This is a genomic window from Rhodanobacter sp. ANJX3, assembly GCF_014200755.1.
GTDB lineage: Bacteria > Pseudomonadota > Gammaproteobacteria > Xanthomonadales > Rhodanobacteraceae > Rhodanobacter.
Genome location: NZ_JACHCM010000006.1, coordinates 1 through 114,434, shown reverse-complemented (window position 1 = coordinate 114,434; position 114,434 = coordinate 1). Strand labels below are relative to the sequence as shown.

General features: G+C 58.2%; 105 protein-coding genes, 1 tRNA gene and 3 pseudogenes (1 of these 109 running past the window's edge). 65 read left to right on the top strand and 44 right to left on the bottom strand.

Annotated elements, in window-relative coordinates:
- The 4 genes from HDE76_RS16385 to mnmG form a co-directional block, all read right to left on the bottom strand.
- Positions 1-1,225, bottom strand: the 5' portion of a protein-coding gene (locus HDE76_RS16385; protein ID WP_184509118.1) for an autotransporter domain-containing protein. It extends 641 nt beyond the left edge of the window; the window shows 1,225 of its 1,866 coding nt (coding positions 1-1,225); its start codon is at positions 1,223-1,225; the stop codon falls past the left edge of the window.
- Positions 1,226-1,337: 112 nt separating this feature from the next.
- Positions 1,338-3,674 carry a Tex family protein gene (locus HDE76_RS16380; protein ID WP_184509116.1) on the bottom strand — a complete coding sequence of 779 codons (2,337 nt, stop codon included), beginning with the start codon at positions 3,672-3,674 and terminating at the stop codon, positions 1,338-1,340.
- Between the two features lie 159 nt (positions 3,675-3,833).
- On the bottom strand, positions 3,834-4,607 hold the full coding sequence (locus HDE76_RS16375) for an RDD family protein (RefSeq protein ID WP_184509114.1): 774 nt from the start codon (positions 4,605-4,607) through the stop codon (positions 3,834-3,836).
- Positions 4,608-4,679: 72 nt separating this feature from the next.
- A complete protein-coding gene (gene mnmG / locus HDE76_RS16370) occupies positions 4,680-6,557 on the bottom strand; it encodes a tRNA uridine-5-carboxymethylaminomethyl(34) synthesis enzyme MnmG (protein WP_184509112.1) in 1,878 nt (625 codons plus the stop codon).
- Positions 6,558-7,160: 603 nt separating this feature from the next.
- On the opposite strand from mnmG, the gene HDE76_RS16365 reads away from it, so the two are divergent.
- On the top strand, positions 7,161-7,340 hold the full coding sequence (locus tag HDE76_RS16365; RefSeq protein ID WP_179478701.1) for a hypothetical protein: 180 nt from the start codon (positions 7,161-7,163) through the stop codon (positions 7,338-7,340).
- Between the two features lie 88 nt (positions 7,341-7,428).
- Here HDE76_RS16365 and pepN read toward each other — a convergent pair whose 3' ends face one another.
- Positions 7,429-10,089: an aminopeptidase N gene (gene pepN, locus HDE76_RS16360; RefSeq protein ID WP_179478700.1), complete on the bottom strand. Its 2,661-nt coding sequence runs from the start codon at positions 10,087-10,089 to the stop codon at positions 7,429-7,431.
- Positions 10,090-10,163: 74 nt separating this feature from the next.
- Here pepN and HDE76_RS16355 point away from each other — a divergent pair, with 74 nt between their 5' ends.
- Together HDE76_RS16355 and HDE76_RS16350 are read left to right on the top strand one after the other, a co-directional pair.
- A complete protein-coding gene (locus tag HDE76_RS16355; protein WP_179478698.1) occupies positions 10,164-11,177 on the top strand; it encodes an aldose epimerase in 1,014 nt (337 codons plus the stop codon).
- Entirely contained in the window at positions 11,174-12,166 is a 993-nt protein-coding gene (locus HDE76_RS16350) for a pyridoxal-phosphate dependent enzyme (RefSeq protein WP_184509110.1), read from the top strand. Before HDE76_RS16355 ends, HDE76_RS16350 begins: the two co-directional genes overlap by 4 nt.
- Positions 12,167-12,179: 13 nt before the next feature.
- Here HDE76_RS16350 and HDE76_RS16345 read toward each other — a convergent pair whose 3' ends face one another.
- Positions 12,180-13,316, bottom strand: a complete 1,137-nt coding sequence (locus HDE76_RS16345) for a sterol desaturase family protein (protein WP_184509108.1) — start codon at positions 13,314-13,316, stop codon at positions 12,180-12,182.
- A 101-nt stretch (positions 13,317-13,417) separates the two neighbouring features.
- The gene (locus HDE76_RS16340; protein ID WP_184509106.1) at positions 13,418-14,305 is read right to left on the bottom strand and encodes an EamA family transporter; all 888 of its coding nucleotides are present in this window, start codon (positions 14,303-14,305) and stop codon (positions 13,418-13,420) included.
- 177 nt (positions 14,306-14,482) lie between these two features.
- Here HDE76_RS16340 and HDE76_RS16335 point away from each other — a divergent pair, with 177 nt between their 5' ends.
- Positions 14,483-16,198 (top strand): LTA synthase family protein, encoded by a 1,716-nt coding sequence (locus HDE76_RS16335; protein WP_179478690.1) that lies wholly within the window; start codon positions 14,483-14,485, stop codon positions 16,196-16,198.
- Positions 16,199-16,237: 39 nt separating this feature from the next.
- Here the strand turns inward: HDE76_RS16335 and HDE76_RS16330 are convergent, their stop codons facing one another.
- Together HDE76_RS16330 and HDE76_RS16325 are read right to left on the bottom strand one after the other, a co-directional pair.
- Positions 16,238-16,561: a hypothetical protein gene (locus HDE76_RS16330; RefSeq protein WP_179478688.1), complete on the bottom strand. Its 324-nt coding sequence runs from the start codon at positions 16,559-16,561 to the stop codon at positions 16,238-16,240.
- Positions 16,562-16,934: 373 nt separating this feature from the next.
- Complete coding sequence (locus HDE76_RS16325) at positions 16,935-17,216, bottom strand: hypothetical protein (protein WP_184509104.1); 282 nt, start codon at positions 17,214-17,216, stop codon at positions 16,935-16,937.
- 96 nt (positions 17,217-17,312) lie between these two features.
- On the opposite strand from HDE76_RS16325, the gene HDE76_RS16320 reads away from it, so the two are divergent.
- The 3 genes from HDE76_RS16320 (at position 17,313) to HDE76_RS16310 (ending at position 22,452) form a co-directional block, all read left to right on the top strand.
- A complete protein-coding gene (locus tag HDE76_RS16320) occupies positions 17,313-18,377 on the top strand; it encodes a glycerophosphodiester phosphodiesterase (RefSeq protein ID WP_255457734.1) in 1,065 nt (354 codons plus the stop codon).
- Positions 18,378-18,477: 100 nt separating this feature from the next.
- The gene (locus HDE76_RS16315) at positions 18,478-19,836 is read left to right on the top strand and encodes an ectonucleotide pyrophosphatase/phosphodiesterase (RefSeq protein ID WP_179478683.1); all 1,359 of its coding nucleotides are present in this window, start codon (positions 18,478-18,480) and stop codon (positions 19,834-19,836) included.
- Positions 19,837-20,172: 336 nt separating this feature from the next.
- Positions 20,173-22,452 (top strand): TonB-dependent receptor, encoded by a 2,280-nt coding sequence (locus HDE76_RS16310; protein WP_255481652.1) that lies wholly within the window; start codon positions 20,173-20,175, stop codon positions 22,450-22,452.
- A gap of 103 nt (positions 22,453-22,555) precedes the next feature.
- Here the strand turns inward: HDE76_RS16310 and HDE76_RS16305 are convergent, their stop codons facing one another.
- Both HDE76_RS16305 and HDE76_RS16300 read right to left on the bottom strand, forming a co-directional pair.
- On the bottom strand, positions 22,556-22,774 hold the full coding sequence (locus HDE76_RS16305; RefSeq protein ID WP_184509100.1) for a hypothetical protein: 219 nt from the start codon (positions 22,772-22,774) through the stop codon (positions 22,556-22,558).
- A 200-nt stretch (positions 22,775-22,974) separates the two neighbouring features.
- Positions 22,975-24,981 (bottom strand): alkaline phosphatase family protein, encoded by a 2,007-nt coding sequence (locus HDE76_RS16300; RefSeq protein WP_179478681.1) that lies wholly within the window; start codon positions 24,979-24,981, stop codon positions 22,975-22,977.
- Between the two features lie 219 nt (positions 24,982-25,200).
- Between HDE76_RS16300 and HDE76_RS16295 the strand changes: the two genes are divergently transcribed.
- From HDE76_RS16295 to HDE76_RS16280, 4 genes are all read left to right on the top strand, one after another.
- On the top strand, positions 25,201-26,466 hold the full coding sequence (locus HDE76_RS16295) for a sterol desaturase family protein (protein ID WP_184509098.1): 1,266 nt from the start codon (positions 25,201-25,203) through the stop codon (positions 26,464-26,466).
- A gap of 87 nt (positions 26,467-26,553) precedes the next feature.
- Entirely contained in the window at positions 26,554-28,062 is a 1,509-nt protein-coding gene (locus HDE76_RS16290) for an amino acid permease (RefSeq protein ID WP_179478679.1), read from the top strand.
- A 222-nt stretch (positions 28,063-28,284) separates the two neighbouring features.
- A complete protein-coding gene (locus HDE76_RS16285) occupies positions 28,285-30,132 on the top strand; it encodes a M61 family metallopeptidase (RefSeq protein ID WP_179479100.1) in 1,848 nt (615 codons plus the stop codon).
- A 261-nt stretch (positions 30,133-30,393) separates the two neighbouring features.
- Positions 30,394-30,470, top strand: a tRNA-Arg gene (locus HDE76_RS16280).
- A gap of 441 nt (positions 30,471-30,911) precedes the next feature.
- Here the strand turns inward: HDE76_RS16280 and HDE76_RS16275 are convergent.
- Positions 30,912-31,871, bottom strand: coding sequence for a DMT family transporter (locus HDE76_RS16275; protein WP_179478678.1), 960 nt, complete (start codon positions 31,869-31,871; stop codon positions 30,912-30,914).
- Between the two features lie 540 nt (positions 31,872-32,411).
- On the bottom strand, positions 32,412-33,467 hold the full coding sequence (locus HDE76_RS16270) for an NAD(P)-dependent alcohol dehydrogenase (protein ID WP_184509096.1): 1,056 nt from the start codon (positions 33,465-33,467) through the stop codon (positions 32,412-32,414).
- Positions 33,468-33,621: 154 nt separating this feature from the next.
- On the opposite strand from HDE76_RS16270, the gene HDE76_RS16265 reads away from it, so the two are divergent.
- Complete coding sequence (locus HDE76_RS16265; RefSeq protein ID WP_184509094.1) at positions 33,622-34,494, top strand: LysR family transcriptional regulator; 873 nt, start codon at positions 33,622-33,624, stop codon at positions 34,492-34,494.
- Between the two features lie 99 nt (positions 34,495-34,593).
- Here HDE76_RS16265 and HDE76_RS16260 read toward each other — a convergent pair whose 3' ends face one another.
- Positions 34,594-35,460, bottom strand: a complete 867-nt coding sequence (locus tag HDE76_RS16260) for a LysR family transcriptional regulator (RefSeq protein WP_255481642.1) — start codon at positions 35,458-35,460, stop codon at positions 34,594-34,596.
- An 89-nt stretch (positions 35,461-35,549) separates the two neighbouring features.
- Here HDE76_RS16260 and HDE76_RS16255 point away from each other — a divergent pair, with 89 nt between their 5' ends.
- The 3 genes from HDE76_RS16255 to HDE76_RS16245 are packed head-to-tail and all read left to right on the top strand — an operon-like array spanning position 35,550 to position 37,399.
- The gene (locus HDE76_RS16255; protein ID WP_184509092.1) at positions 35,550-35,858 is read left to right on the top strand and encodes a muconolactone Delta-isomerase family protein; all 309 of its coding nucleotides are present in this window, start codon (positions 35,550-35,552) and stop codon (positions 35,856-35,858) included.
- Entirely contained in the window at positions 35,855-37,036 is a 1,182-nt protein-coding gene (locus HDE76_RS16250; protein ID WP_184509090.1) for an EthD family reductase, read from the top strand. The genes HDE76_RS16255 and HDE76_RS16250 overlap by 4 nt, the downstream gene beginning before the upstream one ends.
- 30 nt (positions 37,037-37,066) lie before the next feature.
- A complete protein-coding gene (locus HDE76_RS16245) occupies positions 37,067-37,399 on the top strand; it encodes a hypothetical protein (RefSeq protein WP_184509088.1) in 333 nt (110 codons plus the stop codon).
- Positions 37,400-37,430: 31 nt separating this feature from the next.
- Here the strand turns inward: HDE76_RS16245 and HDE76_RS16240 are convergent, their stop codons facing one another.
- On the bottom strand, positions 37,431-38,033 hold the full coding sequence (locus HDE76_RS16240) for a TetR/AcrR family transcriptional regulator (RefSeq protein WP_184509086.1): 603 nt from the start codon (positions 38,031-38,033) through the stop codon (positions 37,431-37,433).
- A 122-nt stretch (positions 38,034-38,155) separates the two neighbouring features.
- On the opposite strand from HDE76_RS16240, the gene HDE76_RS16235 reads away from it, so the two are divergent.
- Positions 38,156-39,376, top strand: a complete 1,221-nt coding sequence (locus tag HDE76_RS16235; RefSeq protein ID WP_184509083.1) for an MFS transporter — start codon at positions 38,156-38,158, stop codon at positions 39,374-39,376.
- Between the two features lie 270 nt (positions 39,377-39,646).
- Here HDE76_RS16235 and HDE76_RS16230 read toward each other — a convergent pair whose 3' ends face one another.
- Positions 39,647-40,135, bottom strand: a complete 489-nt coding sequence (locus HDE76_RS16230) for a YdeI/OmpD-associated family protein (protein ID WP_184509081.1) — start codon at positions 40,133-40,135, stop codon at positions 39,647-39,649.
- A gap of 502 nt (positions 40,136-40,637) precedes the next feature.
- Here HDE76_RS16230 and HDE76_RS16225 point away from each other — a divergent pair.
- The 4 genes and pseudogenes from HDE76_RS16225 to HDE76_RS16210 all read left to right on the top strand — a co-directional run bounded on the left by HDE76_RS16225 (position 40,638) and on the right by HDE76_RS16210 (position 44,896).
- Entirely contained in the window at positions 40,638-41,036 is a 399-nt protein-coding gene (locus HDE76_RS16225; protein WP_221262457.1) for a GNAT family N-acetyltransferase, read from the top strand.
- A 404-nt stretch (positions 41,037-41,440) separates the two neighbouring features.
- Positions 41,441-42,782 (top strand): annotated as a pseudogene (locus HDE76_RS16220) (IS1182 family transposase); the annotation flags it as partial.
- A gap of 247 nt (positions 42,783-43,029) precedes the next feature.
- Complete coding sequence (locus HDE76_RS16215; protein ID WP_184509079.1) at positions 43,030-43,905, top strand: LysR family transcriptional regulator; 876 nt, start codon at positions 43,030-43,032, stop codon at positions 43,903-43,905.
- Between the two features lie 85 nt (positions 43,906-43,990).
- Positions 43,991-44,896 (top strand): MBL fold metallo-hydrolase, encoded by a 906-nt coding sequence (locus tag HDE76_RS16210; protein WP_184509077.1) that lies wholly within the window; start codon positions 43,991-43,993, stop codon positions 44,894-44,896.
- A gap of 74 nt (positions 44,897-44,970) precedes the next feature.
- Here the strand turns inward: HDE76_RS16210 and HDE76_RS16205 are convergent, their stop codons facing one another.
- Positions 44,971-45,510 (bottom strand): cysteine hydrolase family protein, encoded by a 540-nt coding sequence (locus HDE76_RS16205; RefSeq protein ID WP_184509075.1) that lies wholly within the window; start codon positions 45,508-45,510, stop codon positions 44,971-44,973.
- A gap of 429 nt (positions 45,511-45,939) precedes the next feature.
- Here HDE76_RS16205 and HDE76_RS16195 point away from each other — a divergent pair, with 429 nt between their 5' ends.
- From HDE76_RS16195 to HDE76_RS16180, 4 genes are all read left to right on the top strand, one after another.
- Complete coding sequence (locus tag HDE76_RS16195; protein ID WP_184509073.1) at positions 45,940-46,659, top strand: NAD-dependent epimerase/dehydratase family protein; 720 nt, start codon at positions 45,940-45,942, stop codon at positions 46,657-46,659.
- 148 nt (positions 46,660-46,807) lie between these two features.
- Positions 46,808-47,383, top strand: coding sequence for a GNAT family N-acetyltransferase (locus HDE76_RS16190; RefSeq protein ID WP_184509071.1), 576 nt, complete (start codon positions 46,808-46,810; stop codon positions 47,381-47,383).
- Between the two features lie 260 nt (positions 47,384-47,643).
- Positions 47,644-48,276 carry a LysE family translocator gene (locus tag HDE76_RS16185; protein ID WP_179478651.1) on the top strand — a complete coding sequence of 211 codons (633 nt, stop codon included), beginning with the start codon at positions 47,644-47,646 and terminating at the stop codon, positions 48,274-48,276.
- 100 nt (positions 48,277-48,376) lie between these two features.
- Positions 48,377-49,111, top strand: coding sequence for an alpha/beta hydrolase (locus tag HDE76_RS16180; RefSeq protein ID WP_184509069.1), 735 nt, complete (start codon positions 48,377-48,379; stop codon positions 49,109-49,111).
- 230 nt (positions 49,112-49,341) lie between these two features.
- Here HDE76_RS16180 and HDE76_RS16175 read toward each other — a convergent pair whose 3' ends face one another.
- On the bottom strand, positions 49,342-49,836 hold the full coding sequence (locus tag HDE76_RS16175) for a GNAT family N-acetyltransferase (protein WP_184509067.1): 495 nt from the start codon (positions 49,834-49,836) through the stop codon (positions 49,342-49,344).
- Positions 49,836-50,255, bottom strand: a complete 420-nt coding sequence (locus tag HDE76_RS16170; protein ID WP_184509317.1) for a rhodanese-like domain-containing protein — start codon at positions 50,253-50,255, stop codon at positions 49,836-49,838. Before HDE76_RS16170 ends, HDE76_RS16175 begins: the two co-directional genes overlap by 1 nt.
- Before the next feature lie 41 nt (positions 50,256-50,296).
- Between HDE76_RS16170 and ftrA the strand changes: the two genes are divergently transcribed.
- Positions 50,297-51,346, top strand: coding sequence for a transcriptional regulator FtrA (gene ftrA / locus HDE76_RS16165; RefSeq protein WP_255481641.1), 1,050 nt, complete (start codon positions 50,297-50,299; stop codon positions 51,344-51,346).
- Between the two features lie 119 nt (positions 51,347-51,465).
- On the opposite strand, the gene HDE76_RS16160 is transcribed toward ftrA, so the two are convergent.
- Positions 51,466-52,056 (bottom strand): LysR substrate-binding domain-containing protein, encoded by a 591-nt coding sequence (locus tag HDE76_RS16160; protein WP_221262455.1) that lies wholly within the window; start codon positions 52,054-52,056, stop codon positions 51,466-51,468.
- Positions 52,057-52,103: 47 nt separating this feature from the next.
- A complete protein-coding gene (locus tag HDE76_RS20610) occupies positions 52,104-52,256 on the bottom strand; it encodes a LysR family transcriptional regulator (RefSeq protein WP_218862251.1) in 153 nt (50 codons plus the stop codon).
- A gap of 324 nt (positions 52,257-52,580) precedes the next feature.
- Between HDE76_RS20610 and HDE76_RS16155 the strand changes: the two genes are divergently transcribed.
- Positions 52,581-53,099: a lipocalin-like domain-containing protein gene (locus HDE76_RS16155; protein WP_255457731.1), complete on the top strand. Its 519-nt coding sequence runs from the start codon at positions 52,581-52,583 to the stop codon at positions 53,097-53,099.
- A gap of 173 nt (positions 53,100-53,272) precedes the next feature.
- Here HDE76_RS16155 and HDE76_RS16150 read toward each other — a convergent pair whose 3' ends face one another.
- Genes HDE76_RS16150 through HDE76_RS16140 form a run of 3 tightly spaced genes read right to left on the bottom strand, consistent with a single transcriptional unit; the run spans position 53,273 to position 55,019 of the window.
- Positions 53,273-54,118 carry an MBL fold metallo-hydrolase gene (locus HDE76_RS16150; RefSeq protein ID WP_179478643.1) on the bottom strand — a complete coding sequence of 282 codons (846 nt, stop codon included), beginning with the start codon at positions 54,116-54,118 and terminating at the stop codon, positions 53,273-53,275.
- Positions 54,119-54,139: 21 nt separating this feature from the next.
- Positions 54,140-54,466 (bottom strand): hypothetical protein, encoded by a 327-nt coding sequence (locus tag HDE76_RS16145; RefSeq protein ID WP_179478641.1) that lies wholly within the window; start codon positions 54,464-54,466, stop codon positions 54,140-54,142.
- Positions 54,467-54,473: 7 nt separating this feature from the next.
- Positions 54,474-55,019 (bottom strand): sugar ABC transporter, encoded by a 546-nt coding sequence (locus HDE76_RS16140; protein WP_184509063.1) that lies wholly within the window; start codon positions 55,017-55,019, stop codon positions 54,474-54,476.
- A 168-nt stretch (positions 55,020-55,187) separates the two neighbouring features.
- Between HDE76_RS16140 and HDE76_RS16135 the strand changes: the two genes are divergently transcribed.
- Entirely contained in the window at positions 55,188-56,081 is an 894-nt protein-coding gene (locus HDE76_RS16135; RefSeq protein WP_184509061.1) for a LysR substrate-binding domain-containing protein, read from the top strand.
- Positions 56,082-56,335: 254 nt separating this feature from the next.
- On the opposite strand, the gene HDE76_RS16130 is transcribed toward HDE76_RS16135, so the two are convergent.
- Positions 56,336-57,229 (bottom strand): LysR family transcriptional regulator, encoded by an 894-nt coding sequence (locus HDE76_RS16130; protein ID WP_184509059.1) that lies wholly within the window; start codon positions 57,227-57,229, stop codon positions 56,336-56,338.
- A 279-nt stretch (positions 57,230-57,508) separates the two neighbouring features.
- On the opposite strand from HDE76_RS16130, the gene HDE76_RS16125 reads away from it, so the two are divergent.
- Positions 57,509-59,074, top strand: a complete 1,566-nt coding sequence (locus tag HDE76_RS16125; protein ID WP_184509057.1) for an MFS transporter — start codon at positions 57,509-57,511, stop codon at positions 59,072-59,074.
- Between the two features lie 201 nt (positions 59,075-59,275).
- On the opposite strand, the gene HDE76_RS16120 is transcribed toward HDE76_RS16125, so the two are convergent.
- On the bottom strand, positions 59,276-59,734 hold the full coding sequence (locus tag HDE76_RS16120; RefSeq protein WP_179478633.1) for a helix-turn-helix domain-containing protein: 459 nt from the start codon (positions 59,732-59,734) through the stop codon (positions 59,276-59,278).
- 102 nt (positions 59,735-59,836) lie between these two features.
- Here HDE76_RS16120 and HDE76_RS16115 point away from each other — a divergent pair, with 102 nt between their 5' ends.
- Entirely contained in the window at positions 59,837-61,102 is a 1,266-nt protein-coding gene (locus HDE76_RS16115) for an MFS transporter (protein ID WP_255457730.1), read from the top strand.
- Positions 61,103-62,458 (top strand): pyridoxal-dependent decarboxylase, encoded by a 1,356-nt coding sequence (locus tag HDE76_RS16110; protein WP_184509055.1) that lies wholly within the window; start codon positions 61,103-61,105, stop codon positions 62,456-62,458.
- A 129-nt stretch (positions 62,459-62,587) separates the two neighbouring features.
- Here HDE76_RS16110 and HDE76_RS16105 read toward each other — a convergent pair whose 3' ends face one another.
- Both HDE76_RS16105 and HDE76_RS16100 read right to left on the bottom strand, forming a co-directional pair.
- The gene (locus HDE76_RS16105; RefSeq protein WP_184509053.1) at positions 62,588-63,523 is read right to left on the bottom strand and encodes an alpha/beta fold hydrolase; all 936 of its coding nucleotides are present in this window, start codon (positions 63,521-63,523) and stop codon (positions 62,588-62,590) included.
- A 97-nt stretch (positions 63,524-63,620) separates the two neighbouring features.
- Entirely contained in the window at positions 63,621-64,508 is an 888-nt protein-coding gene (locus HDE76_RS16100; protein WP_221262454.1) for an alpha/beta hydrolase, read from the bottom strand.
- 201 nt (positions 64,509-64,709) lie between these two features.
- Between HDE76_RS16100 and HDE76_RS16095 the strand changes: the two genes are divergently transcribed.
- The 5 genes from HDE76_RS16095 (at position 64,710) to HDE76_RS16075 (ending at position 69,139) form a co-directional block, all read left to right on the top strand.
- Positions 64,710-65,186, top strand: coding sequence for a helix-turn-helix domain-containing protein (locus HDE76_RS16095; protein ID WP_179478627.1), 477 nt, complete (start codon positions 64,710-64,712; stop codon positions 65,184-65,186).
- Positions 65,187-65,556: 370 nt separating this feature from the next.
- Positions 65,557-66,462, top strand: coding sequence for a LysR substrate-binding domain-containing protein (locus HDE76_RS16090; RefSeq protein ID WP_184509050.1), 906 nt, complete (start codon positions 65,557-65,559; stop codon positions 66,460-66,462).
- A 121-nt stretch (positions 66,463-66,583) separates the two neighbouring features.
- A complete protein-coding gene (locus tag HDE76_RS16085; RefSeq protein WP_255481640.1) occupies positions 66,584-67,495 on the top strand; it encodes a CmcJ/NvfI family oxidoreductase in 912 nt (303 codons plus the stop codon).
- Between the two features lie 21 nt (positions 67,496-67,516).
- Positions 67,517-68,140: a 2-hydroxychromene-2-carboxylate isomerase gene (locus tag HDE76_RS16080; protein ID WP_179478623.1), complete on the top strand. Its 624-nt coding sequence runs from the start codon at positions 67,517-67,519 to the stop codon at positions 68,138-68,140.
- 195 nt (positions 68,141-68,335) lie between these two features.
- A complete protein-coding gene (locus HDE76_RS16075) occupies positions 68,336-69,139 on the top strand; it encodes an AraC family transcriptional regulator (protein WP_179478621.1) in 804 nt (267 codons plus the stop codon).
- Here HDE76_RS16075 and HDE76_RS16070 read toward each other — a convergent pair.
- Positions 69,136-70,014 (bottom strand): NAD(P)-dependent oxidoreductase, encoded by an 879-nt coding sequence (locus tag HDE76_RS16070; RefSeq protein ID WP_179478619.1) that lies wholly within the window; start codon positions 70,012-70,014, stop codon positions 69,136-69,138. The two genes, HDE76_RS16075 and HDE76_RS16070, sit on opposite strands and share 4 nt — an antisense overlap.
- Positions 70,015-70,448: 434 nt before the next feature.
- Here HDE76_RS16070 and HDE76_RS16065 point away from each other — a divergent pair, with 434 nt between their 5' ends.
- Positions 70,449-71,855, top strand: coding sequence for an MFS transporter (locus tag HDE76_RS16065; protein ID WP_184509048.1), 1,407 nt, complete (start codon positions 70,449-70,451; stop codon positions 71,853-71,855).
- Positions 71,856-72,314: 459 nt separating this feature from the next.
- On the opposite strand, the gene HDE76_RS16060 is transcribed toward HDE76_RS16065, so the two are convergent.
- On the bottom strand, positions 72,315-73,064 hold the full coding sequence (locus HDE76_RS16060) for a sulfite exporter TauE/SafE family protein (RefSeq protein ID WP_179478616.1): 750 nt from the start codon (positions 73,062-73,064) through the stop codon (positions 72,315-72,317).
- A gap of 81 nt (positions 73,065-73,145) precedes the next feature.
- Here HDE76_RS16060 and HDE76_RS16055 point away from each other — a divergent pair, with 81 nt between their 5' ends.
- Positions 73,146-74,039 carry a LysR family transcriptional regulator gene (locus HDE76_RS16055; protein WP_184509046.1) on the top strand — a complete coding sequence of 298 codons (894 nt, stop codon included), beginning with the start codon at positions 73,146-73,148 and terminating at the stop codon, positions 74,037-74,039.
- Positions 74,040-74,229: 190 nt separating this feature from the next.
- Here HDE76_RS16055 and HDE76_RS16050 read toward each other — a convergent pair whose 3' ends face one another.
- Positions 74,230-75,621: an MFS transporter gene (locus HDE76_RS16050; RefSeq protein ID WP_184509044.1), complete on the bottom strand. Its 1,392-nt coding sequence runs from the start codon at positions 75,619-75,621 to the stop codon at positions 74,230-74,232.
- 400 nt (positions 75,622-76,021) lie between these two features.
- Between HDE76_RS16050 and HDE76_RS16045 the strand changes: the two genes are divergently transcribed.
- From HDE76_RS16045 to HDE76_RS16020, 6 genes are all read left to right on the top strand, one after another.
- Positions 76,022-76,966, top strand: coding sequence for a LysR family transcriptional regulator (locus HDE76_RS16045; RefSeq protein ID WP_255481639.1), 945 nt, complete (start codon positions 76,022-76,024; stop codon positions 76,964-76,966).
- A gap of 168 nt (positions 76,967-77,134) precedes the next feature.
- A complete protein-coding gene (locus HDE76_RS16040) occupies positions 77,135-78,745 on the top strand; it encodes an MFS transporter (RefSeq protein WP_343205724.1) in 1,611 nt (536 codons plus the stop codon).
- Positions 78,746-78,759: 14 nt separating this feature from the next.
- Positions 78,760-79,833, top strand: coding sequence for an HlyD family secretion protein (locus tag HDE76_RS16035; protein ID WP_184509042.1), 1,074 nt, complete (start codon positions 78,760-78,762; stop codon positions 79,831-79,833).
- On the top strand, positions 79,830-81,332 hold the full coding sequence (locus tag HDE76_RS16030; RefSeq protein WP_221262453.1) for an efflux transporter outer membrane subunit: 1,503 nt from the start codon (positions 79,830-79,832) through the stop codon (positions 81,330-81,332). The genes HDE76_RS16035 and HDE76_RS16030 overlap by 4 nt, the downstream gene beginning before the upstream one ends.
- Before the next feature lie 45 nt (positions 81,333-81,377).
- On the top strand, positions 81,378-81,779 hold the full coding sequence (locus tag HDE76_RS16025) for a hypothetical protein (protein WP_179478606.1): 402 nt from the start codon (positions 81,378-81,380) through the stop codon (positions 81,777-81,779).
- A 96-nt stretch (positions 81,780-81,875) separates the two neighbouring features.
- On the top strand, positions 81,876-82,580 hold the full coding sequence (locus tag HDE76_RS16020; RefSeq protein WP_179478604.1) for a winged helix-turn-helix domain-containing protein: 705 nt from the start codon (positions 81,876-81,878) through the stop codon (positions 82,578-82,580).
- A gap of 198 nt (positions 82,581-82,778) precedes the next feature.
- On the opposite strand, the gene HDE76_RS16015 is transcribed toward HDE76_RS16020, so the two are convergent.
- From HDE76_RS16015 to HDE76_RS16000, 4 genes are all read right to left on the bottom strand, one after another.
- Entirely contained in the window at positions 82,779-83,411 is a 633-nt protein-coding gene (locus HDE76_RS16015; RefSeq protein ID WP_179478602.1) for a glutathione S-transferase C-terminal domain-containing protein, read from the bottom strand.
- Positions 83,412-83,479: 68 nt separating this feature from the next.
- Positions 83,480-84,307, bottom strand: coding sequence for a PhzF family phenazine biosynthesis protein (locus HDE76_RS16010; protein ID WP_184509040.1), 828 nt, complete (start codon positions 84,305-84,307; stop codon positions 83,480-83,482).
- 213 nt (positions 84,308-84,520) lie between these two features.
- Positions 84,521-84,946, bottom strand: a complete 426-nt coding sequence (locus tag HDE76_RS16005) for a tautomerase family protein (protein ID WP_179478598.1) — start codon at positions 84,944-84,946, stop codon at positions 84,521-84,523.
- A gap of 45 nt (positions 84,947-84,991) precedes the next feature.
- Entirely contained in the window at positions 84,992-85,783 is a 792-nt protein-coding gene (locus HDE76_RS16000; RefSeq protein WP_179478596.1) for an SDR family NAD(P)-dependent oxidoreductase, read from the bottom strand.
- 140 nt (positions 85,784-85,923) lie between these two features.
- Here HDE76_RS16000 and HDE76_RS15995 point away from each other — a divergent pair, with 140 nt between their 5' ends.
- Together HDE76_RS15995 and HDE76_RS15990 are read left to right on the top strand one after the other, a co-directional pair.
- Positions 85,924-86,427 carry a helix-turn-helix domain-containing protein gene (locus tag HDE76_RS15995; protein ID WP_179478594.1) on the top strand — a complete coding sequence of 168 codons (504 nt, stop codon included), beginning with the start codon at positions 85,924-85,926 and terminating at the stop codon, positions 86,425-86,427.
- A gap of 262 nt (positions 86,428-86,689) precedes the next feature.
- Complete coding sequence (locus HDE76_RS15990; RefSeq protein WP_179478592.1) at positions 86,690-87,019, top strand: antibiotic biosynthesis monooxygenase; 330 nt, start codon at positions 86,690-86,692, stop codon at positions 87,017-87,019.
- A 67-nt stretch (positions 87,020-87,086) separates the two neighbouring features.
- Here HDE76_RS15990 and HDE76_RS15985 read toward each other — a convergent pair whose 3' ends face one another.
- On the bottom strand, positions 87,087-87,968 hold the full coding sequence (locus HDE76_RS15985; protein WP_184509038.1) for a hypothetical protein: 882 nt from the start codon (positions 87,966-87,968) through the stop codon (positions 87,087-87,089).
- 150 nt (positions 87,969-88,118) lie between these two features.
- Positions 88,119-89,546, bottom strand: a complete 1,428-nt coding sequence (locus HDE76_RS15980) for a PLP-dependent aminotransferase family protein (RefSeq protein WP_184509036.1) — start codon at positions 89,544-89,546, stop codon at positions 88,119-88,121.
- 90 nt (positions 89,547-89,636) lie between these two features.
- Between HDE76_RS15980 and HDE76_RS15975 the strand changes: the two genes are divergently transcribed.
- The 7 genes from HDE76_RS15975 to HDE76_RS15945 all read left to right on the top strand — a co-directional run bounded on the left by HDE76_RS15975 (position 89,637) and on the right by HDE76_RS15945 (position 94,089).
- Positions 89,637-90,071 (top strand): GNAT family N-acetyltransferase, encoded by a 435-nt coding sequence (locus HDE76_RS15975; RefSeq protein ID WP_179478586.1) that lies wholly within the window; start codon positions 89,637-89,639, stop codon positions 90,069-90,071.
- A gap of 16 nt (positions 90,072-90,087) precedes the next feature.
- Positions 90,088-90,702 (top strand): NAD(P)H-dependent oxidoreductase, encoded by a 615-nt coding sequence (locus tag HDE76_RS15970; protein ID WP_179478584.1) that lies wholly within the window; start codon positions 90,088-90,090, stop codon positions 90,700-90,702.
- The gene (locus HDE76_RS15965; RefSeq protein ID WP_179478582.1) at positions 90,699-91,130 is read left to right on the top strand and encodes a carboxymuconolactone decarboxylase family protein; all 432 of its coding nucleotides are present in this window, start codon (positions 90,699-90,701) and stop codon (positions 91,128-91,130) included. Before HDE76_RS15970 ends, HDE76_RS15965 begins: the two co-directional genes overlap by 4 nt.
- Before the next feature lie 342 nt (positions 91,131-91,472).
- Positions 91,473-91,976 (top strand): MarR family transcriptional regulator, encoded by a 504-nt coding sequence (locus HDE76_RS15960; RefSeq protein WP_179478580.1) that lies wholly within the window; start codon positions 91,473-91,475, stop codon positions 91,974-91,976.
- Between the two features lie 11 nt (positions 91,977-91,987).
- Positions 91,988-92,602, top strand: a complete 615-nt coding sequence (locus HDE76_RS15955) for a gamma carbonic anhydrase family protein (RefSeq protein ID WP_179478578.1) — start codon at positions 91,988-91,990, stop codon at positions 92,600-92,602.
- A 392-nt stretch (positions 92,603-92,994) separates the two neighbouring features.
- Positions 92,995-93,453, top strand: a complete 459-nt coding sequence (locus HDE76_RS15950) for a GNAT family N-acetyltransferase (RefSeq protein WP_184509034.1) — start codon at positions 92,995-92,997, stop codon at positions 93,451-93,453.
- Positions 93,454-93,618: 165 nt separating this feature from the next.
- Positions 93,619-94,089, top strand: a complete 471-nt coding sequence (locus tag HDE76_RS15945) for a DUF1203 domain-containing protein (RefSeq protein ID WP_184509032.1) — start codon at positions 93,619-93,621, stop codon at positions 94,087-94,089.
- Between the two features lie 382 nt (positions 94,090-94,471).
- Here HDE76_RS15945 and HDE76_RS15940 read toward each other — a convergent pair whose 3' ends face one another.
- Entirely contained in the window at positions 94,472-95,386 is a 915-nt protein-coding gene (locus HDE76_RS15940) for a LysR family transcriptional regulator (RefSeq protein ID WP_184509031.1), read from the bottom strand.
- Positions 95,387-95,506: 120 nt separating this feature from the next.
- Here HDE76_RS15940 and HDE76_RS15935 point away from each other — a divergent pair, with 120 nt between their 5' ends.
- The 5 genes from HDE76_RS15935 to HDE76_RS15915 all read left to right on the top strand — a co-directional run bounded on the left by HDE76_RS15935 (position 95,507) and on the right by HDE76_RS15915 (position 99,122).
- The gene (locus HDE76_RS15935) at positions 95,507-95,932 is read left to right on the top strand and encodes a cupin domain-containing protein (RefSeq protein WP_184509030.1); all 426 of its coding nucleotides are present in this window, start codon (positions 95,507-95,509) and stop codon (positions 95,930-95,932) included.
- Positions 95,933-96,685: 753 nt separating this feature from the next.
- Positions 96,686-97,030, top strand: coding sequence for a hypothetical protein (locus tag HDE76_RS15930; protein ID WP_179478568.1), 345 nt, complete (start codon positions 96,686-96,688; stop codon positions 97,028-97,030).
- Between the two features lie 151 nt (positions 97,031-97,181).
- Positions 97,182-97,628, top strand: a complete 447-nt coding sequence (locus HDE76_RS15925; protein ID WP_184509027.1) for an acetyltransferase — start codon at positions 97,182-97,184, stop codon at positions 97,626-97,628.
- A gap of 314 nt (positions 97,629-97,942) precedes the next feature.
- Entirely contained in the window at positions 97,943-98,287 is a 345-nt protein-coding gene (locus HDE76_RS15920) for a hypothetical protein (protein WP_184509025.1), read from the top strand.
- A 448-nt stretch (positions 98,288-98,735) separates the two neighbouring features.
- The gene (locus HDE76_RS15915) at positions 98,736-99,122 is read left to right on the top strand and encodes a nuclear transport factor 2 family protein (protein ID WP_184509023.1); all 387 of its coding nucleotides are present in this window, start codon (positions 98,736-98,738) and stop codon (positions 99,120-99,122) included.
- A 368-nt stretch (positions 99,123-99,490) separates the two neighbouring features.
- Here the strand turns inward: HDE76_RS15915 and HDE76_RS15910 are convergent, their stop codons facing one another.
- On the bottom strand, positions 99,491-100,351 hold the full coding sequence (locus HDE76_RS15910; protein ID WP_184509021.1) for a LysR family transcriptional regulator: 861 nt from the start codon (positions 100,349-100,351) through the stop codon (positions 99,491-99,493).
- 57 nt (positions 100,352-100,408) lie between these two features.
- Between HDE76_RS15910 and HDE76_RS15905 the strand changes: the two genes are divergently transcribed.
- The 3 genes from HDE76_RS15905 to HDE76_RS15895 all read left to right on the top strand — a co-directional run bounded on the left by HDE76_RS15905 (position 100,409) and on the right by HDE76_RS15895 (position 103,623).
- On the top strand, positions 100,409-101,968 hold the full coding sequence (locus HDE76_RS15905; RefSeq protein WP_221262452.1) for an MFS transporter: 1,560 nt from the start codon (positions 100,409-100,411) through the stop codon (positions 101,966-101,968).
- A gap of 141 nt (positions 101,969-102,109) precedes the next feature.
- The gene (locus HDE76_RS15900; protein ID WP_184509019.1) at positions 102,110-103,033 is read left to right on the top strand and encodes an EamA family transporter; all 924 of its coding nucleotides are present in this window, start codon (positions 102,110-102,112) and stop codon (positions 103,031-103,033) included.
- Positions 103,034-103,227: 194 nt separating this feature from the next.
- Positions 103,228-103,623, top strand: coding sequence for a hypothetical protein (locus HDE76_RS15895; RefSeq protein ID WP_184509017.1), 396 nt, complete (start codon positions 103,228-103,230; stop codon positions 103,621-103,623).
- Between the two features lie 263 nt (positions 103,624-103,886).
- Here the strand turns inward: HDE76_RS15895 and HDE76_RS15890 are convergent, their stop codons facing one another.
- Positions 103,887-104,411 (bottom strand): Tautomerase enzyme, encoded by a 525-nt coding sequence (locus HDE76_RS15890; RefSeq protein ID WP_184509014.1) that lies wholly within the window; start codon positions 104,409-104,411, stop codon positions 103,887-103,889.
- A 62-nt stretch (positions 104,412-104,473) separates the two neighbouring features.
- Here HDE76_RS15890 and HDE76_RS15885 point away from each other — a divergent pair, with 62 nt between their 5' ends.
- Positions 104,474-105,508 (top strand): helix-turn-helix domain-containing protein, encoded by a 1,035-nt coding sequence (locus HDE76_RS15885; protein ID WP_221262451.1) that lies wholly within the window; start codon positions 104,474-104,476, stop codon positions 105,506-105,508.
- A gap of 871 nt (positions 105,509-106,379) precedes the next feature.
- Here HDE76_RS15885 and maiA read toward each other — a convergent pair.
- The 3 genes and pseudogenes from maiA to aceE all read right to left on the bottom strand — a co-directional run bounded on the left by maiA (position 106,380) and on the right by aceE (position 111,162).
- Complete coding sequence (gene maiA / locus HDE76_RS15875; RefSeq protein ID WP_184509012.1) at positions 106,380-107,024, bottom strand: maleylacetoacetate isomerase; 645 nt, start codon at positions 107,022-107,024, stop codon at positions 106,380-106,382.
- Between the two features lie 64 nt (positions 107,025-107,088).
- Positions 107,089-108,435, bottom strand: a pseudogene (gene aceF / locus HDE76_RS15870) (dihydrolipoyllysine-residue acetyltransferase); the annotation flags it as partial.
- Positions 108,436-108,489: 54 nt separating this feature from the next.
- Positions 108,490-111,162 (bottom strand): pyruvate dehydrogenase (acetyl-transferring), homodimeric type, encoded by a 2,673-nt coding sequence (gene aceE, locus HDE76_RS15865; protein ID WP_184509008.1) that lies wholly within the window; start codon positions 111,160-111,162, stop codon positions 108,490-108,492.
- Between the two features lie 162 nt (positions 111,163-111,324).
- Here aceE and HDE76_RS15860 point away from each other — a divergent pair, with 162 nt between their 5' ends.
- The 3 genes from HDE76_RS15860 (at position 111,325) to HDE76_RS15855 (ending at position 113,035) form a co-directional block, all read left to right on the top strand.
- On the top strand, positions 111,325-111,777 hold the full coding sequence (locus tag HDE76_RS15860) for a MarR family transcriptional regulator (protein WP_179478548.1): 453 nt from the start codon (positions 111,325-111,327) through the stop codon (positions 111,775-111,777).
- Positions 111,778-111,905: 128 nt separating this feature from the next.
- Positions 111,906-112,070, top strand: a complete 165-nt coding sequence (locus HDE76_RS20820; protein WP_255481638.1) for a transposase — start codon at positions 111,906-111,908, stop codon at positions 112,068-112,070.
- Positions 112,071-112,222: 152 nt separating this feature from the next.
- Positions 112,223-113,035 carry an IS3 family transposase gene (locus HDE76_RS15855; RefSeq protein ID WP_255481637.1) on the top strand — a complete coding sequence of 271 codons (813 nt, stop codon included), beginning with the start codon at positions 112,223-112,225 and terminating at the stop codon, positions 113,033-113,035.
- A gap of 63 nt (positions 113,036-113,098) precedes the next feature.
- Here HDE76_RS15855 and HDE76_RS15850 read toward each other — a convergent pair whose 3' ends face one another.
- On the bottom strand, positions 113,099-113,809 hold the full coding sequence (locus tag HDE76_RS15850) for a 4'-phosphopantetheinyl transferase superfamily protein (protein WP_184509005.1): 711 nt from the start codon (positions 113,807-113,809) through the stop codon (positions 113,099-113,101).
- 273 nt (positions 113,810-114,082) lie between these two features.
- On the opposite strand from HDE76_RS15850, the pseudogene HDE76_RS15845 reads away from it, so the two are divergent.
- Positions 114,083-114,284 (top strand): annotated as a pseudogene (locus HDE76_RS15845) (transposase); the annotation flags it as partial.
- Positions 114,285-114,434: the final 150 nt, after the last annotated feature.

The following is a 114,434-nucleotide window of genomic DNA, read 5'->3' as shown; positions in this document are numbered from 1 at the left end:
AATGGCCGCCGCCGTTGAAGTTGGCGGTGTTGCGGCTCAGGCCGAGCGCCACGCCCATCGACAGATTGTCGTTGCTGCGCATGTCGGCGCCGAGCGTTACGTTGGTGTTGTCGCTGGTCGTGCGTGGCGAGTTGTCGGTGCCGTCGAAACGCTGCTGGCCGAAGTTGACCGTGGCGAACACGCGGCTGTCGGCGCCGGTGTCATCGGATTGCATCTGCGTACGCACGGCCTTGGTCTGCGCAGTGCTGACGGCCAGTGGCGCTTCGCCGAGCAGTGAAATCTGGCCCGGCGCGCGCAGTTCGGACAGCACGTACTGACCGAAAATCTCGTGCGCGGCGGTGGTCGGGTGCACGCCGTCGGCGAACAGATAGTTCTGCGCCGCGGTCGGCGTTACCAGGGTGCTGCCGTTGCAGTCGTGCGAGCTCGTCGTGGTGCAGGCGGGCACCGTGGTGTTGACGAAACCGAAGGCCGCCGGATTGGCCAGTACTTCGTTGAACAAGGCGTAGGTGTTCACCGAGAGGATGTTTGCGCCGGTAGCGGCCAGCCCGGCGTTGAGCGTCTGGTTGTAAGACGCCGAGACATTGCTGAGAAAGGTCTGGATGCCAGGTACCAACGCAGCATCGGAAGCTGCTGACGGTGTCTTGCCGATATCCGGCAGATTGAAAACCACCACGTAGCTCGCGCCAGCCTGCTTCAGCTGGCTGATCAGTGCCAGCTCCTGCGTGGCGGCGGCATTGATATTGGCGGTTGCCTGAGCAGCCGTTTCACCGGCACCCGGGAAAATGCTGCCGATACCGTACTGCGTCGCGTGGTAGAAAATATCGTTGGCGCCGCCCCACACCATGTACAGGCTGCGCGGATCGGCCTTGGCGCCGTTGGCCAGATACCCGTCGACCTGTTGGGTCAGCGTGGGAATGGCTGGATCGGGGCCGTCGTCGTCGGTGATCACGCCGGCACCGCCATAAGCGTAATCGCTACCGCCCACGCGCGACGGCTGCAGATTGAAGCCGTAGCCGGCGGCGATGTACTGCACGGCTACGTCGCCGGGATTGGTGGTGAATTTCGAGTACGTGTTGAGCGAGGTCGAAAAGAACTGGCCGGCGTCGCTCAGGCTGTCGCCGAACACGACTACGTTGTCGACCGGCGGTTGGTTGGATGCCTGCGCGTTGGCGGCGAACAGCATGGCGGCCGCGATGGCCGTGACCAGATAACGGGTGCGAAGCATGGTTGAGTCCCCTGAATACGCGGCCCGGAGCAGGGCCTTAACGAGGGCGCAACAATATCGGAAACATCCTCCATACGCATGCGCAGGTGCAGCATGGAAAACCCACGTCCCGCTAGTTTTTGCGGGCCTTGGCGAACGCGTCGGCAAAGGCGCCGTTGGCCGGTGGCGCCGTCGGTTTCGCGGGCATACCGCCGCGCGATGCGGGGCGTGCATCACCGTTCTTCGAATCTCGCGTCGTGCGCGCGTCGTTGCCGGCACCCGGGCGTGCGCGGCTCTGGCCGGGCTCGTCGTCCAGCCGCATCGACAGGCCGATGCGCTGGCGCGGCAGATCGACTTCCATCACCTTCACCTTGACGATGTCGCCGGCCTTGACGGCGTCGCGCGGGTCCTTGACGAAGGTATGCGACAGCGCTGAGACGTGGACCAGTCCATCCTGGTGCACGCCGATGTCGACGAAGGCGCCGAACGCGGCGACGTTGGTGACGCGCCCTTCGAGAATCATGCCGGGCTTGAGATCCTTCACATCCTCGACGCCCTCGGCAAAGCTCGGCGCGACGAACTCGGGGCGCGGATCGCGGCCGGGTTTCTCCAGCTCTTTCAAAATGTCGCGCACGGTTGGCACGCCGAAGCGCTCTTCGGTGAACTGTTCGGGTTTGAGGCCGCGTAGAAATGCGCTGTCGCCGATGACGCTTTTCACTTCGCGGCCGCACTGGGCGATGATGCGCTCGACCACCGGATACGCTTCCGGATGCACGGCGCTGGCGTCGAGCGGATTGTCGCCGTGCGACACGCGCAGAAATCCAGCGCACTGCTCGAACGCCTTGTCGCCTAGCCGCGGCACTTTCAGTAGCGCCTTGCGGTTGGCGAACGGACCGTTGGCGTCGCGATGCTTCACCACGTTCTCGGCGACCGCGGCGGACAGGCCGGCCACGCGCGACAGCAGCGCGGCGGACGCCGTGTTCACGTCGACACCGACCGCGTTGACGCAGTCCTCGACCCGGGTTTCCAGCGCGCGTGCCAACTTGATCTGGTTGACGTCGTGCTGGTACTGGCCCACGCCGATCGCCTTTGGTTCGATCTTTACCAGCTCGGCCAGCGGATCCTGCAGGCGGCGCGCGATCGATACGGCGCCGCGCAGGGTCACGTCGAGTTCCGGGAATTCCTTGGCGGCTATTTCCGATGCCGAATACACCGATGCGCCGGCTTCGCTCACGACGATCTTGGCCATTTTGAGATCGGCGTGCTTCTTGATCAGCTCGCCGGCCAGCTTGTCGGTTTCGCGCGAGGCGGTGCCGTTGCCGATGGCGATCAGATCGACGCCGTGCTGCTTGCACAGCTTGGCCAGCTGCGCGATCGATTCGTTCCACTGCTTGCGCGGCTCGTGCGGATAGATCACGTCGGTGGCGAGCAGCTTGCCGGTCGCGTCGACCACGGCCACCTTGACGCCGGTGCGGATGCCGGGATCCAGCCCCATCACCGTGCGCGCACCGGCCGGCGCGGCCAGCATCAAGTCCTTGAGATTGTCGCCGAACACGCGGATCGCCTCGTCCTCGGCGCCTTCGCGCACGCGGCCGAACAGGTCCAGCGTGAGGTGCAGATGCAGCTTCACGCGCCAGGTCAGCCGCACGGTTTCGCGCAGCCAGGCGTCGGCGGCGCGACCGCGGTTGTGGATATCGGCACGCGCGGCCACGCGGCCTTCGCCTTCGGCATGGCCTTGTTCGCTGTCCACATCGGGGCTCAGCTCCAGCTCGATTACGCCCTCGTTGCGGGCGCGCATCAGGGCCAGCAGGCGGTGCGAGGGAATCTTGCCGATCGGCTCGACGTGGTCGAAGTAGTCGCGGAATTTCGCGCCCTCGTTTTCCTTGCCGGCGACGACCTTGGCGCGGATCTGCCCTTTGGCCCACAGCCAGTCGCGCAGCTCGCCGACCAGATAGGCATCTTCGGCGATCGACTCCATCAGGATCGCGCGGGCGCCGTCGAGCGCGGCGCGCACGTCGGGTATGCCTTTGTCGGCGTCGACAAAGACTTCGGCGAAGGTTTCCGGCGTCTGCGTCGGATCGTCGCGCAAGCCGGTGGCCAGCGGCTCCAGGCCGGCCTCGCGGGCGATCTGCGCCTTGGTGCGGCGCTTGGGCTTGTACGGCAGGTAGAGATCTTCCAGCCGCGCCTTGCTGTCGGCCGCGAGCAGATCGTTTTTCAGCGTATCGGTGAGCTTGCCCTGTTCCTCCACGCTGGCGAGGATCGCCGCGCGCCGCTCTTCCAGTTCGCGCAGATAGCGCAGGCGCTCTTCCAGCAAACGCAGCTGTGTGTCGTCGAGACCGCCGGTGACTTCTTTGCGGTAGCGCGAAATGAACGGCACGGTGGCGCCGCCGTCGAGCAGTTCCACCGCCGCGCGAACCTGGTCGGGCTTGGCGGCAATATCCTGGGCAATGCGTTGTTCGATGCTGAGCATGGGGCTGGGGCGTTCTCTGAAAAATCCGGCCTAGCCGGAGGGGACTGCGAATGATAGCAAGCTGACCAGTCGGCCCGATTCCATCGCTGCGCCAGGATTGCGCGAGGGGCACAAAAAAGCGCCGGAGTGTGGCTCCGGCGCTTGGTTGCTACTCGTGGATCAGGCGCTAAAGGAGTTGTCGTTTCGTCCCGGCGTGGGCTGCTTCGGTTTGAAATTACCGGAGCGTCCGTTGAGCACGAGTGTGCTGACGACCAGGTCGTGCAAAGCCTGCTTGCGTTGCGTCCATCCCGCCATCAGGAAGCCGACGCCAAGGATCAGGGCGCTCAGGTACTTCGCGGGGTAGCGGCCAAGGGCGCGCGCAAAGCTGATCCGCCCGCCCTGCATATCGGTCACGCGGATACTCAGCGCAAGCTTGCCGAGTGTGGCCTGCCAGGCCGAGCTTTCGCAGATCGCAAAATACAGCCAGGTGATCGCGGTGATGATCAAGAGCGCCGGCGTCATGGCGTGGTAGTACTGCATCAGCGCGGCAAACATCACCTGGGGATCACCCGGCGCTGCGAGCTGGGCCTGCTTCATCGCCGCTTCTGCCGCATCGCCGCCCATCATTTTCTGGATCAGCAGATTCGGGATATAAAGAATGATCGCATCGAGAATATAGGCGCCCACGCGCTTCCAGAAACCCGCATAGTCTTCCAGCGTGGCGGCCGTGGTTTGCGGCAAAACGCTTGAAGCATAGGCAGGGGGCGCGGCGAATGGCGGCGCGGTATTAGCCACTTCGTCGGGGAACAGCATCGACAACGGCTGCCAGTCGGCCAGCCCTTCGTACCAGCCGAGGTCGTCGCGGCTGACCTGGCCACTGCGCAGCCACTGGCGGATATCGCCATCGCTGTATGGTCCGTGCCGTTCGCCGTCGCGTCCAATCCATACTTCCATTACTGCGCCTCCCCAAATAAGTCGTGATCAACGCTGCATGATGCCATGCATACGCGGCGACCGAGCAGGCTATCAGGCCGCCGCGCGACGCTTCAGGTGCACCAGCAGCAACGAAATCGCGGCGGGTGTCACGCCGCTGACGCGCGCGGCCTGACCGACGGTGGCTGGCATCGTGCGCTTGAGTTTCAGCAGCACCTCGGCGGACAGGCCGCGGACCTTGTCGTAGTCGAAGCTGGGTGGAATCACCGTGTGCTCGTTGCGCTGCTGGCGTTCGATCTCCTCGCGCTGGCGCTGCAGATAGCCGGCGTATTTCACCTGTACCTCGACCTGGGCGGCCACGTCGTCGCGTTCGACCGCGGGGCCGAGTTCGCCGACCGAGGCAAGCTTGGCGTAATCGAGTTCGGGACGACGCAGCAGATCCAGTGCCGTGGTTTCGCGGCTCACCGCCACGCCAAGATCGCGTTCGATGGCCGCGCCCAGCGCGTTGGCCGGCGTCGCCCACAGCGTTTGCAACCGACGAATCTCGGCATCGACCGCCTCGCGCTTGGCGCGCATGGCATCGAAGCGCGCCTGCGGCACCACGCCGAGTGCGTGGCCGGTTTCGGTGAGGCGCAGGTCGGCGTTGTCCTCGCGCAGGTGCAGCCGGTATTCGGCGCGCGAGGTGAACATGCGGTACGGCTCGATCGTGCCGTTGCTGGTGAGGTCGTCGATCAGCACGCCGATATACGCCTCGTCGCGGCGCGGATACCACGGCGCTTTGTCTTGCGTGGCCAGCGCGGCGTTCATGCCGGCGATCAGACCCTGCGCGGCGGCTTCTTCATAACCGGTAGTGCCGTTGATCTGGCCGGCGAAATACAGCCCGCCGATGGCCTTGGTCTCCAGCCACGGGTTGAGCCCGCGCGGGTCGAAATAGTCGTATTCGATCGCGTAGCCGGGCCGGGTGATATGCGCCTTCTCGAAGCCCTTGATCGACTGCACCAGCGCCAGCTGCACGTCGTACGGCAGCGAGGTGGAAATGCCGTTGGGATAGATCTCGAAGGTGTCCAGACCCTCCGGCTCGATGAAGATCTGGTGCGAGGGCTTGTCGGCGAAGCGCACTACCTTGTCCTCGATCGAGGGGCAGTAGCGCGGACCGACGCCTTCGATCTGACCGGTGTACAGCGGCGAACGGTCCAGCGCGCCGCGGATCAGCTCGTGCGTGCGCTCGGACGTATGCGTAATCCAGCAGCTGATCTGCCGCGGATGCTCTTCGCGCGAGCCCAGATACGAGAACACCGGCGCCGGATCGTCGCCGGGTTGTTCTTCCAGCGCGCTGAAATCGATGCTGCGCATATCGATGCGCGGTGGCGTGCCGGTTTTCAACCGATCGGCCGCGACCGGCAGCTCGCGCAGCCTCGAAGCCAGCGTGCTGGCCGGCGGGTCGCCCGCGCGGCCACCGGCATACTGCGCCGGTCCGATATGGATCTTGCCGGCGAGAAAGGTGCCGGCGGTCAGCACCACGCTGGCGGCGCCGAACGACAGACCCATCTGCGTGACCACGCCGGTGACGCGGCCGTTCTCGATGATCAGGTCGTCGACCGCCTGCTGGAACAGTTCGAGATTCGGCTGGGTTTCGACGATGCGGCGGATCGCCGCCTTGTATAGCGAGCGGTCGGCCTGGCAACGCGTGGCGCGCACGGCCGGTCCCTTCGAGGCGTTGAGCGTGCGCCATTGGATGCCGGCACGGTCGGCGGCGTGGGCCATCGCACCGCCCAGGGCGTCGATTTCCTTGACCAGATGCCCCTTGCCGATGCCGCCGATGGCGGGGTTGCAGCTCATCTGGCCGATGGTTTCGATGTTGTGGCTCAGCAGCAGCGTGCGCGCGCCCGTCCTCGCGGCGGCCAGCGCGGCTTCGGTGCCGGCGTGGCCGCCGCCGATCACGATAACGTCGTAGTGGATGGGATGACGCATCGGACTGCCCCGGGTGTGCAAAAGGTGACAAAACAGGCGCTATTTTAGCGGCATCCGGTGGAACTCGTTCTTGTTGCGCTGCATGGCACGCTTTCTGCTAAACGCCAGTAGCACTTTCACGGGCAGACGCTGCGCGATTCGCGCGCTGAGATCGAGCGGACAGGGGTTCGATTGAGTACTGGGAAAGGTAGCAAGACGGCACCCCTCCGGGGTGCCGTCGTCTTTTGTGGAGTCGCATTTCCCGTTCAGGCTTTCAGCCTCAGCCAAAAGCAAAGCCCCGCCGTTGCTGCGGCGGGGCTTTGCTTGGAATAAATCTGGCGCCGGGCGGTCTCAGGAACAGGGGGAATCCAGGAAGACCGTATTGCCAGGCGCCAGAAAAGGAAATTTGGCACGGGCTGAGTGGGGCTTTTTCAGACCGGAGCTCAATTCTTGTCTCGAACGCGTGAACCCGAAGTGACTGCCGGGCGGATTTGTGCCGGCTCGTGGCAGCAGCTGACGCGCAGCGTCAGCCATGTGATCAAGCTCGCTGTGCAACCGTGATGCCGGTCACACATTGGCATGGCTGTTGCATCGTCATTCCTACCAAAATGAGGGGGACTCAGCATGGATATGAACTTCGAAATGCTTTATCCGCGTCACGATCTGCTGGTCGCGTTGGGCCAGATTGAAATGGCGATGGAGGGCCTGGGCGAGCGCGATGAAAGCGAGCGCAGTTCGTTGCAGCCGCGCCTGGAGTCGCGCATGAGTGCGCTGCTCGAAGCGCTGCGCGATCTCTCGGTATAACGAAGGCAAGTTGCGCAAGCGAATCCACCACGCTTCCCCAAGCCATGATTGCGGTCGCGCCGGTTGCCGCGCGACCGCCCAGGCTGCTTCAGTGCCGAAAGACGTTATCGATGATTTCCGTCAGATTGCGTGACAAGGAATCCTGGCGGGCAAGCGCGGAAATCGCCGTATGAGCCGCCTCGCGCCGCTTCGGCTCCAGCCGTTGCCAGCCGTTGAACGCCGTGGCGATGCGGGCAGCCAGCTGTGGATTGAGTGCATCCAGCTGTATCAGCCGGTCAGCCAGTAGCCGATAGCCGGCACCGTCGGCGCGGTGAAAGCCGCTGGGATTGCCGCGCACGAAGCTGCCTAGCAGCGCATGCACCCGATTGGGGTTTTTCAGCGTGAATAGAGGATCGTTTTCCAGTGCCTGCACGCGCACCAAGGGATCTGCCACGGTGCACTGGGCCTGGATCGCAAACCACTTGTCCATCGCCAGCGCGTTGTCGGCATAACGCTGGCGATAGTGCTGCACGGCGTCGGCAGCCTGCGCCGATTCGCCGCGCAATAGAACGCTTAGCGCCGCCAGCCGGTCGGTCATGGCCGGTGCGCTGCCGTACTGGCTCAGCGCCAGCGGATAAGCCGTCGTGCCGTCGACCAGTTCCAAAAGTTCCAGCACGCGGCGCTTGAGCCGGCGCCGCGCTTGGCTGAGCGGATCGAGCTGTGCGCTGGTGTGTGCCGCCAAGTCGAGATAGCGCTGTTCCAGTGCCTTTGCGCCGATCCGTTCGGCGAGCCGCTTTTGCAGATCCTGGCGCAGCCGATGGATGCGTTGCGGATCGACCACGCTCTCTCGCTCGGCCAGCTCGACTTCGCCCAGCGGCGTCAGCAGATCGGCGAGCAGCGCATCGTCGATACTGTCGCTGGCGAATAGTGTCGCGAGCGTATCGCACCACGCCTGCACGGCATTGACGGTATTGCCATCGCGCAGGTTATCGAAGGCGCGCGCGGCGAGCTGCTGGCCGGCTTCCCAGCGATTGAAGCCATCGATGTCGTGGCCCAGCAGCAGCGCCAGCTGCGCCGGCGTGTAATCGCATTCCAGAATGACCGGCGCGGAAAATCCGCGCAGCAGCGATGGCACCGGCGCCGATTCGACCTTGCCAAAGACAAACGTCTGCTCGGACTGGTCGAGAATCACCACGCTTTCCGTCACCGACGTATCGCCGTTGGCCGTCTGGCCGTCCAGATGCAGAGGCAGCATCGTGCCGCTATCGGCGAACAGCGCCAGCTTCACTGGAATCGGCAGCGGCTCGCCGTCGTGCGCATCGGCGCCGTTGGCGGCATGCTGGGAGAGTGTGAGGGCGTAGGTTTGCCGTACGCCATCGTAATGGCCATGCGCCTTGAGTCGCGGCGTGCCCGCCCGGGCATACCAGGCGAGGTTCGCCATCAGGTCGATATCGTTCGCGTCGCCGAGCGCCGAGAGAAAATCTTCCAGCGTGGCCGCGGTGCCGTCGTTGCGCTCGAAGTAGAGGTCCATGCCGCGCCGGAAGCCGTCCTTGCCCAGTCGCGCCGACAGCATGCGCACCAGTTCGGAACCCTTCTCGTAAACGGTAGCGGTGTAGAAGTTATTGATCTCGCTGTACTGCGCCGGACGCACCGGATGCGCCAGCGGGCCGGCATCCTCGGGAAACTGGGCGCGGCGCAGCAGGGAAACGTCCTCGATCCGCTTCAGCGGTGCCGAGTTCATGTCGGCGGAAAAACTCTGCTCGCGAAATACCGTGAGGCCTTCTTTCAGCGACAGCTGGAACCAGTCGCGACAGGTGACGCGGTTGCCGCTCCAATTGTGGAAATACTCGTGCGCGACCACGGCTTCGACGTGCCGATACTCATCGTCGGTCGAGCTGTCCGGGTCGGCCAGCAGGTACTTCGCGTTGAAAATATTGAGGCCCTTGTTCTCCATCGCACCCATATTGAAATCGTGGGTGGCGACGATGTGGAACACGCCCAGATCGTAGTTGCGGCCATAGGTCTCTTCATCCCAGCGCATGGCGCGTTCGAGCGAATCCATCGCGTAATCGCACTGGTGGATCGCGTCGGACTCGGCCCAGATATTCAGCGTGACTGCGCGCTCATCGGCGGTCACGTAGTGGCGCGAAATCTTTTCCAGTTTGCCGGCGACCAGGGCGAACAGATAGCTCGGCTTGCGGTACGGATCGACGAAACGCGCCCAGTGCCGGCCGCCCTCCAGCTCGCCGCTGCCGTCGGCATTGCCGCCGGCCAGCAGTACGGGAAAGCGCTGTTTATCGGCACGCAGGGTGACGGTGTAAAGCGACTGCACGTCCGGCCGGTCGGGGAAAAAGGTGATGTGCCGAAACCCCTCGGCTTCGCACTGGGTCAGCAGAAAGCCGCTGTCGCGCTTGCCGGAAAAAAACAGGCCCTCCATGGTGGTGTTCGCTAACGGCTTCAGCCGTACGCGCGTCTCCAGCACGCTGCCGTCGCGGGCGCCATCGACTTCCAGTACACCGTCCGCATACCGATAGGCGGATTCCGGCAGCGGCTTTTTGTCCAGCACGATCGAGAGCAGCTCGAGGTTTTCGCCGTCCAGCCGCAGCGGTGAGGATTGTTCGGGATCGCGGCGCAGCAGCAGGCGTGAAGATACGTCGGTGCTATCGATGCCGAGATCGAACTCCAGTTCGACGTTTTCGACCTGCCAGGCGGGTGCGCGATAGTCGCTGAGGCGAATCAGCGCGGCGGTTTTTTCGATGGTGGCGTTCATGTAAACAACAGGGGGCATGGGGTCGCGCAGGTTACCATGCAGCCCACCAACGGCCGAGAACACCGGGAAACCTCATGACGCGATACACCGCCGAACAAGCCTTGCTGGACGATCAACCCATCGTGGTACTGACCGATCACGAGGATCAGCGAAAGCTCCGCGTCGCCTGTCACGGCGCTGCCTTGCTGAGCTTCGAAGTGCCCGTGAATGGCGTGATGCACGACATCGCCGATGGCTACCGCGATGCGCACGAAGTGGCGACGCGTCCGGGTTCACGCTTCGCCATCATGGTGCCGTTCGCGGGCCGCATTGGCGACGCGCGCTATACCTTCGATGGTCAGCCGCAGGATCTGCAGCCCGGCGTTACCGGTGCCGACCGCGCCGCGCGGCACGGTTTCGTGCGCAATACCGATTTCGCCATTGCCGAGCTGGCCGCGAATAACGCCGGCGCTCACGTCACGCTGGCGACGTCGGCGATCCGACCGCAGCCCGGGTATCCGCATGCGATCGATCTGGCCGTCACGTTTACCCTGGACGCTGGCGGTATTGCGCTCGATGTCAGCATGCGCAACATGGGTGACAGCGAGGCGCCGTGCTTCTTCGGCTGGCATCCGTATTTCCGGGTGGGCAACAACTCGCTGGCCGGCACGACGGCGAACGGCTGGCAGCTGCAAATTCCGGCGCAGACGCTGATTCGCACGGATGCGGATCTCATCGCGCTACCGGGCGCGGCGGCCTATGTGCCGCTGGACGACGCGCCCGCGTTCGACTTCCGCGAAGCGCAAACCATCGGCAGCACCATTCTCGATCACGAATACACCGATCTGCACGCCGAGGCGGACGGCTACATCCGCACGCGGCTGCGCGACCCCGCCACAGGCTTGTCGATTGCCGTGTGGCAGGAGCGCGGCGTGATGCACGCATTTACCGCCGACACGGCCGCGCGCGATGCGCGACGCGCGGTCGCGCTGGAGCCGATGGAATGCATGGCCGACGCGTTCAACCGGCCGGAGTGGCACGACGCGATCCGACTGGCACCGGGCGCCGAGCGCCGCTTTCGCTGCGGCGTGGAAGTGCTGCTGCCATGAGTGCGGTGCCGACGAGCGAGGCTTTGGCCAGCGATGCGCTGCCCAGCTATGCGCAGATTCTCGATGCCGCCGCGCGCATCGCGCCGCACGCGCAGGTAACGCCCGTATTGCGCAGCGCGGCGCTGGACGCGCTGAGCGGCGCCGAGCTGCATTTCAAATGCGAGAACCTGCAGCGCGGCGGCGCGTTCAAATTTCGCGGCGCGTGCAATGCGGTATGGGCGCTGAGCGACCAGCAGGCGGCCCGCGGCGTGGTCACGCATTCGTCCGGCAATCACGGCAATGCGCTGGCGCTGGCGGCGGGCACGCGTGGCATTGCGGCGCACGTGGTAGTGCCGGAAGGCGCCGTACAGGCCAAGGTCGATGCGATCGAACGCGCCGGCGCGACGCTGCACCGCTGCGCGCCCACGCAGGCCGCACGCGAAGCCAAGGCCGACGAGATTCGGCGCGCCACCGGCGCGGTGCTGGTGCATCCTTACGCCAACACCCAGGTCATGGCCGGGCAGGGCACGGTGGCGCTGGAGCTGTGTCGGCAGGCGCCGGGGCTGGACGCCTTGATCACGCCGGTGGGCGGTGGCGGCCTGGCGAGCGGCGTGGCCATCGCCGCCCATGGCATGGATGCTTCGCTCAGCCTGTTTGGCGCCGAGCCACGCGGGGCCGATGATGCAGCGCAGTCCATCGCGCGCGGCACGCGTGTGAGTGATTTCGTGCCGGATACGGTCTGCGACGGGCTGAGGGCACTGATTGGCGAAAGCAATCTTGCGGCACTGCGCGCGCACGACGTTCAGATCATTACCGTCAGCGATGCGGAGACGATCGCCGCCATGCAGCTATTGTGGTCTGAGCTGCGCATCATCGTGGAGGTTTCCTGCGCCACGGTGCTGGCTGCCGTTCTGCAGCAGCCGGGGCGTTTCGCCGGGCGTCGCATTGGCGCGGTGCTGACCGGCGGTAACGTCGACCTGCAGGCGTTGCCTTGGAGTATGGGCAAGTAGTGCGAGTCCGCGACTAGGCTGCCTCAGCCTCGGCAGTCGGACGGCCCTGGTCAGTCTCGGCTGCTGCCTTGGACTCTGCCGTCGGCTTCACGTGCTCCGCATGCAGGGCATGCAGTTCCATGGGGCTGAGCGTTTTGAGCGGGATCGGCGTGTAATCCTCGGCAAAAGATACCTCGCCAGGCTTCCAGCCCGACTTGCGCCTCACGGCGCCCAGAAAGCGCTTGGTCGACACCCAGTGCAGGCCGAGCAGGCTGTAGTTGTTGTCAGCATCGACGATCGGGTCGCCCACGCCGGTCGGTCGCGTCGGCTCGCCGTAGAGCGCGGTGCGAAACACCACGTCCCAGATCGAAAACACCTGCCCGTAATTGCAGTTGTGCAGGTTGGGTCGTTCTGGATCCACCAGCATATGGTGCAGTCGATGAAACTTCGGATCGACGAACACTTTTTCAAATAGACGTCCAAAGCCAAATCGCACGTTGGTGTGCGAGAAATTCTGCGCCAGCTCGCCCAGCAGCATCAGCCACGCGAATTCGTCCGGCTGCACGCCGATCAGCAGGCCGACCACGGCCAGCACCATCGACTGAATGAAGCCATCGATCAGATTGCCGCGATCGTTGGTCCAGCAGCTCATCTGACGCTGGCTGTGATGCATGCTGTGCAGCGCCCACCACCAAGGCAGGGCGTGCTGAGTACGATGCATCCAGTAGTAGACGAAATCGTAGATCGCGTAATAGAAAAGAAACAGCAGCAGCGGGTGATGGTCGAACCACGGAATGAGGTGCGAGATCGCCAGCGGCGAGCCGGTGCTGTCGCTGGTATCGGTGTCGCTACCGCCGAACAGATGGCTGAATGGCGTGAGCACCAGATAGGTAAACAGCGGAAAGATGCCCAGCAGCATCAGCACCGTATAGTTGCGATCGACCAGGGTCAGCTTGCGATCGGTCCATTTTTCCGCCGGAAACCAGGTTTCCAGCGGACGAAAAATCAACCCGATGATCGCCACCTGCAATGCGGCGATCATCAGCGCGCCGGCAATCTCGTCGGGATTACCGGCCAAGCCGTTGATATGCAGCAGGGTCAGAAACGGCGTGACCGCGTGGTGGCTAAGCCACGTGATCCCGTTTGACCAGAATTGGGAGAAATCGGGCATGGGGCATTCTTCACAGACGTCTGTGCTGATGATATCGCCGCAGCCGCTTTCGCACGCTGAATATCGGCGCAGGTTTGTGTGGATCGGTCGGGGTGAGGCGATCAGCCGCGGCTGCGGGTGCCAACGCCGCTGACCGCCGCCAATCCGGCCACGACGAAAGCGATACCGACCCACTCCATCAGCGACGGCCTCTCGTGCAGGATGCCCCAGGCCAGCAACACGCTGACGATCGGCACCCCCAGGCTCGACAAACTGGCGACTGTCGTCGGCAGACGCTGCAGCACGATCGACCACAGCCACCACGCAATACTCGAGGCGATGACGACGCTATAGGCCAGGCCGGCGATCAGCGCGCCAGTCCACGCGATCGGTCGCTGCGGCACCAGCAGGGCGACGATGCCTAAGGCGATGCCACCGGCCAGCATCTGCCACGCGGTGAGGTTGAGCACCGACGGCTTGTGTCGAAGGAACATGCGCTTGGTCAGCACCGTGCCCACCGCCCAGCAGATGCCGGCGGCAATCGCCAGCGCCGTGCTAGCCACGCTGCCCATCGCCCGCCACGGTTCGATGATGCAGAGCAGCCCCACGGCCGCCAGCGCCAGCCCGATCACATGCCGGCGCGTGGGTCTGTCGCCGAGCATCAGCCACGCCAGCAATACCGCCCAGAACGGCATGGTGTACGCCAGCAGCGCCACGTGTCCGGCGCCACCGGTGCGCAGCGCCCACTGCCCCAGTCCCTGAAACGCGGCGGTCTGAAACACGCCGATGCCGATGGTCAACAGCAGCGGCGGCGGGCGCAGCGGCTGGCGCGCGATGACCAGTACGATGAAAAGTACCGCGGCGCCGAGCAGGTAGCGCAGCGCCGCAAAATCGAACGGGCCGGCGTAAGCGAGCACCTGCTTCATCACGATCCAGCTGTAGGCCCAGATCAGGATGGTGGCGAGCATCGCGAACACGGCGCCGCGTTGGGAGGATGACGAAGTCGGCATGGGAATCGCTGGCGCGGAGAACGGGCAGTCTAGCGGTTCGCCGCCACGTTCTGCGCCATCCAGCGGGCGGCTCAGCCCAACGCCAGTGGAACGGCGGTGACGGCCAAGCTTCCGCCGCCTTCACAAATCCGTAAGATGGCGCCGCGGTGACAATCGGGTCCCGGGGATTTTCCAGCCATGCGACGACTGTCGTTACGTTTCACCCGGGCCGGCTTCGTCTCGCTCGCGGCCGTGCTGCTGTTTGCGTTCTGCGTGTTCACCACCGCCATGCAGGAGCCGAAGGCGCTGCAGCAGGTCTTTATCATCGCGCTGATGCTGTGCACCTTCGGTGCGCTGCTGTTCGCGTTCGCGCGCTTCGCAACCGCCCTGGTGGTGTGCAGCGCGCTGTTTGGGGCGATCAAGTTTCTGTCGGTGCTGAAGATCAAGTACCTCGAAGAGTCGCTGATGCCGTCGGACTTCATCTATTACGCCGGCACGAGCCTGCTCGATACGCTGAGGCATTACCCGCATCTCTACCTTCTCAGCATCGGTATCTGCGTGGTGGTGCCGCCGGTGCTTTGGCTGGTGTGGCGCTGGGACTGGCGGTTGTTCGTCGGTCGCCGGTCGCTCGCCAAATTCGGCCTGCGCACGGGCGGCATCGTGGTTTGCGTGCTGGCCTTTCTTGTCTGCATGCTGCCGAGCGGGCCGTTTGCCCAGGTACACAACCGCGGCGTATGGGAAAAGCTTTCCGACGACGCGCAGCTGACCAATTTCTTCATCAACTTCGACGACGCCCGCGTGCATCTGCCGGCGATGTCGAGCGAGGCGGTGGCCGAGCAACAGTGGGGATCGACCGCGCAGGGCGAATCCGGCAGCGCGCATCCGCCGTATCCCGACATCGTGCAGGTGCTGGAAGAGAGCACCTTCGATCCATCGATCTTTACCGCCTGCGGCGCGCCGGAATGCCATCTGTCGATGTTCCAGAGCGATGCGCGCACGCGCGGCACCGGCGTGCTGCGCACGCATACCTTCGGCGGCGGCACCTGGGTCAGCGAGTTCGCCACGCTGACCGGCATGCCGCAGGATATTTTCGGCCCAGGCGGCATGTACGCGCCCTACGTGCTGGCCCCACACGTGCGCGACGCGCTAGCCATGCAGCTGCGTCGCCTGGGTTACCTCACCATCGCGATCTATCCGACCGAAGGCAGTTTCATCAACGGGCGCAACGCCTATCGGTCGTACGGCTTCGATCACCTTTACGACGTCAACGAACTGAAGCTGGACGAGTGGGAAGAGACCGACAAGCAGATGTTCGACGCGGCCAAGCGCGTCTACGATCGGGTGAAGAAGCCGGGCCAGCCGGTCTTTATCATGATCCTCACCATCAACCAGCATGGCCCGCACGACGATCTGCCGCTGGCCCAGCTGCCGCCGCCGTTCAACCGCGGCCTGCTGACCGGTCTGTCGCCGGCGGCGACGATCAACTTCAGTGCGTACCTGTCGCGCCTGCACGATTCCGATGTGGCCATGCGAGGCCTCGAGCACGACTTTCTGGATCGCGCGCAGCCGACCCTGCTGGTGCACTTCGGCGATCACCAGCCGTCGTTCGAAGGCATGATCCGCCCGATGGCGCGCACGTTGCCCCCGGCGCTGCAGCCGTATCGGGACTTTCTTACCTATTACATGCTGAAGAGCAACTATGCCGGCGATGCCCTGCCGAGCTATCCGATGATGGATATCGCGTTTCTGCCGAGCATGGTGCTGCAGGCGGCGCGGTTGCCGAAAGATCCGTACTTTTCCGCGCTGCACGCGCTGCGCACGCGCTGCAACGGGCTATACGACGACTGCAAGATACCGGGGCTGATCGACGCGTATCACGCCTGGACATTTGGACGGCTGCACGTCTATCAATAAAGCGAGTGCCCGGCTGCCCGTAAAGCCGGCCGACCTGGTCTAGCCGGCTAGCGACGCGGTTATGTCTCGGTCCTCAAACCACACCAGGGAGCCCGACCGCCGCAGCCGATAAGGCAGAGCGTTGCCGCGCTGCTCGATATACTGCACGGCCTTGGCGGCGAATGACAAGCTCTCCGGGCCGACCGATTCCTCGCGTGGCTGCTGCGTGTCGAAGACGTGCCGGCCATCGGCTTCCAAGATCTGCATCGAATAGAGCTCGATCTCGGAGCGGGCCGCGTGATCGGCAATATCCAGTGCCAGCGAGTGGAGTGTCATGAAGTCGCCGATCTCGGTATTGGGTTTGTCATCGAAGCGATGTGGCATAGCGTCTATCCGGAAAGGCCAAGAAAATACGTGCTGGACTTAAACTTGGATTCGAGAAATTCGAAAAATTTCAATTGTCCCGTACCAAAAATCCCTGCCGATGCCGTCTGAGTCGGAAAGGTAAAAATACTTGCGCGAGCGCTTACGCTGCAAGGTGCACCCCAATGCAGCCAGTTTGAGAATGTCTTTGAGCGCAGAGATACCCAGCGCCGCGTGTCGAACGATTCCACGATACGTGTCGGGATGCCATCCCAATGCACGTTTGCGGCCTTTGTTACGGTCCGCCCCGCCGCCGATCCGGTGCGGCTGGGCCCTGCGCGGTGCGCTGCATGGAAGACTGCTCGGCAAGCACGTCCGGAGGCAGCCATGCCTGTCAGGACGCCGCCCACACTATCGGCTGCTCGGCGGAACTGGCGCCTGCCTCGGCCAGCGCCGCGTCATAGAGGCGGTTGACCGAGCACGAGGCCTTGCGAAGGTTGGAACACGCGCAGGGCAGTTCCTTGGCGGAAGGCTTTTTCACCGCAAAAGTGTATTTACTTCTCCATAATCGGGCAAACGCAGGGGCCACGGTGTTCAGGCCGCGACTCTTGTAGCCTTGTTCTTTCAAGCCGTCGACGGTACCGACCGTCAACAAACCTGCATAAACGCCTGCCATTCTACGCGGCGTTGTCGAATGCACGGCGACGGCTATCGGAGCAGCGCCATGACTCGCTTATGCTTGATCCCTCTTGTTCTTGCCGGAATGCTGGTCATGTCTGTCTCCGTGTGCGCTGCTGAAAAGCCCATTACTGCCCGGGTGCTGGTCATCGGCCACCGCGGCGCCAGCGCGCTGCGGCCGGAACATACGCTGGCGTCGTACGGCAAGGCGATCGCCGACGGCGCGGATTTCGTCGAGCCCGATCTGGTGATGACCAAGGACGGTGTGCCGGTGGCGCGACACGAGAACGAAATCGGCGGCACCACCGACGTGGCCTCGCATCCTGAATTCGCCGCACGCAAGACCACCAAGCTCATCGACGGTGTGGACGTCACCGGCTGGTTCACCGAGGACTTTACCCTCGCCGAGCTGAAAACCCTGCGCGCGCGCGAGCGTCTGCCGCAGCTGCGCAGCACAAAATACGATGGCGAATTCCAGATTCCCACGCTGGACGAAATCATCGATTTCGTCGCGGCCGAGTCGGCAGTGGCCGGTCATCCGGTCGGCATCATTCCCGAGATCAAGCACGGCACTTATTTCCAGAAGCTCGATCTGCCGATGGAAGACAAGGTGCTGGCGATACTTGCAGCGCACACCTATACGCACACCGCGCCGGTGGAAATTCAGTCGTTCGAAATCGCCAACCTGCGCTATCTGCGCGGCAAGCTTGGCGGCAAGGGTGCGCAAAACAGTCGCCCGAACATCCGTCTGTTGCAACTGCTGGGCGATGCGAAGGAGCAGACCTACGACGTGGTGGTCGCCGGCGGCAAACTCACCTTCGCCGACATGATGAGACCCGCCGGCCTGCGGGATATCGCCACGTATGCCGATGCGATCGGTCCGAACATCCGCTCGATCATTCCGCTGGCGGCCGATGGCACGTTGGGTCAGCCCAGTGCGCTGGTGCACGATGCCCACGCGGCCGGGCTGGAGCTGCACCCCTATACGTTCCGGCCGGAGAACTTTTTCCAGGCGAAGAACTTCTGGCAGGGCACTGATCCGAAAACGTTCAACGCGAACGGTTCTGTCGCGGAGATGCGTGCCTACCTCGACGCGGGCATCGACGCGTTTTTTACCGACGATCCCGCGCTCGGTCGACAGGCTCTGGATCAACGCTGAGCTGTCATCGGAGAATGCATAGACGCAGGTTGGCTGTCACAAGAATGCAGTAGTGGCAGCCCAGCATGTGCAGCCTCTTTGCCATCTTGCGAATCGTCCGATGCGTTTTCTACTTTCTTCCCTGCTGCTGGGTAGCTTGTCGCTCGCCGCGGCCCAGCCGTCTATTGCGCAGCCCAGCGCATCGCAGCCGGTGCTGCTGATTTCGATCGACGGCCTGCGCCCGGCCGACGTGCTCGAGGCGCAAAAGCGCGGCCTGCATTTGCCGAACCTGCAGGCCTTTCTGAAACAGGGCAGCTACGCCCATGACGTGCGCGGCGTGCTGCCGACGCTGACCTATCCCAGCCACACCACGCTGATCACCGGCGTGTCGCCCTACGTCCACGGCATCGGCAGCAACCTCACCTTCGATCCGACCAATCAGAACCAGCAGGGCTGGGACTGGTACGCCGCCGATATTCGCGTGCCGACCCTGTGGGATGCCGCGCATGCGGCCGGCTTGACCACGGCCAACGTGCACTGGCCCGTCAGTGTGGGCGCGCAGGTGGATTGGAATCTGCCGCAGATCTGGCGCACCGGCCTGCCGGATGACCGCAAGCTGGTGGCGGCGCTGTCCACGCCCGGCCTGCTGCCGTCGCTGGAAAAAGATCTCGGCCCGTACGCCGACGGCATCGACGAAAGTCTGGCCGGCGACCAGAACCGCACGAAGTTCGCGATCCACCTGCTGGAGACGCGCAAGCCGCAGTTCATGACCGCCTATGTGACCGCGCTGGATACCGAGCAGCACGCCACCGGCCCGGATACGCCAACCTCGCGCAAGACGCTGGAAGGCATCGACTTGCTGATCGGCGATCTGGCCGCTGCCGCACAGCGCGTGCACCCGGACGGCGTGATTGCCATCGTGTCCGACCACGGCTTTGCGCCGGTGAAGCAGGACATCAATTTCTATGCGCCTTTCATCAAGGCCGGTCTGGTCACGATCAAGGACGGCAAGATCACCGACTGGCAGGCAGCCGTGTGGAACGACGGCGGCAGCGCGGCGATCGTGCTGAAAGACCCGAACAATGCCGAGGTGAAAGCCAAGGTCGCCGCGCTCTTGAAGCAGCTGCAGGATGATCCGCAATACCACATCGATCGCGTACTCGATCGCGACCAGCTCGTGGCACAGGGCGGCACCGACAAGGCCAGCTGGTTCGTGCTGTTGAAGATCGGCTACGAGCTGGGCGTGACGCCCGACGCGCCGCTGCCTGCGCCGCCGCACTTCCTGGGCATGCACGGCTACGATCCGGCCGATCCGGAAATGCGTTCCACCTTTCTCATCGAAGGTCCGGGCATCGCGGCCGGCAAGAACCTCGGCTCGATCGACATGCGCGACATCGCGCCGACGCTGGCCCAATTGATGGGTGCCAGCTTGCCGCAGGCGCAAGGGCATGCGCTGCAGGTTTCGTCGCCGGCCCCTTGATCGCCGACATGCTGGATCGCGAGCGCCATTCGCGGCGCTCGCGACGGTTTTTGCCGTGGCGAGCCATTCGTCATGGACGTGCGTCGATAGCGGCTGTCTGCCGAGCCGCGAGGGCTGATGTCTTCGGCGTTCGAGCGGCTATCGCCTCGTGCGCATCTGCAATGCGCATGTAAAGCCGCGTACACAAAGCGCCACCAGAATGATGGGAATGGCCCTTGGGTGGCCTTCCGACGTTCCATTTTTCCATCATGTCGCCGTCGCCACCCTCGCGGGCGGCTGCGCAAAGGATACCTACGCATGTCCGCTTACTCTCGCACCACTCGTCATACGAGCCTGATGCTTGCCCTGCTTGCCGCACTCTACGGTTCGGCCGCCATCGCCGCCGACGCGGATGGCCCGGCTTCGGCCACGCCCGCCGCGGCTCCCGCACCGGCCGCCGATGCCAATAACGCGAAGACCATGGACGCGGTGTCGGTGGTCGCCCCCGGCCAGACTCGGCAGGTGCAGAGCGTCACCATGGAAGACATCAAGGCGACGCCGCCGGGCACCAGCGCGCTGAAGGTGCTGGGCGAGCTGCCGGGCGTCAACTTCCAGTCGTCCGATCCCTGGGGTGCCTACGAGTGGTCGACCCAGATCACCTTGCACGGTTTCGATCAGAGCCGCCTGGGCTTCACACTCGACGGCATTCCGCTGGGCAACATGAGCTATGGCGTCACCAACGGTCTGCAGGTGACCCGTGCGATCACCTCGGAAAATATTGCTCGGGTGGAGCTGGCGCAGGGCGCGGGCGCGCTCGGCACGGCGGCCAACACCAATCTCGGCGGCACCGTGCAGTTTTTTTCCGCCGATCCCGATGCCAAGGCCGGCGTGCGGCTCAATCAGGCGATCGGCTCGGACGATACGCACCGGACCTATTTGCGCATGGATACCGGCGACTACCATGGCTTCTCGATGTACGTGTCGTACGACCACGCCAACACCGACAAGTGGAAAGGCTACGGTTCGCAGGTGTCCAACCAGCTCAATCTCAAGGCGGTTTATCAATGGGGCGACGGCAATCGCATCAGCCTGTTTTCCGACAGCTCGAAGCGTAAGGAATACGATTATCAGGATCTGTCGCTGACCAGTCAGCGCGTGCTGGGTTGGGATTACGACTACTGGCAGCCCAACTGGTCGCAGGCACTGCAGACGGCCAACGCGATCCGCGGCAACGGCGCGTATCCCGCCTCGTTGAACGGTCTGCCGGCCGACTACGACAAGGGCGATGCGAACTATTACGCCGGCGGCGGCATTCGACGCGACAACCTCACCGGTTTGAACGGTTCGTTCACCCTGGCCGATGGGCTGGTCCTGAATCTGGGCGGCTACTACCACGACGATCGCGGTGAGGGTCAATGGGCGACGCCTTACGTGACGTCGCCGGCCTCCGGCCTGCCGCTTGCTATGCGCACCACGGACTATGGTCTGGACCGCTATGGCATTACCGGCTCTTTGCAATACACGGTCGGCAACAACGATATCGAAGTCGGCGTGTGGGGCGAAGACTCGCACAACAACATCGAGCGCAACTACTTCAATCTGTACGGCCCCTACAATGGCCTGTGGAATTTCTACAGCAGCGGGGAGCCGTTTCTGCGCGGCTTCCTGCAGCACTACACGTATGACACCCGGATGGCCTACGCCGAAGATACCGTGCACTTGATGGACGACCGGCTGACGGTCAACTTCGGCGCCAAATCGTTGCGTTCCACCACCGATGCGCAATCGCTGGTGGCCACGACGGCATTCGCACAGGGCAGCATCAAGGCCAGCGATGGCTTTTTGCCGCAGGTCGGCGTCGACTACAAGCTCGACGATCATCAGGATGTTTACGCGTCTTACAGCAAAAACATCAACTCCTACGGAATACTGCCCTTCGCCACGTCGCAGGCTGCCTTCGATGCCAGCAAGAGCAGCCTGAAGCCGGAAGGTTCGCAAACCATCGAAACGGGTTATCGCGTCCGCGGCAGCAGCTTCGAAGCTTCGGCCGATCTCTACTACACCCGCTTCAGCAACCGCCTGCTGCAGACCACGCCGTGTTCGGCCGTGCAAACCTGCGCCAGCATTCTCAACAACGTCGGCAGCGTCAAGAGCACCGGTGCCGATTTGGCGTTGATCTGGAAGCCGGTGGACCACCTGCGCTGGCTGAACTCGGTGTCCTACGACAATTCGAAATACCAGGACGACTATCTCAACGGTGGCGTGGTCGATACCAAGGGCAAATACGTGGTCGGCATCCCCAGCTGGATGTTTACCTCCAGCGCCAGCTACACCTTTGGACCATGGAGCTTCAATCTGGACGGCAAATACACCGGCCGACGCTACATCACCTATACCAATGATTCCCAGGTGCCGGCCTACTGGTTGTTCAATGGTGGCATCAACTACGACGTGGGCGCCTACGGCGGTTTCGAGGACATCAGCTTTGGCCTCAATATCACCAACCTGACCGACAAGCGCTACTTTGCGAGTACGGGCACCAACGGCTACGTAGCCTCCGATCCCCAGGGCTACAACCAGACCCTGCAGGCCGGCGCACCGCGGCAGTTTTTCTTCAACGTCAATGTGAAGCTGTGAAATCGAGTTCGCCGCGTGCAGCCATGCCGATGGCAGCCACGCGGTTCTGATCGAATGGGTGGTATGGATAAAAGCTGGCCCGGTGAGAACCGGGCCAGCTTTTTTATGGGTGGATGCGCGGTGTTGAAGCGGCCAGGGACCGTATGGACAGCCCTGCGAAAAACGGCGTTGGACGCTGCCGGAGCGCGCCGTTTGCCACCGCCACCGGTTTCAACGGATGCGTTTCGCCCGGACTTTCGCGCAAATTGATTTCAATCGATCGATCGTGCCGGGCCGGTCGGTCCGGTGTTGCGATCATCGTTTCGGCTTCGCTCACAGCCATCGGCTCTCGCCGAGGTGGGATGCGTGTCTCTTCATTCGTTCCATGGCAAAGCCAGCGGCCATGCCATGGAACGATGCCGGCACATCGTCGCGCACGCCGATGCCGGACGCCACCGCGGCGTCCGGCCATTGGACCGGTTCCTTTCGGACCAAGGCTCGATGGCCGGTCGAAAGGATCTCGCAGAACTTCCGAACAGGCTCTTACTGCCGCTCGGGGCTGGCCTGGTCGAAATACGTCCAGGTCTTGCCATCCGTCTGCAGCTGCTTCATTTGCAGAACGAAGTCGAATTGACTGGCGGCCAGCGGCGAGCCATCGACGCGTCGGGCGCTCAGGCCGGTTGCCGGTTGCGCCGGTCGCAGCGATGTCGGCGTTACCTTGTAGGCGTCGACGGGTCGGGCGAGCGTGCCGGTAAGCGATTCGTGCAGCACGCGCCCCTGTGCCGTGGGCAGCTTCAGCTGCATGAGCGAGGCGACGGTCGGGGCGAGATCGACGTTGCCGCTGGGCAGCGTGTCCTGGAAGCCCTGGCGAAAGTCGGGGCCGGCGGCGAGCAGGGTATTGTGGACGTCTATACGGCTGAAGCTGCCATGTTCGCCGCGCTCATTGGACTGGCTGGCGTATTCGGTACCCGGGAAGCCCTGGATTTTTGCGTTCGCGTCCCAGGCGTAGCTGATGATGATGTCCGGCCCGCGCGCGGCATTCTCCAGGTGCACGTTCTCGGCCGGCAGCGTGCCGGGAATATCGCCATAGCGCTTGGCCACAAAGACCGCGGCGACGTATTCGCGCGACTGCAGAAACCGCACCGTGCGCTTGACCAGCGCGGCGTCGTGCTCGGGCTGGTAGAGATACTCGGTGCCGCCGTTCGAGGCGATCACCAAAGCATCCTTGGGCAGTTCATCCGGCAGTTTGTAGCTCGGCGTGCTGTACGGGCCGGGCTTGCCGCAGAGGCGGCCGTCGTCGTCGAAGCGGGTCGGGTGCAACTGCGAGCCATCGGCCTTCAGGCCGCTCATCACGGGCGCGTATACGCAGCCGCTGCCGTCGAAGGCGGTGAAGCCGCCCTTGGTCAGCTCATCGGCCAGGCGCACACCGCCCGAGACGGAGTAACCCCAGTCGTTGTCGATGGTGGTGACGCGGCCGTCGTTGATCTGGCGCAGGGGAAACAGGTCGCGCGGGCCGGCGATATTGCTGTGCGCATGGTCGGACACCACGACGATGTCGGTGGTTTGATCCATGCCCAGCGCTTTGAGTTTGTCCTCGAGCTGGCCGAGCAGGGCATCCTGCGCCTTCAGCGCCAGATGAAACTCCGGCGAGCCCACGCCGTACTGGTGTTCGGTGGTATCCGGATTGCGCAGCCACACGATGCTGAGATCGGGGCGGTGCTGCGCCAGCACCTGGTCCAGGTACACTTTCATCATCCAGGCGTTGGCGGCGGCCGGCGTGGTGTCGGCGCCGGCGGTGGCATCGGAGCTGGCGCCGTCCTTCAGGGTCAGCATCTTGCCCTGTTCGGTGGGCGAGTCGTTTTCCTCACTGAGGTTCAGCTGATTGGCCGGGTAGGTGTTGGCGGTGTTTTTCGGCAGCGCGACGCCGGCTTTCTGCAATTCCCTGGCGAAGGCCAGCGGTAGCGCGGTGTTTTCGTCCAGCAGCAGGCCGCTGTTCGGCGTATCGCCGTTGGCGAGTTTGTAGTCCTGCAGAAATGCCGGGCCGGACTTGCCGATCAGCGCGGTCTTCAGGCCGGCCTTGCGCGCCGTGGCGAACAGCGTGGGCAGCTCCAGCAGCTCGTGGCCGTAGTGCGCGTCGAGATCGCGCAGGATGGCGTAGTCCTCGGTGAAGATCGGCGACTGAAAATCCACGGCCTGTCCTTTCGCATCCGTGCCTTTGGCGCCCGGCGCCCAGAAGTGGTTGCCATAGAAGCCGATCGTGCCGGGAAACGCGCCGGTGGCGAAGCTCGACGCGTTGGCCATGGTGAAGGTGGGATAGGTCGAGTGGTTGTCCTCGAACACGCTGCCGCGCGCACCCAGTGCCAGCAGATTTGGCGTGTCCTCGGCGCTGATCGCGTCCGGGCGCATGCCGTCCCAGACGAACACGATGACGCTACGGGGTGGCCTTGGGCCATGGTTCGGCGCAGCGGCAAAGGCCGGTGCCAGCGCAGTGACGGCGAGTAACAGGCAGCCGGCCAGCAGGCTCAGCGGACGCAGGGCGGAACGGGACATGCAGTACCTCGTGGATTCGGCAAGACAACCCAACATGCTGCGCAATACGTGTTGCAGTTTGGTGGCAATCGAATGCCGTTGAGACCTGTGGCGCTGCAGCACGTACTGCGGGATGTGCGGGACTATCATCGGCGCCGACGGTAGGGATATGACAGATCGCCGTCGCCAGCGCCCATCCGGGCTCGATTTGCCGCTATTTCAGAGAGGCTCGATCAAACGATGACTCCCGAACGCATCATGGCCTGGGCCATTCCGGCCTTCTTTGTGTCGATCGCGATCGAGTTTGTAGTGGCGCGTCTGCGCGGGCACAAGGCGTACCGCAGCAACGATGCGATCAACAGCCTCGGGCTGGGCGTGATTTCGCAGATCGTCGGCGTATTCACCAAGTTGCTGAGCGTGGGCATGTACGCGTGGTGCGCGCAGCATCTGGCGCCGTTTCGCCTGCCGGCGAACAGCGTGGCGGTCTGGATCAGCGCGCTGCTGCTTTACGACTTTCTGTATTACTGGTTGCACCGCATGGGGCACGAGGTGAACGTGCTGTGGGCGGCGCACGTAGTGCACCACCAGAGCGAGGATTACAACCTCACCACCGCGCTGCGCCAGACCGGCAGCGGCGTACTGCTGGGCTGGCTGTTCTATCTGCCGATGGCGCTGCTGGGTTATCCGGTGGAAGTGTTCGTGATCGTGGCGCTGATCGACCTGTTGTACCAGTTTTGGGTGCATACCGGCGAGATCGGCAAGCTCGGCTGGTTCGATCGGGTGTTCTGTTCGCCGTCGAATCATCGCGCGCATCACGCGGTCAACGATCGTTACCTCGACAAGAATTACGGCGGCATCCTGATTCTGTGGGACCGGCTCTTCGGTACGTTTACCGAAGAGGACGACCGCGATCCACCGGTGTTCGGCACGCGTTCGCCGCTGCAGAGCTGGAATCCGCTGTGGGCCAATGCCGAGATCTACTGGGCGATGGCGCAGGATGCGTGGCACGCCGAGCGCTGGCGCGACAAACTGCAGCTGTGGTTTCGTCCGCCGGGCTGGCGACCGGCCGATGTGGCGGCGCGGTTTCCCAAGCCGGCCTTCGATATCGATCACCCGCGCTACGATCCGCCGATGTCGCGTGGCCTTACCGTTTATCTGATAGTGCAGTTCGCGTTGTTGCTCGGCATGTCGATGCATTTCCTCGCGTTGGTGCCCATCGGCTCGCTTCCACTGCTGCTCGGCTATGCCGCGTATCTGGTCGCCAGCCTGTGCGTGCTGGGCGTGTTGATGGAAGGGCGGGTGTCGGCGCTGTGGCTCGAGGGCGTGCGGGTCGTGGCAACGGCGCTGGTGTCGGTGCTGAGCGGCCGGTGGTTCGGTATCGCCCATCTGGACGGCTATATGGCGTTGGCGATCGCGTCGATATTCGGGCTCAGTGCACTGGCATTGCCGTGGCTGCGAGGCGATCAGCGAGCCCAATTGGTGCATCCGGGCGCCGCGCCGGTTTGACCGGCGCATTTGTGCCCGTGCCGGAAGCCATGCGGGCAACGGCGGCGCGATTCGCTATGATCGCCGTTCGTTTCCGGGGACTACCACATGCGTTTTCTTAGCAGACTGCTGCGCCACAAGTCGGTCGAACAGCTGCAGGCCGAGGTCGGCCAGCGCGGCGATTTTCGGCGCGTGCTGGGGCTTTGGCAGCTCACCGCGATCGGTATCGGCGGCATCATCGGCGTCGGCATCTTCGTGCTGGCCGGCCAGCAGGCGGCGGTCAACGCCGGCCCGGCCGTGGCGCTGAGCTTTATCATTGCCGGCCTGGGCAGCGCCTGCGCGGCCTTGTGCTACGCGGAATTTGCCGGGCTTATCCCGGTGACCGGCAGCGCTTACACCTACGGCTATGCGGTGCTCGGCGAGTTCGTCGCCTGGATCATAGGCTGGGATCTCCTGCTGGAATACGCGCTGGTGGTCGCCGTGGTGGCGATCGGCTGGTCCGGCTACGTGCAGGTGCTGCTGGCCTCGGCCGGCCTGCACCTGCCCGAATGGGCGCAGCAGAGCATGAGCGCACAGACCATGCAGTATTACCTGCAGCAGATGTTCGGCACGCACGGCGCGCAGGCGATCGCGGCGCCCAGCGACGGCCACCGCTTCAACGTGATCGCTGCAGGCGTGTCGATTGCCGTGGCGATGTTGCTGACCCTGCGTACCGAGTGGGGTGCGCGCTTCAACACCTTTGTGGTGGCGATCAAGGTGATCGGCGTGTTGCTGGTCGTCGGCGTGGGCGTTTTCTATATCCACACCGCGAACTGGCATCCGTTCATTCCGGCACGGGTGGTGGATGCAACGACGGGCCTCGGTCACTTTGGCTGGCAGGGCGTGCTGACCGGGGCCAGCGTGGTGTTCTTCGCCGTGTTCGGCTACGACACGCTGACCACCGCGGCGGAAGAAGCCAAGCACCCGCAGCGTGATCTGCCGCGCGCGGTGCTGCTGTCGCTGGCGATAGCGATGGTGCTGTATATCGCCGTGTCGCTGGTGCTTACCGGCATCGTGCCCTACAGCCATCTTGGCGGCGACGCCTCGGTGTCCGACGCGTTCGAGTCGATCGGCCTGCACTGGCTCAGCATCATCATCGCCATTGCCGCGGTCATCGGCGTGACCAGCGTGCTGTTCGCCTTCATGCTGGGCGCGGCGCGCATCTGGTTCGCGCTGGCGCGCGACGGCCTATTGCCTGCATGGTTCGCCAAAGTCAGCCCGCGCTTCGGCACGCCGGCACGGCCGACCATCATCCTTGGGCTGTTCACGGCCATCGTCGCCGGCCTGCTGCCGATCGGCGAAGTGGCCGAGCTGGTGAATATCGGCACGCTCAGCGCCTTTATCATCATCTGCGCCTCGATCATGGTGCTGCGTGTGCGCCGGCCGGAACTGCAGCGCAACTTCCGCACGCCGGCTGTCTGGTTCACCGCGCCGCTGGGCATCGTTTTCTCCGCGGTGCTGATCTACGGCCTGCCGTGGATCACCTACGAACGCTTCGTGATCTGGATGGCGCTGGGCTGCGTCATTTATTTCGCCTACGGCATGCGCCACAGCAAGCTTGAGCAGGTCGGCAACTGATCGGCCTTGGTTAGGCGAGAACCCAGCTTCATTCATGACCTTCGGCATGGGTGAAGCGCCGCGGCCGGGCGCTAGCATCAAGGGCTTGAGTCCTTGTCGCGGCAGCCTTGCCCGTCCTGGGATGTTGCCCTGCCTCCGGAGAACGCATTGAAAGTCACCCGTCTCGCTTCCGCCATCGCTGCCGCCGCTCTCGGTCTGCCGTCGTTTGCCGTCTTCGCCGATATGGCGAACCCGCTGCCGATTCCGCCGCCGCAGAACGTGCCGTACGCCCCCGGCACGATCAAGATCGATGTCGATGGTACGGATGTGGCGCATCGGATCTTTCGCGTGCATGAAACCATTCCGGTCGCCACGGGCCCGCTCACCCTGCTGTATCCACAGTGGATTCCCGGCAACCACTCGCCGACCGGTCCGATCGACAAAATCGCCGGACTGGTGGTGAAAGCCAACGGTCAGACGTTGACCTGGACGCGCGACCAGTACAACGTGTACGCCTTCCACATCGACGTGCCGCAGGGCGTCAGTGCGGTCGAGGTGAACTTCGAATACCTCACGCCACAGAGCTCGCGCGAAGGCCGTGTGGTGGTGACGCCGGAAATGCTCGACGCGCAGTGGAGCGCCAGCACGCTGTATCCGGCCGGCTATTTTGCGCGTCAGATCAACACCGAGCCCAGCCTCAAGCTGCCGGCCGGCTGGCAGGCGGGCACCGCGCTCGAGGTTGCCTCGAAAGACGGCGACACCATCCACTTTAAACCGATCAACTACGACGATCTGGTCGATTCGCCGGTGTTCGCCGGCAAGTATTTCAAGCGCGTGGATCTCGACCCGGGCGCGGCCACGCCGGTGCATGTCGACATCGTGGCCGACGAAGCGAAGTATCTGGAGATCAAGCCCGAGCAGCTGAAAGCGCATCTGGATCTGGTGCAGCAGATGTACAAACTCTATGGCGCGCACCACTACGACCACTACGATTTCCTGCTGTCGCTGAGCGACAAGATGGGCGGCGAGGGCCTGGAGCATCACCGCTCCAGCGAGGACGGTGTGGGCACCGGCTACTTCACCGAATGGGACAAGAACTGGGGCGAGCGCGATCTGTTGTCGCACGAGTTCAACCACTCGTGGGACGGCAAGTACCGCCGCGGCGCCGATCTGGCCACGCCGAATTTCAACGTACCGATGGGCGACAGCCTGCTGTGGGTCTATGAAGGCCAGACCGAATTCTGGGGTCAGATCATGGCCACGCGCTCGGGCTTGTGGACGATGGACCAGGGCCACGACATGCTTGCCTACATGGCCGCCACCTACGACAAGGGCCGGCCCGGCCTGGCCAGCTGGCGCAATGTACAGGACACCACCAACGATCCGACCATGTCGCAGCGCGCGCCGCTGCCCTACCGCAATTACCAGGGCAGCGAGGACTACTACGTTGCCGGCGAAATGATCTGGCTCGACGTCGACGGCAAGCTGCGCGAGCTGACCGGCAACAAGCGCAGCATCGACGATTTCGCCAAGGCCTTCTTCGGCGTCAATCCTGGCGCCTGGGATGTCGACACCTATACCTTCGACGATGTGGTCAGGACGCTCGACGGCGCCGCTCCCTACGATTGGGCGAAATACCTGCGCGAACGCCTGGACGGCCACGGCTCGCTGACCGGAGGCCTGGCCTCGCACGGCTGGAAGCTGGTCTACACCGATAAACCGTCGGCCGCGGTCAAGGCAATGGAGGAGCGTCGTCATTCCGCCGATCTCACCTATTCGATCGGCCTGTCGATCGGCAAGGGCGGCGACATCAGCGACGTACTGTGGGACGGTCCGGCCTTCAATGCCGGCATCTCGCCCGGCATGACAGTGATTGCCGTCAACGGTCACGACTACGCCCCCGACGCGCTCAAGGATGCCGTCACCGCTTCGGCCAAGGACACCAGCCAGCCGGTGGAACTGCTGGTGAAAAACTTCGACGAGTACAAGACCGTGCGTATCGACTACCACGGCGGCCTGATGTACCCGCACATCGAACGCGACAGCAGCAGGCCGGATCATCTGACCGAGCTGATGAAGGCAAAAAAGTAAGGGGCCCCACCGAAGCTGCCGGCTGAAATGTTCTGTCGTCTGCCCGCTGATTTCAGCGTGCAGACAATAGATCGGCGGTGGGTATCAAAGCCGTCGTCCAATCGTTTCAATGGCTAAGCCGGCATCATGGCTCGGTCAGGTAGGGGCAGCGTGCTGCGCAGTCCGGGCCGCGTGGTCAGCCAACCCCAGCGGCAACTCGGCTATACTGCGCTCCCCGCGGCAACGGCCTTTACGGTTGATCAGCCCGGTCGCTTCACCAATGCGCTCGTAGCTCAGCTGGATAGAGTACCGCCCTCCGAAGGCGGTGGTCGTGGGTTCGAATCCCGCCGAGCGCACCAACTTAAAGTCCAGCGTCATCCCAAACAGTCCAAGAACCCCAGTGAAACTGGGATTTTTTTAGTCTTTTGTCAGAGAGGGTCCGGGGCCGTCTATTGAAATCCAGCCCGTTTGGGGGGCATACAAGGGGGCATTAGACCAGTCTGATAGAGGAGGCGCCCCCATATCGCTGAGCGATGCGGCAATACGTAAAGCTAAGCCGGCAGAAAAGCCTCAGCGTCTGTTCGACGGGCGCGGTTTGTATCTAGAAGCCGCACCTTGCCGCCGGAAGCCTTAAGAGAACGACGGTAGTTATGACGGGAGCGCATGCTTTCGCTCTTAGCCGATTAACGCAGGCCATGATTTTGCGACGTTTGTTCGAGAGAGTCATAGCCACGCTAAGCGGTTGCCAATCTAAAATCGTTTTTCACCAAGAAGGTGAATCAATTGCTTAGATAGCGCTGCTATGCAGCTTCAGCGACTACGGCGGGCTTGATCCTCACAGCTAGAACCACACCTATCGCTAGGCAAAGCACACCGATGACGGTGCCCCACGGCGGCGCCTTTCCCCGCAGAACAAAGGCATACGCTAACGCAGCCATGGTCTCGAAAACGATCAGTTGGCCGGCAACGCGCGTGGGCAATCGCTGGCTGGCTTCGTTCCAGCACAAGGTTCCCGCCCACGAAGCGAGCAGGCCTAGGGCGAACATGAGAGACAGAAATAACGCTGGCGTTTGACCAAACGGCATGGGCGTATCCGCCACTGTTACATGCATGAATAGCCACGTGCAGCCATACCCGATTAGCGCAAGCGGTAATGTAGCGAGCCCCTGTGCAGTCGACCATGTCATCGGGCGGCGATCTGGGTGATGGCGAAGCCAGTCGGCATTACGTAGCGGATACCACGTCCACAAAGCGGTTGCTGCCATGGCGAGTAGAACGCCCGCTGCGTAGCGGCCCAGATCGGCCGGTGTGGCGCCGTGTATCCTGGCGAACTCGTCTCGATTGACGAATCCTATGCCGGCGACGATCAACCCTAATGAGGGTGCAAGCTTCAACCACGGGAGTTGCCCGTCACGCACTGCATTGCGCTGGTTCGCGGCGATGGCGATCACCACGGGCAATGTGCCGATGATCATGGTCGGCAGAGGCGCACCGGCATACTGGATCGCAGCAGCCAGGCAGACGTAGTAAGCAATATTTCCCAGCGCCGAGAGTTTCAGCGCTTCGATCCAATCGGCCCGCTGCAGCTGGCCGAGACTACGGCGGTCCAGCCAACCGATCGGCAACGCCAACAGGCCGAACGCCAGGTACCGTCCGAAGGCTAACAGCGGCGCTGGATAGTCAGGAAGCAGGACGGGTACGATGAAGGCAAGTCCCCACATCAAACCTGCGGCTAGTGCGTAAAGCGTGCCGGTCAGCATGTGCTGGCTCGATATCGGATACAGACGATAAACCGTCCATCATGAGCTGGTGAGTAATGTGCTCGGCTACCTGTCGTCCGAAAAGACCGATCATGCGAAGCAGTGGATATGCCAAGGTTTGTCATGTCGCTTTCTGATTGATCGGCTGACTGTCTCGAGGAGGAGGCCGAAGCCTTAACGTCGTCGTCGACTTCAGCGATAACTCGCGGCGACCAGTGCTCGGTAAGCAACGATGCTTGGCGTTTGGGTGAGACGACGTGCATGCGTAATCACCGGAGTGGTATTTCGGTCATGAAGGATCTATGTGCCGATCCGCGGATATTGTGTCGCCTCCTTATCGCGTTATGGATCGGAGGTTTCAAGATCATCGTCGGACGGGCTGGCCAATGAGCTATCGATCGATGCCGAAGGATCCGACGGCGAACGCTTTGTCTCATAAGGGACGGCGGATTTTTGAACCGGCGTAACGATGTATCCGTGTAGCGAAAGCAGGTCGGTCCATAGGGAGGTCATAAGTATTCACTTCAGAGCAGGAATGGCTTAACGACGTTCGACGACATTGCTGTGCGTCGCCGAGCCGTCGTTATCGGACTCGAAGCGGATAACCGTTTTCCCAAACGGACTGCCGGCCAGGTGATCCAGTGCTGCATCCAGCTGGTCGGGAGCAAAGATGCGATCGACGATGGGATGGATGTCTTGAGCACTCATGAACGCGTTCATCCGTTCAAACATAGCTCGTGAGCCCGTCTCGACGCCCCGTACCCGAAGGTTTTTATTCATCACCGGAAAGATGTCGAGCGCGTTCGTGCGTTCCTGTACGACGCCAACCACCGCAACCGTTCCTTCGAAGGCTGTCGCGCGCACCGATTGTCTCAAGCTGTCCGTCAGGCCCATGTCGATCACCAACTCCGCACCTTTTCCGTCGGTGAGTTCCCGCACGGCAACGTCCCAATCGGGGACGTGCGAGGTATCGATGGTTTTCCCGACGCCGAGGTCGCTGACGCACATCAGCTTATCCTCCGATCGGGAGACGGCGATCACGCGTGCGCCGATGGCTAACGCGAACTGCATGGCAAAAAGCGCCACCGCGCCGGTGGTCTGTACAACTATCGTCTGGCCCGGTTGCACGGCGCACAGTTCGATGACCGCATGCCACGCCGTCACGGCGGCGACCGATAGCGTGGCCGCCTCGATGTCTGATAGGTAGGCCGGTGCATGGACCCATGCCGATTCGTCGATCTGTACGTGCCCTCTCAATACGCCATCGCGTGCTTCACTGCCCAACGAGTCCGATAAAGCGGCCATGGTCAGCGGGCCATCGATCCAGTCCGGCAACACAACCGAACACACGCGATCGCCCACGCGAAACCTTTCCACGTCGGCGCCCACATGCGTCACGATACCGACAGCGTCCGTGCATGGCACGCGGCCCATGGTCGGCGCACGAAACCGATTGCCCCTGATGAAATAATGGTCGCGAAAATTTAGTCCGACGGCTTTGACTCGCACGCGGATTTCACGGGGCGACGGCGCTTCGAGCGGTTCGCTTTGCGCCAGTGCTGCGCCTTTCCCGTCCGTCCTGAAAGCAATATCCATAACACTCCCTCCCAAGATGGCTGCCGCTTTTCGGCCGAATGCCGATGGGGAATGAGTATGTTCCGTTGATTTAATAGGCGCTAGGTACGATAAAGCCAATAGACTATTGCTCCCAGGGCAACAATGGAGCGATTCCGTGGACTTACTCCGGGAGATGGCGGTGTTCGCCCAAGTGGTGGACGAAGAAAGCTTCTCGTCGGCCGGTCGAAAGCTGGGTCTGACAACCTCGGCGGTGAGCCGACATGTCTCTCGGCTGGAGGCTCACCTCGGCGCGCGATTGCTGCAGCGGACGACACGATCGTTGACTCTGACAGAGCTGGGACAACAGGTTTACGTCGTCAGTTGCCGCGTGCTCGAAAGCTCCCGCGAAATGTCTGCCCTGGCGGGTAGCTATAGCGAGAAGCCCACGGGCATCATCCATCTCACGGCATCGGTCGTATTCGGAGAAACCTGGCTAGCGCCGCGGCTTCCAGGCTTTCTGGCCAAATATCCCGGCGTCGGTTTGCGCGTCACCCTCGTCGACCGAACGGTTGATTTGATCGAGGAGGGTGTGGATATCGCGGTGCGCATATCGTCCGAATTGTCACCGGGGCTCGCTGCGCGACCGTTGTGCAAATTCAGCTATGTCCTAGTGGCCTCACCGCAATACACCCAACGGCATGGCGCCCCGCTCGAGCCGCAGAATCTGGTCGACCACCCGTGCATTTATTTGGGTTACGGCCGGTTCGGTAACACGTGGAGCTTTCGCCGCAAGGATGAATCGGTCGATGTTCTTGTTCCATCGCGCATGACGATCAACAACAGCAGCGCGATCGTGGCTGCCGCTCGCGCTGACGGAGGTATCGGACTGGTGCCGAGCTTCGCTGCTCGAGAATTTCTCGTAAACGGTAGCCTAGTGCCCGTGCTGCCCGACTGGGAAATCGGTAAGCCGTATGTTGGCGATATCCATGCGGTCTATACGCCCGGCCGCCACGTGGCACCAAAGATTCGAGCGCTTATAGATTATCTGGCGGGAGCAACCGAGTAAGTGTGATGGTTACACGAGCACTACTTTGACGGCCAGTTGAATGATCATGCCGCCTCTACCTCCGGTACCGCACCGGCCGAAATAAGGTAAAACCTCAAGTTAAGCGGTGAGTCGAGCGCTAGCGATATCCAACATGACCCTGAGGCGATCCATCTGTCTCAAATCGCGGTGATAACCCACCCAGATATCGCGAGAGGGTGGAGCATCGTCAGGGTCGATCAACGTCAATCCAGGTACGGCATCACCCAGGGCGCGGGGCAAAACCGCCAAGCCAGCACCTTGCGCGCACATCTGTGCCTGCACCGATCGGCTCGTACTGGTAAAGGCCCGTCTCGCGCACGGATATTTATCGCGAAGCCATGCGACATCGGGGAAATAGGACTGCGCCGTATCCATGACAATCAGGCCCACCGAAGCGCTGTCTTTTTGAACTCGACGCGCGGTGGCGCGGGTTCCATACAGGCCATACCGCATAGTCATCAGGCGTCGCTGGACAATATCCGGCTCAGCAAAAGGCACGATCCGAAACGCGACGTCCGCATCGCGACGCGAAAGATCGAGTAGCCGGTAGCCTGCAATGATCTCAGGCGTGATCCCGGGATGGATACGTACCAGTTCAGCCAGGATCGGTGCGAGGACGTGGGCGGCGAACCAATCCGCGGCTGATATGCGCAGAATACCTTCAAGGCTTTCGCTAGCCCCGGTCAGTCGCCTTTCCACAGCGAAGGCTGCGCTCTCCATCGCTTCGGCAATCGCCAAGATCGAATCGCCCGCGTCGGTGAGCACCAGTCCGTTCGCCGTTCGACGAAACAGCGGCTGCCCCGTGTCGCCCGTCAGGACAGCGATTCTTCGGCCCACGGTAGGGTGGCTTACTTTCAGTGCGCGCGCTGCGCTGCCAAACGATCCGCCCCGCGCCACCGCCAGGAAGATCCGCACATCGCTCCATTCCATAATCAGGCCGTACAAAAATGTACACGTAATATGCGGCGATGTGAGTCTGCAAGCAAGTTGATTTCAATCACTATGCGCAGCCAGACGACTAAACCGGAACGGCGATGAACTTTCTTTTGAACATAATTGTTCGAATGCAAGATGTGGATGCCAGTACAAAATGCGCGCTTATGAAGCAGGAACATATTGCGGCACGAGAGCACATCGCGAACGGTCAGCTGCGACACATTTGGCGGACGCCAGCGCAGTCTGGAAATTGGAGTATCTGGGACGTCGATAGCACGACGGAATTGCACGAGATCGTGTCAGGACTACCACTGTATCCGTGGATGACCGTCACCGTGCATCCGCTGGCTGCGCACCCCTTGATGCCCCACGTCAAAGAAGCAGGGTTGAGCGGGAGCGATACATGAAGATTGCTTTCGTAGGACTAGGCAATATGGGACGCGCCATCGTGCCTGAGCTGGTTGCGGCAGGGCACGAGGTGTTCGCGTGGAACCGCACGGCGGCGGCTCTCGACGATATCGAAGGAGTGAAACCGCTTCGGAAGCCTCGTGACGCCTTCGCGCATGACGTCGTTATCAGCATGCTTGCCGACGATCGCGCCGTGCGCGATGCGTTGATTTCTACCGATGCGATGTCACAGGGCCGCGCGGGCAGGATCCATATTGTCATGTCCACCATTTCATTGGCGATGGTGGACGAGCTCAAGGCGCTGCACGCGCAGTCAGGCGTGGCTTATATTGCTGCGCCCGTCTTCGGTGTGCCGGCAGTGGCGGCAACCGGGGGATTAAATATCCTCGCTGCGGGGCCTGTCGCGGCGATCGATCGGGTGCAGCCACTGTTCGACGTCATGGGCAAGAAAACGTGGCGTCTTGGAGACGATCAGGCCAGCGCCAACGTGGCCAAGATCGCTGGCAATCTGATGATCACACAGGCTATCGAGTCGATGGCCGAAGCTACGGCACTCACCGAAGCCTATGGTTTATCAGCCAAGGCTTTCCTCGACATCGTCACTCAGACCATGTTCGCTAGCCCCAGCTACCAGCGTTATGCCCATAACATCGCTACCGATACATACGAGCCAGGGTTCAAGTTAACGTTGGGATTGAAAGACGTCGGTCTAGCTATCGAGGCGGCGCAAGCGGCAGGCCTGGACTTGCCGATGTCGGAGGTCGTTCGAAGCAGTTTGTCCGAAGCCTCGTCGGCGGGCCTGGACGATAAGGATTGGTCGGCGTTGGCGAGAGCGGCGCGCGGTGAGCTCGTACGCGATTGTCATCACGCTGCAGAGCCGGTGTCCGTTCTGGTGACGTATACTGGCCAACCCGAGAGTCGCTTCGATAGTGCTTACTACGAAGCGCACCACATCCCGATGGTGGAACAGGCATGGCAGCCGTTGGGGCTGAAGCATGCCCATGTGTTGTACCCGTCCGATAGAAATGGCATGACCGTCGCAGCGTGCCTGTGCCAATTCCGCGATGCGGATTCCATGCGTGCCGCATTCGACTCCCCGGATACCGCTGAGATCATGGCGGACATCGCCGTCTTCACCGATATCGTTCCTATGCAGCACATCCTTAGACCTCGCTGAGGCTCGGTCATGCCCAATAGAGGGCTATCCATGAACCCATTTGATACATCAAATAAAACGATGTTCTCGCCGTTATGGGAATCTGTAGCGCCGCGATTCGTGCGCCGTGGGCACTTCTGGGTTACAGGCGAGCGTATTAAACGAGGCGGCCTCAGCTATCAGGCCGGCCCCATGTATGTTGCTTGGGAGGCGCCGGCCGAAGTTACCCGACCCTATCCGAAAGGTGGATCCCCTACTTCTACCGGTGTACGGCATTCGCGGGAACGGTCATGGCATGATTTACGAAACAATTCTGACGATGTATTGAAAGTTGTTCTCGACTGGTTGATCCGCCTGGAAGGGTTGCAGTACCGCCGCCACTGATATCCGCTGGCCCGAGGCGCGCCGGCATGGCTTATGCGCCAAGTACCCTGAGCGCCTGCGTGATCGCGGCGTCCAGCACGGCGAGGGTGGCGCCGTCACGCGCGAGTGTCGACATGCCCAGGAGAAAGCTATCAAGCGCGGTAGCCGTGGCGCGTGCGTCGACAACAGCACTGAAATCGCCAGTGGCGATGCCGCGTTTGACACACGCCAGTATGCCGGCCCGGTTTCTCGCACGCGCCGCTCTGATAGGTGTGCGTGTGTTGTCATTTCCTGGAGGGCAGTCAGCCATTACGCCCAGGGCGACCATGCAGCCACGTGGATGGCCGCGCTCGACTTGCATCCTGGCCGAGCGGCGCAGTGCTGTTTCGATGGCCTCGCGTGGTGAAAGCGTTTGATCCCATAGGCACTCCATTACCTGCCCGTGGGTAGCAAGGTAAAGCGCAACCGATTCGTCATACAGCCCTCGCTTGGAACCGAAGGCCGCATAGAGGCTGGGCGCAGAGATACCACCGGCGATGCTGGCCTTCAATTCGGTAAGTGAAGTGGCTTCGTAGCCACGCTCCCAAAACAAATGCATTGCCTGCTCCACGGCGGTATCACGATCGAACTCGCGTGGACGCCCCATCTTGGCCATAGCTTAAGTTCCGTAGTGCAGACGACATAAATACTAGTCGATACAGAAGTTGTTGACAACGAACAAAGGGCCGTTAATATCTATACCAATCGGTACATATGTTGCCGCTATTTGGAAAGAAAATGTCTAGCGTCGCGAGGTTCGAAATCAAACAACAGACCACTCGCGAGGAGGGTGCTTTTCCCGTATCCGCGTTGCTGGCCCTCGCCTTGACGGGCTTCACCTGCATCGTCACGGAGACTCTGCCGGCGGGGCTCTTGCCGCAGATAAGCCAAGGGCTGGGGATTCCCCTTTCGCTGGCAGGTCAATCAGTGACCGCTTATGCGATCGGATCGCTCCTATCGGCCATACCGCTTACCTTGGCAACTCGCGCTTGGCGCCGTCGGAGGGTGCTGCTGCTCTCGATCACGGGTTTCCTCGTGTTCAATACGGTGACGGCCTTGTCGTCCAGCTTTCCCTTGACGCTTGCGGCTCGGCTCTTTGCCGGTGCGGCGGCCGGCCTCGCCTGGAGCTTGCTCGCCGGATATGCGCGACGTATGGTCTCTGTAACGCAGCAGGGGAAGGCCATGGCACTTGCGATGGTCGGAACCCCCGTGGCGCTTTCGCTGGGTGTGCCGCTTGGCACATGGCTGGGTGGTGCTATCGGGTGGCGCTTTGCGTTTGCAGCCATGTCGCTGCTGACGATCGCGCTCGTTATCTGGGTTGTATATAAAGTGCCGGACTACCCCGGTGAGCAAGGCCGTGCAGGCCATGATGTCAGAAGCACGTTGAAGGTACGCGGTGTGCGCCCGGTGCTCATCGTCGTCCTGGCCTGGATGCTTGCCCACAACGCGCTTTATACGTACGTCGCACCGCTAATAGCGCCTTCCGGGTTGGCGAGTGAGATTGGCCTCGTCCTGTTGGCCTTTGGCGCGGCTGCGCTCGCGGGCATCTACCTGACAAGTCGCTTCGTCGATACGAGCCTGCGGCGCACGGTGCTGATGAGTCTTGCCGCCTTTGCCACTATATCGTTGGCCATGGCGCTATGGATCCGAGTGCCTGTGGTCATGTGGCTGGCGGTGATCGTATGGGGCATGAGCTTCGGCGGTGCCGCGACGCTGATACAGACCGCGTTGGCGGATGCCGCCGGGTCTGCCGCGGATGTTGCTCTCTCACTGAACGTCGTCACGTGGAATGCCGCGATTGCCGGAGGCGGCATCGTTGGAGGCCTGCTACTTGAACATGCCGGTCCGTTATCGCTGCCCTGGACAGCGCTCATCCTCTCATTGGTCGCCTTGGTCTGTGTTTATCTCAGCCGCTCTCACGGCTTTCCGCCTGGGGCGCGACGGCCTTCTAGCCGTTAGTAATTGTTTGGGAGAACACCTTGGATGTGAACATGCGGTTCGCTTCGGAGCGGGATGTAGCCGTGTTCTTTAGTTTCAACTCCAGATGAAAACTGTCTCATCGATCAGATCGAGGTGGCTTGGCGGCCATTGCCTGCTGCTGCGCTCGTGCAAGAAGTGTTCGCCAGCAAGCTCGGCTTCGGGGCGATGCGCTCGTACATGCATCGGCCGCGCAATTCTGCCCGAACACGCGCGAAATCCGCTTACATGCGGCGCTTGATTCGGCGAAATTTAGCCTTTAGGTGTTTTTCGCTGCGCAAGCATGATGACGGTCTTGTCGATGCGTGCGGCGCGGGTTTCTGGTCTCTTGGCGCTTTCTATCCAGTCAACAAACTCTTTTCTGTGAGAGTAGGACAGGGCTGCAAAAGCTTTGGCTTGGGCGTCTGATTTGTTGAGGATTGACTGTAGGTCATTGGGGACCACGACGTCGCGAGGCGCTTCGTCAAATTCAAGAGTAACCGTAACGGTGTCGCCAGGTACTGCCTTTGCACCTCGCTGCAAATCCTTGTTTAAGCCGAGGATGTGGCTACCGTCGCCGCGTGGCATAAGCGTATTGCGGTAGTCGAAACCATTGATAGCGCCGCGGACAGGAATTTGACCTTTACGCCCGAAAACTTCCAGTGCATTGAAAGGTAAACGGATATATGCCCATGCGCCATTGGGTCCGCGGCCCAAAATTTCTGCTTCAAAAGTGATCGGCTTTGCTTTAGCTAGTGGCACGATAGAAACTCATAACGGGCATCGACATATAGGAATGCAGCTAATGCGCTAGTAGGCGTATCCGCGATTAGTTAAGCATCTTTTATACGAATGCGAAGCGTATCGCAAAGCGCTCCCAGCCGTCTCTAGCTTATATTTGCTCGTTCTCCATGCCTGCCGACTTTCGAGCGGCGGTGCTAATTGTTCTGCACACTTAACCCACCGGTCCCGGACTGGCCGCTGGTCTGCTCGACAGCAAGGTTGCGATGCCAGTTTCTTACGCTCATTCGGTCGAATCGCCGAAAGGTGGGCACATCTATTTGGCGCCACCGACACGCTCTTCGCCAAATCAACGCCGATGGTTATAGTGTTCGTGGAGACTTCCTCTTCGAATGACGGTTGATCAGCATCACCATCGTGGCCCTTGAGGCCGAAAAGGGAGGGAGTCTCTTTTTTTACTCGTTCAAGGCGGACGGCTACGCCGCCGCTTAACTCAGCGTTGGGCCGCACAGGAGACCCCATCATGAGTATCACAGTCCGACAAGATGACCTGTCCTCCACAGAAGTTCAGTCGCTCATCGCTGAACATCTCTCTGGCATGCAGAGCAACTCGGCGCCCGGCCATGTGCATGCGCTAGCTATTGAAGGTTTGCAATCGCCGAACGTCACCTTCTGGGTGGCATTTATTGACGGCATGTTATGCGGCTGTGGAGCACTGAAGGAACTAGATCCACTGACCGGTGAGGTCAAGTCAATGCGTACGCGTGCCGCCTTTCTGCGTCACGGTGTCGGGCAAGCCGTCCTCGATGAGATTGTTCGTACGGCTCGTCAGCGTGGATATTCGCGACTTGTTCTCGAGACCGGGGCGAGCCCTGGTTTCGTTTCGGCGCATACACTATATCAGCGTAATGGCTTCGAGTAGAGCGACGCATTCGGCGACTACACTGCCACACACTTCAACGTGTTTATGGCTAAGGTTCTCTCATAGACATGGTGCGATACCAGTGGGCGTTTAAGCCGATGGTTTTGAAGTCTCGCTTGGCTCGGACGTTCCGCAGCAAGGCCGTGGCTTAACTTAGGTGTTGCCGGCAGGTCAGCCATGATCTTCATCCGAGAGAACTGCAAGCCCATTGAATCCCCCAGCGAAGCCCAGATAGCGCGCGCGATTTCGCTCACAAAGTTTTCCTTTTCTGTGCTTAACCGTCCGAGCCGCTTAATTCAAGCGTTGAACGTCCGCTTCTGGCCTATTCCGTTAAAAAAACTCGGTTAAATCTGCCAGTTGAACCTGGTCAACTGATATCCCGTTAGTCGAGCGGAATTTTCACGATGACGGGTCGTCAGCAAGCTGGGCAAGCACCGTTGTTTTACGCGTTCAATCTCGAAGACCATGTACCCGCCAACCACCTGTTACGCGGGATTGATCAGTTCCTCGATCTAAGCGAGCTGCACCAGCACCTCACTGCCCACTACAGCCACACGGGGCGATCGTCGATCGATCCGGCGTCGATGATCCGGATGTTGATCATCGGTTACTGCTTCGGCATCCGTTTGGAGCGCCGCTTGTGCGAAGAGGTACATCTGAATCGGGCCTACCGCCGGTTCTGCCGCCTAGGTTTGGAAGATTCAACACCTGACCACTCGACGTTCTCGAAGAACCGTCATGGCCGGTTCCGCGACAACGACACGTTGCGGTTTGTGTTCGAAAGGGTCCTGCAGCGCTGTATCGCGGAGAAGTTGGTGAGTGGGGAGGGATTCGCAACTGATGCCAGCGTCATCAAGGCCGATGCGAATCGCCAGCGTGGCGTGCCGGGTGCCGACGTGCAATGGTCTGAAGAGAACATGCTGACGCGCCCCGTGCGTGAGTATCTGGCCGCGTTGGACGCCGCAGAACAGGAGTGTGAGCCACCGAAGAACATCTAGTTGACGGATTCGGCTTCGCAGTGGGCGGCGGCTCCTGGAGGGCCCGCGTTCTATGCTTATTCAACAAACTGCCTGATCGATGTCGCTGCCCGAATCATCGTTGATGTCGAAGCGTCTCCGGCACGCCGCACCGACGAAGTGAATGCCATTCGGACCATGGTCAAGCGGGTCGAAGATCGCTTCGATCTCAAGCCCGCGCGTCTGATCGGCGATACGGCCTACGGTAGCGCCGAAATGCTTGGCTAGATGATCGATGACAAGTCGATCGAACCTCACGTGCCGGTATGAGATAAGTCGGAACGATCGGATGACACCTTCTCTCGAAGTGACTTCATATGGAACGAGGAGGACGATGGATATCGATGCCCGGCCGGCGACCCACTACGCTGTGATTGGAGGAAGTTCTCGGTACCGCGTTCAGGTATCACCAAGGACGACACCATCATTTACCGATCCAGCGTCCACGACTGCAAGCCCTGCCCGATGAAGGCTCAGTGCTGCCCGAACACGCCGACTCGTAAGATCGCTCGCCAGGTTAATGAAGCCGCGCGCGATGTCGCCCGAGAGATCGCGACGACAGCGCGATACCAACAGTCCCGTAAAGACTGCAAAAAGGTCGAGATGTTGTTCGCGCGCCTGAAGCGGATCTGCGACTGGATCGGCTGCGACTTCGCGGGCTGCTTGGTGCGCAAGATGAGATCTTGCTGGCGGCAACAGCGCAAACCTACGCCGAATGGCACAGTGGTTAGTACCGAAAGTACCGACATTGGCTCAATCACTGCCCATAGGTCATCGCCCGAACACAATCTGTTTGCGCCAGTCGAGCTGCTTCAAGAAACCGAGTTTTTCAACGGAGTAGGCCGGAAGCGGACATTGGGCGTAATGCATCTACCGTTAATTTGACTTATCCGACGCATCGGTTTGCAACTGCTTGACCCTGCTTGCAGGCGGCTTGCCACTCAAGCACAGTCGCTCCTCCAAATAGGAGTCTTGACGTGGAATGGAATGACGTTCGCATCTTTCTCGCGGTCGCGCGTCAGGGGTCGATAGGGGCCGCCGCGCGATCCACTGGTCTGAGCCATCCCACGGTTGGCCGGCGCATGCGCGCCCTGGAAAAAAATGTGGGTCATCCTCTCTTCCAGCGGCACAACACCGGAGTGCTTCTCACCGAGGTCGGCTCTAGGGTGCTACGGCTCGCGGAGGAGATGGAAGTGTCCGCACTGGCCTTTGAGCGCCGACTGATCGGTGAAGACAGCAGCCCCTGTGGTTCACTGCGTATCTCCTCGGCAGACTGGTTCGCGACTTATGTTCTGCCACCCGTCATCGAGGCGCTGGTGCATGATCACCCAGGCATACTGCCGGAACTGATCGTCAGTTCGCGGCGCTACGACCTTTCCCGTCGAGAGGCCGACGTGGTGTTCCGGGTCGTGCCGTTCGAGGAAGCAGGCATAGTGCAATGCCGACTCCTGCGCGTCGCCTATGGCCTGTACGCCCGGACCGATACAGTGTTCCCGGTACGCGGCGATGGTCGGGGTTCGAACCTGCTGATCATGGATACAGCGGTAAACAGCTACCCGGAGGTGGACTGGCTCCGAAAGATCCTGCCGTATGCGCAAACGACTGTTATCGCCAATCATCGGGCGTTGCAGGCGCGATTATGTCAACGGGGCATGGGGCTGGCAGTGCTGCCGCGAGCAGTCGGTGACGCGACGTCCGGATTGACGCGAGTCGATCTTGGCGAATCGCCTCCCTCTCGACATATCTGGATGGGTTATCACGAAGACATGCGTGGGATGGACAGGGTCCGGGCACTGGCCGACGTCGCAAGGCGTCTACTCGGCGGCGACGTAGATGGAGAGAACGAACAATAGTGAAGGTGTGACGCACGTTCCTGTCAGTGTGCACGGAACGCTGCCATGGGCAGGCTAGAGCCTCCCTTGCTCTGGATCCTTCTTAATGTGCGATGACAGTCTTTCCTTCTCTCCGCAGTTGATGTCTGACAGTTTTCCACCGACTCGTAAATCGGGCTTCCATCGCTTCCGTATCGGAAGGATGACGATCACGGCGTTGTGTGACGGATACTTCCCACTTTCTGCTCATGACGTCTTGCGAAGCGGCGAAGCATCGCTCGACCTACTCCTGCAGGAAGCCTGTCTTGGCAATATCGTGCCCAGCCACGTCAACGCGTTTCTAATCGATGATGGTCTGCACCGTATTCTTATCGACGCCGGCGCCGGTGACCTGCAGGACGTAACCTTGGGCCAGATGGCGGCGCAGATGACGTCGGCAGGCCATCACCCCTCCGACATCGATATCGTGCTGGTAACACACCTCCATCCAGACCATATCGGCGGCCTTACACGGAACGGCGAAGCGCTGTTTCCGCGCGCCATGGTTTATGTGCCACGTGAGGAGGCCGCGTTTTGGCTGGAAGCATCCCACTACGACAGCGTCGATCCCAGCGTGCGGGCGACGTTCGAGCATGCCCGCCTGATCCTCGCGCCCTATGTCGCCGACGAGCGCTGTTGCTTGTTCGATCCCGAGATGTCTTGGTACGGATGTCTCACGGCAGAAGCCCTTCCGGGCCACACCTGCGGCCATACCGGATACCGCTTGCGCACAGGCGAACGGGATCTCGTGTTCTGCGGGGACCTATTTCACGTTGTGTCAGTGCAACTGGCCGAACCGAGCGTGACCGTCTGCTACGACGACCGGCCTACGCAAGCGAAAACAACGCGAGAGACTTTTCTGGCAGCGGCGTCAAGGAGTGGCGATATTGTAGCTGCCGCCCACTCACCGTTTCCTGGGCTTGGACATATCCAGAAGGCGGCGCACGGGTACGTATGGTTTCCCGTCGCATGACCCCGCCGAGGGCCAATCAGTGAGCGCTTTTTCTGGGAACGACTCTTTCTGATTAAGGCGGCGCTCGCTTTGGTTTAAGCTAGAAAATCTATATCTGTGCTAGCAACAGCTACAGCGCGTGGCCCGAAACTTGAGATATTTGTGAGAGTGGCATTGTGATGAGCAATCACTTGCAAGGCGGAGATAGCGGTGTTGCCAGCCGAAGTGTGCGCATCTGACACAAGTACAACGGGAAAGCCTAGGGAAAGAGCGCGACGGGTAGTTGTGTCTACGCAAAATTCGGTGTGCATACCGCACACTACTAATTGTTCTATGCCGCGAGCTTTCAAGATTGCCTCAAGTTCGGTGCGAAGAAACGCATCAGGCGTGGTTTTGCGCACCTTGATATCTGTGCTCTCGAACTCTAAGCCCTTGGTAAGTTGCCATGAGCTTGAACCATGCTCAAGGAAGCCAGTTTTCGACTCGTGTTGTATAAAAATAACAGGTGCGCCAGCCACTCTAGCTTTTTGGGTAACGACGTTGATGCGAGATATGGTGCCCTCGCAATCAAACGCCGCGCTTTCACCTTCACAAAGACCTTGTTGAACGTCAATTACCAAGACAGCTTTACTCATTTGCAAACTCCACTGAAAGCCTGATCAAGCGTCCTCGTTTTTCCGAGTCACCTGGAAGTAAAGGTGGTTGATGATGCCATGGCGTAAGCGACGGGTGAGAGACCGCCGAGCGAGCGATGGAATCGTTGGTGGTTGTAGCGGTGACGCCAATCCTCGGTCATGCGGCGTACCTCACGCGGAATAGTGAATACGCAACGGTCCAGAATTTCGGCACGGAAGCTGCGATTGAATCGTTACACATTGGCGTTTCGAGTCGGCTTATCGAGGACGCTTCACGCACTCGAGCATGAAATTCATGCGCGACTCTTCATCAGCCGATTCGGCCAAGTCTCTTGCACAATCCTTCAAGACCGATGCCTATCGTTCATCCTATAACCTACATAGGCTGCTGAGCAGATTAGACTATTTTAGGTGTCATTAGATTCAAGTATGGCTTCACGTCCAAACAAAAGCGTTTTTGTTGCCGGTGCAAGTGGCGCTATTGGAAGCGTGCTTTGCAAGCTTCTGCTTGCGGATGGCTGGCGAGTAGTCGGTACAACTCGATCGACTGCCAATGCATCTCTTCTTAGTGTCATGGGCGTCGAGCCGGTAATCGTTGATGTTTATGATCGTCATGCGCTGATCCGAGCCACCCGCGCGGCGCAGCCGGACGTCGTCGTACATCAGCTTACCGATCTGCCCAAGACGTTTAACTCAGAGAGTATGGCGGCTGCTCGTCAACGCAATGCTCGCATGCGCGAGATCGGCACTGACAACCTTGTTGCCGCGAGTGCCGCAGCGAAAGCGAAGCGCTTGGTAGCCCAGAGCATTGCCTTTGCGTATGCCCCGGGTTTGCGGCCTTATTCCGAGACAGCCCCACTTGATCTTTCCACTGCATCTGCCGTCGCGAAACTCGAAGCGCTGGTTCTGGACTGCGGGCTGGAGGGAGTCATTCTTCGCTATGGCAGGCTTTACGGCCCACGCACATGGACGGAGGGGCCTTCTGGAGAAGCACCGGTTCACGTTGAGGCGGCAGCCGACGCTGCCCGACGGGCTATGACGTTAGGAAAGCCGGGCACTTACAACATCGCTGAAGAAGACGGAACAGTTACCAGCGCTAAAGCGCGCGCGGAACTCGGCTGGAATGCTGACTTTCGAGCAGCAACCTGATGTAACCCACTGCGTGATTCGAGCTGACTGCTATTCGCACCAGCCGAGCTCAAACGGTAGGGATGGCTAGTCAACGCTAATCAGAACGGCAGTGTCGAATAAGACTCACTCATCTTGCTTCCACATTTACCACCAAGGCCAAGCTTCAATGACTTCTGAACCTTTCGAGCCACTGCTGACGACCAGGCTCCGATTGCGGTGCGTTGCGCCGGAGGATGCCGCAGCAACATCATCGTTGATGACGCCGGGCGTGAGTCGATGGCTCGCATCGTGGCCTTTACCATTCACTCGTGAGATGGCCTTAGCCAGAATTGAAAAAATTCGCCGACTTGCATTTCGTGGTCACGCTTTACCATTTGCTGTAACCGACAAAACCGATGGCAGATTACTTGGCTGGGTCATCCTAGAGCGTAACGATAAGAGCCGGAGTTCGGCATCGTTAGGGTTTTGGTTAGGTGAAGAACATCACGGAAAGGGCTATATGCGCGAAATTGCTCCTGTGGTGATTGCGGCCGGGTTCGAGCTTCTTGCGCTGGATGTAATCGAGGCCGGGGCACAGGTGGACAATCTCGGATCGTTTGCGGTTATGAAAGCATGCGGTATGAAGCCCATAGGCGGACGCAGCATCTATGCACCTGCGAGGGATCGCGATGAGCTCTGTCACTTCTACGAAGTAAGGCGCTCTGGCAATCAATCCCTGAAGGGCGAGCACCGCGATCGCTGACGATCAGACCATCGACAGAGAAGTTTGCTTTGACTTCGAAGCCGATTTCTCGAACGGCGGGGCGAGATAGTGACAGGTACGGGTCAATCGTCCGATGCTGACCCGTCTGTCGGCATACTTTTTCTTTCCCGCTTCTACCACGCCACAGTTTGGCTACCATAGCCCGAGAGAATGGGGCGGAAAAAGATTAAGAGATGTCTGCATTTGCTAGTGCCGTTCGCAAGGGCGGCGCCCTTTAACTTTCTATTTGGAGTAGCGCGGTGCCCGAATTTCACCACTGGCTTGCGTTCGCGTTCGTCGCACTCGGCCTCGTGCTGACACCTGGCCCGAACATGCTTTACCTAGTCTCACGCTCGATCTCCCAAGGTCGCAAGGCTGGCCTGATTTCGCTCGTCGGCGTCGGTCTTGGCTTTATTGTTTACATGTTGTTCGCCGCGTTCGGAATCACCGCGCTGCTCATGACTGTGCCGCTGGCGTATGACGCGTTGCGCGTAGGTGGTGCGCTATACCTGTTGTATCTCGCTTGGCAGGCGCTGAAGCCTGGCGGGAGGTCACCGTTTCAGATACGCGATCTACCGGTCGATAGCCCGAAGCAACTTGTAATCATGGGATTCCTGACCAATCTGCTGAATCCAAAGGCGGCGGTGCTATACCTGTCGTTGCTTCCCCAGTTTATTGATGCTGATCGCGGCAACGTGCTTAGCCAATCGTTGGTACTCGGTTTTACCCAGATCACAATTAGCCTCTCGATCAACGCGACGATTGCGATAATGGCCGGCACCATCGCGGGCTTTCTCGCCGGTCGCCCGCTTTGGCTCACGGTGCAGCGCTGGTTGATGGGTACAGTACTGGCGGGATTGGCTCTTCGGATGGCGACCGAAGCGCGGCGTTGAAGGACCTTCCGCTGCAGACGTCCGTTTAGTCACGCCTGGAGCCGAACTGAGTTGGCGACGAATTGGGACAGTCTCGTGCACCACTTGACGCAAGGAAACCATGAATACGCCCGTCATTTTCATCCATGGACTTATCGGCACATTAGACGTAATCGATTTTGACTACACGCATGCTTCGCCCGATCTACTAGGCTACGGCGCGGATTCAACCGCTCCCTCCCATTCAATCTCGTTGAATGCGCAAGTTGAGAACGTCCGAGTGTTCATTGATCGTCACTTTGACGGGCGATCTGTCCATGTCGTAGGCCATTCGGTGGGCGGAGCGATCGCGATGCTACTCGCGCACGCTCACCCCGAATATGTTCGAAAGATCGTGAACGTGGAGGGCAACTTCACGTTGGAAGACGCCTTCTGGTCTGCGTCAGTGGGACGTATGACGTCCGCTGAAGCAGACGCCATGCTGAAGGGTTTTCGGGAAGATCCCGTGGCATGGTTAAGCGGCGCTGTGGTCAAACCCACAGAAAAAATGTACGAAACTGCCGTTCGTTGGTTGGGATATCAGCCAGCTTCAACGCTTCGTGCAATGGGACAATCGATTGTGGCGACCACTGGGAATATCGATTATCTCGCAGCCGTCAAGAGCGTCTTCGAGCGGCACGCCGTGTATTTGATCGCCGGCGAACGCTCTCGTGGGGATTGGAACGTCCCGGAGTGGGCATTGGAAAAATGTGCCGACTATCAGACAATTCGACAATGTGGGCATCTCATGATGCTTGAGGATCCCGAGGCGTTCTCAGCAACGGTCAAGCAATGCCTCTTTATGTCCAATTCCTAATATTGAATAGCTTCGGCCTTATTTGAACGCTCGGAAAATATCGGCTTGCCGGTAACTCCGATGTACGGCAATTGGTCCACACCAAAAGCCAGTTCATTGCCGTGTTCTACATCGACCGAGTTCAGATGTATTTGTCATTCTTGGCCGCGGGCGCCGATCAGATATACCTGAAAAATCTTTGGCAATGGGCAGGCAGGGGAGGTGGCAAAGAGGTCTTCTGCCACCTTCCCTCATGTGTCACACAGTGCTAGAACAAATCGCTGTTTTGGCTTGGCACTAGCGCCGTGTCGGGCGTAGAAGCGCATCGCATCAAGATTCCAATCCGGTGTCTGCCACTGCAGTTCGCGCAATCCCAAAACCCGCGCCTTTTCTTTCACCACATGCAATAACTTCGCACCGACAGCCTGTCCCCGCGCCTGCTCTTCGACGAATAAGCAGTCCATATGTAGATAGTTGCAGGCGGCCCAGGTCGAGAACTCGACTGTCGCTGTGGCGTAGCCGACGGGAACACCATCTTTCCAAGCCATCCATGCAAAAAGCCGAGCCGGATGAGTGAATATCGCGTCCTTGAGTAAACCAAGTTTGGTTGATGGATCGTAACTAGCGCGTTCGTATCGCGCATGCTCCGCACAAAGCACGATCAAACTTGGCAGATCGGCGGGTCGAACCGTGCAGACGCTATAGTCCGCTCCACCGATTCCGATGCTATCGGTATCGACGGACATCAAGCGACCTGCAGTGTCTTCGTTTCGGCAGTTGTAAGCTCAAAGCCCTCGTCTAGCCAGCCAGTGAGGCCGCCTGCCATCAGCTTGACTGGACGACCAAGTTGGGCAAAGCGCAATGCCGCGCGCGCCGCGCCGTTGCAGTGCGGGCCAGCGCAATAGGTAACGAATAATGTGTCGTCGGGGTACGCGCTCATGCGCGATGCAATGATTTTCCCATGGGGGATATTTACTGCGCCAGGCAGATGCCCAGCTGCGTAGAGCGCTGGACTGCGGGCATCGACAAGAATGAAGCCAGGATCATCGGATTGCATCGCTTCATGTACATCCCAGCAGTCGGTCTCGTGAGTAAATTCGGCTTCGAAATGGGCTAAGGCCTCGGCTGAAGGCGCGGCGGGAATCTTGGTAACTGCATTGCTCATGGCGAACTCCTTGAGGATGTAATTGACGAGTTCATTGTCCAATGTGGCGCAGTTTGCAACAATTGGCGTATATGACATTAACCGATCAAATATCGCCAACTACCCGCAGGACGGTGAAGCCCGCCGGTCGCTTGGTTGTCGCTTTGGTCTATGACGGCTTGTGCAGCTTTGAGTTTGGATGTGCGGCCGAAGTATTCGGTCTGCCGCGTCCAGAATTTGGGCCCGACTGGTATCGATTTTCGGCTTGCGCGGTCGATCCGGGTCCGATGCGCGCACTCGGTGGACTGCGCGTGACGGTAGATGGTGGCCTCGGCTTGCTGGCGCGCGCGGACACGATTGTGATCCCAGGATGGAAGGGCATCGATGTGGAGCCTCCGCCTAAGCTTATTCGCGCGCTTCGGGCTGCGCATGCCCGTGGCGCGCGTCTAGTCTCGATTTGCTCGGGCGTATTCGTACTTGCGGCGACAGGGTTATTAGACGGCCGTTGTGCGACTACGCATTGGCGTTATACGGAGAAACTCGCTGCGCGCTATCCCCAAATCGTGATCAATCCTAATGTGCTCTACGTCGATCAGGAAAAGATTTTGACCTCCGCTGGCAGTGCCGCCGGTCTCGACCTTTGTTTGCATATCGTGCGGCGTGATTTTGGTGCAAAGATCGCCAACCAAGTCGCTCGCCGCTTAGTTATCTCGCCACACCGCGATGGTGGCCAAATCCAGTTTATCGAGCGACCTGTATCGCGCTACGAGGCTGGTAACCGGCTGCCATCCTTGCTTGATCGGCTAGTTAAACAGCTAGATCAGCAAATCACAGTGAGCGAAATGGCCGCATTAGTATCGATGAGCGAACGCAGCTTTCTGCGTCGATTCAATGAAACAACCGGAACGTCTCCAGCAGACTGGCTCACGCTCGCGCGAGTGGACCGCGCCAAGGAATTGCTCGAAACCACTTCACTTCCGGTGGAGGCTGTGGCTGTGCAATGCGGTTTCGGGAGTGCGATAACGTTGCGTCATCATTTCCGAAACAAAATTGGATTAAGTCCTCTTGCCTATAGACGGCGTTTCGCGTTGAGCCAGCGGCCAGCGGTTTAATGCAAAATCGTGCTGGCCCACCATTCTCCCGGGTGCCTGGCGTTGGCCTGGCGACTACGCAGTTCTGGACAGATTTTTGAATGCCATCCCTGGCGTGTGAAGTGCATTGCGATCGGCTGTCATGGAGCGCCGAATAAAAGCACCACCTCGTGTGTGGGCAAGGGAGGCAATGAAAGATCGTGGCCAATATCGATGGTGCCAGACGGTGCAGCACGCTTCGGCAGCACGGCGACTGCTAATCCAATCGTCGCTGCAGCGCCCAACACCGCAGCGCCCTTGCCGATAAATACCTCCGTCCAGGCGATGCCGGCGCTATCGAGCGCACGGACCGCCGCCGTGCGGATGCTGCATGTTTCCCCCTGGGTCGATAGCGGCAGCGGTTGACCTGCACGCGGCTGCCAGCGTGCGGCAGCGATCCAAGCAAACGATTCGGCGAATAGGACTTCACCGCTACGCCGACTATCTTCTGACTGCAATACCAAGGCAGCATCCAGCACACCATCGTTGTAGGCCTTCAGCATTTCGTTCGAGCCAGCGACTCGTAGCTCGATCACCAGATTCGGATCGTGCTCGGTCATCCAAAGCAACAAACCGGGTAACTCACTGCCCACCAGTTGGTGGCTGATGCCGATAACCAAACGGCGCTGCTTTACTTCAAATGAGGCGATAGCGCGCTCAGAAGCCCCGACCAGCTCGCGAGCCGACTCCATAAAAGCGACCCCGTCGACCGATAGCCGTACTTGGCGCGGCGTTCGCTCTAGCAGTCGTCGACCCGACTGGTCTCTAGTCGACGCAACTTCAGGCTAACTGCCGATTGCGTGCTGCCCAGCGCGTCTGCGGCGCAGGTAAAGCTCTGCAGCTCTGCGGTCAGAACAAAAGCTTTGATCGCATCCAGGTCGAAGGATTCCATGGCTGATCCATGTCATTTAGAAATGACTGAAATACTTATTCATATGTTTTCTAAATGAATAGTGGCGCTTTACACTGCGCCCCACATCGTCCGTCGAAGCCGCAAATCTTTCATCGGACGCCCACCAGCCAACATCTGGATAGGTACTTGCTCATGCCCTCGCTCTGGCGCGGTCTGCTATCGCTGCACGGCCATGTCATCGATTCGCGTGGCACGTTCCGATGGGCCGATCCGCCAGCATGGAAAACGCAGCGGAAGGAAAGGACGAATACATCAGGTAACAACACAGTCGATTCAACAGAGCCTTGCGGGGGATACCCAAACATGAAATCAGCAAAGACCTTTCTATTCGCCCTACTGACGACCCTTCTCCCGACGTACGCAGCCGCCGCCTCGGGTCCCGATAAAATGATTACAGTCGCGGCCATCGAAGGCACTTGGACGCTCGATTTTGCCGACGTTAAACATCCGGATGGAACACGCACACATGACTTCGGCGATGCTCCCACGGGCATGCTTCAAATTGATCATGCCGGGCACTATTCGCTGTTTATCTTCAATAGCTCTCGTCCCAGGTTCGCCGCAAACGATAGGAACGCAGGGACACCGAGCGAATTACGGGCTGCCTTTTTAGGAACAAGCTCTCATTTCGGCACCGTCGCCATTGACCCGCTGAAGGGCACGCTTACCTTCCATATTGAGGGTGCAACGTATCCGAATTGGGAGGGGACAACGCAGGTGCGCAGTTATGAACTAAGCGGCGACATGCTGAGCTATAAGGTGCCGCCGCGGCCGAATGGAGATATCCCATTGACGGGATGGAAAAGACTACGCATTAATTGAGGCAGCCGCATAAGCCCTTGCCTTTTTGAGGTGGGCCTTCCTTCGTCACTCGAGCCCGAATGTCCCCTGAAAGTACGGAACGCCTGAGAGAGACAACACCGCCCTGCAGTATTCGTGGTCGCTTCAGAGAAGTGCTGTAGTCGGATGAAGCTAGGGCACTTCCGTTCGAAGGCTCATGCTTCGGTCTCGTAAAGCAGACCGTAGCTTCCACTCATTCGCCTTATTCGCGCGAAGCCGAGTTCTCCCAAATGCATGCCGGCGATCAAAAGTCCTTCCGAACTGACCATGTCCAAGAGCCCTGATCGAGTGGTGGCCGCAAGGGAAGGATCTTGATCGAATGCAATGGATACGTCTGGCCGCTTAATCTGGATGTGAGGAAAATGAACAATATCTCCCCAAACAAGCAGGCCCTGATCATAGGATTCAAGGAGATATCCGGAGTGTCCATCTGTGTGTCCCGGTAGTGGCATCGCTCTGATGCCCGGAAGCACTACACCCTTATCGAAGGTGCGAAGCTTATCGCGGTAGGCGTCGAACACCTGACGCGCTATTTGGAAGTTGCCGCGGGCACGCTCGGTGGCGCGGCTTAGGTTTCCGTCATCCTGCCAAAAATTGACCTCTCGCTGATGAGCGACGAGTTCTGCGTTTGGAAACGTGATTTGTCCGGCGGTGTCGACAAGCCCTCCAACATGATCGGGATGGGCGTGTGTGAGCAGGATCGTGTCGATCTCCGATGGTTCGACGCCAGCAAGCGACAAATTGGCTCTCAGGCGCCCGCCCCATTGCTTGATACCCCCGGCCCCGCCGTCGATGAGAATTGTGCGGCCTTCTGCGCGTACTAGGTAGCAGTTGATATGCACGGCGGAAGGCACCTTTTGCCCTGCGTCACTTTGCATTCTGGAGGCCTCGGACGGCTCGATATTCGAGAGGAAATCCAGGCTTGCGTCGAGATAGCCATCGCTGACTGCGGTGATGGTGAAATTCCCGCCTCGCTGACTGGGAAAGGTAAGGGTGGACATAATTTTTCTCCAGAAGGCTTCCTAATTTCGGGCGTGAATGTCCGACGCGGCATAGCCAAAGCAACGGATGCGCGCCCGAAGAGCAGTGCAGTGTGCGATGGTGTCCTCCAGGGCTGCCATAAACCGGTTCATGACCGGGGGCGTGCGAAGCGTCTCCAGACGATATTGAACTTCCGCGAAGACGGGATGCCCGTGCCCGTGTCGAACGGCTACATAGATGACATGAATATTTTCGCGCGCCGCTTGAAGGACATCCGTACAGAGTTTGACGCAGTCGCGGGAAAGCTCGGCAAGCGTTTCATCTGACGGCATCTGCCCTGTAGGAATATAAATAGTGACATTGGGCATGGCGGACCTATCTCTTCCGTTCGGTTGAGACGGTGCGGAAGCTAGTCAATTGTCCAGTCATGGGCACGTAGAGGTGGACACCTTCAGACATGCTCTCGATAAGCTGAGCGTTTCGTCGAGGCATCTTTGCAAGCCAGCGGTTTGCCGGAAACATCTCAAGCGCAACTGCTTGCATGGCCAGCGGCTTGAGTCCCAACTGAATCAGAGGTTCGGGGCCGCTTGCACAGAGCACGAGGAGTTCGTCTGCATTGACCGCCGGCGCAAGGCCAATATCGCTATAAAGATTTCGATGCCAGTCGGTGATGTGTTGCTGCCACTTTGCGAAATTGCCGCCGCCCTTCTGGTGATATTCCTCTCCCGTCAAAACGCCGAGACCATCAATCGTGTGGATGGCTAGGTAGACCGGGCAATCATCGCTTATAGACTTGAAACGCTGCGACGTATGGAAGCCTGTAACAGAGATGAGGGCGGGCAGTTTTTCGAGGCTGTAGAAGCCGTTCCATTCGGCTTCGCTCTTTGGATCGTCGAAGCTGCATTCCACGGTGTAGATCATCAGATTGTCCTTCGAGGCGCATGAACGTGTCGCGCATAGACATTCGTATTCATTGCGGTAACGTAATGCTAATCTGACATTTCCTCGGTAGATAACGATATAACGTCAGCCTTCAGTGATATTTGCTCAAGCTGGTGTAGAAATACGTACGGATGCGACGACAGTCCAATGCGACGTAAGATTCCAAGTAATTCCGCGCTCCTGGCTTTTGAAGCCGCGGCTCGACACGGCAGCTTCGCCCGCGCGGCCGACGAATTGGCGCTGACCGAAGGCGCAGTTAGTCGTCAAATCGGTCGATTAGAAGCGTTTTTGGGCGTCGCCCTGTTCGAGCGTGTTGGAAACCGGGTACGACTTGCGCCCAACGGCACAAGATACTCGGCGCAGGTCCGCGAGATTCTGAATCGGCTGGAACGGGACAGCCTGTATCTGATGGGACAGCCCGTCGAAGGTGCGAGTATTGAGATCGCCGCGCTTCCGACCTTTGCCACCCGCTGGCTTATCCCTCGACTAAAGCGATTTCAAATCAAGCATCCAAACGTTACCGTCCATATCGCCGAACGTATGGATCCCTTCATTCTTCCCGGTAGCGGTTTCGACGCAGCAATCCATTTTGAGCATCCAGCATGGGCGGGCATGCATCAACATCGCCTGTTGGAGGAGGTACTTGTGCCGGTCTGTAGTCCTGCGCTCTTCGCGGACGCTGGTGCAAACATATCGCTGGATGAGTTGCCACGCTTGCATAGGCTACAAAATCCGAACGCGTGGCAGCTTTATGCCCAAGAGGCCGGTATCGTGCTGAGCAACTCGGCGGTTGGCGCGCGTTACGATCTCCATTCCATGCTGATCGAAGCGGCGCTAGCCGGCTTGGGTGTTGCATTGGTGCCGCGTCTTTACATCGGGGCGGAGCTCGAACAAGGTCGTTTGATAGCGCCTTGGCCGGATGGGAAGGCGATCACCAAGAAATTTTGCCTCGTTCTCTCTGATCCGATCGAATTGAGTGAAGCGCCGCTACAAGCATTTGCGAAATGGATTCTTGACGAAGCTCGGGGCTTAGCGCCGTGAAGCAGCGCCTGACGCAGTTGCATGTGTGCCAAGCACCCGAGACTGCTTCTTTCATCTGCGAAGAATATAGAAGCAAATGCCGGAAATCCAAGGCATGATCTGCCGCGACGAACAAAGGATACCTCGCATTGCAAGCGGCATTGTTTTTCGTACTGCCCACGGTGCGTAAGCCGCGTTGCCATTGAGGCCGCGCGGGCAACAATTCGGTGGGCTACAAGGGGTTTCCCGATATCCTTCGATTCTGAGGGCCAAATCTATACGGTGGTGAACCGTGGCCGTCGTCGCGCAAGCTTCGCCATTGGTGCTGGCATGTTCATGACCAGCTTGCCAAATTCGCGGGCGGCGAGACTCTTGGCGCCATGGCTCCAGATGAGCGTAAATTCGGCCTTCGCGAGCGTCGGCAAACCAAATTGACCGTCTACCACTTTCATTCCCGGCTCTAGCTCATCGTGCAGCAGTACTGTGACGGCGAGTCCTGCCTGTACGGCCGCTCGGAGACCTTCATGATTCGGTGAGGTGAAGACGATATGCGTCGCAATGGAGGTTTTTTCCAACGCATCGACTCCGATTTTTCGGGAGACGCACGGTGCGGGGGATAGGGCTAGTGGTATCGATGAGCCATCGCGAATGCCAAATGTTTCAGACGCCGCCCAGACGAATCGGGTGCGTCGCAGGACGGCGTCATCGCCAACGCTATGCGGAGTCGATAACACTACTGCAAGATCGAGCTCCCCGGCGTCAAGCATTGAGCGCAAGTCGGGATAGGTGCTGACCTTTACATCAAGCCGTACTTCGGGAAATGCCCGAGCAAATTGACATAGCAGCAAAGGTAGCCGCTCACCCATGAAGTTCTCTGGCAACCCGAACCTAACCACACCCGAAACCGGCGAAGGCTGGAAGCGTCGCACCATCCTGTCGAGAAGACTTAGAACTTCCCTTGAGTGACGTAAGAAATCCTCACCGTCCTCAGTCAAAGTGATTCGGCGTGTCGTACGGTGCATTAGCGGCCGGCCCACCTGTTCCTCGAGTCTTCTGATCTGGTGGCTGACGGCAGACTGTGTCACGTGTAGTTGCTCCGCCGCCCGCGTGAAACCCTCGGCCTCTGAGACAACTACGAACGTACGTAAGAGTGTGAAATCGAAATCCATCAAAATCATGTCCAAATTTAATGAATATAAGAAATTAAATCATTTATATCATGACTGAGCGGCCTTTACACTCGTTGCTAAATCCTCTCTTGAGAGCGGCACGCATTAGCAATTTACCTTCGGCGTCAGTCGTGCTTTGGCTGACCGAAGGAGCGGCCCAGTCGAGCGACCTCTCATAGAGCTATGACGTACGGGCGGCCTCTATTTGCCAGGCGCACGCAACGATTTCATTCGTCGCGAGCGACTGTCGAGCCATGTTTAAACCAAAGACTAAAATCAATGACCTCTTTCCACGCTGATAGAAACGTACTCGCACTGGCTGCTGTTTGTTTTGCTTCATTAATGGTGGGTCTGGAGATTTCTAGCGTGCCGGTAATATTGCCGACGCTACAACGTGTAATGCATGCAGATTTCAAGCAACTCCAGTGGATCATGAACGCCTACACGATCGGCTGCACCACGGTCCTGATGGGAATCGGGGCACTAGCGGATCGCTATGGTCGCAAGCGAATATCGATGATCAGCATCATGGCGTTCGGCATTACATCGCTCATCTGTGGGCTGACACGGGATGCTTCCGTCCTAATTCTTGCCCGCTTTCTCCAAGGCATGAGTGGGGGTGCAATGCTGATCTGCCACGTTGCTGTTCTCTCGCATCAGTTCCAGGACGAGCGGGAACGTGGTAAAGCTTTCGGCTGGTGGGGAATCGCTTTTGGCGCAGGGCTTGGTTTTGGGCCCATCATCGGCGGTGCCATCGTCGCGCTCTTCAATTGGAAGTGGGTCTTTTTCATCCATGTTTTGATTGCGGTCGCAACGTTGTTTCTCGCCATTCGTGGGGTGCGTGAATCGAAAGATCCGGTTGCAGAAAGATTAGACATTGCCGGCATTGCGACGTTGTCCGTTTCGGTGTTTTGCGTCGCCTATTTCATCACTCAGGGACCGGATCTTGGCTTCGCTAGTCCTACGGCTCTTGGGATCATGGGCGTTGCCGTAATGGGTTTCTTCGCATTTCTATTTGCAGAAAAAATCAACCCACGTCCGATGCTGGATTTCTCAGTCTTTAAGGTGCGCAGGTTTTCTGGAGCTCTTTGTGGCTCTGTCGGCATGAATCTTAGTTTTTGGCCATTCATGATTTATCTGCCGATCTATTTTCAAAGTTGTCTTGGCTATGATGTCGTTTCGGCGGGACTCTCTCTCTTAGCCTATACCTTGCCGACACTGGTAATTCCGCCTTTGGCGGAGCGGCTTTCGCTTCGCTATCAGCCGCGAATCATCATTCCATCGGGAATGTTTACCATCGGATTGGGCTTCCTACTGATGAAATTCGGGGCGGCGAGTGAAAACGCGAGCTGGCTGTCCATGCTGCCAGGCGCCCTACTGGCAGGTATCGGGCTGGGTTTAACTAATACACCAGTTACTAATACGACCACAGGTTCAGTGGATAGTGCGCGGGCGGGAATGGCTTCAAGCATTGATATAAGTGCCCGCTTGATAAGTCTTGCAATCAATATCGCAGTGATGGGGTTTCTCCTGCAAAAGGGCATTCAGTCTTATTTGAAGGGCGTTCTACCTGCCGCTTTTGACGCTGCACAACTGCGATCTTTTTCCGAACTCATCGCTGCAGGTAACAGCACATCCACGCACGTTTTGTTCAAGCAATTGTCCTCAATGGGGGCAACGGAAGCCATTGTCCACGGAGCTCTCGGGCAAGGATTTAGTGTAGTTATGCTCTACGGAGCCCTGAGTGTCTGGGGCCTTGCCTTAATAAGTTTCGTCACATTCGGCTCCAACGGGGCTCGATCTGACGGGTTGAAGAACGCCGACCACCAATCAGCTGAAACCTAACAGCCTCAAGGAACTAACATGACTGGACTGAGAAAAATTGCCGAATTGATGGGGATGCTGGTAAGACTCGTGTTGAGCGTGGTCGACTCGTCTTCAATGACGCACGGAAATTCAATTACATGTCATCTGAAATATTGTTGCTGATGCGGAAATGACCTCCTGAAAATGAACCATTGCATGTCCATATTTTCACTTCCGGCGTCAGCCATTTAGCGTTCTTGGTTTCCTTACCTCTGTATCTTTGAGCGAAAGCTCACGGCCGTCATCGCCCTGCGGAGACATGAAAGGTAATGGTTTGCCAGTTGCTTTATCGATCAACCGCGACGGCCGCTCGCCGCGTGCAAACAAGTGGCGCTCTCCCCATTGTTGCAGGCCCACCATAACGGGAAAAAAGCTTTCCCCTTTCGCCGTAAGTACGTATTCCTGGTAGGTCGTGCCATCCGATGCTGCTTGCGTAGCCAGGATGTCGTGTTCGACCAGGTCGCTTAGCCGACGGGACAGAATGCTGCGGGCCACACCCAAATTGCGCTGGATATCACTGAATCGATGTATGCCATCGAAAACGTCGCGCAAGATTAGCAATGACCACCGATCGCCAATCACATCCAAGGAGCGAGCGATGGGGCATGTTTCCTCATTTATTGACGTGTGGCGTGGCATCAAATTTTCCTGTCGTCATTTTTTATGGCATCAAGTAGTTGCATTTTAGGACTGGTTTTCCTACGATTCAATCGGTCTTTTTTTGAAACTGGATTGATCGTTATGGAGATTTTTTCTGTTCCAGCTAAATCGCCTAGCGACGGCCACGTGGAGACGCCGCAAGACGATATGCCTCGCGGAATGGTGTTGTTGTTTGCTACTGGTGGTGGCTTGAGCGTTGCCAATGTTTATTACGCACAGCCGCTACTAGATGAGTTCGCACGGGACTTTTCTATCGGCTATTCGGCTGTGGGCGGGGTGGTGACGGCGACGCAGATTGGTTGTGCTATGGCACTTTTACTACTGGTACCGCTAGGAGACCGGGTGGAACGTCGCCGCCTCATGGCTATTCAGCTAGCCTCACTAGTAGCTGCGTTGGCCATCGTAAGTTTGGCGCGATCCACCTCGGTGTTATTGACTGGCATGTTGGCGGTCGGCTTATTGGGAACGTCTATGACCCAAGGACTTATCGCATACGCGGCGCGCGCAGCCGCACCTCATGAACGAGGTCGGGTAGTCGGTGCGGCACAGAGCGGCGTGTTCATAGGTCTTCTGCTCGCACGCGTATTCGCAGGCGCAGTGAGTGATCTAGCCGGTTGGCGCGGTGTCTATGCTTGTTCGGCTGTGATGATGCTGGCGCTGGCGGTGCCACTTTGGCGAAGACTGCCGAGGTTGGCTGTCGCACCAAACGTAATGAGCTATCCGCGCCTCATTGCTTCGATGCTTGAGATATTGCGACAGAATCACGTGCTGCAAATTCGCGGTGTGCTCGCTTTGCTGATGTTCGCTACAGTGAACATCTTCTGGAGCGCTCTAGTTCTACCGTTAAGCAAGCCGCCATTCGCTTTTTCACATACCGTCATCGGCGCATTCGGACTGGCCGGCGTCGCGGGTGCTCTAGCTGCTGCGCGAGCAGGGAAGTGGGCTGACCGGGGATTCGGCGAGCGCACCACGTTTGCCGCTTTGATGGTGTTACTCCTGGCGTGGTGGCCGCTGTCGCAGCTTGGTCTGTCGCTGTGGCCACTAGTGGTTGGTATCGTGCTGCTTGACCTCGGTGGCCAAGCGCTGCACGTGACGAATCAAAGCCTCATCTTTCTCGCTCACCCTGAAACGCACAGCCGTCTGCTTAGCCTCTACATGCTGTTTTACGCAGTGGGAAGCGGTTTGGGAGCGATGAGCACGACCGCCGTTTATGCTCATGCCGGTTGGCGTGGCGTGTGCATATTAGGAGCATCCGTTAGCCTGCTGTCGCTGGTGTTTTGGGCTATTACCCGGCGAGATATGCCGGATGTGGTCCTCAAGACCGGCAACTTGAATTCGGAGGCATGAATGGACGAATTGGATTTGATGGCCAATGCCGATTCGCGTGGCTTACGTTACCTAGAGGGAAACACTACACGGCGAGTTTTCCCCTCCAATGAAGCAATCGCAGCATTGAGCGCGTTCGATGGATCGTTACCCACACAGGGCCTGCCGCCGGAAGACACGCTGGCGATGTTGGATGACATCGGATCACCCGCGACAACTGCTTCCAACGGCCCGCGATATTTCGGGTTTGTGATCGGTGCAGCATTGCCAGTAGCAGCGGCGGCGGAACGGATCATGCTGGCGTGGGATCAGTGCGCGTCCACCTTCGACAATTCGCCCGTATCGGCGACAATTGAGCGGATCGCTAGCCGCTGGGTACTTGACGCACTCGACCTTCCACGTGAAAGCGCTGTGGGATTCGGGACCAGCGCAACGGCCTGCACACTCGCGGCCCTAACTGCGGCTCGGCGCTCGTTGCTGGCGCGGCAAGGCTGGGACTTCGACCGCCTAGGGTTGATTGGTAGTCCGGACATAAAAGTCGTTGTGTCAGAGTTAGTGCATATCACCGTAAAAAAAGCCTTGCGGATATTAGGTTTTGGCCTTGATCGGATCATCTACGCTCCTGTCGATGCTTACGGGCGAATAGATGCTGAGCGACTGCCCGTGCTCGATGACAGCACGATACTTTGCTTGCAGGCTGGCGAGGTGAATACGGGGGAGTTCGACCCGTTCGCTCAAATTATGCCTCGTGCCAAGGATGCTGGTGCGTGGGTGCACGTAGATGGTGCTTTCGGCCTGTGGGCGCGCGCCTCGTCGCTAGCGCCGTTGACCGAAGGAGTCGAGTTGGCCGATAGCTGGACTACCGACGCACACAAATGGCTGAATACGCCCTACGACTGCGCAATGGCGATCTGCCGCGAGGCCCAAGCGCTGGCTGGTGCGATGAACAGCGACGCGGTTTATTCGAGCGCCAGCGCAGATGCACAGAAGAACCTTACCCTCGAGTTCTCGCGGCGTCCACGTGGCATTCCGGTATGGGCGGCACTACGCACTTTGGGTCGCCGCGGCGTTGCGGAACTGGTCGAGCGCCACAGCGATCAAGCGACGCGGATCGGCGCTGGCCTCGTCCACGCCGGGTATGAAGTGCTCAACCGGATTGTTCTGAACCAAATAGTTTTTCGTTGTGCTACGGATGCACAGACGCAAGCGATACGCAGCGCGGTGCAGGCGTCCGGCGAGGTATGGTTCGGCGGCACGATCTGGCAGGGAAGGCCCGCGCTTCGAATAAGTGTGTCCTCCTGGCGAACTACCGACCACGACGTACAGTTGCTCGTGCACCTGCTTACGAAGTTGTACGCAGCGAATCATGAAAACTGATGTATGAAACTTCAGTCTGTTGAAGACTTAACTTGATGGTCAAGGTCGGCCAACTGATGATGCCGGTTCTCCTCGCCCCGATGTGCGTGAGCGTACTAACCAACCGGGGCGGCGGACGAAGCGGCCGGCTTATGCGATTGAAGTCCGAGTCTGTTGAATGAATGGAACAACAAGCTTGGCAATGTCGTTAGGTGCATCTTCAAGGCAGTAGTGTCCGACGCCGGTCAGCCGGTGAGTCGGCGCATCCGGAAAGAGGCCGCTGAATAATGGTAGAAAGTGATCAGCATGCAGCGTGCGATCCGCCGCACCCCATATGGCTAACGCGGGCCTGCCGCGAATGATGCGCTCGGCCTCTGTTCCAGGTATCTCAAAGCGGTGATCGCCAGTGACGAAACCCTTGGCCCAGCCGATCGCGCCGAGGCAGTCGGCAACTTTCACGAAATGCGCGCTGTAAGCGGCGAGCCAGGTGTCGGAAATTACGTGATGACGTTCGAAGCCATTTAGCTTGAGTGTGCTCAGCATGTTGAACCCGAGTTGACCCAATACGGATTCGAGACTTCCATCGGCACCTGCTTTTGCGATCCATTGGAACCAGGGTGAAACGATCGCGTTGGCGCCCAGGCGGTCGAAAAGATCAACCTGACCGAAAGGAGTGGGGCCATTGGTCGAGATCAATCGGGCAACGCGATCAGGGTGCCGTGCGGCCAGGCCCATGCCGACCGGCCCGCCGAAATCATGCATCACCAGAGTAATCCGGCGTAGGTCGAGGGTCAGGATGAAACGTTCCAGGTTATCTATGTGATCCTGCAACCAATAGGTGCGATCCTGAGGAGTCGCACTCTTACCGAAGCCCATATGGTCGGGAACGACAACGCGATGCGTAGCGCGAAGTGTCTGAATCAAGTGGCGGAAAAGATAGCCCCAGCTGGGCTCGCCATGTAGGCAGAGAACCACTTCGCCGTCGCGCGGCCCCTCATCGACATAGTGCATCTTGAAGCCGGCGGTCTCGGTGAACGCCGGCGTATACGGGAAAGTTCCATTGAAGTGGTCGTTGGGTAGGATCATGGGAGATGAATTCTGATGATTGATAAAGAATGCGACGCGCAAACCGGATAGTGATCACGCCATGGCGCGATGAGGCCTGAGAGGCCGATTCGAAGCACTAAAGGCTTTGCGCAAATCGCTTAATATGCGCCGCTATCACTTCGCAATGATCTTCCAGCGCGAAGTGGCCGGTATCGAGAAGGTTGAAATCGACCTTATCCAAATCACGCTGGTACGGGTAAGCGCCCGATGCGGGGAAGATGACATCGTTCTTGCCCCAGACAATCAGGACCGATGGCTGATGCTTGCGAAAATAAGCTTGCCATGCTGGATAGAGTCCGGGGTTACTGCCGTAGTCATAGAGCAGGGCCAACATTGCATCTTTATTGCCGGGACGTTCGAGCAGCGCCCGCTGCAATAGCCAGTTGTCCGGGTTGATCTGCTCCGGATTTTTTACACCGTGTGTGTAGTTCCATTCGAGCGCTTGTTCAGCCATGCCTGCGGCGCGGATTTTTTCATAATTTGCTGAAGAGGGGTCTTGCCACAGATCCCGTACTGGCGCCCAGAAACTATCGGGTAGCCCTTCTTCATACGCGTTGGCGTTCTGGATGACCAGAAACATCACCTTTTCAGGGCGTCGAAGCGAAAGACGAAATCCGACGGGACCGCCAAAATCTTGCATATACAGACCGTATTGATCGATACCAAGCAGGTCAGTGAATTTCTCCACGATGTCGGCGAGATGGTCGAACGTATAAGAGAACGCTTCGAGCGATGGTGCATCGCTGTGTCCGAAACCGGGGTAGTCCGGAGCGATGACATGAAACTGGTCAGCGAGTCGTTCAATTAGTTCGCGATACATGAATGATGATGCCGGAAACCCGTGCAGTAAGAGCAGGGTCGGCAGGTCCTTCTTACCAGCCTCTCGATAGAAAATTTTGAGGCCTTCGACTTCGATGTTGCGGTAGCAGGTCACGACAAATCCCTTCGAAAATTGTGGTTTCATTTTGAAACCAATATGACGTTATCACTCGTAGTTTCATTATGCAACCATAGTTCCGGTTCATCCCTTTGCCTCTTAAAACTAGGTGTTGGGAAGCTGGTTCAAGACTCAATCAGGCGCTAAAGCACTGGGAGATTTGCATTGCAGAATCTTTGGTTTTATATTGAAACCAAATAGGAGCGGGGTGCATTAGCGCTCAAGACGATGGTCAAGAGAACCTCTCACCAAGACTCGTTATGTGGCGTAGCACGGCCACTCGACGCCATCGGCGATGGTTGGTCGTTGCTCATCGTTCGTGATGCGTTTGACGGACTTCGCCGATTCGGCGAGTTTCATAAGAGCCTTGGCGTAGCCAAAAACATTCTGTCAGCCAGGCTCCGTGCCTTGGTTGCGCACGGTATCCTCGATTTGGTACCTGCGTCTGATGGTAGTTCTCACCAGGAATACGTACTTACTGATAAAGGAAGAGGTTTGTTTCCCTTATTGGTAGCCATTCGGCAATGGGGCGAGGCGTTCTTCTTTGAGCCTGGCGAACCCCACGTTTCTCTAGTTGATAGGAAGACAGGTCTTCCTGTCCAGAAACTGGAGCTTCGATCGCAGAGTGGACGATATCTGCAGTCAGATGACGTGGTCGTGCGCATGCCTGCACTTCCAAAAAAGCGAGGGAAAAACAGGCAATAGCGTCTAGGTAGTGGGTCCTACCGGCCTTTGATACGTAGGGCATAGCTCATGTCGATATCTTGGGTTCTTCCATGGCACACGAAGGTATTGTGACGCCCAATATAGGAGGGGCAGGGCACCGAAATCCGGTCTCAGACAAGTGCACAGGAAATTACCGGGTAGTCGTTCATTGGATAGTTTGCTTCGATTGGTCGACGTCGTGGCCGCGCATCCAGAAGATATTTCATACCAGCGTTGGGATGGTAGACGTAGTAAGGAGAGGCGTTAGCCTGTGTTCGATCGATGCTTGGCGACTACAATCAGGAACTCACTTTCCAAGTAGGAAGACTGAGCTTTCGATTAGCTTTACTCTCGAATGTGAGGAGAGCGTATGTCAGGTAGCCTGTTGCCATTAAACGCTTTGATGGAGCCGTTGCGCGGCTTTGTTGCTGTAGGACGGCATATGAGCATTACTCTGGCCGCAACGGAGTTGTGTCTCACCCAGTCGGCGGTTAGTCGCCAGGTGCAAGCATTGGAGCAGCGGTTGGGCGTACGGCTGCTGCGTCGAGGTCATCGGTCGCTAGCATTCACCACGGAGGGTGAGCGCCTGTTCCGCAGTGCCGACTTGGCTTTGCGTCAGCTACAGGAAGCAGTGGCGTCTGTGGCACCGGCGCCGAGCGCGCGGCCAGTGACGGTGAGCGCAAGCATAGGTGTCACTTCGTTGTGGTTGCTGCCCCAACTGGGGCGTTTTCAGCAAACTCACCCCGCGATTGACCTGCGTGTCGCGGCAAGCAACCGATTGCTTGATCTTCGCGAGGAAAACGTGGATCTGGCGATTCGATATTGTGCCAGCGCCACCGCGCCAACCGGCGCACGTCGTCTATTCGAAGAGCAGATCGCCCCGGTGGCGCGGCCTATGCGCGGGCAGCATCGTCTCCGTAACGCTACCGACCTGGATGGCCAAGTATTGCTGGAATACGAGGATTCCCAACGCCCTTGGTTGCAGTGGCGCCACTGGCTAAAGGCACGCGGCTGGCAGGTGCGGCCGAAGGCCATATTGCGATTCAATCAGTATGACCAAATTGTCCATTCCGCAATGGCCGGTCAGGGTATCGCCTTGGGTCGCATGCCGCTGCTAAAACATTGGTTGAAGGAGCGGCACCTTCGTATGCTGGATACGCCGCGTCCGCCGCAAGGAACTGACCATGCGTATTGGTTGCTGCAAAGCCATGAGGCACCACGTGACAGCGTGAATTCAGTGATGACTTGGCTAATGGGCGAGGCAGAGTCTGGCTAACCCGGTGCTTTCTCACATGCGCTCAACGCATGTGAGAAAGCGAAAATTGCGGTTGAAGCCGGGAGGGGATGGGGGCTCAATGTATCCATACGCCGCCTCCTCGGCGCTCGCTGGAGCCGCTATGTCCATGGTCCCTGATCCATCCACGCATGCGTCGGATTCGCTTCCGGCCACGCTCACCGCACAGCAGTGGTTGGCACCATCGCCGCCGACGGTGCGGGCAACATTGAGTTACCTCGTACCCGGTGACGAAAAGCCGGTGCACTATTCCTACGAACCGCCACCCGGCGAGCCTTGGGAAAGCGGTCGCTACGAAGAAACGCAGATCAGCATCGGCGATGCTCGAATGCTGGCTGGGCAGCCCTCGATTCATCGCGAAGGTTTCGAGCTATGGGACGCCCCAACGGAGCTTCGAAATTACAACGACCCCGACGAGATCCGGCGTGCCTATTACCCAGAGCTAGAGGCACTTGCAACGCGAGTGACGGGAGGGCGGCGTGCCTACGTATTCGACCACCTCGTGCGCCAACGAGAATCGGATAGAGGGCCGCTTACTTTCGGCCGTTCGCAGCGCGGACAACATGCGGCGCCAAACGCTCGTATCCACAATGATTACACGGAGCAGTCGGGCCGGCGGCGACTGTCATTGGTACTGGGCGCCGATATTTCGGGGGACCCGATGCCACGTTATTGCATCATCAATGTTTGGCGTTCCCTGCGTGGTCCCGTGCTGGATACACCATTGGCCATATGCGACGCACGCAGCGTGGATGCTAGCGATCTGGTCGAGGCCGAGGTGCGCTATCCGCGGCGCAATGGAGAGATCTACCTTGCGGTGCGCGCGCAGCGCCACTCCTGGTGGCACTACTCAGGCCTGGATCGCCACGAGGCACTGGTATTTAAACAGTACGACTCCCGCCTGAGTGGCGTCTCGCGATTCGTGCCGCATGCCGCCTTCCTTCATCCCGAGGCGCCAGCGGACGCGTTGCCGCGCATCAGCATAGAGGCCCGTTGCCTCGTGTTGATGGACTGATCAACAGTAACGGAGCGAGTCATGATTGAATGCTGGTTCGATTTCGGTAGCAACTATAGCTACCTTAGTGTGATGCGCCTTGAGCAGGAAGCGGCGACGTTCGGAGTATCGGTCGCTTGGCGGCCGTTCCTGCTTGGGCCAATCTTCAAATCCCTCGGATGGGACAGTTCACCGTTCGCGCTGCAGGAGGCCAAGGGCAAGTATGTGTGGCAGGACATGCCGCGCCAATGCAGCAAATACGGCTTGCCATGGCGTCATCCCACTCAGTTTCCTCGTCGCGCACTTTTACCCATGCGCGTGGCGCTGCTTGGCGAAGATCAGCCTTGGATAGGTTCCTACTGCCGTCGCATCATCAGTATGAACTTTGCTGAAGACCGCGATATCGATACGGCGGATGCGGTGGGCGAGGCGCTCGCTGAACTCGACCAACCGGTGGAGCAGCTTTTGCATGAGGCACGCTCCGATGCAATCAAGCAGCGTCTGCGCGAGCGAACTGAGGAAGCTAGGGAGCGCGGCATTTTTGGTGCGCCAACTTTCTTGGCGGGCGGAGCTATGTATTGGGGAAACGACCGTTTGGAGGAAGCATTAGCCTTCGCGAAAGCGAGTGAGTCTACGTCCAAAGGGCCGTTGCTCAAGGACACCTAATATTGAAAAGTAGAAGCAGATAAACGCGCTCGACTTTGCTTATGATGGTTGCAGCGATAACGGGGAATCGTGGCGCTTTCTGTTGCATGCGCTCCGATTCGACATCCATGACCGCAACGTAAAAGAACTGGGATGAACTCTATCGTTGGTCGACGCAGCTTCTATAAACTAACTGCAAACGTAGCTTGAGAAAAAATGAACGTCGCTCGTGATCGCATCAAAATTGGCGCAAGTGGCGAAGGAATTGAGCGTTTGGAAGCAATGCTGCACGGCAATGCCTTTTCTCCTCACCGCCATGATTCGTACGCCATTGGCATCACGGTCGCAGGTGTTCAGACCTTTCGCTTCAGAGGTGCAAAATGGCATTGCCTGCCTGGGCAATGCCATATTCTTCATCCAGACGAGTTACATGATGGGGGCGCGGGCACGGACGAACCGTTTGGCTACAGGATGTTGTACATCGATCCATCGCTGGTGCAGCAGGCCTTACGTGGACAACCGCTACCTTTTGTACCCAATCCGGTGCTTGATCCTACGGGTTTGCTTGATGGAGAAGGTTCTGAGCTCTGGGACATCAATGGCAAAGTCGACGAGATCACACGCACGGAGCTAAGTGTCCTAGTCGCCAACCTTCTCGTTGGCGCTGCGCCCGGGGGCACTCGAGCTGGTGTGAGGTCACTGGACATAAAAGCTCTTCTACGCGTGCGAGAGTTTATCGCAGCTTATCCTTCTCAAATTCATTCCATGAAGGAGCTAGAGGTCTTGGCTGGCCTAGACCGATGGACCATTGCGCGTCAGTTCCGCGCTGCCTTTGGCACTAGCCCAAGTCGGTTTCGTACCCAGCGGCAACTGGATCACGTGCGTGACTTGATCAGAGGGGGATCGTCGCTCGTGGATGCATCGATCAAGGCCGGATTCGCCGACCAGAGCCATATGTCGCGACAGTTCAAGAGTACGTATGGACTGACACCGGCAAAATGGGCGTCGGCCATCCTTTAACCAGGCGTATCGGTTCGTGCTTCGATTGCTCGAAGAACAGCCACCATATCCGAGTAACCCAGGCCTAATGCTTGTGTCTCGCCGTAAAGCGCATGACAAGCATCCAGAAGCGGTGAGGCAAGTTGCGATTTCCTCGCAGCCTCGGCGATTAACTGATTGTTTTTCAGTACGTCTGTTATCCCTGCTTGTAGCGCAAAGTCCTTAGAAACAAGCTTCGATAGTTTCATCCGGGAAACGCCGCTTGCCATAGGTCCTGCGTCCAATATCGCGGCGAATTTCTCAAGGTTCAGCGCGTGCCGTTCAGCGAAATGGAACGCTTCAACCAGTCCCGTGACCATGGTGATCAGAAAAAGGTTCACTGAGAACTTCATCAATAATGCGTTGGGCACCGATCCGCAGTCGAACCATTGACGGCAGACTGGTTCAAGTAACGGCTGGATTGTCTCAACTGCCTCGGGGGCGCCAGCCAACATGGCAATTAACAGACCGTCCTCCGCTGGCTTTTTAGAGCCTGATACAGGCGCTTCGACATACCGTCCCTGGACTGCATCAATGTCTTGTTCCAGAAGCCTTGAATATTCCGGTGACACCGTGCCCATCTGCACAATGGTGCGCCCCCTGACCAGCGTCGCAAACTCGGGAGTGCCACGCTGCAACACTGAGTCGATCGCTTCTTCGGTGGCGAGCATCAGCACTACAATTTGAGTTGCTTCGAAGACATGCTCAGCCTTTTCGACAGCGCGCGCTCCAGCGGCAACAAGCGCGTCGGTTTTACCTGCCGTTCGGTTCCACACCACGAGCGAAATGCCCGCTCGTGCCATATTTAGCGCCATGGGCTCGCCCATTGCGCCAATCCCGATGAATCCCACCTTCATGCATGGCTCCAATGCTTTCTAAGATCCGCTACATAGAGCAAGCGAGGCGACCTAATGTTTGGGATCGTTTTTTTTTGCTCTAGCAGCGGCAAAGCTAGTCATGCGAAAGGGAGTTGTCTTGAAGGCTTGTGCATGAGAACTAGCCGAATAGGGTGATGAGGTATCGCGCATCATTGGCGCGCCCGAGCGGGTGCGTGTTTTTTTATTTGCACGTCTACTGTTGAAACGATAGATTGCCGTCATTCTTGAATGGCTGTCTGGTTATCAGCCATCGACGAGCGAATCGGCCAGAAATTTAGAGCGTTCGAGAGAGCTAAAGCTACCGAAAATCATGCCGTGCCCTCCTATGGACCTCAGCGAAAAAAAGAAATTTTCGATGAGGGGGCTCCTTTTAGTTGCGAATAGGCGCTTCGCGCCGCGTGGCGAGAAAACGAATGAACGGTCGTGTTGGTGACAATGTCGAGCAGATCGCCGTGAACGAGGCCGCCGACGATAAATCGAATGACGTATATGCACCGAGGGATAGGCGGCCGCCGAATCCAGATAGGTCTGAGTCGAAAGAATGGGGGCGCAAGCCCCCGTCGGAGGAATCGCTTGGCCGAAGCATTGAAGGCGATATAGTCAAACTCCCGCCGCGGCTATCGCGCCGATTGGGTTCACCAACGGTAGATAAGACCTGGCGAAAAATTATCCTGCTCTGGCTGACAGGCGTACTTGCGGCGGCGCAGCTCGCTAAGCTATCGGCACTCGCTCCCCTGTTGCGGACGCTGTTTGGGATGAGTCTGCCTAAGGCCGGCTTGCTCGTGTCGCTACTGGAAGCGGGCGGCGCGACGTTTGGTTTCGTTATCGGCTTAGCGCTATCGAGAATTGGTAGTCGCCGCTCACTGCTCACCGGCTTGGCGCTACTGGCCGCAGCTTCCGGCATGGAGGCTTTTGCGTCCGATACACAATCCTTGTTCATCGCCCGGGCCGTGGAAGCTGTCGGTTATCTGCTTGTGGTAATCGCTGCGCCAACGATGATTGTGAGTTTGGCGAGTGACATGGCGACACGATCAAAGGCACTCGCCCTGTGGAGCACGTTCGTTCCCGTCGGCGTCGCAGTGGGCAGTGGAATCACCGGGCTGGCAATATCCGTTGTAAGTCTGCGCTTCGTGCTTCTCCTTTGGGCAGTCATCATAGCGGTCAACCTCTTGGCCGCTATTCGGCTCGACGAGCTTCAAGTCGGCCGTCGTAGCGTTGCTATGCCGCCGCCCGCCGTCTGGCTGTTGGCGGCGGGCTTCGGCTGTTACACATTGTTCCTTTGTGCGCTCACTGCGCTATTGCCGAGCTTTTTCGTCGCGAGGTACGGCGCGAGCCTAAGCAACGCCAGCTTGATCGCGGGCGGCATCTCCCTCGCGGCCCTTCCAGGGGCCGTCATCGCCGTGAGGGGGATAGTTAGGCAAGAGGCCTCATTCAGTCGGATCCTACTCGTCGCCGGCACGGCTCTGTTGTTCGCTGCGGTACTGGCTCCGTTTGTTTACAGGATCGGAGGCCTAACATTGAGTGGCCTTCTGGCGGCATTCATTGTGGTTTTGAGTGGTATATCGCGCACCATCCTTTTTACCCGTATGCCCGTGCTCAGCGGCGCGACGGTCGCTGGCGATCCGCGAATCGCCGCGGCGAATGGACTGTTGACGCAATTCGGTGCCGCGGGAGCACTAATAGGTCCGCCCCTGGGTGCACTTGCAGTTGATCGATTCGGCTGGAGCGGCCTCGGCCTGCTTATTTCCGTAACGATGCTGACGTTGCTCGTGCTTCTTGTAAGCGCCGAGCGAAGCGCTATGCGTCGGCTGGGCACCTAAGCGGGAAAGGCGACTTCGATAGTCCGCTGCTGACTTAGTCCAAGCATGATTCTTAGGTGGATGGCGGCTTGAGCGTGCTGCATGGGCTTTAGTCGCGCAACAGTTCCGTCGCCCCCAGGCTAGTGACGGCTGCCACACTGATGATACTAAGCAATGCTGAAAGGGTTACTCGACTCGTCCTGCACAGTCTGGCCGCTGATCGCTCAGAGTGTCCGCTCCGTCGAAGCATAGTGAGAGCGAAGAATTGTTCCCTGGTCTGCAATAGCTGGGTACCCAGTGTGTCCGTGTCATCAGTGTAGAAGGGGTGCGAACCGATAAATTAAATGCTGCGAGGTAGCCGACGTCTAGCAGGATGCGATCGATATTTCGGGTAGCGTGTGATCGGCGCTCGTTATGTGGGATTGCGCTTGCGGCTAAAAATGGCGATTTGGACCGACCAGCCTTTCGTACTCATGACACTCAAAAATACGCACGCATGAAGAAACGAACGGTGATGGCTGCGGAAAGCAACAAAGTTGCGTTGCGTACAAGCGTTGGTTTGAGCCGACGTCCGAGATGCGCGCCAGCATAGCCGCCAAGCACCGCGCCCGATCCGACGAGCAAAGCTGCTTCCCAGCGCACGGTGCCTGCGACCGCAAAGCAGACGATCGCTATGGTGTTCGCCGCGGTAACCATCAACGTGCGAGGCGCGTTGAGCGCCTTGATGTCAGCGCTTTTAAGAAGGCCCCATGCTGCCATCATCATCAGACCAACGGCGCCGCCAAAATAGCCGCCGTATATGCCGAGCAGGAACTGGATGGTGAGAATCGTCGGTTTGCCTGCCGTCAGGTGGGCGCGCAACAAGACGCCTAAACGTGGGCCAAACATCAAAGCGAGTGTGGCGAGCAAAAGCAGCCATGGGAGAACACGATCGAACAAAACGCTCGGTGTCGAGAGCAGCAACAGGCTGCCGCCGAGTCCGCCAAGGAGTGTGACCACAAGCGTGGGAACGAGGGGTACGCCACAGATCGAACCCAGACCATCGCGATAGACCCAGGCGCTCGCCGCGCCGCCGGGGTAGAGTGCCACGCTGCTCGTAGCATTCGCCAATACCGAAGGAACACCACTGGCAACGAGCGCAGAAAGCGTCACGAACGAGCCTCCCCCAGCTAACGCGTTCATGCTTCCAGCCAGTATTCCGGTAAGTACGAGGAAAATTGATGCGTTCATTAGTTCTAGACTGACGAGACGGGCAGCTACTCACAATGCGGGATATGCGAGTGCAGCCTTCGTTTTGCCCGAAGGAGTTATATGCGATTCGATCTGGTGGACTTGCGCCTGTTCGTGGCGATCGTCGAAGCCGGCAGTATCTCTAGGGGGGCTGAAGCGTCGCATCTGGCGCTTGCCTCGGCCAGTGCGAGGATCAGCGGGATGGAAACGGCGCTTGGAGCCTCTCTGCTCGATCGCGGTCGGCGCGGCGTGATTCCAACGGCGGCCGGTCGAGCTTTGCTGCATCACGCGCGTGCGATCGGCAGCGCTGTGGAGCGGATGCGCGGTGATCTTAGAGGGTTCGCTACCGGTCTCAAGGGCGAGATCCGCATGCTCTCCAACACGGCGGCGCTGGTGGAACTCCTACCCGCTGCACTGCGCAGCTTCCTCGCTGCGCACCCCGACGTAGACATCGACATCGAGGAGCTGACCAGTGCCGACATTGTGCTAGCAGTAGCCGAAGGGCGTGCGGAGTTCGGGGTGGTGGCGAACACTACCGACCTTGCGCAGCTTGAGACCATCGCGCTCTTGTCTGACCGCCTAGTTCTGATTGCGCCCAACGCTCATCCGCTCGCTGGACGTGCCGTGATTAGCTTCGCCGAGTTGATCGATGAGCCATTCGTTGGCTTAAGCGCGGGCGCCCTCTATTCGCATCTTGCCGATCATGCCGCCCGGCTCGGTCGTAGAATCAACTATCGAGTGCGGCTACGCAGCTTTGATGCTGTCACTCGACTGGTAGAGGCCGGAATCGGACTTGGCATAGTGCCGATAACAGCGGCAAAGTCTTGTCGTATGGGCAGCGTCGCGATCGTACCGCTTCTCGATGAATGGGCAAATCGCCAGCTACTGATCTGTGCGTCCGATTTTACGGCGTTGAGCCGACATGCCCAACTCTTCGTGGACGAGATCGTCAGAGAGGCAAAAGAAGACAAGTAACGTCTGTTGCCTCAGACGGCGACTCGATGAGCAGATGGGTGCAGTCAAAGCGGGAACTGATTGGTATGGCCGAGACTGCGTAACTTTCATGAAGACTATTTAGAGGTTTCGCGCCGGCAGTCCAAGAATTTCGATGGCGCTTATTCGGTTTCTCAATTTCACCAGCGTGCAACACCTAGGCCAAAGAGATCTAACTGAGATCATCGCGACTATGCGTGCTTTGCATGGAGGCTAGACGCCAAATCAACGCCGCCGCGATCGATACACCGACTGCTACCCACAGTGCAGAGTGCATGCCGACCTCGAACGGATGAAAAGTTGCAATGAGTGTTCCAAAGATGGCAACGCCTAATGCGGCCCCCGTCTGCCGCGCAGAATTGAGGACGGCAGCAGCGACGCCGGCACGGTTCTTTTCGACGGTTCCCATGGCCGGAGCCGTCGCTGCTGGAGAGACGAAGCCAGAGGCAAGGCCGATCGCCAGCAGAGGCGCAATGGCAAGCCAGTAAGGCGATGAACGGCTTGATGTGAGCATGCCGAGCGCACCGATGGCGTAGAAGCCGAACGCCGCGCACATTGACCAGCGCTGCCCCCATAGCTTCACCATGCGGCTGGAGACAATGCTTCCCACTGCGACCATCGCCGTCATCGGTAGTAAAGCGAGCCCAGCCTCTAAGGGAGAATAGCCCCGCGCCTGCTGGTAATAGAGGCTGGTCACAAAGAGCAGGCCGTAAAACACGAAAGCGGAGGCCATAGAAACGCAAGTGGATCCCGTAAAGACACTGTTCTTGAAAAACGAGAGCGGCAGCATCGGATGCGCGTTTCTCGCCTCGGTCATAAGGAATGTGGCCGAAGCTAAAATCGTGACGACGATGCCCGCTACGATCCAGAAAGAGCCCCACCCGAGCATTCGGCCTTCGATTAGTACGCCGATGAGCGCACCGAGCGCAATCATCGCAGTCAATTGCCCTACTGGATCGAAGCGGCTGACCTGGGCGGGCCTTGGGTCACGTGCAATGCGCCACGTCATCCATAATCCAACCAACCCAATTGGCACATTGACGAAGAAGATACTTCGCCAGTCCAACAGGCGGATTAGAACACCACCCACTAATGGACCGGCTGCCATGGCGACACCGCCGCATCCCACCCATATGCCGACTGCACGTGCTCGCTGCTCGGCATCGGGAAAGGCATGGTTGATTAGCTTCAGCGAACACGGCACCAGCATGGCTGCACCCATTCCCTGCAAGACACGGGCAGCTATAAGACTCGGCAAATTTCCCGCTATCCCGCAGATCGTCGAGGCGAGCGTGAACACCACCAAGCCGCCGAGATAGACGTTCCGCGCTCCCCAGCGATCGCCTAACGTGCCACCCGTCAACAGCATGCTGGCAAACGCCAACGTATAGGCGTTCATTACCCATTGGAGACCTGCGATTTGCGTCTCCAGCGATACCGAGATGCGATGCAGGGCGACATTGACGATCGACGTGTCCAAAAGCACGACAATGTAGCTGACGCTGGTTGCCGCTAGAACGCGACGTTGGAGAGCGCCACTCCTTTCCAGACTCGGCACGTTCATACAGATCGCTTGTTCAAGACGAGCATTTTTAGAGCGACCCAATTCCCATAGACCTGGTGACAGGGGATTACCCCATTCGTGATGTCTATCATCTCAAAATGGTTAATCTGGTTGCCTCGGGGCCGGTGGAATGCGGCATCGCTACTTTCGTTCATCGTTATTTCCCATGAGGTTGACGATCCGAAGTCTGGGGCGTGTCTCGACAAGTATGTTTCGATACACATCGAAACGTCTGAGCAGCTTCGGCGGTTCGGGAGGTCATCCAGGGGAACCATCGGACGGTGCAAAATGCTGTATGCGCCAGTGTTGAAGACGATCACAGGCTACCCGGTGCGGGCACCGTTGGAGATACCGCGCCGTGCCCGGCTGTGCTGCATAAAGCGCATGACTAAGTGCAAATATGATCAGCAAAAGAGACTTACAATTGCCGTTCATGCAATCACCCGACCTCAACCTCCTGTTCGCGCTGGATGTCCTGTTGGAGGAGGGGTCGGTAGTAGGCGCAGCCAGGCGAATGAATCTGAGCGCCCCGGCCATGAGTCGTACGCTTGCCCGTATCCGCGAAGCCGTTGGCGATCCGATCTTCGTCAAGGTCGGGCGCAGGATGGTGCCGACGCCGCGCGCCCTGGCGATGCACGAGCAGGTTCACAGTTCAGCGGAAAGTGCACGCCAGCTCCTGAAACCGGAGCGGGAGGTAGACCTTTCGGCTTTGAAGCGTCACTTCAACCTGCACGCCAACGATACGTTCATCAGCGCCTTCGGCCAGGCGCTACTGAGTCGTGTTCGGCGCGAGGCTCCCCATGTTCTGCTGCGCTTTTCGCCCGAAAGCGAGTCGGAAGATATGGTGCTACGCGACGGCAAGGTCGATTTGTACATCAGTGCGATGCGATCGATGGGTGCGGAAGTTCATGTGCAGACTTTGTTCACGACGAAGTTCGTCGGGTTGGCACGCGACGATCATCCCATCTTCCAGAAAGAAATCACTCCGGAGCGATTTGCCCTCTACGACCAAATCAGCGTGTCGCGCCGTGGGCGAGCGACTGGCCCTATCGATACTTCCCTGCAAGCTCTCGGCCTGTCACGCCAGGTTTCGCTGGTGGTTCCAACCTTTCATTCTGGAGTCTTCATGCTGGAAACGTCCGACTTGATACTGGCGTTGCCCGAGCACGTGGCTTGGGCTGTCCAACGAATGGGGATTCGGGCGCGCGCCTTCTCTTTGCCGTTGCCTCTTGAAACGGTCGTCATCGTTCAAGGATGGCACCCTCGGTTCCAGAGTGATGGAGCGCACCGTTGGTTGAGGCGAATTGTCCGCGAAATCTGCACAGCAGGCGCGCCTATCAACTAGACATCGCCTCATCGTGCGTTCAACGCACGACAGTAGTGCAAACATTTCAATTTTCTGATTGATTTGCCGTTCCTAAACTTCCGTCATTCATTCTGAAAACGGAAGGTCTGCGGTGAGCCCTCTTTCACTCTCGAATGCAAAAGACGGCCCTTTTCAAGGGAGAGAGGCGTGAGCAACGCTGTCGTCGCCTCGATCTTGGCTCCAACGCCCAAGAAAGCATCGGCGCCGGCTACGCCGCCAGCTGTGGTCGGCGCACGTATCCTGACCGGACTGGCCGGCGTGCTGCTCGCCGTCGTGATTGCACAGCTCAATGACCACGTTACCGAAGTGGCCATGCCCGACATTCTCGGTGCGCTGGGCGTGAGCCATGACGCTGGCACATGGTTGATCACGGTCTACCAGATCACCCAAGTCTCGGCGATGATGTTCGCTCCCTGGTGTTCTGGAACGTTCTCGCTGCGGCGTTTCACGATCGGAGCCGTTGCTGCGTTCGCCTTGCTTGGCGTTGCTTTTCCGTTCGTGCCGACGCCTGGCTGGCTGCTTCCATTGCGCGCGTTTCAGGGTCTGGCCGGAGGCTGCCTACCGCCCATGCTGATGACGGTCGCGCTACGTTTCCTACCGCCCAGCATCAAGCTCTACGGCTTGGCCGCCTATGCGTTGACAGCCACCTTCGCGCCGAACCTCGGCTCCCCTCTGGCGGCGCTGTGGACTGAATACGTCGGATGGCGCTTTCTGTTTTGGCAGATCGTTCCGCTCTCCCTTCTGTCGATCGGAATGATCACTTGGGGACTGCCGCAGGACCCGCTGCGCCTGGAACGCTTCCGCCAGTTCGACTGGCGCGGCGTGGTGTTCGGCTTCCCGGCCATCGGCATGCTCGTGACGGCGTTCGGGCAGGGCACCCGACTTGGCTGGAACGATTCGCCGCTGATCTGCCTCTTGTTCATCGTCGGCTCGATCATGCTGGTGTTCTTTCTCGTCAATGAATGGTTCCATCCGTTGCCGTTCTTCAAGATCCAGTTGCTGGCGAGGCGTAACCTGACGCATGCGCTGATCACGCTTGGCGGTGTCCTGCTTGTGCTGGTCGCCGTTCCCGGCATTCCTTCAAGCTACCTGGCCGAGGTACACGGCTATCGGCCGCTTCAACTCGCCCCACTGGCGCTATGTGTCGCGTTGCCGCAACTCGCCGCCTTGCCCGCCGTGGCAGCCCTGTGCAACATCCGCCGTGTCGACTGCCGCTGGGTTCTGGCGGCGGGGCTGGCACTGATCTCATGGTCGTGCATGGTCGGCAGCTTCATGACGTCGGACTGGATACGCGACAACTTCTACGCCTTACAGGTCATCCAGATCTTTGCGCAGCCGATGGCCGTAATCCCGCTGTTGATGCTGGCCACCAACGGCATGACACCAATGGAAGGCCCATTCGCGTCAGCCTGGTTTAACACGGTCAAGGGTTTTTCCGTCGTCGTTGGCGCGGGCGTGACCGAGGGCTTTACGACTATGCGCGAACATTTTCACTCGAATGTGCTGGTTAACCAATGGGGCAACCGTCCTTACGTCCTCGGCCTCACGCAGCAAGCACGGCCTGGCCTGTCAGGGCCGGATCATCGAGCGATGCTTACGCTGGTCCGTCTACATATCCGGGAGCAAGCGCTAGTCCTCGCCTCCGCGGATGTGTTCCGTCTGATGGCCATCGTGTCGATCGTTCTCATTGTCCTTATCCCCTTCGTCGCCACTCGCATTTTTCCGCCAGGCTCTGTGGTCGATGGCGCTTCCCGTTAGAGGTTTGATTACCCATGTTTGAATCCATACAAAAAAGGAAGCTATACGTTGCCGTTGCCGTTGCCGTCTTAGTACTCGGCGCAAGCGTGGTGTCGGCCGCTCGTGTCTGGGCCACGTCGGGACAGATGACCAATGATGCCTTCGTCAGTGCGGATTTCACGGTAGTTGCGCCGCGTGTGGCAGGACAGGTCAGCGGGCTCGATGTCGAGGACAACCAGAGTGTGCACAAGGGGCAGCTGCTGGCCCAGATTGATGACCGCGACTATGCGGCTGCTGTGGCGTCCGCCGAAGCGAACGTATCGATGGCTAGGGCTGCTATCGATAATGTATCTGCGAGCATCGCCCAACAGCAGTTCGTGATCGATCAGGCAAGCGCAGCGCTCGCTGGGGCGCATGCAAGGTATGCCTTTGCGCGCGCAGATTTTGATCGCTACGCCGATCTTGCCCGACAGGGTGCGGGCAGTGTCCAGAATGCGCAGCAGGCCCGTTCGCGTATCGACTCGGCCCAGGCTGATGTATCGCGCAACGAGGCAAGTCTTAGGGCGGCAAGGCAACAGGTTGCCGTGCTACTCACGGAGCGCGAACGCGCCGGAGCAACGCTCCAACACGCTCTAGCCATGCTGGATAGCGCGCGCCTAAACCTGTCCTGGACGCGCATCGAAGCACCCATCGATGGGGTGGTTGGGCAGCGGTTGGTAAGAGTTGGCGCCTACGTGACGCCAGGCACCCCGCTGCTTGCCGTCGTGCCGCTGCAACAGGCCTATGTGATCGCCAACTTCCAGGAAACCCAGTTGACTAACGTGCGGCCAGGACAAAGCGCCGATATACGGGTGGACACTTGGCCGAGCCATCTCTTGCACGGAACTGTGAGCAGCTTTGCTCCTGCCACCGGTGTGACGTTCGCAGCGATTGCGCCGGACAACGCGACCGGAAATTTCACGAAGGTCGTCCAGCGCATTCCTGTCAAGATCATGCTGCGCAGAGAACAGCCGATGCTCGACGAGTTGAGGGTGGGTATGTCGGTCGAAGCGACCATTCATACGCAGGATGGCGAGGCCTCTGCGGAAAGCAGAGTTGCGGCGCGATGAGGCTGATGACCTTGAGGACGGCCATTGCGGCTGCCATGCTCGTCTTGGTGGGATGCACCACCATTGGTCCCGATTTCCAACGGCCGGTCGTTGTTTTGCCCGATCGGTGGTCGGTCAGTGCTGTACAAACATCAAACGGCAAGGATCTCAGTAATTCCGATGCCCGCTGGTGGACGGTCTTCAGAGATGCAGAATTGTCTTCGCTGGTGGAGCGAGTGGCTGGAGCGAACCTCGAAGTGGAGATGGCGACGACCCGATGGATGCAGGCACGGGCTGCGCGGCGAATGACCGGGGCGGACGCCGAACCCTCCGTTGGCGCGTCGGCCTCGTACCAACATGCACGGTCTAGCCAGAATGGCTTGCTGGATATTTCCGGCCTGAATGGCAAGAAGGATTACAACGTTTGGCAATCCGGATTCGACGCATCTTGGGAGCTCGATCTTTGGGGGCGCGTGCGCCGCGAAATCGAGTCCGCCGACGCGTCTGCAGAAGCGAGTGCCGATGTGCGGCGCGGCGTATTGCTGTCCGTGTTTGCTGAAACTGCGCGCGACTACATACAACTACGGGGCGTGCAGGCTCAGCAGACCATTCTTCGACAGAATCTGGACGTCGCACGTCACGCTCTCCGTTTGACGCAAATTCGGCTTGCCGACGGTGTCGCAACGCACCTTGAAACGGCTGAAGCATCCGCCCAGGTTAGCGCCATAGAGGCACAACTGCCGGCACTAGAGAACGACCAGTTGCGACTCATCAATGCGCTCAGTTACCTGGTGGGCAGGCCGCCGCGCGCACTTGAGAATGAATTGCAGGCTGTTGCGCCGATTCCGCCGGTACCACCAGCGGTGCCGCTCGGGCTGCCGTCCGAACTGGCAGAACGTCGCCCGGACATTCGCTCAGCCGAGGAACGATTGCATGCGGCGACGGCCGATATTGGCGTAGCCGTCGGCGATTTCTACCCGCGTATCGCGCTCTCGGCCGACGCAGGCCTCCAGGCGATGCATTTCAGCGACCTGGATTCATGGAGTTCGAGAATGTTTGGTGTGGGTCCGGCGCTCAGTGTGCCGATCTTTGAGGGCGGTCGTCTGAAGGAACAACTTGCATTGCGCAAGGCACAACAGCAGGAAGCGATGATCGGTTTTCAGCGCACCGTGCTCGCAGCTTGGCATGAGGTGGACGACGCCATGAGCGATTACAAAACGCGCCAGGAACGCCACGATAAGCTGGCCGCGACGGTCGATCAGTATCGTATCGCGCTAGAGAACGCCAACCGCCAGTACGTAGCCGGCGCAACGGATTTTCTTCAGGTGCTAACCGTACAGAAAGATCTGCTCGCTACGCAGCAGGCACTCGCGGTGAGTTCGACCGACGTCTCCGAGTCACTCGTCAGTTTGTACAAGGCACTCGGTGGTGGTTGGGAGACGACCTTTCCTTTAGCGATATCTGTATCCGTGCCCACTGAGTTAGCCAAGACACCTGTCGCAGCGGGAAACGGGATCTAAGGCTCTCAAGAGATGACCCTTGTTCCGTGCATGGAGTAATAGACGATGCGTATCGGACCTCAAATATTCATCATCCACGACGTTACTCAGTTTCCGTTCGTCGTTTTCAACGAAGACGCGGCGCAATCTGGATATGCGAGTCAATGGAAAGAGGAGATGGCCGCCCTCATGGAAAATGGTCAGTTTTTCGTGGTGGTATATGACCAGCATCGTATGGAAGAAAGTCATGAAGATCGCAAGCGCCGCGGTATCTGGCTGAAAAACAACAAGGGCCCGCTGGGCCGCGTCTGTAAGGCGCTTATCAGCATCGAGCCGGATGAGGGGCTGCGTGCCCAGGTCAAAGCCATGTCCGATATGGCTGTCAAAGCGTTCGGCATTCCACACGAGGTCGTCTCCACACGCGAGGAAGCGTTGGCTCTCGCCCATCGACTTATCGCTCAAAAATGATCGAGCGTCAGCTTGCACATGCCGCGCGGGACATCGAAACGTGTGAGCAGCTTCGGTGGTAGCTTAACGAGCCTTCGATGGAGTTTTTCGATAGATATGCAGCCGAATATCGCATCCGCCGCTTTCTTGATCGCCGATCCGGCTCGTGCTGCCATGCTCATGAGCTTGCTCGACGGACGTTCGCGGCCCGCCGGCGAGCTGGCCTTTGCCGCTGGCGTCACACCGCAGACAGCCAGTTCGCATTTGAGCAAACTCCTTGCGGGCGGCCTGTTGATGGTCGAAGCGCAGGGCCGACACCGTTACTACCGGTTGGGTGGCTCTCACGTTGCTTCCGCGCTGGAAAATCTCTCTATCATCGCCGTGACAGAAGCTACGCGGAGTAAGCCACCTAGTAAGGAAGCGCAAAGGCTTCAGTTCGCGCGCTGCTGCTACGATCATTTGGCCGGGCGCATCGGCGTCGCCATAACCCGCGGCCTACAATCGCGTGGATTTCTTCTTGTCTCAGCAGACAATCGATACGAAGTCACGCCAGCTGGCGTCGAATGGTTTTTTAGCATGGGTCTGGACGTCATGGCACTCAAGCCAAACCGTCGCGGCCTCGCTCGACAGTGTCTCGATTGGACCGAGCGGGAGCACCACCTTGCCGGCCCGTTGGGTGTGCAATTCATGAGCTTGCTATGCGCAAATGGTTGGCTGCGGCGTTCTAAATTATCGCGTGCGGTTCGTGTTACGGAGAAAGGATGGGTTGGCCTGAAAGAGCAGCTGGGTGTTGAGAACGGTCTGCTCGTACCCGTCGCATAATTGTCAATTCTCGCCTGGCTCCGCGCTAGTTGTCGGCTTTACGAGTAAAGACGCACTTGTTGCGCGACATTTGGAGGGCGTTTAATTTCACTCAACCGAATAACCTGGCTGCCGCGATGGCCGGCTGGGCTTCGCGGATAAAACATGTTCACCGGCAGGATTGCCCTGGGTGTACCGCTTACGCGGGACCTGAAACTTTCAAATCAGTTCCTCGTTGGCGTGGGTTCGAAAGTGAGGCCGGGCTCTGAGCCGCTCGTAATAGGCCGCGACGCTGGGTAAGTCGGGGCGTTTGATTTTCGTGCCAAGCCATCGGTGAATCGAAACTCCGAGCACGATGTCCGCCAGGGTGAAACTGTCTCCGGCAGCAAACGCGCCTGTCTTTTCAAGCTGGGCGTCAAGAATTGCCATCTTGCTATTCCACGCTTCGATGCTGGCTGCGATGGAGCCCGTATCTGTATAGCCTGGTCTGCGGCGCTGCAATGCCAGAAAAGCATATCGCCATGAATCGTTAAGGTCGGTCGCTTGCCAATCCATCCAGCACTCGACGTTTGCCCGGCCACGGGGTGTGATGGGCAACAGGTCTTCGCGGCCTGCTTCGCCAACGATGTAGCGGCAAATCGTATTGGATTCCCACAGTGGCCCGGACGTATCGACAAGGATCGGGAACTGGGCATTAGGGTTGAGCGCGTGCAGCTCGACGATTCGTGTGGGAGATAGCACATCCTCCCAGGCTTCAAACTGATAATCGCGATCAATTTCGTCAAGTGTCCACAGCACCTTCCTGACGTTTATGGATGCGCGTCGCCCCAAGATACGTAAAGTCGATGTCATCATTTTCGCCTTTATTGTGTTTTGTGATCGCACGGAGCGAAGCTTTAACGAAGTCGGCGCCAAGTGCTTTAAATGTCGCGGGCCCTTCCGTAAACGAGAGCGCTGCCCCCTGCTAAGACCGGCGCTTGCGCGTACAGCAAGCACGGCACCCCCATTTCCTCGCCTTGGAGAATTTCAATATGATCGGATTCTCGGTGGCCGAGTTTCTGGAGATAAGCGACCAGCGCTGCCGCAGCGGCACCTGTGGCAGGATCTTCATAAATGCCACCTGCCGCGAATGCATTTCGAGAACGGAACCGACTAGCGGACGCCCGGAACACCAGGCAGATCGTTGTGAGGTCCCACTGGCGCATCACGTCTGCCCCGACCTGCAAATCGTAATTCATTCCCACGAGCTGCCCGTAGTCCCAAAGTGGGATTAGAAGATGGCGAGCACCGGCTTCGATGACGGCAGTGGGGAGCTGAGCATCAAGATTGGAATTGGACAGGGAAAAAAGCTTGAGCGAAGCCTCTAAGAGCTCGGCGGAAGCCGGTTCGCTATGGGTAGGCGGAGAGTGGAGCGTTGCGCTCATGTTTCCCGATTCAAACCTTCCCTCCACCCGGACAATACCGGCGTTTGACTGCAGCACAAACGACCCGCTCCCTTCACGACGTGCAAGGGTGGCGCCGAGCGCGATGGTGGCGTGACCACAGAACGGCACCTCGACTTGCGGTGCAAAGTAGCGAACACGGTAGCCCTCCAGAGAGGGAGCGGCGAAGACTGTTTCCGAGTAACCCAAGCCGGCTGCGATCATCTGCATACGTTCGACATCCGGAAGAACCTCGCATACGACTACACCCGCTGGATTTCCCCCCTTGCCGTCTCGCGTGAACGCCGCGATGCGATGTACTTCCAACGCCAACTCCTCGATCGAAAATGTCTTTCGTTACTGTTCTAGGCTTCTACAAGCACTCGCATGGACTGGTCGTCGGAGTGCCTAATGACCCGTTATAGATCGTAGATTTCGCGGAAAGAAACGACGCTGAATCTCATCCGACCTAAGTCTTGGTGAATCCCGAGCACCGCACTATTTCAAGCGCAAGAGCCGTGGCTTTCCAGCGATTCTTCTTTATGAAGAGTACGGCGACGGCCGGTTTTCAGATTGCCACTTCTTCGCCGTGGGTGTTCCTGGTACAGGCGGCTTGAGGCCCTGGATTGTCCAAAGCGCAAATGGCGTTTCGTCAATGTGCATTTCCCACCTAAGCCCGCGATCGGCGACATAAGGGGAAAGTATTTTAGCTACCGCGTTCAAGAACGCCGTCTGCATCTCGGCATCCGTTATCTGCGCGGCAATGTGGTCGATCGTCACCCGTACAAAATCACTTGCTGGTGCTCCACCAATATAAAAAGTCGACTCCGGCAATGGCACGAACATGACGTTGACATAAAAGCGAGGCAGAAAGCTCTGGTAAAGAACGGTAGCTTGCTCTGCGATCGCCGATTTCTCGTCGTTGGTGAAGGCATCTTCGGGATGGTAAATTTTCCAGAGTGGCATCTAGAATCTCCTGATTCGTAAGGCTTAGGAAAATAGGGTTTGGGGTTACGATCGAAGCTGGTAACGCTCAGCCGGCATTCCGGTCTGAGTGACGGCTTTCACGAGATTGCTACGAGCCCCTTCGAGATGCTCCCACGCGGCAATGTCATGCAGCGTAGGAAAGCAAACCATCTCTTCCTGATCTAGCGCTTTGAGCGCGGTGTCTACTAGCGTCTCGGCCGTCATAAAAAGTTGATCGGGAAACGGTGCCGGCGTGTCGCCGAAAAATTCGGAACGAACGGGGCCTGGCATAACGACCTGTACTTTGACGTTGCTACTCGCCACCTCTGCCTGTAGCGAACGGCTAAAGTTCAGGACATAGGCTTTAGAACCTGAATAACTGCCAGCACCGGGTACTGGCATGACTGCCACGATCGAGCCGATATTAATGATTGTTCCACACCTAACATTGGCGAAGCGACGCGCTGCCGTCAGGGACAGACGCGTAAGCGCTAGAACATTGACCTTCAGCATGACATCCACTTTTGATGGATCGACCACGACACCAGGTCCGAGAGCACCCATTCCAGCGCAGTTGACGAGTAGGTCTATATTCGGCGCATCCGCGACGATAGCGTCGATGGCAGCCAAGTCATGCTCATTCGCCAAGTCGGCGATGGCTGTCTCAATGGCGTTGCCATATGCGTGGCTCAAAGTTTCTGCGAGACGTTCCAATCTATCGCCCCGACGTGCGACCAACACGAGATCGTATCCACGAGCGGCGAGGCGGTCGGCGTAAGCTGCACCAATCCCCGATGAAGCGCCTGTAACAACGGCAGTTCGTTTGGCTTTAGTCATCCTGATCTCTCAACGGTCTCGACAGTTCGCACAGTAACTCTTATTATTGGAGTTGCCAAGAGGCGGTTAAGATGCGATCCGGAGATATATCCCGGTCACGGTAAACCGAAGCGCTAATTGGCGGTTCGAACGGAGGAAACATGCGGTCGAATGGCTTTGAAGGAATGGTGTGCTCCATTGCTACGGTGCTCTCGGCGCTGGGCGATCGCTGGGGTGCGCTGATCGTCCGCGATCTGTTTCTTGGCCTGAGTCGCTTCGATGACCTCAAGCGATCGACAGGGATCACAAATGCAACGCTGTCTGATCGCCTCAAGGCACTGGAGAAAAGCAAATTGATAGAGCGCCGCTGCTATCAGTCGCGCCCCGATCGTTATGAGTATCTACTCACTGCCAAGGGCTGGGACTTGGGTCTCGTGATGCAGGCGATGGTGCAAGTCGGAGATAAGTGGTCGTCTGAGATCGGCAACGATCCTCCTCTTTGCTTTGTCGATGCTCGGTCGGGCCGGCATGTGAAACTTGCAACCGTCTTTCCCGATACGGGTAAAGCGGTGAGTCCGAGTGGCGTGAAAATTCAGCTTGGGCCGGGGGCCGACGAACTCATGAAATGGCGCCTTGCACCACCGAGCGTCAAACAAATCGACTGACGCTGACCGCATGAACAACGCTGTCATGGCTGATGTAGTGAAGCAAGAGAAGCTGCTGTTTACGCATAGTAACAAACGCGAAAGCTCTGAATCGGATCAGAGGCCCGGGACGATCCGATCTCGACTCCAAAGTAGTGATATCACGAACGCAGAATTACATCGCAAAAAATAGAATCTTTCCTCCGGCCTAAAGATTCGGATCGTTGGCCACTTTTCTTTACTTCAATTCCTCGTCTTTGTTAGATCATCTGGAATCAATGCCGTGATTACCCCACCACCTGATTCGATAGCTGTAATCTTTATTTCTGGGCGAAGTTCCGCTGATGCAGAGGGCTACGAAGAAGCGGCTCTTGCGATGGCCGATGCCGCGGCTGCCCGGGATGGTTATCTGGGCATCGATTCCTCTCGAGATGAGCAGGGCTTAGGTATCACTGTGAGTTGGTGGAGTAGTCAGGTCGCCGCGCAGGCTTGGCGAGACGACCCCGACCATACGCGCATCCGGGAGCAAGGGCGCGCGATTTGGTACGACTGGTATCGTGTGGTCGTTGCGACAGTCGAGCGAGCCTATGGCTGGACCCGGCCCGAAAACTGATCACCATAACTTTGTTACTTCTTCGCGGCGATGACTCGAACATGCCAGGCAGCCAACGATACCTGCGTTAACGAGCGTGTTTGATAAGAGCGGAAGCGAGTTCCGCAGCCGCAGCTGGACGTCGCGTCAGGAAGAGCGCCGGGTCGATAAGCTCGAGTTCCATGATAACCAAGCCGTGGCTGGTCGGTAATAGATCAACGCGAGCGTAAGGTACGGTCTCGGCATCAGCCGCAGCCGCAGCGAGTGCCTGTTTGGCAAACTCTATCTCCTCGACGCTTGCCTCGTGATCGAAATCGTCCGTGTCTGGGGTTGCCCCCAAATTGAAAGGTATGCGTCGAACAGCATGTGAGTAGGTGCCCGCAATGAAAACTAGCGATCTCTCCATCGCGGTACTCACGCTTGATTCGTAGCGCTGTAGTAGGACTCCGGTACTCATTAAAAGGACCGCTGCGTGCTGCTCCATTTGGAGCCGTTGCTCAGGCAACCGGAACCGTCCTACGCCGATTGAGCTTGCGCCGATAACTGGCTTGACGACGACCTCGTCCCACGGGGCAGTCCAATCAGAGATGGCTTGTCCTCGTTCCCAGTAGTGCGTGGAGATGATCGGTACACCATTGTCTTCAATAGCGAGCAAGTAGCGCTTATCGAAATTCCATCGCAAGAGTTCAGGCGCGTTGACTACGGTGGTTTTCTGCTCGACCAGAGCCAACCATCCCAAAAACTTTTCTGGTTGTAGGTACGCGTCCCAAGGCGACCGCAGAACGGTGCATGCCGACGTCGTCCAATCTATGTCCGGGTCGGTCCACCGCGCGATACGGACGGCACACCCGAGGCGGACGAGTTCTGTCGCGATTAGGCGGTCGCTGTCCGTCAAGAATGGTTCCTTGTCGTAGGTTACCAATGTGATTGACATCCGGTTTGTCGGTGGTGACTTTTCTTTCGAGTTCATGAATCAATGCCAGAAAATATTAGGACGGTCGAAACACTGCGCGACTAATCACCGTTGGACCTCTCGGCAAAGCGACGAGAGAAATATTCCATATCCCACCGCGGCTGCCGTCATCTTCCGAATTTAATGCTGTGGTTAGTACCAATGCCTTCAATTTTTTTCGGTCGCCTTCATCAGCTGACGGGTCAACGTCCTCGCCATCTCAGGCTCGCTAATATTAGTGAAACCCATCAATAGGCCCTTCTGAGGTGTCTTGTGCGTTTGCCAATCGCTTAGGGCCTGGACAGCCAAGCCACGGGACTGTGCCGCGTAGGCCAGCGCCTTGTCGTCCCGACGGGAGGTCAGATTAGCGAGCACATGAATGCCGCCGGCCTGAGGCTGAACTTGCAGATGCGATCCGAATGCCTGCGTTAGCGCATCGACTAAATAGCCGCGTCGCGTCGCGTACAGCAAGCGCATTTTGCGCAGATGCCGGGCAAAGTGGCCCTGCTCCATGAAGTCGGCTACCGTAGCTTGCGGCAGGATCGAGCCTGGACCGGGAAGCTGATTCGCCTTTGCTATAAACCGTCCAACTTGCGACTTTGGAACGACCAAATACGCTAGGCGAAGGCCAGGAAACAGCACCTTGCTAAAGGTACCTGTATAAAGAACGCGTCCATCGCGATCCAGGCTTTTCAAGGCGGGCAGCGGTCGACCGTGGTAGCGGAATTCGCTGTCGTAATCGTCCTCGACTATCCAAGCCCTTCGGTCTCTCGCCCACTCGAGTAGTGCTAGCCGTCGCGGTAAGGATAGGGCGACGCCAGTTGGACTTTGGTGAGTGGGGGTTACTACGACGAAGCGCGCGTGGGGTGCGCGCCGCTGTCCTATATCTACGTTTAAGCCTTCCTCATCCACGGGCACCGGCTCTAGGCACATACCTGCGCTCTCCAGGAATTGGCGGGCGAAAATGTAGCCTGGGTCTTCGTGCCAGCCTATATCCCCGGCTTGCAGTAACGTACGACAAACCAAGTCCAACGCGCCCCGGTAGCCGATAGTGACGAAAACCTCTTCGTGCGAGCACTCAATGCCGCGCGAGATGCCTAGGTAAATAGCGATAGCTCGCCTAAGCGGTTCATATCCAGTTGGATCGGGGTAGGCCATGGCCGCAGAACGGAGGTTCCGCAGCCCGCGGCCAGCTAGGCGCGCCCAGGTCTTGTGGGGAAAAGCATCCAGGGCAGGCAAGCCAAGTTGGAAGGGTAGCGGTTCGGCGACCAACGAGTGCGGCTGGGGTTTGGCCTTGGTGGCAGATCGTCTTATTGCTGACTTATGCCGGGATTCGCCGAGACTTTCCAATCGAGGCGACACGAACGTACCTGCAGGTCCACGTGTAAGGAAATAGCCTTCGCTGGTCAGGGTCTGATAGGCCAACTCGACCGTGCCACGTGCCAGGTTGAGTTCGCTGGCGAGGCTGCGAACGGACGGCACCCGATCGCCGGGACGGAGCTTGCCATCAGCGATTGCGTCCCGGTAGCGCCGATAAAGCTGCAGGTAGATAGGCGCATCTTGTTCTCGTCTCGGCTTCAGCGACTGCGAGTTCATCCAAATGTCCTAGTCATATAGTCATTTCTTGGACCTATATGCTAGGACAAGTCTTTTCTAAAGTACCGGCTCCATCAATAGAAAAACGACATGAATACCCTCCGACTAAGTCATATCGACGACTCCTCGCAGGATTACTTGACCTGCTTCAACGTCATGCGCGAGTTGCGACCTCATCTCACTGATGCCGATGCATTCGTACAGCAAGTGCGCCGTCAGTCACAGCAGGGTTATCGGCTCCTTGTTGCATGGCAAGACGGCCATCTGATGGGCCTGGCGGGGTATCGCGTTCAGGAAAACTTGCTGTACGGGAAGTTCCTTTATGTCGACGACTTGGTGACAGCCGCGAATGCACAACGCCATGGCGTTGGTGGCAAGTTGATCGAGGCACTGCGCAATGAAGCAACGCTGCAGAGCTGCGCGCACCTGGTTCTCGACACGGCTCTGGGCAACGCGTTGGCGCAACGTTTCTATTTCCGCCAAGGACTGCTGTCCAAAGGGCTGCATTTCAGCCAAAAGCTCTGAGAAGTGCGGGCGAACAATGAAGCGTATTCTCTTTCTGGAATGCAGCCCCCACGCCCAGGATTCGTTGAGCGCGGGGCTGGTGCTGAGAGCACTCGCCCCTCTCGAATCTCAGCATCATGGCGTGCGGGTCATAACCCGTAATTTGGCATTGGACCCGCTCGCGATGCCTTCGGCGCGTTACGCCCGGGCCATCACCGCATCGGCCCAGCCTGATGATCCGGCCTTTGCACTATCCGAAAGCTTGATTAGCGAGCTGGAATCTAGCGATGGATTGCTTATCTGCACTCCGCTGCACAACTTCACCGTACCTGCGACGCTGAAGCTCTGGATCGATCTGGTATTGCGCAGGGGCCGCAGCTTCACGGTCGGCCAGGACGGCAAGGTTGGGCTGCTGCGTGATCGTCCGGCCCTGGTTCTTCTGCGATCGGGCAGTCAGTGTGCCGGTGAAGGCTCTACGCAGCCCGACTTCTTGACGCCTTATCTTCGCCATGTCCTCTCGGTCATAGGCATCCACAACGTGCAGTTCGTATACCTGCCGGGGTCATCCCCAACGGCCGAAGCATTAGCGCAAGCATGCAACGCACTGCACTCGCTGTTTTTCACTTCCTTTTCTACCGGAGCCCCACCATGAGCAACCCCCGTTTGTCCTATCAAACCCTTTCTCCAGAAGCCTATCAAGGGTTAAGCGCCACCAAAAAAGCCTTGAATAAAAGTAGTCTTGGCAAAACGCTGGTTGAGCTCGTCTATCTGCGAATTTCGCAGATCAATGGCTGTGCCTATTGCCTAGAAATGCATACGAAGTCTCTTCGTGCGGCGGGAGTACCGGATGCCAAGCTGGATGCTCTAGCGGGCTGGCACGCGAGCTCGCACTTCGACGAGCGTGAGCGCGCGGCACTAGAGTGGACGGAATCGTTAGTAAACGTGGCTCAAACCCATGCACCCGACAAAGATTTTGATGCAGTCAAGGCCCATTTCAGTGATACGGAAATGGCCGACCTCAGCTTTGCTATCGCGCTTATGAGCGCATTCAACCGCCTAGCCATTGGCATGCGTCAGTGAGGCGCCCACAGCGGGCTCTGGGAGCGGCGAGCCACTCGTATTGATTCATCATCACCATGGCGGATGTGCTCGTCGCGGGAAGAGCTGTTTACGAAGTAGGTCTACAGCTTTTGCAGGCAATCAAGTTACAAACAAGTGATTAGTCCAATGGGTAATTCACTTGTCTGTGCGAGGCATAACTACGGCTCTGCGCACTGCCACTGCTGCCCGCCAGATACAAATTTAGTCGGTTGATCCGACATAGGAGATTTCGCTCCCCAGTGTGAAATCTCCTAATTTTTGGCCAAGAAATTCAAGCCAGTGGCAGAACCCATTTACAGCATGATCAATAATGCATAGCCTATGCATATGTTGGTTGCTAACAAACTTGGCGCGCTCGGCGCAGAAATTCACGATCGAACAGAACTCGCATTGGAGAGCTTGTCTCCGAGTGCTGCAGCGGTGCTGTCCATGTTGCATTTCAAATCAGCATTGACCACCACTGGGCTTGCCGACGTAGTCGGCATTAGTCAGCCGACTGCGGTGCGCTTGATTGACGGCCTCGAGCGGCAAGGACTTATCACGCGCGGCGTACCAGCTGGTCGAATAACTCCGCTTTCTCTAACCAAGGCGGGACATGCGAGAGCGAAGCGGCTACAGGCAAGGCGGATGGCGGCTCTCGATGAGCTGCTTTCGGTGCTCACGTCGGGCGAGCGTGAAGAATTCGAAGAGAAGCTTGATCGGATCTTGGCCGCAGCGACCACCTCGCGCGCCCACGCTCGCAGCATGTGCCGCCTCTGCGAACATGATCTTTGTGCAAACGATCACTGCCCGGTTGGCGGGCGAGCGGCGGAAATCGAAAAATAGGAAATGGAAAAATGGTAACGTCATACGAGGAGCGTTCGCCTTCCATCGATCCCGACGCATGGATTGCACCTGATGCCACCGTCTGCGGAGACGTAACGATCGGTCCGGGCAGCCGAGTTATGCATGGTGCTCGACTAGTCGCAGAAAGCGGTGGATCGCTGCGGATTGGTCATCACTGCATTATTTTAGAGAACGCCGTCGTTCGCGCCACCGGCCGTCATAGCTGCACGATTGGAAATCACTGCATGATCGGACCCAACAGTCATGTCGTCGGCGCGGAAATTGGTAGCGAAGTTTTTATCGCAACAGGCGCCGCCGTTTTTCATGGCGCTTTCATAGGGCAGGGGTCTGAAATCAGAATCAATGGCACGGTGCATTTGCGCAGCCATCTGGCAGCCGGATCCACCGTTCCCATTGGCTGGGTTGCAGTGGGGTCGCCCGCCCAAATATTTTCCCCAGACCAGCACGAAGCGATTTGGGCCCTGCAAAAGCCGCTCGACTTTCCGGGTTTCGTATATGGAATAGACCGTGACACTCCGGACATTATGCGTGCCATCACCGAAGATCTGTCTGCACGGCTAGGAATTCACAAGACAGAAGGTAAGTCCCTTGCCGGCACCGAATAGTAAATCTTGATGCGCCGTGACCTCTGCACTTGTCGCGACCATTCGGCTTCACTATTTGTGAGCGATATTTGAAATACTCGGCAGTCGCAGAGCGCGATGCACCAACGCTATAGATAGCTAGAAATTTTAGCTTGCAAGCGTGCACGCCGATTTAGCTGGTCAACAAAAACCATCCACCATGATCGGACCGTCGACGTCCAGCGGGGAGGTCGCCGGCTGGAAGCGGCCATTTTGAGACGTTCGGTGCAGCCGCCTAGATCGCGGACAATTGGCGCGCAAGACAGGTCGGGAACCGGGCCAGTACGACGATAATCGCCGCGGATGCGTCTGCGATGGCAATACGTTAGCCCGACACTGGTAGGCGCCTATGGGCGAATAAAAAGGGGCATTGAATGGAAATCCGTGAGCTTTCGGAAAACGATATTGAACTTGTCTGTCGGCATCGTGAAGAAATGTTTCGCGACGCTGGTCGTACGGGGGACGTTCTGCAGACTATGACTCGGCATTTCCGGGACTGGCTGCGGCCGCGTCTTATTGATCACTCATATTTTGGCTTTGTTGTTTGCGATAAGGGTCAGCCAGTTGCCGGTATCGGTCTGATGCTTATTGACTGGCCTCCGCATCCCTCGCACCCCACGACGAGTAAACGCGGCTATGTCCTCAATGTTTATGTTGAACCTGGATACAGGAGTCGGGGATTGGCCCGCGAGCTGATGCAGCTGGCGGACGCCGAATTTGGAAAGCGCGGGATTCAGTTTGCCATTCTGCATGCAACAGAAATGGGTCGTGGCTTGTATGCGGAGCTAGGGTGGAGTGGTACGACGGAAATGTCGAAGGTCATCCCGATCTGATCGCCGCCGAACGAGTTTAGAGTCGTGTATGTCGATTTCATGAGCGGCGGCCGGTCGACAGCGGCAAACACGTACCGCAAATCGTAATTCCATGTCCGAAAACGGCGAGCATTCTATTCGAATGCGCGGCAACATGCGTCGACCTTAACGACTGTGAGAAATACCGTGCACTCCTTCCAATTGATCGGCATCGACCACACTCCGTTCGAGCCGCTTTTTGAGCTATCAGACGAACAGCTTTCTCATATCGGTGCGGAACGCCACGTTGCCACTAGAAACCCAGGTTTCCCTTGCCGCGTAAGCCTTCAGGACGCCAAAGAAGGAGATGAATTGTTACTGCTGCCATTTGTTCACCAACCTGTCATCTCGCCTTACCACGCGTCGGGCCCAATCTTTGTGCGACGTGGAGTCAAACAACGCATGTTGGACATCGGCGAGCTGACAGAATATGTCACGACCCGACTCCTATCAGTACGCGCTTATGATGCCGCGCACATGATTATCGACGCATCAGTTTGCGAAGGGATCGATGTACGTGCCGAGATCGGACGACTGCTCGGCGACAAGCTCGTAGCGTACATACACCTTCACAATGCAAAGCGGGGCTGCTTTTTCTGTAAAGTCAACCGAGCGTAGTTGTAGGAACTGGTTTAACCCTTCGATCGAGTCCAGCGTGATAGCTCGCTATCCAATTAAAGACGCTCGCGAATGGCGGAAATGGGTCGGAGCAGCACCTGCAGTTGGCGCTTATGTGCGATATCGAGCACAGATGAGTCAGTGCGCAGTAATGCATTAGCCATTGGCCACCGTAACGCGTGGGTCGGATAAGGCGATGCGCTGCACGCGAAAACTCTATACGTTCTGGTTGAGTGCCTCGCGATGGCATTGGGCTCGACGCACGACTGCGGAATGTACGTGTCGTGAGCAACTTGCGGGCGCATCGCCTGCTCGAACGTGTAGCGGTGCGCCAGATCTAGTCGCGTGATGCTGCAGTGCATACCGCGAGCAGAACAGCTCCTCACTCCTCTGCAAGTTGGTTAGTTGTCCGGTCCAAGCCGCTGGTCTCCAGTAAGCTGACAAGATAATCCGAAAACTTCCTCACCTTGGAGCTGAGGTCTTTCCGCGACGGATACACAATAAACAATCCAGTTTCTGCCGAAAGACGCTGATCCGTATCAATTTTGATCAGTCGCCCCTGTTGTATCTCCCCATCGCACATGTGAACCGGCAAGAGAGCGGCCCCAGCACCATCAATTGCCAGCTGTTTTAGCAGAGCAAAGCAGTTTGCAGTGACACTGGGAATGCGCCTTGAAAATGGTGAGGAGGCGGAATGCGAGAGTACGGACGCATTGAAATGACGATCAAACGCCAAGCGGGAATCAAATCCCGCATCGTCATGGACCGCCTCCTCACTCCGACGCATGAAGGCGGGGCTCGCGAATATTCCAAATCGAAGAATCGCGATTTTCCGTGCTACATAATTATCGTTGCCTGGATGCCTGCCGCGTATGGCAAGATCGATATTGTCGGCGATGAAATCACTCACGTTGTCGTCAACGAGCACATCGAACTGTAAGCCCGGGTGTAACTCCCGGAAAGACGTGATTGCATGGCTCAAGACCGCGAATGGAAAGTCGAGCGGCACGCTGATGCGTATTGATCCAGTCAGGGTATTTCCTGAATGCACTGCCCTTTCTTCTGCCTCGCTGAGAGCGCGAATAGCAGGTGCAACCTCTTCGAAATAGCTTCTTCCATCATCCGTCAACGATATCTGACGAGTCGTGCGCCGCAGCAGGCGTGTTCCCAGCCGCGTCTCGAGGGCGGCGACGCGTGCGCCGACCGTAGACCGAGGGATCTGCAGCTTGCGTGCGGCCCCGGAAAAAGACTCGCACTCGACAACCGCGACGAAGGCCAAACAGCAGTTAAGATCCATTGTCTGTTCCACTGGCAAGTCCTGCCAATTTTAATGGTCTTTTCTATCAATCGCGACGCGGCGAAGATAGTTGCTCCTGGGTTCAATTAAGGACCAGAACAACGCGGAGCTCTATCGATCATGCAATCTGAATTTTGCCTGCGTGCGGAAACTGTAAGTTTCTCCAACATGATTGCTCATTTGATTAGTGGAGGGCAGGCTAGTCCCGTCACGGTCATGGACATCTCCATCCATCAAAACGGCGGTGCGCCCCTCCATAAGTCACTTGATGAAGAAAAGATATTTACTCTGATTGATGGCGAATTAGATTTCACTCTGATGCGTGCTACCCGTACGCTGCGTCCAGGTGACAGAGTTACCGTTGCACGCGGAGATGTTCATGGTTTTGTCAACCGAAAGGGAGATGTCGCGCGGTTACTCCTGGTCTCTGCGCCGTCACGCCACGATGCATTTTTTCGCGCTATGGCAGCGCTACCGGTTCCGCATGCCCCGGAGGCAGTTAGTGAGGTGTGCGCAAAATATCGACAGGAAATAGTGGGTCTGTAAGCTGAGTTCTTGACGAAGCGGAAAAATTGGTGCAACGCAACACCATGTGATCCGAAGGGAATGCGTGAAGTCTCATGCAATTCCCGCTGTGGGTCGGTTACTGCAGATCGATGTGGATATGGCGCTGAAAGTAACCGGCGAGCTGGCCATGATCGACTGGTAGCGTGACGCGTTCTGCACGTCGCTCGCGGGCGAGTATTGAGAGAGATTCCTATCCGAAGATTGCGCATCATCGTCAACTCGATGTGGGCTTTGTCTTTAAGTTGATCGTTCGGCCTGTTCGTCTCGGACGAACGATGGCTTCGATATGCCCGAGTTATTGCTGAGATTCGTTAAAGGCCTGGTTAGGCGTTACCGACAGCGATGAGAATGGCGACGCGGAGCCCTCCGCGTCGGAAGAGTTATTGCGTCGCGCCTGCATTGAGCCGCTCTGACTACTGGTCTACACACTGCGCCGAGCCGACGGCAACGCTTCGACCGTCCGATGGATGTCCAATCGTTCGCAAACCTCTAAACCTTTGCGTCCAGACGTACGACGTTCTTAGTCACTCTAATTATTAGATTGACATTCGTTGTGGTAGCGGTAAAGTAGCCTCGCGAATATCGCTGCGAGCGTCCGGGCGTGTAAAAAAATTGCTGAGACCTTGAAGTCAGTGATAGCCGAGTGAACCGCAAGCGCTCGATCTGAAGCAGTGTCTTTTATCGAAATTGGTTACGACGTATGCATCTCAGGGCAGGCGAAGGAGATCGAAAATGGATCAAGCAGAGCCGACGATTCTACGTCGCTGGTCGTCACGAATCAGGACGGAAGATCGAGACGAGTACGTTAGATACATCAAGGGTACCGGTTTGGAAGACTATCTCGGCACGAAAGGCAACCTAGGTTGCCAAATGTTGTTGCGTGATTGTGGCGATGGGCTGACTGAAGTCACTACGTTGAGCTGGTGGCGCTCCATGGAATCCATTCGCGCCTTTGCTGGTAGCGAAGTCAATCGAGCTCGCTATTACCCTCTGGATGACCGTTTTCTTGTTGAAAAGCCTGAGTACGTGGAGCATCACATCGTCGTAGCGGAAGGTTCTAACTTGGCTCATCCATAACACTGCCATCCTGCCGAATCCGGTGTGGATGCGATGACGCGCACGTCATCAGCAGGCGCATCAAGAGGTTCTCTCAAAAGCCTCTCTCCTGTCGAAGCACGAACATCCAATTTTCGGCAGATTTTTTAAACAAAAAGGAAGAAGCAACCGAATGATCCGAAGATCCAGACTCGACGACTTTGATAGGGTCATCGAAATCTGGCGGAAGGCAGTAGATGCTACGCACGGTTTTCTTGCCCCATTGGACAGATCTGCTATTGAAGTAGAAGTGCGGGGGTTTTTGCCTCTGACGCCGCTTTGGTTAGCCGTTGATCATGAGGACAATGTGCTCGGCTTTATTCTGACGGAAGGCTCCCACCTGGAGGCGCTTTTCATAGACCCCGATCAGCACCGCAGGGGCATAGGAAGCCGGCTACTGGTGCATGCGAACAGTATTCACCCCGTCGTCTCAGCCGATGTTAACGAGCAGAACCCAAACGCGCTTCGGTTCTATCAACGTCATGGTTTCACCGAGATCGGTAGATCGCCCCACGATAGCGATGGCCGTCCCTATCCGATTCTTCATTTGCGAAGGAGTGACACCGCGCGTTCAACTTGAGATGTTGTTTAGATCGAAAGTAGAAGCAACATGGATAGAAATCCATCAGCGGTAGGAGCATCTAGCCGGCCGCGATGCTAAAGACTGCGGCTGTCCGTCCGTCCGAAACGCAGACCGCTAACTTCGCAAGAATCACTGTAGAGATCCTGATCGATGGAAAATACTCAATGCCGTGTTAGCTTCCGGGATTCGGCTTGGATGCCAGTTCATCGTGATTGGCAATCGCCGGCTTTCATGGTTCGGTCAGGGAGTGGGTTATCCGCCGGTCTTCGATCCCGCCGCATCCCCATTCTAGTTAACTGAGGAGATGATTGATGGCGAAGTTGGAGCCTCTGATTCTACGTCGCTGGTCGTCACAAATAAGGACGGAGGATCGAGACAAATATCTCAGTTACATCAAGGGCACCGGTTTAGAGGACTATCTATATACGCCTGGCAATGCTGGCTGCCAGATGCTGCTGCGTGACTGTGGAGATGGATCGACCGAAGTCTCGACATTGAGTTGGTGGCGCTCCATGGAAGCTATCTTGGACTTTGCCGTCAACGACGTAGAGCGTGCTCGTTACCACAAAGTGGATGGCCGCTTTCTCATCGAAAAGCCTGAGTATCTCGAACACCATGTTGTCGTCGTTGAAGACTCCAATTTTGCGCCTACATAGCGTTGCCTCTTTTTTAGGCCTTCAGTCGTTGGAATGCCTTTCATTATCTAGACGATATTAAAGAGTACTTCGATGGAACACGTCGTTAGCGAAAACTGCACCCTGTGTCGTTACATCGATCGCGTCGAGGTGCGTCCGGTAGATGGCCTTCACGAGGGTGCGAAATTTCTCGTCACCGACCCGGACTAGCACATCGACTGCGGTGTATGTCGCGGCGAGTCTCCCGTTGGCGCAATCTTATCTTCCTGCGCGATGCCGGCCAGCGAGCAGACGTTCCTCGCGCTGAACTCAACTTATGTCGAAACCCGGCCGAGCGTCACGCTTGTCTGACGTCGACGACAAGATCGCGCTGCTGAAGTCATAGCAACTTGGCAACGATATATCGGCATCGCGGCGAAAACTGGTTTTGATAATCCTGCTTCGCCTTTCATCATTCACGGAGGTTTGTATGGGCCCAAATCCGCTGCAACAGTTCTTCTCGAAGGTCGGTGCCCGCGACGTACCGGGCGCGCTTGCCGTTATCGACGACGCGACGGTGTTCGAGCCGCAAGGTCCGACCCATTTGCCGATCTACGGACGATTCGTCGGTAAGGCCGGTGTTGAGCGGCTGCTTAGCACCCTCGCCGAACAATTCGAGACCGAGATCTTCGAGATCAAGAAATGGGCTGAGGCCGAAGATTACGTATTCGCGTACGGCTTCATGCAACATCGCGTGCGCAAGACGGGAAAAACCTTCAAGAGCGAGTTCACGGTCGTTGCGCAGATCAATAGCGGCCTGATCCGTCACTACCGAATCTTCGAGGATACTTCCGCCGCGGTGGCAGCCTTTGCCTGATCACGATCGCGATGCAGCCGCTGTAGTCAGCGTCGGTGCGCCGTTGCGTGACGCGTTACGCACTCCTGGCGGATTCACAAATTTCGCTCAGCGCGCGGTCGAATTCCTACTTGAGGCGCAACTGAGCTGCGATTGCTGTTTAAACCGTAGTGACAGGCCAGGTCACCGATCCGGCGGCGTGAACTTTCGGGCGACATGAGCGCGTTGGGCCGCAAGTAGGCTGCGCTGACAGACGCAGTTCGCGATGCCGCCACTGTTCAATTGGTCGGTTTTCAATTTGCATGGTGCGGCCGTCGGACGCGAATGTCGTCTAGAGCAATTTAGCTATACCAACTGGAGGTCTTTAGTTGATTCAACTCGATTCTTCATCAGCTCGAACCGACGACATTGCTGCCCCTGAAATAGGCCGCCAAGGTTCGTAACGCTCCTCGAAACGCCGCGTCCGTCCTCGTGGAATGAAGCACAACATCCGAGTCTGGCAACGGAGGCAAATTGTATCGACGACCGACCTCGACGGTGCCAATGGGGGCGACGCTGTGGGCGAGCGCCGCGATAGCCAATCCGGCAGAAACCGCAGCGCCAATTGCAGCCATGCCGCCACCGATAAACACCTCAGTCCAGGCAATGCCAGCTTTGTCTAAGGCTTGAGTTGCGCTTCCACGAACTCCGCATCCCATAGACAGCGACGCAAGTCGCAGAGGACTCGCCTCGCAATGCTCCCAATCAGCCGATGCAAACCACCCAATCCGCTCTCGCGTCAGTTCTTCTCCATCGCGTCTGTCGTCTTCGCGCCGCACTATCGCCGCATCGAGTGTTTTTTTATCGAAGGCTTGCATCAGGCATTGCGAGGAGTCGATATGAACTTCGATGACGAGCGCTGGATCATAGGTACCCAGCTTGGCCAGCAACGCGGGCAATCGGGGTCCCGCAACCTGGTCGCTTATTCCAACGACCAGTCTTCGGGGATTACTGGACAGTCCGCCGATCGCCAACTCGTGCGCGGCAATGAAGTTTCTCGCCGGATTGAGAAAGCCCAAGCCCTGTGCGGACAGTTGCACCTTCCTCGGAGTTCGATCCAGCAATCGAAATCCCAATCGATCTTCGAGGCGTTTCACCTTCACGCTAACGGCTGCTTGGGACGTTCCGATCGCATGCGCCGCCAGGGTAAAACTGCCCAGATCAGCGACTAGGACGAATGCTTGAACGGCGTCGACGTCGAGGCTTGCCATTGCTCAACCATCCTTAGATGTTATGACTCAAATATCAATTCATATCTGTAAATTATGATGAACCAGCATCAGTATCCGGTCAACACCACCCAGGCGATAACGCTCGACTCTCTTTTAAAGGTGTCAGCGCTGGAGCGTCTGTCGGCCAATTCCGGAGTACGTATGCGACCGTTTCCAACCAGACAAATCAGTGACCAGGCAGCTTCAAAAGGAGAACTAAACGCTCAAAGATGGCTGGCTTTAGCCGTCCTTTTGACAGGGGCATTCCTACCGATCCTCGACTTCACCATCGTCAATCTTGCATTGCCGTCGATCCGCAGCGACCTGCGCGCGTCGTCGGGCGAAGTCCAGTTTGTTATATCCGCTTATGCGGCGACTTATGCCGTCATGCTGATTACCGGCGGGCGCTTTGGCGACTTGTTCGGACGCAAAAGGATGTTCGTAGCCGGGGTGGCCGGATTTACCGTGGCGTCCCTGCTGTGCGGCCTGGCGGCGTCTCCACTAATGCTAGTGGTAGGGCGCATCCTGCAAGCGTTAATGGCGGCCATGATGGCGCCGCAGGTGCTTGCATCAATTCGCGTGCTTTTCTCTGACGGTGAGCAGGAGCGCGCAATAGGGATGTATGCCGCCACGTTTGGATTGGCCAATATTTGCGGCCAAGTCTTAGGAGGCATTCTGGTGTCCGCGCATCCCTTTGGATTGGCGTGGCAGGCGATCTTTTTGGTGAACGTACCGATCGGCCTAATCGCCTTTTTTGGAGGCATTTTTTTTCTTCAAGAAAACTTGCCTGAGCACGCAAAAAAGCTGGATATCAGGGGCGTGGTTTTATTGTCCGTAGCGCTCGGGTGCCTCGTCTATCCGTTGATCGAGGGACGAGAGGTCGATTGGCCAGGATGGATGGGGGGAGTGGTGCTTCTGTCAGCTCTGGCGTTCATTACTTTTATCCGATACGAAGCTCGGTTATCTGCTCAAGATCTCGATCCGCTTGTCGAACTATCGCTATTCCGGAATCCGCGATTTGCAATCGGCATCGTCATGGGACTGCTTTTTTATATGCTGTCAGCGTTCTACCTGACCTTCTCGGTGTATCTACAAGGCGGACTGCAAAAATCACCTCTGCAGGCTGGTCTTGCAACACTGCCGTTCGCCGTCGGTTTCTTTCTAAGCTCCACGATATCGTCCCATGTCATGCGGCGCTTTGGTAATTACGCGCTGACGCTTGGATTCGCCCTCCAGATTGTGGGCTTTGGGATCGTCATGGTTTGCGTCAACTATCAGTTAGTGACCGGGCTGGAGGAAGGGTTGGCGTGCGCGGGACTAGGGTACGGCGTGGTAATGCCGAGCGTCATCAAGGCAATCATTGGCGATGTCATTCCGCGCCACGCGGGCCTCGCTTCGGGGATCGTGATGACGACGCTTCAGATTGGCGCGGCGCTCGGGGTTGCCATCGTCGGTGGGGTGTTCTACAGCGCTTTGGGCGCGCGGAAAGACTTGGCGGGCTATGCGCATGCATTCAGTGCCGCAATCGCGTGCAACGTTGCATTGCTCATCGCAGCCGCAGTGCTCTCTCTTTTCCTTCCCAGTGAAAAACGAGTAACCGTTCAGGGCGATACCTGAGGATCCAATCGAATGTCGCTTTAGATATCGAGTATCAAAGCACGACGGTAATTAGGGCGCCGCTCGCCTCTTGCTGATGTATCCACGTCGAACTTGACTTAACAAGATGCGGCTCTCCGACTAAGACCCCAGGAAATATCCATGCAAGAAAACCCTATACCTCCAGTCGATATAACCACCGAGCCCACAACGCGAAGCGGTGTAGTCAACTTAGTACAAACGTCCGTGCGTAGATTCCCCGTCGTTCTAACGTTGCTGTCGATGTCCAGCGTGCAGTTCGGAGCAGCGTTATCGGCTCCTGTGATGAGCGCGTACGGCTCAGTCATGACAACGTGGCTAAGGCTTTGCTGGGCCGCGCTGGCCCTAGTACTCATCGTACGGCCGCCGCTGCGCAGCTATACGGGTTCACACTGGCGCGCGGCGGGCGCATTGGGCGCCGCAATGGCATGCATGACCCTTTGCTTCTTCGCTGCCATCCAACGAATTCCGCTTGGGCTGGCGGTTGCGATCGATTTCCTGGGTCCTCTTTGTGTTGCGACCTTCAGTGTTCGCCAAGCGCGGGCTTTGCTCTGGCCGTTGTTGGCACTTTCGGGGGTTTTGTTGCTTGCGCACGACAAGTCTGGATGGAGCGGCGAGCCTGTCGGCGTGCTCCTAGCGTGCGGTGCAGCGCTTGGCTGGGGAAGCTACATCGTGCTGATGAAAAAAGTAGGAGCTGCGTTTCAAGGAATGGAGGGTTTATCCACTTCACTGCTTGTCGCAGCTGTCCTAGTGGCGCCATTTGGCTTAAGCCAAGGCATAGGGCGTCTAACGCCTGCCGGTGTCGCGGCTACGGCGGGGCTCGCCATGCTGGTGCCGCTGTTGCCTTATTGGCTCGAGATGATCGCCTTGCGCAGAATGACTGCTTCATCGTTCGGCGTATTAATGAGTCTCGAGCCGGCTATTGGCGCACTGGCGGGTTTCGTTGTGCTGCATCAGCCCATGACTGGACTACAGATGACCGGCACGCTGCTCGTTGTCTGCGCTAGTGCCGGTGCCGTCGTAGTAGTGAAGGTGCCTAGTCACTGACGAATGGCGGTTGCGAACGGTTTACGACTGCCATCTGACGCTCGAATTAGAACTGGCATTCGTCAAGCCCTCTGGGCAAAAGGCATGTTCCAGTGCAGGAACGAATGGAATTCAGTACACGAATGCTCCTTGATCGTGAGGGTGCGAGTCGCACCTGCATTTAACGCTGTTGATTGACCAATATCGGAGTATGGATGAGACGAAAAGGCGAACTTGAAACACGTTTAAGCGCGTGGGCGTGTGAATATTTGGCGGCGATTAAATCGGAGCAAACGAATGCACCGTCCGTTTGTAGCATAGCCGCAGAGGTCGAGCAGGCTGTGCGCACGCTGGAAATCCAGCCTCACGGTCGATTTTCGGCTTTAGCGCTCAGGTACGAATACTCGCCCGGCAACGAGCCCGTAGATCTCAAGATGAGGAGGTTGCGGAGACTAGGGTTAGAAATCAACAGCGCCGCCAAGTATTCACAGCTGTTGCGTGAAGCACGACAGCACGTTGCAGCGTGGCTCCACATTCCGTTCGCAGGTGAACTAGACCAGCGGTTTATGACGACCTTGGGCTCGCCTGATGGCAGGCTACAAGAAGCATGATACTTGACGCCCGCAAGTCGCTAGTGAGCTGAGGAGTACAAGCGTACGCCAAGGGCAACTCAGCCCTCGGCGCACCTATTGTGTTCAATAGTGGTGGTGTCCTTTCCCTGCGACTGATGGAAGAGGCCTAAGGCCCGCTTTGGCTGGCCAGTGTCTTCGACGCACCTCAAACCGGCTTGCTTTTGCTGCTATTGGCCAGGCTTCGTCATCGCCTGGTGTGCAGTAAAGCAAGCGGCTCTTTATTGTCGGCTTGTGATTCGCCACTACGATTCACGCCGGACGGCATCGGCCGCCGCTTCGAGGATTTCCAGCGCTTTAGCGCGGCGTCGACGGGCTAGCAACGCTGGACCGATCGCCTCGTCGCCCTTGCGCGCAAGGAGCGCTTGAATCTCCGCGATACGGCTTATTGCGCCGTTCACGCCCCATGTTCCATCAGGCACTTCAACTGGGAATACCCAGAGTCTTGATCCGACATCCTCAAAGCTTGCGTCCTCGGCTCGAGCAAAGGCTTCGGTAACTTCCTTGACCAGAGTGAGAATGGCCTCTTGGGTGTACTTGCCCTCTGGAACACTTGTTGTAAGTCGATACCACGGCTTTGGGGCGGGAGCCCCTCCAACGAAAGTAGCCGAGGGCCGTTGAACGAAGGCAACGGAGACGCTCTGCACCAATTCGTTGGCGGGGTCAAAGCCTTCCGCACTGATGAGAATGTTGGTGATTTCCTTTATCAGTTTCGCTTCGGCTTCAGAGGTGAGGGCGCCCTCAGGGATGGTTAGGTCAATCATTGGCATGGCGATGTCCTTCCGGGAAAAGTTGATGCAAGGAATATCGCCCTTGCGTCAAAATTAAGGCAGTGGCAGTATCGCCATTATTAAAGGAAATTCAGACATTCAGCGTGATCATACGAATATGGGTCTATGAGGGCATTCTTGCCTCGGGTGTAGCCGGGCCGATTGATGTCTTCACCGCTGCCAATAGCTTGATTGCTCGGGAAGCGGCCTCAGGAAAGGTGCCTCTGCAAAAGTTGAGGTGGTCGATCGAATCCCTCGATGGCAATTCAATCCGATCTGCTTCAGGACAGAGCATAGAAGTTGACCGCAAGATCAACCCTCGCCTGCAAGCAGACGCCGTGCTGGTGACGGCGCCCTTCGTCATGGACATGGATGCTTTCATAGCACGGCGCGATCAAATGGCGGCGCTCTCCAAGGCGCTTCAACGCCAGCATGAAGCGGGCGCCATTCTGGCGTCCTACTGCACCGGCAATTATCTGCTTGCCGAGGCCGGCCTCCTTAATGAGCGCCGCGCGACGACCCACTGGGCAAAAGCGAATGACTTCGCGCGGCTCTATCCCAGGGTCGAACTTCGCGCCAGCGAAATCCTGACTGAGCAAGATCGCATCTTGTCCGGCGCGGGAGTCACATCCTATCTGAACCTCGCCATCCGGCTGGTCGCCAAGCTTGTAAGTGCTGACCTTGCGGCCACCACCGCGAAGACGCTGCTGATTGAAACCAATCGTATCTCGCAGGCATCTTACGCAACGTTGCTTGAAGAGCACGGCCACCATGACAGGCTGGTGGCGAAGGCTCAGCAAAAAATGGAGGCGACACTTGATCAAGGATTCCACTTGCCCGATCTGGCAGCACATCTCTCAGTCAGTGAGCGCACGCTCAACCGTCGGTTCAAACAGGCCATGGGAATCGGGCCGCTTCAATACCTCCAAATATTACGTATCGAGGTTGCGAAACGACTTCTGGAAACCGGAAGTTTCAGTGTCGACGGCGTTTGCCAAAAGGTTGGCTATGCTGACATCAGCACCTTCCGCCAATTGTTCAAGCGTAAGACAGGGCTCTCGCCGCGCGATTATCAAGGTAGGTTCAGAACTAGCTAATTAGCAATGCCATTCGTTTTAACTTGTGCTGCTTTGTGATCAGACATAAAAAACGCCTTTCGGAATTCGAGCGTTCAAAGGAAGACGGAGTCAACTATTAGGCCGAGGCACCACGTTTGCACTGAGGCGATCCGGCGCCCCTGCAGCACTCGGTAACGTCTCTGCGCAACCACAAACTATGGCTCCGCTGCAGGCCGAGACCCAGAGCGTGGCCGCTATATGGCTAACTTGTATTACCGACGAGTAAGGAAGTTGTCTGATGCAAGCCCACCTGATGGGCTCCCATCAATCGCATCCTCACCGGCGCGGATGATGAAACGTTTTGTAGCCGTGTGAGTGAGGCGGTTGCGCTTGGCTACAAGTTGTAAGATTCGCCTGCAGCGACATTTAACGGTCGTAGCGTCGTCGTTGCTCAAGCAGGCATCTGACCTTCGGTCGAATCGTTTGCGCCTCAAGCTAAGCCTCTCATTATTGCATCATGCGCTCGACCAACAACTAGAACGTCCTAGGCAACAACGGGATTCGGAGTAAGCAATAGTCCTTCCAAATCTCGCGAGCTGTTAGGAGGCGAAGCGGGTTTTTAAAAGAAAAGCTGGTTATTGGGCAGGCCTAACAACTCGTTAGAGGCGGAGCCTCGATCTAGAGTGGAATAGGCAAAGTTTCGTGTGTCGAGATGGATCGATCACAAGATCAAACCAGTGCTACTAAAAGACCTGATTTGAGTGAAATAACAAGGAGACGAATGAAAGCCGGCGCTTGCCCTCAAGGCGCTTCTCTAGACCATGGCGCGGACTCACTGGCCTAGTTCTTGGAGGTAAGTGTGTACTGAAGTTGCTCGATGCAGACGCGATGTGACCCACCTAAGCCCGCGTCAGGTTCTGTAGCCCGCCTGCTTAAATGGATGTGCATCGGCGAATGCACGGAGTTCAAAGCAGCGTTTGGTTAACGACGAGACCATCGGAAAGGGCGTAATGTCGAGTTGATAGAGTTCGGCGGTGATCACCTGGCCCACGATGCAGATGTCAGCGATGGTTGGCGCGCCCCCAAGCGCGAATGGCGCAACCGGGCGTCGGCTGAGTAGTCGTTCGTAGGTTGCCAATCCTTCCGCCGCCCAATGACGGCACCAAGACTCGATAGCTGCTGCGTCGGCACCGAATGCCACGCCTAGTTGCTTGCGGATGCGCGGCACGACCAGTGGGTGCGCATCGGCCACCGACACGAGCGCAAGCGCTCGTGCATAAGCACGCTCTTTTGTATCGACTGGAAGCAGTCGCGGCTCCGGCTGGATATCATCGAGATACTCCATGATCGCCATCGACTGGAAAATGCGATGTCCCTCATGCACTAAGGTAGGCACGACGTGTTCCGCGTTCAACTCGGCATACTCGGCGTCGAATTGTCGGCCGGACAAGATATCCACTTCGATTTCCTCAAAGGGAAGTTTCTTAAGCGCGAGCGCGACGCGGACGCGGAATGCGGCATTCGAACGCCAGAATCCATACAGCTGCATTGTCATTGGTTTAGTTCTTTTGTGGTTTTAGGGAGCTACTTTTCTATGGGCATGACGCCACCATGTGTCCTCACAGCAGCGCGCGGCGAAAGTCGCCGAGTAACTTTGCAAGTTCAGTGGTGAAGCGCGCAGCAGCTGCACCATCAATGACTCGATGGTCATAGGACAGTGAGAGAGGAATCAGAAGGCGCGGCTGAAAAGCGGCGCCATCCCATACAGGCTGGATAGACGATTTGGAAACGCCCAGGATCGCAACCTCTGGGGCGTTCACGATAGGCGTGAATGCGTTACCGCCGATACCGCCCAGCGAGCTGATCGAGAAACATCCGCCCTGCATGTCGGCAGGGTCGAGTTTCCCATCACGCGCGTTGGTGGCGAGCGACGCTATTTGACACGCGATTTCGCGGATACCTTTTTTATCAGCATCACGTATCACCGGTATGACCACTCCCCGTGGCGTGTCGACTGCAAATCCGATGTGGCAGTAACTCTTTAGGATTAATACTTCGCCGCTCTCGTCGAGCGACGCATTGAAGCGCGGAAAGCGCTTGAGAAGGACGACCGATGCCTTGATTAGGAACGCCAGCATGGTGACTTTAGCGCCATCCTTGTCCGTCTCCCGATTGAGTTGTGCGCGGAATGCTTCGAGCTCTGTGATTTCGGCTTGGTCGTACTGGGTGACATGCGGGACGACCATCCAGTTTCGGGAAACATTAGCTCCAGATACTCTCTGGACATGGCTGAGCGGTTGCGTTTCGACAGCGCCAAACTTGGCAAAGTCGATGCTTGGCCAGGGCAGAAGATTTGGCCCTCCGCGTGCATCTGAGCCTGTAGTCTCAACGCGTCTGTCATCGACGGGCAACGTAGTTCGGGCATGGGTTTCCAGGTCGCCGCGCACTATGCGACCCTTGCGCCCGCTGCCTTTGACTTGAGACAACGCCACGCCAAGTACGCGGGCCAATTGGCGCACGGCGGGACTGGCATATGGCGCGTCGCCGGGCGAGTCGAAAGTGGGCTCCGGTCTCGAACCGGCCTCATTATTGTCGATGCATGGCTCTTCGGCCGGTTCTGCGATGGCAACCGCAACATGCTTGATCAAGGGTGTGTCGTCTGCTTCCCGGGATTGCATCGAATCAGTGAGCGGTGTCGCAATGTCCGCAGTGGCGTCTTTCACTTCGATCAGTGCGATCAAGTTGCCTTCGGAAAGGGTGTCGCCTAGGCGCGCCTTCAGCTCCCTGACGATACCTGCAGCGGACGAGGGCACTTCTATGGTGGCCTTGTCCGACTCGAGCGTGATTACGCCCTGATCGATCGCGACGCGATCGCCAACTTTGACGAGCCATTCGATGACGGGGACATCGTGTGCGCCGCCAAGGTCCGGCACGCGCAACTCTTTCAAGTTATCCATACATTTCTCAGTTGTCGCGCTGCATGCATCGGCGCGTGTGTCGGGTCATCACCGCGACCCGCATCATGCTGCTGCTGGATCGATCTTTTCGGGGTCGATGCCGAACGCTTGGATGGCATTTGCGACAAGGGAGCGAGGCAGCTGTCCGTCATCCGCGAGAGCCTTTAGCGCTGCCAAGGCCACGAAGTGCCGATCAACTTCGAAGAAGGTTCGCAGAGACGACCGTGTATCAGAGCGGCCGAAGCCATCCGTGCCCAGCGCAACGAAACGGCGGCCATGGATGAAAGGGCGGATCTGGTCACTCACGATCTTCATGTAGTCGGTAGCTACAATCACTGGCCCCGGGTGGCTAGCAAGGCATGTCTGCACGTAGGGAACGCGTGGCTCGGCTTCCGGGTGGAGCATGTTCCAGCGCTCTGCGGCCAAGCCATCGCGACGAATCTCAGTGAGACTGGTCGCACTCCAGATATCGCTCAGAACCCCGTAGTTATTCGCAAGGAGATCGGCTGCCGCCAACACCTCGTTGAGGATGGCGCCGCTACCCATTAACTGCACTCGCGGTGTTTTCTTCGATGCGTTGCTACCTTCGCGCAGCAGATAGAGTCCCTTGAGAATGCCGTTTTCCACACCATCCGGCATAGCCGGGTGGGGGTAGTTCTCGTTGAGGATCGTGATGTAGTAGTAGATGTCTTCCTGCTGCACGAACATGCGGCGCATGCCATCCTGCACGATGACGGCAAGCTCGTAAGCAAATGTAGGGTCGTACGAGATACAGCTGGGAATGACTGACGACAGCACGTGGCTATGGCCGTCATCATGCTGCAAGCCCTCGCCCATTAGGGTCGTTCGCCCAGACGTCGCGCCTAGCAGGAAGCCGCGCGTCCTAGCATCGGCGGCCGCCCATGCCAGATCGCCTACGCGCTGCAATCCGAACATCGAATAGAAGATGTAGAACGGAATCGTGGTTAGAGCATGATTGCTGTAAGACGTTCCTGCCGCGATCCATGACGAAATGGCGCCCGATTCGTTGATGCCTTCTTGAAGAATCTGCCCATCCTTGGCTTCCTTGTAATAGCTCAGCTGTCCCGCATCCTGCGGGGTGTAAAGCTGTCCCAGATAAGAGTAGATACCAATCTGGCGGAATAACCCCTCCATGCCGAAAGTGCGCGATTCATCCGGAACGATAGGGATAATAAGCTTGCCAAGATTAGGGTCTTTCAGCAGCGTACTGAGGATGCGCACAAACGCCATGGTGGTGGACTGCCCGCGCTCGCCGCTTCCCTTCAAGAGGCTGTCGAAAGTCGATAGCGCCGGAATAGGCAGTGGAGGTGTCTCATGCAAGCGTGCAGGTAACTGGCCGCCTAGGGCGCTTCGCCGTTTCGCGAAATAGCGTGCCTCTTCGCTGTCCGCTGCAGGCCTTAGATAAGGCATCTCTTCCAGTTGTGCATCGGTGATGGGAAGGGCGAAGCGGTCACGGAAGGCTCGCACCGCGTCCGTGCTCATCTTCTTCAACTGGTGATTGATGTTCTGACCTTCGCCTGCCTCACCCATGCCGAAGCCCTTGACGGTCTTGGCCAGGATCACGGTGGGACGCCCGCTGATACTCACTGCCTGTGAATAAGCGGCATAAACCTTCACAGGGTCGTGGCCGCCGCGCGTGAGCTTCCAGATGTCGTCGTCGGACATGTCAGCGACCAGTTGAAGCAATTCAGGGTACTTGCCGAAAAAATGCTCGCGGACATAGGCGCCATTCTGGGACTTGAACGTCTGATACTCGCCGTCAACGCATTCCATCATGCGTTGTCGAAGAAGGCCGCTCGTATCCTTCGCTAAGAGGGCATCCCATCCGCCGCCCCAGATGACCTTGATGACGTTCCAGCCGGCCGCATGGAAGGTTCCTTCCAACTCTTGGATTACCTTGCTATTGCCGCGCACCGGGCCGTCAAGGCGCTGCAGATTGCAATTGACGACAAAGATTAGATTGTCGAGTCGTTCACGGCCGGCGACGGAAATTGCTGCGAGCGATTCAGGTTGATCCATTTCGCCATCACCGACGAAGGCCCAGACCTTGCGGCCTTGGTGCTTCTTAAGGCCGCGATACTCCAAGTAGCGCATATAACGAGCCTGGTAGGCTGCGGTCAGCGGCCCCAGACCCATGGACACGGTGGGAAATTGCCAGAAGTCGGGCATCAGGCGTGGATGCGGATAGGAGGACAATCCTGCGGCCGTCGTTTCGCGTCGGAAGTTGTCCATCACTGCGTCGTTAAAGCGGCCTTCGACAAACGCCCGGCCATAGATGCCCGGTGCGGAGTGGCCCTGGACATACACCATGTCGCCGTCAAATGTATCGGTGCGACCGCGGAAAAAATGATCGAATCCCACGTCATAAAGCACGGCGGCAGATTGATAGGTCGCGATATGGCCGCCGACGTTGGAATGCTTGCCGGCCCGCAGCACCACTACCATCGCATTCCAGCGAATGTAAGCATTGAGTCGGCGCTCGACAGCGAGGTCACCTGGATAATCGGGTTGCCGTTCCCGTGCAATCGTATTCACGTACGCCGTCGTTGCCCTGCCATGAAGATCACCATGGCGGCTGACGTCGTAGTCGCTTAACTGGTCCATTAAGTAATGCGCGCGAGCCCGCCCATCCGTTTTTGTCACAGCCTCGAGTGCCTCGACCCATTCGCGAGTTTCCTCCGGATCAATGTCGGGCTGCACGAAAGGTTGATTCATGGATATCTCCGAATAACAGGATGGGCCTGACCGCGCGAGGCGGCGGTAGGGCAGCAAGGGTCCAAAGGAATGCGGCATACGATTGCAAGTGCAATCGATAACGCACGATCATGCCGCGATATAATTGCGATTGCAACTCATCAGGTACGGGAGGCACTGCATATGGCTAGCAAGGAGCCGGATCTCTGGTTTTCTTTTGTGCGCTCGCATCGCGCGTTGATTCGGGAAATTGAGCGTCGACTGGCCGAGGCGAGCTTGCCCGCCTACGCGTGGTATGACGCACTGTGGGGAGTGGAAAGCGGCAAGGGCGGCACACGTCGCATGCACGAGCTTGCCGACGCGCTAGTTATTGAGCGTTACAACCTCACTCGCCTGGTTGATCGCCTGGAACATGAGGGGCTTGTAACGCGCGCAAGGTCGCCCGAGGATGGGCGTGCGGCCTATGTCACGATCACGGACGCTGGGCGATCCCTACGCAAGCGCATGTGGAAGATCTATGAGTCAACTGTGGCTGATCTTTTCCTCATCCAGTTCGACGAGACGTCACAGCGTAAGGTTTCGGAGGCTCTTGATCGAGCCACGCTAGCTGCACTGCAGTCCCAGAGCACGCGATAGAAGCGGTGCGTCAAAAAGCTCGCCCTTCAAAGCCCAATGAGATGTGAGGAAATATCGGGTTCACCCCCGATTTCACTGACACTTACGAGAAGGCCGATGAAGGCCGATGAAGGCCGATAGGAGTGTTCATGTCGAAGCGAAGAAAGTTCAGTGTGGAGTTCAAGCGTGGTGCGCTTGAACAAGCGAGCCAACCGGGCGTCGGTTGTGCCCAGGGGGGGGCTCGTGAGCTGGGGATCCGGGACAACCTGTTGACGCGCTGGAAGCGTTGCCGGCACGGGCACGCCACGGGATGAGGAGCTGGCGCGTTTAAAGCGCGAGCTGACGCGAGTGAAGAAGGAACGAGATTTTTTGCGCGAAGCGGCGACGTTCTTTGCCAAGGGATCATCCTGAGATATCGGGTGATCGAACGTTACCGCGATGAGTTCCCGATCCGGCTGATGTGCCGTTGCCTGCGGGTATCGGCCAGCGGTATTACGAATGGAGCCGGCGCCTGCCTCGCGCCGGCCAGCTCGACAATGCACGTTTGCTGGGGCGTATGTGTGAGCTGCACGAAGACGGCCGAGGCGCGTTGGGTGCCGGCCGAATGCAGGAAGACCTGGCCGATGAAGGTCGGCGGGTCGGCCTGAACCGCGTGGCTCGGTTGATGGCCGTGATGGCTTGCAGTGTTGGCCGCGCCCGAAGCGTCGGGGGAATGCGAGCACGGCCGGCACTCACACCGCCAGGCTTGCGCAACCGGCTAGAACGGGACTTCACCGCATTGGAGCCGGAAACCAAATGGGTCACGGACATCAACGAGATTAAAACCGGGGAAGGCAAGCTTTATCTATGCGTCGTCTTGGACTTGTTCGACCATCGGGTGGTGGGTTGGTCGATGCACCATCGGCAAGATCGGCAGATGGTGATCCGGGTCGTACAGACGGCTGTATGGCAGCTACAGCAAAACGAACCGGTGATCCTGCATTCGGATAGAGGTAGTCAGTTCAGAAGCGGTGATTATCGGAAGTATTTGCTGGCCAACGCGCTGGTGTGCTCGATGAGCGCGGTTGGCCACTGCGGCGATAACGCTGCTTGCGAGGGCTTCTTCGGCCTGCTCCAGCGCGAACGGATTTATCGCATGACCTATCCAACACTCGATACCCCAAGAGCGGATGTGTTCGAATACATCGAGCGCTTCCATAACCCAAGAATGCGGGGAAGGACCGCCAGGCAGGATTTGAAGTTTTCCACCCTTTTACAACCGTCCGTGATTTCGGGGTAGAACCCTAATCATGGCAACTATCTTCGTCTAAAGACTGATCCAGGGGGAATAAGATCATGGCAATCACCACGCGCAACTAGTCAGGATCGTGTATTGGTCCATTTGCACGTAACCCACGGCGAATTTCATGCCGCTTGGTATATTCTCGGCAAGTGGCTGCGTCACTTCTACTTTAAGTTCGCTGCCCCCGATTCCGCAGTCAACGATCCTTACTGCGCTGAAATCGAAAAATCGACCGACTGTAGCAGCTGTGGCCTTATAGAAACTCTCTTTAGCGGAAAAGGCTAATGTGAGCGCGAATGCCCAGCCTAATCTTCTAGCGATTGTTGTCAGCGGTGCTAGCTCAGTTGCGTCAATCGCCGTTGCGAGGAGAGCTTCGAGCGCTGCAGGCGTAACAATGTGCTCAATGTCGATGCCTACCCCTTGCACTCTACAGGTGCGCATCGCCACGGCAACTGCGATACTCGAGGTATGGGAAATGCTCCCGGTATAGCCAAGCGGCCATGCTGGAGCGCGTCTTGGGCCGATGGGGAGATCAAGCGCACTTGACCCCTGCTCACGGAGTGCGGCTATTGCAGCGCGACGGCCAGCCAAGTACTCCGCCTGACGTTTGGGTAAACTTCGTAGAACTGAAAGTGGGCAGGCAATTCCATATTCGTCAAAGTTGGCTTCCGTATGCGTTGCGTCAAATGGCAGCACAAAAGCTGGTGGAATACTTACCGGGAAATTTTCGAAGGCAACGCGGCGCATACCCGAAACAGCATCAATAGTCATTGGATTTTTGCTTCGCGATAGATCGGCGCGGCGTCACAAAAGGTTTGGGTAGTATAGCAGCGCGAAAGCGCTCCCCTTAGCTGAGCTACAACAGGGCCCAGTTGATTACGTTGTTTGAGCTGCCAACGTACAATTTACTCTGTTTGTTATAACTGAAGACTAAAGTCCTTCTTTGAACTTTCCTGATTAGCCCCGGCCCTCAGCCGTCCGTCGCGTGAATTGCGACAGCAGCAGCGGACGATACCGCTATCTTCGAGATGGAGGTTGAGCGCCATCGCCATGAATCTTGTGCAGTTCCAACCGGGCCTGTCGATGGTGGAGTTCACGCAATACGGCAACGAAACGAAGTGCTATCGCGCACTGTATCGGGCGCGCTGGCCGCGGCTTCCGCTGCCTGGTCTGCAACGAGCGCCGGCGTTGTCGGTTTCACCGCGGCCTGCAGGTCTACTACCAGCACCGCGTTTACCGGCACAGACCACCCTGCTCAGCGGCGCGATCTTCCAGGCGACCAAGCTGCCGCTGCATACCTGCGACGTCCCCCCGCTTTGAGTAGCGGGCCGGTTTAGAGTCCGGTGTCACTTTAACTGTTTCGCATAGGCGGCAGGTGTCAGCCCGCCCAACGCCT

Coding starts and splice junctions, on each gene's coding strand:
- HDE76_RS16285 (WP_179479100.1), top strand. CDS start 28,285: ATGGCGAACCCGCTGCCGATTCCGCCGCCGCAGAACGTGCCGTACGCC.
- aceE (WP_184509008.1), bottom strand. CDS start 111,162: ATGAATCAACCTTTCGTGCAGCCCGACATTGATCCGGAGGAAACTCGC.
- HDE76_RS16210 (WP_184509077.1), top strand. CDS start 43,991: ATGTGCGATGACAGTCTTTCCTTCTCTCCGCAGTTGATGTCTGACAGT.
- HDE76_RS16325 (WP_184509104.1), bottom strand. CDS start 17,216: ATGGCAGGCGTTTATGCAGGTTTGTTGACGGTCGGTACCGTCGACGGC.
- HDE76_RS16300 (WP_179478681.1), bottom strand. CDS start 24,981: ATGTCCCGTTCCGCCCTGCGTCCGCTGAGCCTGCTGGCCGGCTGCCTG.
- HDE76_RS15930 (WP_179478568.1), top strand. CDS start 96,686: ATGGATCAAGCAGAGCCGACGATTCTACGTCGCTGGTCGTCACGAATC.
- HDE76_RS16250 (WP_184509090.1), top strand. CDS start 35,855: ATGAAGATTGCTTTCGTAGGACTAGGCAATATGGGACGCGCCATCGTG.
- HDE76_RS16125 (WP_184509057.1), top strand. CDS start 57,509: ATGACCTCTTTCCACGCTGATAGAAACGTACTCGCACTGGCTGCTGTT.
- HDE76_RS16035 (WP_184509042.1), top strand. CDS start 78,760: ATGTTTGAATCCATACAAAAAAGGAAGCTATACGTTGCCGTTGCCGTT.
- HDE76_RS16195 (WP_184509073.1), top strand. CDS start 45,940: ATGGCTTCACGTCCAAACAAAAGCGTTTTTGTTGCCGGTGCAAGTGGC.
- HDE76_RS16000 (WP_179478596.1), bottom strand. CDS start 85,783: ATGACTAAAGCCAAACGAACTGCCGTTGTTACAGGCGCTTCATCGGGG.
- HDE76_RS16030 (WP_221262453.1), top strand. CDS start 79,830: ATGAGGCTGATGACCTTGAGGACGGCCATTGCGGCTGCCATGCTCGTC.
- HDE76_RS15895 (WP_184509017.1), top strand. CDS start 103,228: ATGAGACGAAAAGGCGAACTTGAAACACGTTTAAGCGCGTGGGCGTGT.
- HDE76_RS16205 (WP_184509075.1), bottom strand. CDS start 45,510: ATGAGTAAAGCTGTCTTGGTAATTGACGTTCAACAAGGTCTTTGTGAA.
- HDE76_RS15985 (WP_184509038.1), bottom strand. CDS start 87,968: ATGAACTCGAAAGAAAAGTCACCACCGACAAACCGGATGTCAATCACA.
- HDE76_RS15970 (WP_179478584.1), top strand. CDS start 90,088: ATGAAGCGTATTCTCTTTCTGGAATGCAGCCCCCACGCCCAGGATTCG.
- HDE76_RS16130 (WP_184509059.1), bottom strand. CDS start 57,229: ATGGATTTCGATTTCACACTCTTACGTACGTTCGTAGTTGTCTCAGAG.
- HDE76_RS16355 (WP_179478698.1), top strand. CDS start 10,164: ATGACGCGATACACCGCCGAACAAGCCTTGCTGGACGATCAACCCATC.
- HDE76_RS15975 (WP_179478586.1), top strand. CDS start 89,637: ATGAATACCCTCCGACTAAGTCATATCGACGACTCCTCGCAGGATTAC.
- HDE76_RS16335 (WP_179478690.1), top strand. CDS start 14,483: ATGCGACGACTGTCGTTACGTTTCACCCGGGCCGGCTTCGTCTCGCTC.
- HDE76_RS15900 (WP_184509019.1), top strand. CDS start 102,110: ATGCAAGAAAACCCTATACCTCCAGTCGATATAACCACCGAGCCCACA.
- HDE76_RS16345 (WP_184509108.1), bottom strand. CDS start 13,316: ATGCCCGATTTCTCCCAATTCTGGTCAAACGGGATCACGTGGCTTAGC.
- HDE76_RS16190 (WP_184509071.1), top strand. CDS start 46,808: ATGACTTCTGAACCTTTCGAGCCACTGCTGACGACCAGGCTCCGATTG.
- HDE76_RS15980 (WP_184509036.1), bottom strand. CDS start 89,546: ATGAACTCGCAGTCGCTGAAGCCGAGACGAGAACAAGATGCGCCTATC.
- HDE76_RS16120 (WP_179478633.1), bottom strand. CDS start 59,734: ATGCCACGCCACACGTCAATAAATGAGGAAACATGCCCCATCGCTCGC.
- HDE76_RS16255 (WP_184509092.1), top strand. CDS start 35,550: ATGAACTTTCTTTTGAACATAATTGTTCGAATGCAAGATGTGGATGCC.
- HDE76_RS16095 (WP_179478627.1), top strand. CDS start 64,710: ATGGTCAAGAGAACCTCTCACCAAGACTCGTTATGTGGCGTAGCACGG.
- HDE76_RS16240 (WP_184509086.1), bottom strand. CDS start 38,033: ATGGCCAAGATGGGGCGTCCACGCGAGTTCGATCGTGATACCGCCGTG.
- pepN (WP_179478700.1), bottom strand. CDS start 10,089: ATGAACGCCACCATCGAAAAAACCGCCGCGCTGATTCGCCTCAGCGAC.
- HDE76_RS16055 (WP_184509046.1), top strand. CDS start 73,146: ATGCGATTCGATCTGGTGGACTTGCGCCTGTTCGTGGCGATCGTCGAA.
- HDE76_RS16090 (WP_184509050.1), top strand. CDS start 65,557: ATGTCAGGTAGCCTGTTGCCATTAAACGCTTTGATGGAGCCGTTGCGC.
- HDE76_RS15860 (WP_179478548.1), top strand. CDS start 111,325: ATGGCTAGCAAGGAGCCGGATCTCTGGTTTTCTTTTGTGCGCTCGCAT.
- HDE76_RS16020 (WP_179478604.1), top strand. CDS start 81,876: ATGCAGCCGAATATCGCATCCGCCGCTTTCTTGATCGCCGATCCGGCT.
- HDE76_RS16375 (WP_184509114.1), bottom strand. CDS start 4,607: ATGGAAGTATGGATTGGACGCGACGGCGAACGGCACGGACCATACAGC.
- HDE76_RS15935 (WP_184509030.1), top strand. CDS start 95,507: ATGCAATCTGAATTTTGCCTGCGTGCGGAAACTGTAAGTTTCTCCAAC.
- HDE76_RS15905 (WP_221262452.1), top strand. CDS start 100,409: ATGAACCAGCATCAGTATCCGGTCAACACCACCCAGGCGATAACGCTC.
- HDE76_RS16315 (WP_179478683.1), top strand. CDS start 18,478: ATGCGTTTTCTACTTTCTTCCCTGCTGCTGGGTAGCTTGTCGCTCGCC.
- HDE76_RS15960 (WP_179478580.1), top strand. CDS start 91,473: ATGCATATGTTGGTTGCTAACAAACTTGGCGCGCTCGGCGCAGAAATT.
- HDE76_RS16245 (WP_184509088.1), top strand. CDS start 37,067: ATGAACCCATTTGATACATCAAATAAAACGATGTTCTCGCCGTTATGG.
- ftrA (WP_255481641.1), top strand. CDS start 50,297: ATGTGGCGCAGTTTGCAACAATTGGCGTATATGACATTAACCGATCAA.
- HDE76_RS15940 (WP_184509031.1), bottom strand. CDS start 95,386: ATGGATCTTAACTGCTGTTTGGCCTTCGTCGCGGTTGTCGAGTGCGAG.
- HDE76_RS16305 (WP_184509100.1), bottom strand. CDS start 22,774: ATGGCTGTGAGCGAAGCCGAAACGATGATCGCAACACCGGACCGACCG.
- HDE76_RS16275 (WP_179478678.1), bottom strand. CDS start 31,871: ATGCTGACCGGCACGCTTTACGCACTAGCCGCAGGTTTGATGTGGGGA.
- HDE76_RS15965 (WP_179478582.1), top strand. CDS start 90,699: ATGAGCAACCCCCGTTTGTCCTATCAAACCCTTTCTCCAGAAGCCTAT.
- HDE76_RS15950 (WP_184509034.1), top strand. CDS start 92,995: ATGGAAATCCGTGAGCTTTCGGAAAACGATATTGAACTTGTCTGTCGG.
- HDE76_RS16235 (WP_184509083.1), top strand. CDS start 38,156: ATGTCTAGCGTCGCGAGGTTCGAAATCAAACAACAGACCACTCGCGAG.
- HDE76_RS15890 (WP_184509014.1), bottom strand. CDS start 104,411: ATGCCAATGATTGACCTAACCATCCCTGAGGGCGCCCTCACCTCTGAA.
- HDE76_RS16380 (WP_184509116.1), bottom strand. CDS start 3,674: ATGCTCAGCATCGAACAACGCATTGCCCAGGATATTGCCGCCAAGCCC.
- HDE76_RS16145 (WP_179478641.1), bottom strand. CDS start 54,466: ATGCCCAATGTCACTATTTATATTCCTACAGGGCAGATGCCGTCAGAT.
- HDE76_RS16015 (WP_179478602.1), bottom strand. CDS start 83,411: ATGACATCGACTTTACGTATCTTGGGGCGACGCGCATCCATAAACGTC.
- HDE76_RS15995 (WP_179478594.1), top strand. CDS start 85,924: ATGCGGTCGAATGGCTTTGAAGGAATGGTGTGCTCCATTGCTACGGTG.
- HDE76_RS16295 (WP_184509098.1), top strand. CDS start 25,201: ATGACTCCCGAACGCATCATGGCCTGGGCCATTCCGGCCTTCTTTGTG.
- HDE76_RS15925 (WP_184509027.1), top strand. CDS start 97,182: ATGATCCGAAGATCCAGACTCGACGACTTTGATAGGGTCATCGAAATC.
- HDE76_RS16100 (WP_221262454.1), bottom strand. CDS start 64,508: ATGAAACCACAATTTTCGAAGGGATTTGTCGTGACCTGCTACCGCAAC.
- HDE76_RS15920 (WP_184509025.1), top strand. CDS start 97,943: ATGGCGAAGTTGGAGCCTCTGATTCTACGTCGCTGGTCGTCACAAATA.
- HDE76_RS16330 (WP_179478688.1), bottom strand. CDS start 16,561: ATGCCACATCGCTTCGATGACAAACCCAATACCGAGATCGGCGACTTC.
- HDE76_RS15910 (WP_184509021.1), bottom strand. CDS start 100,351: ATGGCAAGCCTCGACGTCGACGCCGTTCAAGCATTCGTCCTAGTCGCT.
- HDE76_RS16180 (WP_184509069.1), top strand. CDS start 48,377: ATGAATACGCCCGTCATTTTCATCCATGGACTTATCGGCACATTAGAC.
- HDE76_RS16005 (WP_179478598.1), bottom strand. CDS start 84,946: ATGCCACTCTGGAAAATTTACCATCCCGAAGATGCCTTCACCAACGAC.
- HDE76_RS16310 (WP_255481652.1), top strand. CDS start 20,173: ATGCTTGCCCTGCTTGCCGCACTCTACGGTTCGGCCGCCATCGCCGCC.
- HDE76_RS16050 (WP_184509044.1), bottom strand. CDS start 75,621: ATGAACGTGCCGAGTCTGGAAAGGAGTGGCGCTCTCCAACGTCGCGTT.
- HDE76_RS16150 (WP_179478643.1), bottom strand. CDS start 54,118: ATGTCCACCCTTACCTTTCCCAGTCAGCGAGGCGGGAATTTCACCATC.
- HDE76_RS16045 (WP_255481639.1), top strand. CDS start 76,022: ATGATCAGCAAAAGAGACTTACAATTGCCGTTCATGCAATCACCCGAC.
- HDE76_RS16060 (WP_179478616.1), bottom strand. CDS start 73,064: ATGAACGCATCAATTTTCCTCGTACTTACCGGAATACTGGCTGGAAGC.
- HDE76_RS16170 (WP_184509317.1), bottom strand. CDS start 50,255: ATGAGCAATGCAGTTACCAAGATTCCCGCCGCGCCTTCAGCCGAGGCC.
- HDE76_RS16070 (WP_179478619.1), bottom strand. CDS start 70,014: ATGAAGGTGGGATTCATCGGGATTGGCGCAATGGGCGAGCCCATGGCG.
- maiA (WP_184509012.1), bottom strand. CDS start 107,024: ATGACAATGCAGCTGTATGGATTCTGGCGTTCGAATGCCGCATTCCGC.
- HDE76_RS16320 (WP_255457734.1), top strand. CDS start 17,313: ATGTCTGTCTCCGTGTGCGCTGCTGAAAAGCCCATTACTGCCCGGGTG.
- HDE76_RS15850 (WP_184509005.1), bottom strand. CDS start 113,809: ATGACTATTGATGCTGTTTCGGGTATGCGCCGCGTTGCCTTCGAAAAT.
- HDE76_RS16160 (WP_221262455.1), bottom strand. CDS start 52,056: ATGGAGTCGGCTCGCGAGCTGGTCGGGGCTTCTGAGCGCGCTATCGCC.
- HDE76_RS16080 (WP_179478623.1), top strand. CDS start 67,517: ATGATTGAATGCTGGTTCGATTTCGGTAGCAACTATAGCTACCTTAGT.
- HDE76_RS16175 (WP_184509067.1), bottom strand. CDS start 49,836: ATGTCCGTCGATACCGATAGCATCGGAATCGGTGGAGCGGACTATAGC.
- HDE76_RS20820 (WP_255481638.1), top strand. CDS start 111,906: ATGTCGAAGCGAAGAAAGTTCAGTGTGGAGTTCAAGCGTGGTGCGCTT.
- HDE76_RS16365 (WP_179478701.1), top strand. CDS start 7,161: ATGGATATGAACTTCGAAATGCTTTATCCGCGTCACGATCTGCTGGTC.
- HDE76_RS16340 (WP_184509106.1), bottom strand. CDS start 14,305: ATGCCGACTTCGTCATCCTCCCAACGCGGCGCCGTGTTCGCGATGCTC.
- HDE76_RS16140 (WP_184509063.1), bottom strand. CDS start 55,019: ATGATCTACACCGTGGAATGCAGCTTCGACGATCCAAAGAGCGAAGCC.
- HDE76_RS16135 (WP_184509061.1), top strand. CDS start 55,188: ATGCGACGTAAGATTCCAAGTAATTCCGCGCTCCTGGCTTTTGAAGCC.
- HDE76_RS15915 (WP_184509023.1), top strand. CDS start 98,736: ATGGGCCCAAATCCGCTGCAACAGTTCTTCTCGAAGGTCGGTGCCCGC.
- HDE76_RS16105 (WP_184509053.1), bottom strand. CDS start 63,523: ATGATCCTACCCAACGACCACTTCAATGGAACTTTCCCGTATACGCCG.
- HDE76_RS16110 (WP_184509055.1), top strand. CDS start 61,103: ATGGACGAATTGGATTTGATGGCCAATGCCGATTCGCGTGGCTTACGT.
- HDE76_RS16065 (WP_184509048.1), top strand. CDS start 70,449: ATGAACGGTCGTGTTGGTGACAATGTCGAGCAGATCGCCGTGAACGAG.
- HDE76_RS16155 (WP_255457731.1), top strand. CDS start 52,581: ATGAAATCAGCAAAGACCTTTCTATTCGCCCTACTGACGACCCTTCTC.
- mnmG (WP_184509112.1), bottom strand. CDS start 6,557: ATGCGTCATCCCATCCACTACGACGTTATCGTGATCGGCGGCGGCCAC.
- HDE76_RS15955 (WP_179478578.1), top strand. CDS start 91,988: ATGGTAACGTCATACGAGGAGCGTTCGCCTTCCATCGATCCCGACGCA.
- HDE76_RS16225 (WP_221262457.1), top strand. CDS start 40,638: ATGAGTATCACAGTCCGACAAGATGACCTGTCCTCCACAGAAGTTCAG.
- HDE76_RS16265 (WP_184509094.1), top strand. CDS start 33,622: ATGGCGGTGTTCGCCCAAGTGGTGGACGAAGAAAGCTTCTCGTCGGCC.
- HDE76_RS16270 (WP_184509096.1), bottom strand. CDS start 33,467: ATGGATATTGCTTTCAGGACGGACGGGAAAGGCGCAGCACTGGCGCAA.
- HDE76_RS16350 (WP_184509110.1), top strand. CDS start 11,174: ATGAGTGCGGTGCCGACGAGCGAGGCTTTGGCCAGCGATGCGCTGCCC.
- HDE76_RS16025 (WP_179478606.1), top strand. CDS start 81,378: ATGCGTATCGGACCTCAAATATTCATCATCCACGACGTTACTCAGTTT.
- HDE76_RS16085 (WP_255481640.1), top strand. CDS start 66,584: ATGTCCATGGTCCCTGATCCATCCACGCATGCGTCGGATTCGCTTCCG.
- HDE76_RS20610 (WP_218862251.1), bottom strand. CDS start 52,256: ATGGAATCCTTCGACCTGGATGCGATCAAAGCTTTTGTTCTGACCGCA.
- HDE76_RS16115 (WP_255457730.1), top strand. CDS start 59,837: ATGGAGATTTTTTCTGTTCCAGCTAAATCGCCTAGCGACGGCCACGTG.
- HDE76_RS16290 (WP_179478679.1), top strand. CDS start 26,554: ATGCGTTTTCTTAGCAGACTGCTGCGCCACAAGTCGGTCGAACAGCTG.
- HDE76_RS16075 (WP_179478621.1), top strand. CDS start 68,336: ATGAACGTCGCTCGTGATCGCATCAAAATTGGCGCAAGTGGCGAAGGA.